Origin of the sequence: Desulfotomaculum sp., assembly GCA_003513005.1 — a bacterium.
Lineage (GTDB): Bacteria > Bacillota > Desulfotomaculia > Desulfotomaculales > Nap2-2B > 46-80.
The window spans coordinates 1-83,588 of the sequence record DOTD01000030.1 but is presented as its reverse complement, the minus strand read 5'-3'; the positions used below and the strand labels follow the sequence as shown (position 1 = coordinate 83,588).

92 protein-coding genes are annotated in these 83,588 nt (G+C 44.2%); 76 read left to right on the top strand and 16 right to left on the bottom strand.

Annotated elements, in window-relative coordinates; translation table 11 throughout:
- Nucleotides 1-323: 323 nt before the first annotated feature.
- Both DEH07_03095 and DEH07_03090 read right to left on the bottom strand, forming a co-directional pair.
- Nucleotides 324-1,244, bottom strand: coding sequence for a hypothetical protein (locus tag DEH07_03095; GenBank protein ID HBY03528.1), 921 nt, complete (start codon nucleotides 1,242-1,244; stop codon nucleotides 324-326).
- Nucleotides 1,245-1,281: 37 nt separating this feature from the next.
- A complete protein-coding gene (locus tag DEH07_03090; protein ID HBY03527.1) occupies nucleotides 1,282-1,581 on the bottom strand; it encodes a PadR family transcriptional regulator in 300 nt (99 codons plus the stop codon).
- Nucleotides 1,582-1,937: 356 nt separating this feature from the next.
- Between DEH07_03090 and DEH07_03085 the strand changes: the two genes are divergently transcribed.
- Nucleotides 1,938-2,030 carry a hypothetical protein gene (locus tag DEH07_03085; GenBank protein HBY03526.1) on the top strand — a complete coding sequence of 31 codons (93 nt, stop codon included), beginning with the start codon at nucleotides 1,938-1,940 and terminating at the stop codon, nucleotides 2,028-2,030.
- Between the two features lie 114 nt (nucleotides 2,031-2,144).
- On the opposite strand, the gene DEH07_03080 is transcribed toward DEH07_03085, so the two are convergent.
- Nucleotides 2,145-3,392: a hypothetical protein gene (locus DEH07_03080; GenBank protein HBY03525.1), complete on the bottom strand. Its 1,248-nt coding sequence runs from the start codon at nucleotides 3,390-3,392 to the stop codon at nucleotides 2,145-2,147.
- A gap of 215 nt (nucleotides 3,393-3,607) precedes the next feature.
- On the opposite strand from DEH07_03080, the gene DEH07_03075 reads away from it, so the two are divergent.
- The 62 genes from DEH07_03075 (at nucleotide 3,608) to DEH07_02770 (ending at nucleotide 52,413) form a co-directional block, all read left to right on the top strand.
- A complete protein-coding gene (locus DEH07_03075; GenBank protein ID HBY03524.1) occupies nucleotides 3,608-4,606 on the top strand; it encodes a deoxyguanosinetriphosphate triphosphohydrolase in 999 nt (332 codons plus the stop codon).
- A gap of 144 nt (nucleotides 4,607-4,750) precedes the next feature.
- Nucleotides 4,751-6,541, top strand: a complete 1,791-nt coding sequence (locus DEH07_03070; GenBank protein ID HBY03523.1) for a DNA primase — start codon at nucleotides 4,751-4,753, stop codon at nucleotides 6,539-6,541.
- Nucleotides 6,538-7,632, top strand: a complete 1,095-nt coding sequence (locus tag DEH07_03065; protein HBY03522.1) for an RNA polymerase sigma factor RpoD — start codon at nucleotides 6,538-6,540, stop codon at nucleotides 7,630-7,632. Before DEH07_03070 ends, DEH07_03065 begins: the two co-directional genes overlap by 4 nt.
- Nucleotides 7,633-7,708: 76 nt before the next feature.
- Complete coding sequence (locus DEH07_03060; GenBank protein ID HBY03521.1) at nucleotides 7,709-8,326, top strand: molybdenum cofactor guanylyltransferase; 618 nt, start codon at nucleotides 7,709-7,711, stop codon at nucleotides 8,324-8,326.
- Between the two features lie 12 nt (nucleotides 8,327-8,338).
- Nucleotides 8,339-8,863, top strand: coding sequence for a YqeG family HAD IIIA-type phosphatase (locus DEH07_03055; protein HBY03520.1), 525 nt, complete (start codon nucleotides 8,339-8,341; stop codon nucleotides 8,861-8,863).
- Between the two features lie 22 nt (nucleotides 8,864-8,885).
- Entirely contained in the window at nucleotides 8,886-9,770 is an 885-nt protein-coding gene (gene aroE, locus DEH07_03050) for a shikimate dehydrogenase (GenBank protein ID HBY03519.1), read from the top strand.
- 60 nt (nucleotides 9,771-9,830) lie between these two features.
- Nucleotides 9,831-11,027: a chorismate synthase gene (locus DEH07_03045; protein HBY03518.1), complete on the top strand. Its 1,197-nt coding sequence runs from the start codon at nucleotides 9,831-9,833 to the stop codon at nucleotides 11,025-11,027.
- Nucleotides 11,028-11,044: 17 nt separating this feature from the next.
- Complete coding sequence (locus tag DEH07_03040; GenBank protein HBY03517.1) at nucleotides 11,045-12,646, top strand: 3-dehydroquinate synthase; 1,602 nt, start codon at nucleotides 11,045-11,047, stop codon at nucleotides 12,644-12,646.
- Between the two features lie 280 nt (nucleotides 12,647-12,926).
- Nucleotides 12,927-14,852 (top strand): threonine--tRNA ligase, encoded by a 1,926-nt coding sequence (locus DEH07_03035; protein ID HBY03516.1) that lies wholly within the window; start codon nucleotides 12,927-12,929, stop codon nucleotides 14,850-14,852.
- A gap of 68 nt (nucleotides 14,853-14,920) precedes the next feature.
- Complete coding sequence (locus DEH07_03030; protein ID HBY03515.1) at nucleotides 14,921-15,427, top strand: pantetheine-phosphate adenylyltransferase; 507 nt, start codon at nucleotides 14,921-14,923, stop codon at nucleotides 15,425-15,427.
- 323 nt (nucleotides 15,428-15,750) lie between these two features.
- Complete coding sequence (rpmG, locus tag DEH07_03025; protein HBY03514.1) at nucleotides 15,751-15,900, top strand: 50S ribosomal protein L33; 150 nt, start codon at nucleotides 15,751-15,753, stop codon at nucleotides 15,898-15,900.
- A 44-nt stretch (nucleotides 15,901-15,944) separates the two neighbouring features.
- Entirely contained in the window at nucleotides 15,945-16,289 is a 345-nt protein-coding gene (locus DEH07_03020) for a preprotein translocase subunit SecE (protein ID HBY03513.1), read from the top strand.
- A 39-nt stretch (nucleotides 16,290-16,328) separates the two neighbouring features.
- Nucleotides 16,329-16,856 carry a transcription termination/antitermination protein NusG gene (locus tag DEH07_03015; GenBank protein ID HBY03512.1) on the top strand — a complete coding sequence of 176 codons (528 nt, stop codon included), beginning with the start codon at nucleotides 16,329-16,331 and terminating at the stop codon, nucleotides 16,854-16,856.
- Nucleotides 16,857-16,913: 57 nt separating this feature from the next.
- Nucleotides 16,914-17,342, top strand: a complete 429-nt coding sequence (rplK, locus tag DEH07_03010; GenBank protein HBY03511.1) for a 50S ribosomal protein L11 — start codon at nucleotides 16,914-16,916, stop codon at nucleotides 17,340-17,342.
- 16 nt (nucleotides 17,343-17,358) lie between these two features.
- The gene (locus DEH07_03005; protein HBY03510.1) at nucleotides 17,359-18,057 is read left to right on the top strand and encodes a 50S ribosomal protein L1; all 699 of its coding nucleotides are present in this window, start codon (nucleotides 17,359-17,361) and stop codon (nucleotides 18,055-18,057) included.
- Nucleotides 18,058-18,235: 178 nt separating this feature from the next.
- Nucleotides 18,236-18,769, top strand: a complete 534-nt coding sequence (locus DEH07_03000; protein HBY03509.1) for a 50S ribosomal protein L10 — start codon at nucleotides 18,236-18,238, stop codon at nucleotides 18,767-18,769.
- Nucleotides 18,770-18,815: 46 nt separating this feature from the next.
- Entirely contained in the window at nucleotides 18,816-19,202 is a 387-nt protein-coding gene (locus DEH07_02995) for a 50S ribosomal protein L7/L12 (protein ID HBY03508.1), read from the top strand.
- A gap of 213 nt (nucleotides 19,203-19,415) precedes the next feature.
- Nucleotides 19,416-22,913, top strand: coding sequence for a DNA-directed RNA polymerase subunit beta (gene rpoB, locus DEH07_02990; GenBank protein ID HBY03507.1), 3,498 nt, complete (start codon nucleotides 19,416-19,418; stop codon nucleotides 22,911-22,913).
- Nucleotides 22,914-23,007: 94 nt separating this feature from the next.
- Nucleotides 23,008-26,463 (top strand): DNA-directed RNA polymerase subunit beta', encoded by a 3,456-nt coding sequence (locus tag DEH07_02985; GenBank protein HBY03506.1) that lies wholly within the window; start codon nucleotides 23,008-23,010, stop codon nucleotides 26,461-26,463.
- A 118-nt stretch (nucleotides 26,464-26,581) separates the two neighbouring features.
- On the top strand, nucleotides 26,582-26,833 hold the full coding sequence (locus tag DEH07_02980) for a 50S ribosomal protein L7Ae-like protein (protein ID HBY03505.1): 252 nt from the start codon (nucleotides 26,582-26,584) through the stop codon (nucleotides 26,831-26,833).
- Between the two features lie 25 nt (nucleotides 26,834-26,858).
- The gene (locus tag DEH07_02975) at nucleotides 26,859-27,233 is read left to right on the top strand and encodes a 30S ribosomal protein S12 (GenBank protein ID HBY03504.1); all 375 of its coding nucleotides are present in this window, start codon (nucleotides 26,859-26,861) and stop codon (nucleotides 27,231-27,233) included.
- A 53-nt stretch (nucleotides 27,234-27,286) separates the two neighbouring features.
- Nucleotides 27,287-27,757: a 30S ribosomal protein S7 gene (locus tag DEH07_02970; GenBank protein HBY03503.1), complete on the top strand. Its 471-nt coding sequence runs from the start codon at nucleotides 27,287-27,289 to the stop codon at nucleotides 27,755-27,757.
- A 14-nt stretch (nucleotides 27,758-27,771) separates the two neighbouring features.
- Nucleotides 27,772-29,865, top strand: coding sequence for an elongation factor G (gene fusA, locus DEH07_02965; GenBank protein HBY03502.1), 2,094 nt, complete (start codon nucleotides 27,772-27,774; stop codon nucleotides 29,863-29,865).
- Between the two features lie 99 nt (nucleotides 29,866-29,964).
- Nucleotides 29,965-31,167: an elongation factor Tu gene (tuf, locus tag DEH07_02960; GenBank protein ID HBY03501.1), complete on the top strand. Its 1,203-nt coding sequence runs from the start codon at nucleotides 29,965-29,967 to the stop codon at nucleotides 31,165-31,167.
- A gap of 51 nt (nucleotides 31,168-31,218) precedes the next feature.
- Entirely contained in the window at nucleotides 31,219-31,527 is a 309-nt protein-coding gene (locus DEH07_02955) for a 30S ribosomal protein S10 (protein ID HBY03500.1), read from the top strand.
- Between the two features lie 43 nt (nucleotides 31,528-31,570).
- Nucleotides 31,571-32,203 (top strand): 50S ribosomal protein L3, encoded by a 633-nt coding sequence (locus DEH07_02950; protein HBY03499.1) that lies wholly within the window; start codon nucleotides 31,571-31,573, stop codon nucleotides 32,201-32,203.
- A 14-nt stretch (nucleotides 32,204-32,217) separates the two neighbouring features.
- Complete coding sequence (locus tag DEH07_02945) at nucleotides 32,218-32,856, top strand: 50S ribosomal protein L4 (GenBank protein ID HBY03498.1); 639 nt, start codon at nucleotides 32,218-32,220, stop codon at nucleotides 32,854-32,856.
- Nucleotides 32,840-33,121 (top strand): 50S ribosomal protein L23, encoded by a 282-nt coding sequence (locus tag DEH07_02940; GenBank protein HBY03497.1) that lies wholly within the window; start codon nucleotides 32,840-32,842, stop codon nucleotides 33,119-33,121. The genes DEH07_02945 and DEH07_02940 overlap by 17 nt, the downstream gene beginning before the upstream one ends.
- Nucleotides 33,122-33,141: 20 nt before the next feature.
- The gene (locus tag DEH07_02935) at nucleotides 33,142-33,966 is read left to right on the top strand and encodes a 50S ribosomal protein L2 (GenBank protein ID HBY03496.1); all 825 of its coding nucleotides are present in this window, start codon (nucleotides 33,142-33,144) and stop codon (nucleotides 33,964-33,966) included.
- Nucleotides 33,967-34,006: 40 nt separating this feature from the next.
- Nucleotides 34,007-34,291, top strand: a complete 285-nt coding sequence (locus DEH07_02930; GenBank protein HBY03495.1) for a 30S ribosomal protein S19 — start codon at nucleotides 34,007-34,009, stop codon at nucleotides 34,289-34,291.
- Nucleotides 34,292-34,310: 19 nt separating this feature from the next.
- Nucleotides 34,311-34,652, top strand: coding sequence for a 50S ribosomal protein L22 (locus DEH07_02925; GenBank protein HBY03494.1), 342 nt, complete (start codon nucleotides 34,311-34,313; stop codon nucleotides 34,650-34,652).
- A 12-nt stretch (nucleotides 34,653-34,664) separates the two neighbouring features.
- Nucleotides 34,665-35,333: a 30S ribosomal protein S3 gene (locus DEH07_02920; GenBank protein ID HBY03493.1), complete on the top strand. Its 669-nt coding sequence runs from the start codon at nucleotides 34,665-34,667 to the stop codon at nucleotides 35,331-35,333.
- The gene (locus tag DEH07_02915; GenBank protein ID HBY03492.1) at nucleotides 35,333-35,764 is read left to right on the top strand and encodes a 50S ribosomal protein L16; all 432 of its coding nucleotides are present in this window, start codon (nucleotides 35,333-35,335) and stop codon (nucleotides 35,762-35,764) included. The genes DEH07_02920 and DEH07_02915 overlap by 1 nt, the downstream gene beginning before the upstream one ends.
- Nucleotides 35,754-35,957, top strand: a complete 204-nt coding sequence (locus DEH07_02910) for a 50S ribosomal protein L29 (protein ID HBY03491.1) — start codon at nucleotides 35,754-35,756, stop codon at nucleotides 35,955-35,957. Before DEH07_02915 ends, DEH07_02910 begins: the two co-directional genes overlap by 11 nt.
- Before the next feature lie 81 nt (nucleotides 35,958-36,038).
- Nucleotides 36,039-36,248 carry a 30S ribosomal protein S17 gene (locus DEH07_02905; protein ID HBY03490.1) on the top strand — a complete coding sequence of 70 codons (210 nt, stop codon included), beginning with the start codon at nucleotides 36,039-36,041 and terminating at the stop codon, nucleotides 36,246-36,248.
- A 19-nt stretch (nucleotides 36,249-36,267) separates the two neighbouring features.
- The gene (locus DEH07_02900; protein HBY03489.1) at nucleotides 36,268-36,636 is read left to right on the top strand and encodes a 50S ribosomal protein L14; all 369 of its coding nucleotides are present in this window, start codon (nucleotides 36,268-36,270) and stop codon (nucleotides 36,634-36,636) included.
- An 84-nt stretch (nucleotides 36,637-36,720) separates the two neighbouring features.
- Nucleotides 36,721-37,041: a 50S ribosomal protein L24 gene (locus tag DEH07_02895; GenBank protein HBY03488.1), complete on the top strand. Its 321-nt coding sequence runs from the start codon at nucleotides 36,721-36,723 to the stop codon at nucleotides 37,039-37,041.
- A gap of 36 nt (nucleotides 37,042-37,077) precedes the next feature.
- The gene (locus tag DEH07_02890) at nucleotides 37,078-37,653 is read left to right on the top strand and encodes a 50S ribosomal protein L5 (GenBank protein HBY03487.1); all 576 of its coding nucleotides are present in this window, start codon (nucleotides 37,078-37,080) and stop codon (nucleotides 37,651-37,653) included.
- Between the two features lie 60 nt (nucleotides 37,654-37,713).
- Nucleotides 37,714-37,899, top strand: coding sequence for a type Z 30S ribosomal protein S14 (locus DEH07_02885; GenBank protein HBY03486.1), 186 nt, complete (start codon nucleotides 37,714-37,716; stop codon nucleotides 37,897-37,899).
- Nucleotides 37,900-37,916: 17 nt separating this feature from the next.
- Complete coding sequence (locus DEH07_02880) at nucleotides 37,917-38,315, top strand: 30S ribosomal protein S8 (protein ID HBY03485.1); 399 nt, start codon at nucleotides 37,917-37,919, stop codon at nucleotides 38,313-38,315.
- Nucleotides 38,316-38,340: 25 nt separating this feature from the next.
- Nucleotides 38,341-38,889: a 50S ribosomal protein L6 gene (locus tag DEH07_02875; protein HBY03484.1), complete on the top strand. Its 549-nt coding sequence runs from the start codon at nucleotides 38,341-38,343 to the stop codon at nucleotides 38,887-38,889.
- A 32-nt stretch (nucleotides 38,890-38,921) separates the two neighbouring features.
- Entirely contained in the window at nucleotides 38,922-39,290 is a 369-nt protein-coding gene (locus DEH07_02870) for a 50S ribosomal protein L18 (protein HBY03483.1), read from the top strand.
- A gap of 26 nt (nucleotides 39,291-39,316) precedes the next feature.
- Nucleotides 39,317-39,856 (top strand): 30S ribosomal protein S5, encoded by a 540-nt coding sequence (locus DEH07_02865; GenBank protein ID HBY03482.1) that lies wholly within the window; start codon nucleotides 39,317-39,319, stop codon nucleotides 39,854-39,856.
- 97 nt (nucleotides 39,857-39,953) lie between these two features.
- Nucleotides 39,954-40,412 (top strand): 50S ribosomal protein L15, encoded by a 459-nt coding sequence (locus tag DEH07_02860; GenBank protein ID HBY03481.1) that lies wholly within the window; start codon nucleotides 39,954-39,956, stop codon nucleotides 40,410-40,412.
- Nucleotides 40,402-41,661: a preprotein translocase subunit SecY gene (locus DEH07_02855; GenBank protein HBY03480.1), complete on the top strand. Its 1,260-nt coding sequence runs from the start codon at nucleotides 40,402-40,404 to the stop codon at nucleotides 41,659-41,661. The genes DEH07_02860 and DEH07_02855 overlap by 11 nt, the downstream gene beginning before the upstream one ends.
- Before the next feature lie 15 nt (nucleotides 41,662-41,676).
- Complete coding sequence (gene map / locus DEH07_02850; GenBank protein HBY03479.1) at nucleotides 41,677-42,423, top strand: type I methionyl aminopeptidase; 747 nt, start codon at nucleotides 41,677-41,679, stop codon at nucleotides 42,421-42,423.
- An 11-nt stretch (nucleotides 42,424-42,434) separates the two neighbouring features.
- Nucleotides 42,435-42,731 (top strand): RNA-binding protein, encoded by a 297-nt coding sequence (locus DEH07_02845; GenBank protein ID HBY03478.1) that lies wholly within the window; start codon nucleotides 42,435-42,437, stop codon nucleotides 42,729-42,731.
- 2 nt (nucleotides 42,732-42,733) lie between these two features.
- Nucleotides 42,734-42,952, top strand: a complete 219-nt coding sequence (locus DEH07_02840; GenBank protein HBY03477.1) for a translation initiation factor IF-1 — start codon at nucleotides 42,734-42,736, stop codon at nucleotides 42,950-42,952.
- A 33-nt stretch (nucleotides 42,953-42,985) separates the two neighbouring features.
- Nucleotides 42,986-43,099, top strand: coding sequence for a 50S ribosomal protein L36 (locus DEH07_02835; protein HBY03476.1), 114 nt, complete (start codon nucleotides 42,986-42,988; stop codon nucleotides 43,097-43,099).
- Between the two features lie 40 nt (nucleotides 43,100-43,139).
- Entirely contained in the window at nucleotides 43,140-43,511 is a 372-nt protein-coding gene (locus DEH07_02830; GenBank protein ID HBY03475.1) for a 30S ribosomal protein S13, read from the top strand.
- Between the two features lie 43 nt (nucleotides 43,512-43,554).
- Nucleotides 43,555-43,944 carry a 30S ribosomal protein S11 gene (locus DEH07_02825; GenBank protein ID HBY03474.1) on the top strand — a complete coding sequence of 130 codons (390 nt, stop codon included), beginning with the start codon at nucleotides 43,555-43,557 and terminating at the stop codon, nucleotides 43,942-43,944.
- Nucleotides 43,945-43,980: 36 nt separating this feature from the next.
- Nucleotides 43,981-44,610, top strand: a complete 630-nt coding sequence (locus DEH07_02820; protein HBY03473.1) for a 30S ribosomal protein S4 — start codon at nucleotides 43,981-43,983, stop codon at nucleotides 44,608-44,610.
- Between the two features lie 58 nt (nucleotides 44,611-44,668).
- Complete coding sequence (locus DEH07_02815; protein HBY03472.1) at nucleotides 44,669-45,616, top strand: DNA-directed RNA polymerase subunit alpha; 948 nt, start codon at nucleotides 44,669-44,671, stop codon at nucleotides 45,614-45,616.
- An 11-nt stretch (nucleotides 45,617-45,627) separates the two neighbouring features.
- Nucleotides 45,628-45,966 carry a 50S ribosomal protein L17 gene (locus tag DEH07_02810; GenBank protein HBY03471.1) on the top strand — a complete coding sequence of 113 codons (339 nt, stop codon included), beginning with the start codon at nucleotides 45,628-45,630 and terminating at the stop codon, nucleotides 45,964-45,966.
- Between the two features lie 34 nt (nucleotides 45,967-46,000).
- Entirely contained in the window at nucleotides 46,001-46,744 is a 744-nt protein-coding gene (locus DEH07_02805; GenBank protein ID HBY03470.1) for a tRNA pseudouridine(38-40) synthase TruA, read from the top strand.
- Between the two features lie 54 nt (nucleotides 46,745-46,798).
- Complete coding sequence (locus tag DEH07_02800; GenBank protein HBY03469.1) at nucleotides 46,799-47,230, top strand: 50S ribosomal protein L13; 432 nt, start codon at nucleotides 46,799-46,801, stop codon at nucleotides 47,228-47,230.
- Nucleotides 47,231-47,255: 25 nt separating this feature from the next.
- Nucleotides 47,256-47,648: a 30S ribosomal protein S9 gene (locus DEH07_02795; protein HBY03468.1), complete on the top strand. Its 393-nt coding sequence runs from the start codon at nucleotides 47,256-47,258 to the stop codon at nucleotides 47,646-47,648.
- A gap of 125 nt (nucleotides 47,649-47,773) precedes the next feature.
- Nucleotides 47,774-48,679: a patatin gene (locus DEH07_02790; GenBank protein ID HBY03467.1), complete on the top strand. Its 906-nt coding sequence runs from the start codon at nucleotides 47,774-47,776 to the stop codon at nucleotides 48,677-48,679.
- Between the two features lie 357 nt (nucleotides 48,680-49,036).
- Nucleotides 49,037-50,107: a hypothetical protein gene (locus DEH07_02785; GenBank protein ID HBY03466.1), complete on the top strand. Its 1,071-nt coding sequence runs from the start codon at nucleotides 49,037-49,039 to the stop codon at nucleotides 50,105-50,107.
- Nucleotides 50,108-50,124: 17 nt separating this feature from the next.
- Complete coding sequence (locus DEH07_02780; protein ID HBY03465.1) at nucleotides 50,125-50,928, top strand: histidinol-phosphatase; 804 nt, start codon at nucleotides 50,125-50,127, stop codon at nucleotides 50,926-50,928.
- Between the two features lie 84 nt (nucleotides 50,929-51,012).
- The gene (locus tag DEH07_02775; GenBank protein ID HBY03464.1) at nucleotides 51,013-51,903 is read left to right on the top strand and encodes a 16S rRNA (adenine(1518)-N(6)/adenine(1519)-N(6))-dimethyltransferase; all 891 of its coding nucleotides are present in this window, start codon (nucleotides 51,013-51,015) and stop codon (nucleotides 51,901-51,903) included.
- Between the two features lie 39 nt (nucleotides 51,904-51,942).
- Nucleotides 51,943-52,413, top strand: coding sequence for a hypothetical protein (locus DEH07_02770; protein ID HBY03463.1), 471 nt, complete (start codon nucleotides 51,943-51,945; stop codon nucleotides 52,411-52,413).
- Nucleotides 52,414-52,417: 4 nt separating this feature from the next.
- Here the strand turns inward: DEH07_02770 and DEH07_02765 are convergent, their stop codons facing one another.
- Nucleotides 52,418-53,227 (bottom strand): hypothetical protein, encoded by an 810-nt coding sequence (locus DEH07_02765; GenBank protein HBY03462.1) that lies wholly within the window; start codon nucleotides 53,225-53,227, stop codon nucleotides 52,418-52,420.
- A 119-nt stretch (nucleotides 53,228-53,346) separates the two neighbouring features.
- On the opposite strand from DEH07_02765, the gene yabG reads away from it, so the two are divergent.
- The 4 genes from yabG to DEH07_02745 all read left to right on the top strand — a co-directional run bounded on the left by yabG (nucleotide 53,347) and on the right by DEH07_02745 (nucleotide 56,764).
- Entirely contained in the window at nucleotides 53,347-54,219 is an 873-nt protein-coding gene (gene yabG / locus DEH07_02760) for a sporulation peptidase YabG (GenBank protein HBY03461.1), read from the top strand.
- A 71-nt stretch (nucleotides 54,220-54,290) separates the two neighbouring features.
- Nucleotides 54,291-55,295 carry a hypothetical protein gene (locus tag DEH07_02755; protein ID HBY03460.1) on the top strand — a complete coding sequence of 335 codons (1,005 nt, stop codon included), beginning with the start codon at nucleotides 54,291-54,293 and terminating at the stop codon, nucleotides 55,293-55,295.
- A gap of 71 nt (nucleotides 55,296-55,366) precedes the next feature.
- Nucleotides 55,367-55,780: a hypothetical protein gene (locus DEH07_02750; GenBank protein HBY03459.1), complete on the top strand. Its 414-nt coding sequence runs from the start codon at nucleotides 55,367-55,369 to the stop codon at nucleotides 55,778-55,780.
- Between the two features lie 204 nt (nucleotides 55,781-55,984).
- Nucleotides 55,985-56,764: a hypothetical protein gene (locus tag DEH07_02745; protein ID HBY03458.1), complete on the top strand. Its 780-nt coding sequence runs from the start codon at nucleotides 55,985-55,987 to the stop codon at nucleotides 56,762-56,764.
- A 27-nt stretch (nucleotides 56,765-56,791) separates the two neighbouring features.
- On the opposite strand, the gene DEH07_02740 is transcribed toward DEH07_02745, so the two are convergent.
- Nucleotides 56,792-57,088 (bottom strand): hypothetical protein, encoded by a 297-nt coding sequence (locus tag DEH07_02740; GenBank protein ID HBY03457.1) that lies wholly within the window; start codon nucleotides 57,086-57,088, stop codon nucleotides 56,792-56,794.
- 152 nt (nucleotides 57,089-57,240) lie between these two features.
- On the opposite strand from DEH07_02740, the gene DEH07_02735 reads away from it, so the two are divergent.
- Nucleotides 57,241-57,525 (top strand): hypothetical protein, encoded by a 285-nt coding sequence (locus tag DEH07_02735; protein HBY03456.1) that lies wholly within the window; start codon nucleotides 57,241-57,243, stop codon nucleotides 57,523-57,525.
- A gap of 82 nt (nucleotides 57,526-57,607) precedes the next feature.
- Here DEH07_02735 and ylbJ read toward each other — a convergent pair whose 3' ends face one another.
- The gene (ylbJ, locus tag DEH07_02730) at nucleotides 57,608-58,888 is read right to left on the bottom strand and encodes a sporulation integral membrane protein YlbJ (protein HBY03455.1); all 1,281 of its coding nucleotides are present in this window, start codon (nucleotides 58,886-58,888) and stop codon (nucleotides 57,608-57,610) included.
- Here ylbJ and DEH07_02725 point away from each other — a divergent pair.
- Complete coding sequence (locus DEH07_02725) at nucleotides 58,872-59,054, top strand: hypothetical protein (protein HBY03454.1); 183 nt, start codon at nucleotides 58,872-58,874, stop codon at nucleotides 59,052-59,054. The genes ylbJ and DEH07_02725 overlap by 17 nt on opposite strands.
- A gap of 21 nt (nucleotides 59,055-59,075) precedes the next feature.
- Complete coding sequence (locus DEH07_02720) at nucleotides 59,076-59,798, top strand: phosphohydrolase (protein HBY03453.1); 723 nt, start codon at nucleotides 59,076-59,078, stop codon at nucleotides 59,796-59,798.
- Here DEH07_02720 and DEH07_02715 read toward each other — a convergent pair.
- Nucleotides 59,795-60,979, bottom strand: a complete 1,185-nt coding sequence (locus DEH07_02715; GenBank protein ID HBY03452.1) for a pyridoxal phosphate-dependent aminotransferase — start codon at nucleotides 60,977-60,979, stop codon at nucleotides 59,795-59,797. The genes DEH07_02720 and DEH07_02715 overlap by 4 nt on opposite strands.
- An 87-nt stretch (nucleotides 60,980-61,066) precedes the next feature.
- Between DEH07_02715 and DEH07_02710 the strand changes: the two genes are divergently transcribed.
- On the top strand, nucleotides 61,067-61,699 hold the full coding sequence (locus DEH07_02710; GenBank protein ID HBY03451.1) for a haloacid dehalogenase: 633 nt from the start codon (nucleotides 61,067-61,069) through the stop codon (nucleotides 61,697-61,699).
- 54 nt (nucleotides 61,700-61,753) lie between these two features.
- On the opposite strand, the gene DEH07_02705 is transcribed toward DEH07_02710, so the two are convergent.
- Nucleotides 61,754-62,599 (bottom strand): 3-hydroxybutyryl-CoA dehydrogenase, encoded by an 846-nt coding sequence (locus DEH07_02705; protein HBY03450.1) that lies wholly within the window; start codon nucleotides 62,597-62,599, stop codon nucleotides 61,754-61,756.
- A gap of 149 nt (nucleotides 62,600-62,748) precedes the next feature.
- Here DEH07_02705 and lspA point away from each other — a divergent pair, with 149 nt between their 5' ends.
- From lspA to DEH07_02690, 3 genes are all read left to right on the top strand, one after another.
- Nucleotides 62,749-63,237, top strand: a complete 489-nt coding sequence (gene lspA, locus DEH07_02700) for a signal peptidase II (protein ID HBY03449.1) — start codon at nucleotides 62,749-62,751, stop codon at nucleotides 63,235-63,237.
- On the top strand, nucleotides 63,212-64,114 hold the full coding sequence (locus DEH07_02695) for an RNA pseudouridine synthase (GenBank protein HBY03448.1): 903 nt from the start codon (nucleotides 63,212-63,214) through the stop codon (nucleotides 64,112-64,114). The genes lspA and DEH07_02695 overlap by 26 nt, the downstream gene beginning before the upstream one ends.
- A gap of 69 nt (nucleotides 64,115-64,183) precedes the next feature.
- Entirely contained in the window at nucleotides 64,184-64,891 is a 708-nt protein-coding gene (locus tag DEH07_02690) for a hypothetical protein (GenBank protein ID HBY03447.1), read from the top strand.
- On the opposite strand, the gene treY is transcribed toward DEH07_02690, so the two are convergent.
- The 8 genes from treY to DEH07_02650 all read right to left on the bottom strand — a co-directional run bounded on the left by treY (nucleotide 64,878) and on the right by DEH07_02650 (nucleotide 78,370).
- A complete protein-coding gene (gene treY / locus DEH07_02685) occupies nucleotides 64,878-67,751 on the bottom strand; it encodes a malto-oligosyltrehalose synthase (protein HBY03446.1) in 2,874 nt (957 codons plus the stop codon). The two genes, DEH07_02690 and treY, sit on opposite strands and share 14 nt — an antisense overlap.
- A complete protein-coding gene (locus tag DEH07_02680) occupies nucleotides 67,751-70,186 on the bottom strand; it encodes a glycoside hydrolase (GenBank protein HBY03445.1) in 2,436 nt (811 codons plus the stop codon). The genes treY and DEH07_02680 overlap by 1 nt, the downstream gene beginning before the upstream one ends.
- A gap of 4 nt (nucleotides 70,187-70,190) precedes the next feature.
- On the bottom strand, nucleotides 70,191-72,041 hold the full coding sequence (treZ, locus tag DEH07_02675) for a malto-oligosyltrehalose trehalohydrolase (protein HBY03444.1): 1,851 nt from the start codon (nucleotides 72,039-72,041) through the stop codon (nucleotides 70,191-70,193).
- Nucleotides 72,038-74,110, bottom strand: a complete 2,073-nt coding sequence (malQ, locus tag DEH07_02670) for a 4-alpha-glucanotransferase (protein ID HBY03443.1) — start codon at nucleotides 74,108-74,110, stop codon at nucleotides 72,038-72,040. The genes treZ and malQ overlap by 4 nt, the downstream gene beginning before the upstream one ends.
- Nucleotides 74,111-74,247: 137 nt before the next feature.
- Nucleotides 74,248-74,703 (bottom strand): hypothetical protein, encoded by a 456-nt coding sequence (locus tag DEH07_02665; protein HBY03442.1) that lies wholly within the window; start codon nucleotides 74,701-74,703, stop codon nucleotides 74,248-74,250.
- A 30-nt stretch (nucleotides 74,704-74,733) separates the two neighbouring features.
- Nucleotides 74,734-75,906, bottom strand: coding sequence for a Ni/Fe-hydrogenase cytochrome b subunit (locus tag DEH07_02660; GenBank protein ID HBY03441.1), 1,173 nt, complete (start codon nucleotides 75,904-75,906; stop codon nucleotides 74,734-74,736).
- Nucleotides 75,907-75,943: 37 nt separating this feature from the next.
- Nucleotides 75,944-76,744 (bottom strand): (4Fe-4S)-binding protein, encoded by an 801-nt coding sequence (locus DEH07_02655; GenBank protein ID HBY03440.1) that lies wholly within the window; start codon nucleotides 76,742-76,744, stop codon nucleotides 75,944-75,946.
- A gap of 75 nt (nucleotides 76,745-76,819) precedes the next feature.
- The gene (locus tag DEH07_02650; GenBank protein HBY03439.1) at nucleotides 76,820-78,370 is read right to left on the bottom strand and encodes a hydrogenase; all 1,551 of its coding nucleotides are present in this window, start codon (nucleotides 78,368-78,370) and stop codon (nucleotides 76,820-76,822) included.
- A 1,153-nt stretch (nucleotides 78,371-79,523) separates the two neighbouring features.
- Here DEH07_02650 and DEH07_02645 point away from each other — a divergent pair.
- On the top strand, nucleotides 79,524-81,467 hold the full coding sequence (locus DEH07_02645) for an asparagine synthetase B (GenBank protein HBY03438.1): 1,944 nt from the start codon (nucleotides 79,524-79,526) through the stop codon (nucleotides 81,465-81,467).
- Nucleotides 81,468-81,536: 69 nt separating this feature from the next.
- Nucleotides 81,537-83,339: an ABC transporter ATP-binding protein gene (locus DEH07_02640; protein ID HBY03437.1), complete on the top strand. Its 1,803-nt coding sequence runs from the start codon at nucleotides 81,537-81,539 to the stop codon at nucleotides 83,337-83,339.
- The last annotated feature ends 249 nt before the right edge of the window (nucleotides 83,340-83,588 follow it).

The following is an 83,588-nucleotide window of genomic DNA, read 5'->3' as shown; positions in this document are numbered from 1 at the left end:
GCCAACGTCTATCTTATATATTTTTGATGCTTTAGGATCATTACTACTCATATCTGATTAACCCCCCTTCTTTTTAAAATATCAAATTAGAGAAATATCCAGCCAGTATTTATCTGTTAAGTTAGGTTCTTTGACGTCTAAAAAAGTCTGTTCAACTCCTAACAATCCGATCGTTTTGCCTTTAACTTTCAGCTTATATATTTTTGGCGCATTAAAATCACAACAACTGCCCACGTATTGATCTTCTCATTTCTTAATTCTTATTTTATATATAGTATAAGCTGATCATGTTCGTAAATAAATATGGCAGAATTATATCGTTTCTAAATAATTGGTTGAAGTATTTGGAACACATAACCAGCTATGATGGCAACAGCGAGTACCGTTACTATAAAAGCAGCCACCAGTTTTGGTTTAAAGATTGAAGCCAACAAAATTATTTCAGGAATACCAGCCCCCGCTCCACCAATTATCAGCGCCATTAATGCTCCTATACTCATTCCTTTTGATAGTAACACTGTACCTATAGGGATCATGGTTTCTACCCGGATATACATTGGTACTCCAATAACAGCTACGACAGGTATTGCCCAGTGGTTACCCGGTCCGGCAACCTTTATGATAAATTGCTCCGGCACAAACCCATAAATAAAAGAACCTATTCCAGCGCCTATAATTAGATAAGGAACAACTTGTAGAAATAAACCCCATGTCTGCAAGCCGGCACGCTTTACCTTTTCTTTGTTTGTTAAAGGTCCTTTCTGTTTTTCCGTTTCCGCACAGCAACCGAATTGCACACGGACATTCTTATATGTGCTGGCCATGCCCATTCGCTCCCATATTGCTCCGATAAACACAGCGGCAATAAAAGTAATTGCAGCATAAAGCAAAGTTAACTTCAATCCTAACATAGCAAAAAATAAGGTAAAAATAACGGGGTTTAGAAGAGGTGAAGAAATAAGAAAGGACATTGCAGCGCCAAAAGGCGCTCCGCCGTTTAGCAAACCAACTAATATAGGAATAGTTGAACAGGAACAAAAAGGTGTAAGAGCTCCTAAAATAGCGCCCAGGATATTGCCCAACCATTTTTTTGGCCTTGTAAGATAACGCCGTATTGTTTCCTCGGTAACAAATTCCTGGAGCAAAGCCACGAGGAAGGAAATACCAATAAATAACGCCAACAATTCAGCGCTGATTTGGATAAAATACTTTCCGGCAGTAATTAAATTATTCAGTTCAAATATTGTAGACACCGCCAATTTTGTAATTTATATAGCGTGATTACTGTTTTATAGCTTCAAGAATATAATTGGCTACTTCTTTCCAGGCTTGGGCAGCAACATGATAAGCTTGTTCCCCTGAGGATGTTAGGGTATAAACCTTTCGCTCACGCCCGGAAACCACTTGTGTATTGAACTCTACTAATCCGGAATCAGTGAATTCCTTTAACACAGGGTACAGGCTTCCTTCAGTGGGAGCGCAGCACCCATTAGTAAGGCCGGCTACCTGTTTGGTAATTTCATAACCATGCAGTGGCTGCCGGTGAAGCACTTGTAAGATAAAGAAACGGGAAAGGCTCATTTTTATTAGACAAGCCCAATATTCTTGTGATTCGTATTTTATTTTAAATACCTCCTCTATGCATAGAAGAATAATGCATATACCCTATTTGCATTATAGAATTATGTATCTATTTTTGTCAAGACAAAATAATTTTATAATTAAAGTCTTATGGTAGAACCAGATCTTGTTGTTGCTTTCAATCCTGTCCCTGGTCCATTAAAGTTCGTTCAAGTCTTCAATGTTGTTACTAAGCTAAAAAGTCCAACAAATGTGTTACCTTTACATATGACAACGCAAACAGACTTACAAGAAAGACTTTCGACGATGGAACATATTATAGATATACATATGATGAAACAGACAAACTTATTTGGATGACTGACCAGGCAGGGAACAGTTATACTCTGACTTATGACCGTGCAGGAAGGCCAACAGGTCTCATAGATAATGTAAATGATACGTTATAATGCTCCCCAGAAACGAGACACAGAAATAGAAAAATAAAATACAATGGGAGCATGAAAAAATGCAATCATTATTTAGCAGAGTACAAAACAAAAGTAGTCCTGATTGCTAAATATTTACCCGTGCAGAGTATATTTTATTTTCTTTAAGGCAGAAATGCCTTTTTGGAGAGGATTTTCCTCCAGGACTAGGAGATTTGACGGATGGCCTTTTTGAATCCCAGGGCTAGTTCCGGTAATAAATGACCCGTTTGTTGTAGCCGCCTTGATGATTTGTCCGGTTGACAGCCCCGCTTCACTATACAGCTCAAGTTCCCTGTAATAAAGTTCCCCGTGTTTTATCGACGGTGACCCGGAATCAGTGCCCACTCCGACAGTTATTCCCAGGTCAAAAGCCTGTTTGATCATCTCCTGGTGCCGGCGGTATATCCTTTCGGCTATACTTTTGTATTCCGGATTAACACCGGAGACAGTTGTCCGGATATAAACAGGCATAAGTGTCGGTGTCCAGCACCTTTGGAGTTCAGCCATTCTTAACAAGGATTCACGGCTGAGATGATAACCGTGCTCTATGAAGTCGATTCCCGATCTTAAGGACATATCAACCGCCAAGTCCGAGTCTGCATGGGCCATAACCTTAAGGCCCAGGGAGTGCGCTTTGTTAACAATGATTTGCAAATCCTCGAAAGGGAAATGTATGGGCCCTATCCTGCCGTATTCTTTTATGCTTACCAGGCCTGAAGTAACAACCTTAATCTGATCGACTCCTGCACGGGCGAGCCTTGCGACATTATCTTCATCGCCAGCCTCGCCCAGGAGGGATCCGTAGCTGTTTCGCCTGCGCAGGGCATTTCCCGTGGCAGTTATTAATGGACCGGGTATTTCTTTCTCCTGTGTTATTTTTCTTAACAGCAGGTTAATTCCCGCCTGGTCACCGCCGTCCCGGACAGTCATGACGCCATTTGAAATAAGGCTTTCAAACCTCGAAGCCGCCAAAGACTGAACGCTTTCAGGATCGTTCCACCCGGCCTTTGCCTTTTCATCGTCTATACCGTCAAACGCAAGGTGGACGTGACAGTCAACCAAACCAGGCATTACAGTAAAAGCCGAACAGTCGAGGAAAGAAGAATCTTCGGGGGCTTCTTCTTTAGTGATTTCGCTTATCGCGCGCAAAAGATTTCTACGTTCCTTGTTTTCGCCGGAAAAGGAAGAAGTTTGTTCAGAAGTGACTGGGCCATATAAATCTTTAATAGTCCTGTTCCGAATATGTATAAGAATGTTACTGCCTTCTAATTTTCCGTCTTTGCCGATTAACGCGCCTGACAGAAGGTAATAATTTCCCTTTGGCAAAATGATATGTTCCATATTTTATCCCCCTTTAAAAAATACTAAATAAAACCTGTTTTGTCCAATCAGTTTTTTTATAAGGTTTGTCACAAGTAAAGTAAATCTGTTGGTAAATATTTTTTATAACAGGGAGGAAGATAGATAACTAACAACGTATTATTACTATAAGAAAAGTATAGCCTCCGGTTTTTTATATTCCGGGGGTGTTTTTAACCGTTAGAGAGGGTAGAACTTTGGAAATAAGGCTGCGTACGGAGGATCTGGAAGAAAAGTATCTTTCGCCTTATGCTTCACGAAGCCGTTTAAGCAAAGGGAGGCTTTATAATGAGCGGCCCTGCAGTGTACGGACCGATTTTCAGCGGGATCGTGATCGTATTATCCATTCAAAAAGTTTTCGAAGATTGAAGGGGAAAACACAAGTCTTTATTATTCCTGAAGGAGATCATTACCGTACAAGGCTGACTCATACTTTGGAAGTATCGCAGATTGCGCGTACGGTAGCCAAAGCATTACTGCTCAATGAGGACCTGACCGAAGCAATTTCTCTCGGGCATGATCTGGGACATACGCCTTTTGGCCATATTGGCGAGGAGGCGCTTAACGGAGTTTTCCGGGAAGGTTTTAAACATAATGAACAAAGTCTGAGGGTGGTTGACAGTCTGGAAGGCGGAACTGGCCTTAACCTTACCTGGGAGGTCAGGGACGGGATTTTAAATCATACGGGAAGCATAGCGCCTGTTACCCTGGAGGGTCAGGTCGTCAGGATTTGTGACCGCATAGCTTACATAAATCACGATATTGACGATGCAATCAGGGGAGGTATTCTTTCAGTTTCTGATTTGCCTGTGAATTGTCTACGAAGATTGGGATATACACACCGCGAGCGTATAAATTGCCTTGTGGCCGATCTAATTGGATCAAGCTGGGAAAAACCTGCAATTGCTTTAAGCAGTGAGATCCAACAGAGCATGGATGAGCTCAGAGCTTTCCTTTTTGACAGGGTATATATTGGATCGGAGGCAAAAAAAGAAGAAAAAAAGGCGATTCATGTGGTCCAATACATTTTTAAGTATTTAACAGATAATCCCCACTATCTGCCTGATGAACACAGACAAAAGGCACAAGAACTTGGTGCAGACAGAGTTGTTTGTGATTACATAGCAGGGATGACTGACAGGTATGCGGTTTTACAATTTACAAGGTTATTTATTCCCAGCCCTTTCCCTGTTTAATTCTAAAAGCGTATTAGACAAAAAATTGTAGAATAGGGAAGGAAATATCATAAAAATAGCGAATAGTTAAGTAAGATAACTAAATGCTGTTGGAGCCGGCATCTTGGGAATTTTGTGAAAAACGTCTCCAAAGGTGATTGTGTAATGGAGAACTATCTAAAAGATGACACGGTTGAAACCATCCGCCAACATGTTGAAATTACTGAATTAATCGGTGAATATATACGTCTTGAGAAAAAAGGCAAGGATTATGTCGGTCTCTGCCCTTTTCATCAGGAGAAAACGCCGTCCTTTACGGTCAGCAGCGGAAAACAAATTTTTCATTGTTTCGGCTGCGGTGTGGGAGGTGATATTTTTAAGTTTATCATGCTTTCTGAAGGGCTAACCTTTCCGGAAGCTGTAAGGCGGCTGGCTGAAAAAGCAGGAGTATCTCTGCCCGTTACCGAATGGGGCAGGATAGAAAAAAAAAGAAGTCAGGAACGTTTCTTCGAAATAAATAAACTGGCCAAGGACTTCTATAGGAATATCCTGATCAACAGGCAGGAAGGCAGACAGGCCAGGGAATATTTTAAAAACAGAGGACTGGAAGAAAAGGCTCAAGAGCTTTTTCAACTGGGTTATGCGCCGGAGAATTGGACTGATCTGGTGGATAATCTGCAAAACAAAGGGTGCCTTCCCGGGGAACTGATCGAACTGGGTCTGGCTGTCCAGGGGGACAGAGGCCTGCATAACCGGTTTTACGGACGGGTAATATTTCCTATTTTTAATATACAGGGACAGGTGACAGGCTTTGGCGGAAGGACGATGGGTCAAAGTCTGCCGAAATATTTAAACTCATCTCAGACTCCGGTTTTCAGCAAGGGGCAAGTCCTATATGGGTTAAATCTTGCCAGGCAGGCTTTGCAAAACGGACCTGCTATTGTCATGGAAGGTTATATGGATGTAATAACAGCCCACCAATATGGTTTTTCCGGGGCGGTTGCTTCTTTGGGAACAAGCCTGACGGATGGGCAATGCAGAATGCTTCTCCGTTACACCAAAGAAGTTGTTATTGCTTATGACGCAGATACTGCAGGTGTAAATGCAACCCTGCGTGGTTTGGATCTTCTTCAGGAGTTGGGCGGTCGTGTCCGGGTAATAAGTATCCCGCAGGGGAAAGATCCTGATGATTATATCAGGATGAACGGCAGGCAGGGTTGGGAGGAACTCCTTAATAAGAGTGAAACGTTACTGGAATATAAACTTCGTCAGGCAAGCCTTGCTGATCAAGACACAAGGCAGATTCTCGATAAGGTTATTCACAATATAGCAGTAATGGATAGTGCGGCAGATCAGGAAGAGGGTGTCAGAACGGTAGCTTCCTATCTCAACTTAAGCTGGGAAGCAGTTATAAGCGAGCTTGGGAGATATCAGACAAACCAGCGAAAAAAATGGCCAATTCCGGATAAAATTGCTAAAAAAACGCATAATATACTACAAGGACAATTAAATGTCCGGGAAAATGCCGAGCAGCAAATATTGAGCATAATTTTACATGAGCCTGAATACTTACCTGTTGTAAAAGAGGAGTTAGGGGAGCAGTTCTTGAAAGATCCGACATTAAATAAGATTTATTTCTTGATTAATCAAAACCGGGAGTTAAATCCGGCAGATTTAATGAGCAGACTTAACGATCAGGAATGTACTGTATTAAGCAGGCTGTTGATAGATACGCCCGTAAAGACACAGGGCAGGGACGTTTTGAGGGATCTGATAACAGCGTTAAAAGCTAACGAAAGAAAGTTAAAAAGGGTTCAACTTTTGCAGGAACTTACAAGGGCGGAAAAAGCTCAGGACAGTCAGCGAACGGCAGCTATATTAAAAGAGCTTCAGGAACTCATAGAGGTTGACAGGGAAATTTCGGCCCGCTCAAGAGAGGGGGAAAGAGCAGTATGAGGAACGAAATTAAAATAGACAGCATCAAGGAACTAATTGAGGAAGGCAGAAAGAGAGGGGTACTTACCTACACCGAGATTATGGATGGTTTGCAGGGAGCCGATCTTACACCCGAGCAGATAGATGATGTGTATGAAAAGCTGGCCGGCATGGGTATTGAAGTAATACCTGAAACGCCGGAACTTGAACCCGTAAGCAATCCTGCTTCTTTAGATAATTCGCCTGAAGAAGTCGAGGTTGATTTGAGTGTTCCGGAGGGTGTAAGCATAGATGATCCTGTACGTATGTACCTCAAAGAGATTGGAAGAGTTCCCTTACTGGCCCCGGAGGAAGAAGTCGAACTGGCAAAGCGTATGGAGAATGGTGATGAGGAATCTAAAAGACGTCTTGCAGAGGCGAACCTGCGTCTGGTCGTGAGCATCGCCAAACGTTATGTGGGGCGGGGAATGCTCTTCCTTGATCTGATCCAGGAAGGAAATATGGGTTTAATAAAAGCAGTTGAAAAATTCGACTACAGGAAAGGTTATAAATTCAGCACCTACGCAACCTGGTGGATTCGTCAGGCTATTACCAGAGCCATAGCCGATCAAGCAAGGACTATACGGATCCCGGTACATATGGTTGAAACTATAAATAAGCTGGTCAGGGTATCCCGGCAGCTTTTGCAGGAGCTGGGCAGAGAACCAACGCCGGAAGAGATCGCCCTGGAAATGAATATATCGGAGGAAAAAGTAAGGGATATTTTGAAGATAGCCCAGGAACCTGTTTCTTTGGAGACTCCGATAGGGGAAGAAGAAGATTCGCATCTTGGCGATTTTATAGAAGATCAGGAAGCGCGAGCGCCTGCTGAGGAAGCGTCCTTTACAATGTTAAGGGAACAACTGGATGAGGTTTTAACGACTTTAACCGACAGGGAACAAAAGGTGTTGCGCTTGCGGTTTGGGCTGGATGACGGCCGGGCGCGCACGCTTGAAGAAGTCGGGCAAAGATTTGGCGTAACCAGAGAAAGAATTCGCCAGATAGAAGCCAAGACCCTGCGGAAACTTCGCCATCCCAGCCGGAGCAAGAAGTTAAAGGATTATCTTGATTAATTTTTTTAAAGGCGCAGTATTGTTATAAATGTGCACTTTCAGCTGGAAGGATAATTTCCTGGAGCAGGCCTAACATATGCGCCGACGAAAGTGGGAATTATCTTTGCAGCCAGTAAGCGCGGCGGTTCTTGCCGGTGGAAAAAGCATACGGATGGGCAACAATAAGGCCTTGATTAATATAGGCATAAACAGCCTTGTGGAAATTACAATAAATAAGATCAGGCCTTTTTTTCAGGAAATAATCCTTATAACTAACGAGGCAGAATCATACGCTCACCTTAAAATTTCCATGGTTCCCGATATCTATAAGAATTGCGGGCCTCTCGGAGGAATTCATGCGGCGCTGAAAGCGGCATCCTGCGAGTTTGTTTTTGTAGTTGCCTGTGATATGCCTTTTATCGAACCAAAACTTGTAGAGCATATTCTTAAAAGCGGTGATCAGAGTTCAGACATAGTTATACCTAGAATAAATAACTATTCAGAACCGCTGCACGCTCTTTACAGGAAGAGTTGTCTGCCTGTCATCGAATCCAGCCTGAACAAAGGCGAATTGAAGGCTGCTTCCATTTGGCCGTACCTGAGAGTAAAGTTTATTGATCGTGAGGAAATAAATCGGTTTGCCGATTCCAAGGTTTTCTTTAACATAAATACACCCATGGATTTAAATAAGGCTAAAAAAATATTGGGAGTATAGATTGATTTGTCTATATTCAAGTTGTTATATCCCAAGCTTTATGTCTCTTCGTTGTTTGATATTAACGTAAATGATCTTTATAAGGCAGGAATCCGGGGTATCCTTTTTGACCTTGACAATACAATCATACCGCGAAATACGGATGTATTTTCAGCAGAAGTATGCAGTTGGCTTAAAGAAATACGCAACCGCAATTTCAAGGCATGTATCATTTCTAACAACAATGCCAAACGTGTTTCTAAACTTGCCGGAGAATTGGATTTACCCGCAATCTGTTACGCGATAAAGCCGCGCCGCAAACCTTTCCGACAGGCGCTTGGTCTGCTGGGAACTTATCCCGAACAAACAGCAGTGGTAGGAGATCAGATCTTCACAGATATTCTTGGCGGCAACAGGCTGGGTATGTTTACTATACTTGTGACGCCTATGAATGGAAAAGAGTTTTGGGCTACACGTCTGATCAGCCGGCAGTTGGAGAAACTTGTCCTGAATTTATTTAAGAAACAGCCTATATACTCTGAATACCAGCATAAATAGAGTTTCCAGAAATGGGGTTTTTATTCTATTGTTAATAAGCGGCGCAACGCATGTTTGTGGAATTTTTGGCTATCCTGTCGAACACTCATTTTCACCGGTCATGCATAATGCGGCCTTTTCTTTTTTAGGGCTTGATTTTGTTTATGTTCCATATTGTGTTGCGCCTGAAGAACTGGAGAACGCAGCCAAGGCGGTTATATCGCTGGGAATAGCCGGCGTAAACATTACAATACCCCACAAAGAAAAAGTATGCCGCTACATTGATCAGCTAACACCCGGGGCTAAAATAGCAGGCGCCGTAAACACCATTGTCAATAAAAAAGGAAAACTGTATGGCCATAACACCGATGGAGCCGGCCTTTTGCGTTCCTTAAAAGAAGAAGCAGATTTTTTACCTGCGGGGAAAACTGTGCTAATCTTAGGCGCCGGAGGCGCTGCCCGGTCCATCGCTGTTGAACTTGCCATGTCGGGGGCATTGTTAATAACCATAGCCAACCGGAAGCCAGAAAGAGCCGTTGAGCTTGCGCATCTATTAACCGGGCAGACTCCGGTAAAGAAGGCTGATACTGTGCACTGGACCACGCCGGAATTCAAAGAATCTGTTAAAAGGGCTGATTTGATTATCCAGGCGACGCCTTTAGGCATGTATCCCAACGCAGAAACCTGCCTGGATTTTCCTTTTGAATACCTTCAGCCGGGTCAGGTTATCTGTGATTTAGTTTATAATCCTCCTATTACAAAATTTTTAAAGAACGCAAGCTTAACTGAAGGAGTTAAAGTAACTAATGGAATAGGAATGCTTCTCTACCAGGGAGTGCTTGCTTTCGAACATTGGACAGGTGTGCAGGCCCCTGTAGAAATAATGCTCAAGTCACTGCAGGAGTTCCTTGCCGCGCAAGTTTACTAGTTAAACATAACGGCTTAGATCTAGTTATCCTTATTTAGAATAATGAGAGGAGTTGTATTTGTGCTTCGTTATTTAACCTCCGGTGAATCCCATGGCCCTGAGCTTACAGCAATAATTGAAGGCTTACCTGCGGGGCTTCCTTTGAGCAAGGACTATATTAATAAAAGACTTGCCAGGCGTCAGGGGGGTTATGGGCGCGGAGGCCGGATGGCAATTGAAAATGATCAGGTTGTTTTTTTGAGCGGGGTACGTGGAGGTATTACAATCGGGAGCCCTATTGCCTTGCAGATAAAGAACCGTGACTGGATAAACTGGAAAGAAATTATGGCGTCCGACGAAAGTGCAAGCCTGGGTCAAAGAGGGGTTACACGCCCCCGGCCTGGGCATGCTGATCTTGCCGGCGCATTAAAGTATGACCAGCAGGATATAAGGAATGTTCTGGAACGTGCAAGCGCCAGGGAGACCGCTGCCAGAGTTGCGGTGGGAAGTGCAGCGGAGAGACTGCTCGAAATGCTGGGTATTATCGTAATTGGTTATGTTGTGCAAATCGGCAGTATAACCGTCAGTGAAACGTCAGGTTATTCGAAGACCAGCCAAATGGAGCGGACCGATCTCCAAATGTTTAAAGAAGCACTGTCTGGTTCGCAGCTTTACTGTCCCGATTCAAAAGCGGAAGAGGCCATGAAACAGGAGATTGATCATGCCAAAGCTACAGGTGATTCCCTTGGCGGTGTTTTTGAAGTGTGCGTATTTGGCTTGCCACCTGGTTTGGGCAGTTACGTCCAGTGGGACAGGAGGTTGGACGGAAACCTGGCCAGGTCGCTGATGAGTATACCTTCAATAAAGGGAGTAGAAATCGGACTCGGTTTCACTGCTTCACGCTTGCCCGGTTCTTTAGCGCACGATGAAATCTATCACGAAAAGGGAAAGGGATTTTATCGTCTTACAAACCGTGCAGGTGGATTGGAAGGTGGCGTGACCAACGGGGAACCTTTAATTATAAGAGCAGCCGTAAAACCAATCCCAACCTTGTATAAACCTTTGCACAGCGTTGACTTGCTGACCCACGAACCCCAACTGGCTTCTGTGGAAAGGGCTGACACCTGTTCTGTGCCTGCAGCCAGCGTAATCGGGGAAGCCGCAGTAGCATGGGAATTGTCAGCTGCCTTCTTGGACAAGTTTGGCGGTGACACAATTGACGAGCTAAGAAAAAATTACGATGCATATCTGCTGCGGTTAAAAGAAAAAAGTATTTAAAACGGGCGGATTTTAATATGGAAAATATCATTTTAATCGGATTTATGGGAACTGGCAAAACCATTATTGGTAGAAAACTCGCCGACCGCCTCAAGTGGGATTTTATTGATACCGACAGTGAGATAGAGCGCGTTACGGGCAAAACAATACCGCAAATTTTTAAACAATTGGGTGAGGCGAGATTTCGTTCAGAAGAAAAAGTGGTTGTCAAAAGACTTAGCAAAAAAAAGCATTTGGTAGTGGCAACTGGTGGAGGGACAGTACTTGACAGCGAAAATGTATCCTGTCTGAAGGAAATTGGGATCCTCGTCTGTCTGACCGCTGATCCGGAGACAATCCTGACACGGGTTAAAGCAAGCCGGAACCGGCCGCTTCTCGGTGGTACAGAAGATTTAAAACAAAAGATTGAGGATCTTTTATCAGTACGCTCACAGGCATATGGTGCAGCAGACTTAAACATAGATACAAGTTTCGAAGATCCGGACCAGGTGGTTGAAAAAATAATTAAAAATCTCCAGGAGTGTCATAAGATGTCAGCGCCAATAGATATATATCTCGATCTTGCGGAACGGAGCTATCATATCTATATCGGCCAGGGATTAATAAACTCGGTGGGTTGCTATCTTAAAGAGCTTAATTTAGGAAAAAGTGTGCTCATGGTAAGTAACCCCAAGGTATTTGGCCTTTACGGCAATTTAGTTAAAGAAAAGCTTTCCAGTGCAGGGTATAGGGTGGTCCCGGCGCTGGCGCCGGATAGTGAAGAGGCAAAGAGCCTGGATGTTGCCGGGAAATTATATGATCTGGCATATCATAATCAACTTGACCGCCAAAGCGTGGTGGTCGCCCTGGGAGGGGGAGTTGTAGGTGACCTTGCTGGTTTTGTAGCTGCAACTTATATGAGGGGGATTGCTTTCGTACAGATGCCAACCACTCTCTTGGCCCAGGTAGACAGCAGCGTAGGGGGCAAGGTAGCGGTGAACCACCCGCGCGGAAAAAATATCATCGGATCTTTTTATCAGCCGAAACTTGTTCTATCAGATATAGATCTAATATCTACCCTTGATGACAGGGAACTGAGGACCGGGCTTGCCGAAGTAATTAAATGCGCTGTTATTGCTGATCGAGAGTTTTTTTCATGGCTCTTTGATCATATAGGCGACTTGCTTGACAGGCGGCCTGAGGCACTGGCAAGAGCAATCTCAACCTCCTGCAGAATAAAAGCAGAAGTTGTTCAGGAAGATGAAACGGAAAGAGGGCGCCGTGCTATTTTAAATTTTGGCCATACAGTAGGGCATGCCATAGAAGCATTGTCGGGTTATAATCTATACCGTCACGGAGAAGCGGTAGCGATAGGAATGGCGGCTGAAACCCGCCTGGCCAACAAACTTGGTATTTTAAAACAGGAAGAAGAAAATCGTATCATTGGTTTGATTAAAAAGACAGGCCTGCCTTCAGAATTACCCGGGCAGATTCCTGCTGATCAGTTTTTGATTTCTATTTTAAAGGATAAAAAAGTAATCGACAGGGAATATACATTTGCTTTGCCAGTAAGAATTGGGAGGTCTGAAATTGTAAAGGGCGTTCCGGAAGAAGTTTTGCGAAGTATATTAGGAAAATAAGCTTTTTTACCCTGCGCTTACCGCAAATGATCAAGGATATATTTACCGGACAGTTCAGGGAATGTACCGGATGTAGTCTCTGCTTTAAGAATTAACAAATAGATGTCCATGCTGCTGAAGCAGCGACATCAGCACCATAAGTATTTCATAAAACTGCCTGCTTCTTCACGCAGGGTTGCCGGACAAACTCTTTTATTACGCGTTTTATTGACAGAATTCCTTCCATCTGGTTATATTAAATCAGCATCATCTTGAAAATCATCTACAGGAGTTAAAACGAATGTTAAAAATTATGTTAAAGGACGGTCAGATCCGGGAGTATGAGGCGGGTACGAGACTTCTCGAAATAGCAAAGGATATTAGTCCTCGGCTGGGCAAGGAAGCCCTTGTCGGAGCAATAGATAAAGAACTGCATGATTTGGGTTACCAGCCTGAAGGCGGGAAAAACATTGATTTCTTTACCTTTGAGGACGATGAAGGCAAACGCGTCTTCCGTCACAGCAGCGCACATGTTATGGCGCAGGCGGTAAAACGTCTTTTTCCCGATACAAAGCTTGCCATTGGTCCTGCAATAGAGGAAGGTTATTATTATGATTTTGATACCCAAAGACCCTTTACAGTCGAAGACCTGGAAAAAATTCAGGATGAAATGGAAAAAATCATAAAAGAGGATTTCTCTTTTAAGAGGTTTGAGCTGAGCAGGGAAGAAGCGCTTAAATTGTTCAGTGAACTAAAAGAGCCGTATAAAGTTGAATTAATCAATGACCTTCCATTGGATGCGGTAATCTCATGCTATTCACAGGGAGAATTTACAGACCTGTGCGTCGGTCCCCATCTTCCTTCCACCGGCAGGTTAAAGGCTGTAAAGCTGCTAAGTATAGCAGGGGCTTACTGGCGTGGGGACGAAAGAAACAAAATGCTTCAGCGTATCTATGGAACATCGTTCCCTGAAAAAACCAAGCTTGATGAACACCTGTTTCGAATTGAAGAAGCTAAGAAAAGAGATCACCGGCGTTTAGGCATTGATTTAGATTTATTCAGTATTCAGGAAGAAGGGCCGGGATTCCCATTTTTTCACCCCAAAGGAATGGTTTTGCGAAACGAACTGGAGAAGTTTTGGCGTGAGGAGCATAAAAAGAGAGGATATCAAGAAATACGGACGCCGGTTATCTTGAACCGTTCTCTTTGGGAACAGTCCGGGCACTGGGACCATTACAGGGAAAACATGTATTTTACCAAAATAGATCAGGCTGATTATGCAGTAAAGCCAATGAATTGTCCGGGTGGTATTCTTATTTACAGGAGCCGTCTGCATAGTTATAGAGATCTGCCCATCAGGATGGCTGAACTGGGACTGGTCCACCGTCACGAGCTGTCGGGTGTTTTACATGGCTTGATGCGTGTACGGTGCTTTACTCAGGACGATGCCCATATATTTATGCTGCCCGGGCAAGTTAAAGACGAAATTATAGGCGTCATAAACTTCGTGGACGACTTTTATAAAATTTTCGATTTTCCCTACCACGTTGAGCTTTCCACCAAGCCTGAGAATTCCATAGGTTCGGATGAAATTTGGGATCTGGCGACAAAAGCGCTGAAGGAAGCGTTGGAAGAAAAGGGTATGAGTTACAAAGTAAACGAGGGCGACGGCGCTTTTTACGGCCCGAAAATTGACTTTCATCTTGAGGACTGTCTTGGCCGCACATGGCAATGCGGCACAATACAGTTAGACTTTGTTATGCCCGAAATGTTTAACCTGGCCTACATAGGTGAGGATGGTGTAAAACACCAGCCGGTCATGCTTCACAGGGTAATCTTCGGGAGTTTAGAGAGGTTTATTGGGATACTAACGGAGCATTTTGCCGGCGCTTTTCCGCTTTGGCTGGCGCCTGTGCAGGTAAGGGTACTTCCCATAACTCAGAGGCATCTTGCATACGCGGGTAAAGTAAAAGATATTCTGGACGAGGAAGGATTCCGCGTTGAGCTTGATGACCGTAATGAGAAAGTCAATTACAAAATACGCGAAGCTCAGTTACAAAAGATTCCTTATATGCTGGTGGTCGGGGATCGTGAGTCTGATAGCGGCCAGGTTTCCGTTCGTAACCGGCAGCTTGGTGATTTGGGAGCGATGGCGCTTGACGAGTTTGTTTTAAAAATACAGGAGGAGGTTAATATTAAGGCTTTATCACCACTTCCGAATGCATAAACGAACATGAGCATGTAGGCAGTTGATCTCCCTAAGGCAAATTAATTTTCAGAGTAGGAGTGAAAAGTTTGCGAACAGCCATTTATCCCGGCAGTTTTGATCCCGTAACATGCGGTCATTTGGATATTGTTGAACGGGCTGTAGCGCTGTTTGACAAAGTAATTGTGGCTGTGTCAAAAAACGCAAGTAAGAGTCCCTTTTTTTCTGTTACAGAACGCGTGGACATGTTAAGGGAAGTCCTGCAAAACTATCCAAACGTATTAGTAGATTCCTTTGAGGGCTTAACAGTCAGCTATGCGGTCACAAGGGGAGCGCAGGTAGTGATCAGGGGACTAAGAGCTATTTCGGATTTCGAAAACGAATTCATGATGGCCCTGACGAATAAGCAGCTGCAGCCTTCTGTTGAGACTGTTTTCTTGATGACAAGGGCAAGATATTCTTTCATAAGTTCGAACGGAGTAAAGGAAGTTGCCTATTTCGGGGGCTGTATTACCGGACTGGTACCCCCTTTAATAGAGGAAAGACTGGGTAAGAAAATATTAGCCTGCAGAGAAAGAGATAAGTCGGAAGGCTAAGTTGGACCTTGCGGAGATCCAGGCAAAATGCTTAACAATAACATTGAGGCAATTATCAAAACACTGTCCGGATGATTGTCAGCTATTAAGATTTTGTGTGACAGGTAATTCATCTTTTGCCGGAGGAAGCTAGTTTATTTTCCTGCCTTAATAATATTTTCCAATGAATAATCCGGTATTGCAGGTCTTGTGTTTCCCCTGAAACATTAAAATCCTCCTGGATACAACGGCCCCAAGGCAAGTATTGACATACAATATGGCTTATGTTAAATTAGTTAAGGCTATTGGCTGGCTATAACATATTTTGGAGGGTAAGCTTACTGATGCGTGTATTAGTTACATTGGCTTGTGGTGAGTGCAAACAAAGAAATTATACTACGACAAAGAATAAAAAAAATGATCCTGGCCGGATTGAAATGAAAAAGTATTGCAGGTTTTGCCACACCCATACTTTACATAAAGAAACGCGTTAAAACCGGTTGCTTAAATAAGAGAGAAGAGCTTAAAGGATGTGGCTATGTTGGGTAACGAGGCCAAAAAGGGAAATACTACAAAACAGGACCCGCCTAAAAACGGAATTTTTAAGAAGCCCGCGATCGGTTCAAAGAATTTGAGCAAAGGTTCAGGGACCAAGCCCGATCGAAAACAAAATGCGCCAAAAAAAGACAAAGTAAATTATGTAGAACAGCTGAAGTTCTATTTTAAAGGAGTTTATAGTGAACTTAAAAAAGTTCATTGGTTGGGCAGGCGTGAGGTAAGTATCTATACCGGGGTTGTTTTAGTGGCGGTTACGATAGTGGGGATATTAATCTGGGCATTCGATTCTTTCCTCTCCCGTTTATTACATTTGATTTTGGAATAATTAATTGGGAGGTGGGAGCCCTTTATTGGGTCCCTCTTTATGGATAAACAGTGGTATGTAATCCATACTTATTCCGGCTATGAAAACAAGGTCAAAGCTAACCTTGAAAAAAGAATCGAAACCATGAATATGGAAGATAAGATTTTCCGTATAATTGTTCCTATGGAAGACGAACTGGAATTCAGAGATGGTAAAAGAAAAATCAACAAGAGAAAGATTTTTCCGGGTTACGTCCTTGTTGAAATGGTAATGGGCGATGATTCATGGTATGTTGTCCGGAACACTCCGGGGGTTACAGGTTTTGTTGGCTCAGGTTCAAAACCCATCCCTTTAACTGAAGAGGAAGCTGTACAGGTTATGCGTCAAATGGGAGTGGAGGAGGTCAGGATACGGGTTGATCTCGCAATTGGGCAAAATATCAGGGTCAAATCGGGGCCTTTTGAGGACTTTATTGGAGTAGTTGAAGAAGTTCGCCCGGATAAGTATAAACTCAAAGTTAAGATATCAATGTTCGGACGGGAAACCCCCGTAGAATTAGATTTTGCTCAAGTGGAGAAAATAAGTTAGGAAGTTTTTTATAGATTTAAGGCTGGTAAGTATTCATGACGGGAGGTGTTTATAAGAATGGCACGTAAAAAGAAGGTAGTCGCAATAGTAAAACTCCAGGTTCCTGCCGGTAAGGCAACGCCAGCTCCTCCAGTAGGTCCGGCGTTAGGGCAACACGGGGTAAATATCATGGCTTTTGTAAAAGAATATAATGATAGGACGGCTGCTCAGGTTGGTCTGATTGTACCGGTAGAAATTACTGTTTTTGAAGATAGGAGCTTTACTTTTATCTGCAAAACACCACCTGCATCGGTATTATTAAAGAAAGCGGCAAATATCGAAAAGGCTTCCGGCGAACCAAACAAGAAAAAGGTTGCCCGTATACCGGCCGCGAAAGTTCGTGAAATCGCTCAGACAAAAATGCAGGATCTTAACGCCAATACTATAGAAGCAGCTGTACGTATGGTAGAAGGAACTGCCAGGAGTATGGGTATTGAAGTTGTTTAAGGAGTGAATCGGGTAAATGCCTAAAAGAAGTAAAAATTATCAGGAAGCCAGCAAGCAAATCAACAGTGATCTGCTTTATGATCCTAAAGAGGCTTTGGAATTGGTAAAGCAGCTGGCCAAGGCAAAATTTGACGAAACAGTCGAGGCAATTGTCAAGCTGGGTGTTGATCCCCGTCATGCTGATCAGCAGGTCAGGGGAGCAATGGTTTTGCCTCATGGAACCGGCAGGACAAGATCGGTTCTGGTGTTCGCGAGGGATGATAAGGCAAAAGAAGCGCTTGACGCAGGGGCTGATTTTGTTGGCGCTGAAGACATTGTCGAAAAAATTCAGCAGCAGGGTTGGCTTGATTTCGAAGTTGCTATAGCCACCCCTGATATGATGAGCATGGTTAGTAAATTGGGGCGCATACTTGGCCCGCGCGGACTTATGCCAAACCCGAAAACAGGAACTGTTACTCCTGATGTAACCAGAGCCGTCAATGAGGTAAAGGCCGGAAAGATAGAATATCGTGTTGATAAAGCAGGTATCATTCATGTTCCCATAGGAAGAGTATCATTTAACACTGAAAAGCTTGTCGAGAATCTGGATGCTTTACTGGATCAATTGGTGAAAGTTAAGCCTGCCGCAGCAAAGGGGCAATATATTAAAGGGATCTATGTATGTTCGACTATGGGACCTGGGGTTAAAGTAATCGCCCTGAAGCTTTCAGCTTAAAAAGTATATATCTTAAATGCGCTATAGACAGTTGGTGTCGTAAAGACCTAAGGGTGCAGCACCGCCAACCGAGGCCTCATAAAACTTTGTGTGTTTTCTATTGAAAACGGCAGGCCTCTGGTTGAAACAGAGGCTTTTTCATTCAGCTAACCATATTAGAGGAGGTGATTGAAACAAAATGTCTTCCAGGGATGAAAAACAGATGGTTGTAAATGAAATCAGGGAAAAATTGAAGGATTGTAAAATTGCTATAATGGCTGATTATCGCGGTCTTGATGTCGCGTCAATGAGCAGTTTGCGCCGAAGACTACGGGAAGTTGACGCTGAACTGAAGGTGGCTAAAAACACTCTTACCCGTCTGGCTGCAAAAGAAATAGACCTTAATGATTTGGGCTCTATTCTTGAAGGGCCGACTGCAATCGCATTTTGCAAGGGTGATCCGGTTAAGCCCGCAAAATTATTAATTGAAATAACTCGTGAATTTAAACAGTTGGTAATTAAAGGCGGGGTGTTGGAAGGGAAAGTTATTCAGGACAGACAAGTCCGCCAACTGGCCGAACTGCCTTCGCGAGAAGTTTTATTGGGCAGAGTTGTAGGTGGCATGCAGGCGCCGGTTTACGGATTGGTAAATGTCCTAAGCGGTCCGCTAAGAAATCTTGTCTATGTAATTGAGGAAATTCGCAGACAAAAGTCTGCCGGAGAAACAGGTTAATAATGCAATTAAAATGGTTAATAATTATAATGGGAGGTTCATTAAAATGTCAAAAGTCAACGAAATAGTTGAAGCTGTAAAAGGTTTAACAGTTCTGGAACTGGCAGAACTGGTTAAAATGTTCGAAGAAGAATTTGGCGTCAGCGCTGCTGCGCCAGTTGCTATGGCAGTTCCTGCTGCCGGGGCTGCATCTGCTCAGTCTGTTGTGGAAGAAGAGGAACAGACGGAATTCGATGTTATATTATCATCAGTGGGAGATAAGAAGATTAACGTTATTAAAGTTGTTCGCGAGATTACCGGTCTAGGTTTAAAAGAGGCGAAAGAGCTTGTGGATAACGTCCCCAAACCTGTAAAGGAAAAGATAGGCAAGGAAGAAGCGCAATCCATCAAGGAAAAACTTGAAGAGCAGGGAGCCGGTGTCGACGTAAAATAATTTATCAATAATACATATTGACAATCAAATTGTAAAGTGCTAGTATAATTAGATAGCTTCTTTTTATACTTTCTTATATTTGGTAAATTATTTTGGGGGATAATGTTGTAGAAACTATTCCGTTTTAGAAAAAAGCGAGGATCGGAAATATGCCGGACCTTGCTTTTTACTTGTTTCTTTTTTGTAAATCTCCAAGGGGGTTGGTAGCGTAGAATGAGTCTTATAAATTTGGGTTCCAGGGAGCGATGGAGCTTTTTTAAACTTAAAGAGGTCTTGGATCTGCCCGATCTTATTGAGATTCAAAAAGGTTCGTATAAGTGGTTTTTAAGTGAAGGACTGAGAGAAGTATTTCGTGATGTTTCTCCTGTTCAAGACTTTACAGGAAACCTTGTTCTGGAATTTTTAGATTATTCGTTGGGGGAACCTAAATATTCAGAAGAAGAATGTAAAGAGAGGGATGTTACCTATTTCTCACCATTACGGGTTAAAGTGAGGTTGATCAATAAAGAGACCGGTGAGGTAAAGGAACAGGAAGTTTTTATGGGGGACCTTCCCCTGATGACTGAAAAAGGAACTTTTATTATTAATGGGGCTGAACGCGTTATTGTCAGCCAATTAGTGCGGTCCCCCGGTGTCTATTTCGGTGAACAGATTGATACATCGGGTAAAAAAATATATACTGCAACGATTATTCCCAATCGTGGGGCCTGGCTGGAGTTTGAAACAGATGCAAATGATCAGATTTTCGTACGCATTGACCGTACACGTAAAATACCGGCAACAGTTTTAGTCAGGGCACTGGGTTACGGTCCCAACATGAAAATAATGGAACTGCTAGATGAGAACGTGCATATTCAGGATACCCTGGCACGGGATAATACTGATTCGGAAGAAGAGGCCCTGGTTGAAATTTACAAACGGTTGAGACCCGGGGAGCCTCCCGCTGTCGAAAGCGCCCGCACATTACTGTCTTCCCTGTTTTTTGATCCTAAACGTTATGATCTGGCCAATGTCGGCAGATATAAAATAGAAAAAAAGCTAAAGCATGGCGTTTTATACCGTGATGGCGAACCTGATGGTGATCTTAAAACACGTCAAAAGGATCAAAACCGTGAATTCATCCGTGAATTAACGCACAAGGATATTATACAAACAATGCGGTATTTGCTTAAGCTGATGGATGGGGAAGGGAATGTTGACGACATTGATCACCTGGGTAACCGCAGAGTCCGTTCTGTGGGCGAGTTGCTTCAAAACCAATTCCGCATAGGATTGGCCAGGATGGAACGGGTAATCAGGGAACGGATGACAATTCAGGATATAGACGTGATTACACCGCAGGTTTTGATAAATATCCGACCGGTAGTTGCTGCAATCAAGGAGTTTTTTGGCTCAAGCCAGTTGTCTCAGTTTATGGATCAGACAAATCCTCTTGCCGAACTAACCCATAAGCGCCGTCTTTCCGCACTGGGACCAGGCGGACTTAGCCGTGAAAGGGCTGGTTTTGAGGTCCGTGATGTTCACCATTCTCACTATGGAAGAATCTGCCCTATTGAAACCCCTGAAGGTCCTAATATCGGACTTATAGGATCTTTAAGCTGTTATGCAAGAGTCAATCCGTTTGGTTTTATCGAGACCCCTTACCGTAAAGTAGAAAAACAAAATAAGCGGGTCACCGAAGAAATCAGCTATCTAACAGCCGACGAAGAAGAGGAAAACGTAATTGCTCAGGCTAATGTTCCCCTTGATGAAAACGGCTATTTCAAAGGACAGGTGAGCGCGCGATCTTATCATGGAGAAATAATGGTTGTTCCCGATTCCAAGGTTGATTATATGGACGTTTCACCCAAGCAGGTGTTCAGTGTGGCTTCAGCTTTAATACCTTTCCTGGAGCACAATGACGCCAACCGTGCGCTGATGGGCGCAAATATGCAGCGTCAGGCTGTTCCACTGATTAAAGTTGATGCTCCGCTGGTTGGTACAGGGGTAGAATATAAAGTCGCCTGCGATTCCGGTGTCGTGGTGCTTTCAAAAAGTGACGGCATTGTGGAAAGGGTCACGGCCAATGAAGTTCTAATCCGGACTGATGAAGGCACAATCAATACACATAAGCTTTTAAAATTTAACCGTTCTAATCAGGGGACCTGTATAAACCAGAAAGCTATAGTAAAAAAAGGCCAGCGTATTAAAACCGGGCAGGTAATTGCAGACGGTCCCTCAACCGATTACGGGGAGTTGGCGCTTGGGCGCAATGTACTGGTTGCTTTTATGCCCTGGGAAGGCTTTAATTATGAGGACGCAATACTGGTAAGTGAAAAACTGGTCAAAGAAGATTATTTTACTTCGATCCATATTGAGGAATATGAGTGTGAAGCCAGAGATACCAAACTTGGTCCTGAGGAGATAACAAGAGATATTCCAAATGTAGGTGAGGATATACTTAAGGATTTAGATGATCGCGGGATAATTCGTATAGGCGCTGAAGTCCGTCCCGGTGATATTCTTGTAGGCAAAGTAACTCCAAAGGGAGAAACTGAGCTTACTGCGGAAGAACGTTTGTTAAGGGCTATTTTTGGTGAGAAAGCGCGTGAGGTGCGGGATACTTCATTGCGCGTGCCGCATGGGGAAGGCGGCAAGGTAGTCGATGTCAAGGTGTTTTCGAGGAATAACGGGGATGAACTTCTTCCCGGAGTTAACAGGCTGGTCAGGGTTTACGTTGTTCAGAAAAGAAAAATTTCTGAAGGAGATAAGATGGCCGGACGTCATGGTAATAAGGGTGTAATTGCACGCATACTGGCCGAAGAGGATATGCCGTGCCTTTCTGACGGCACACCGGTCGAAATTGTCTTAAACCCTCTGGGGGTGCCTTCAAGAATGAACCTTGGGCAGGTTTTGGAGGCTCATCTTGGATGGGCTGCAAAACAAATGGGTTACTATGTTTCAAGCCCTGTTTTTAACGGGGCCGGTGAAAAGGAGATTCTTGAGTTCCTCAATAAGGCCGGTCTTCCTGAGGACGGGAAAATTGTTCTTCGGGACGGACGAACCGGAGAACCGTTTGATAACCCGATTACCGTCGGATACGTTTATATGTTAAAGCTTGCCCATCTGGTTGATGATAAAATCCACGCCCGTTCGACCGGACCTTATTCACTGGTTACACAACAGCCTCTCGGAGGAAAAGCGCAATTCGGCGGGCAGCGTTTCGGCGAAATGGAGGTCTGGGCGCTTGAAGCATATGGCGCCGCCTATACTCTTCAAGAGATTTTAACCGTCAAATCGGATGATGTTCTGGGACGGGTTAAGACTTATGAAGCGATTGTAAAGGGAGAAAACGTGCCTGAACCAGGTGTTCCCGAGTCGTTCAAGGTGCTGGTGAAGGAATTGCAGAGTCTTTGCCTGGATGTTAAAGTTCTTTCTGAAGATGATGAGGAAATCGAAATCATGGAAACTGAAGAGGAAAACACAGAGGCGGCAAAGGATCTGTGGCTTGATATGCACGTTGAAGAAACCACGTACGGCAAAGGAAGCATTGTTAACGAAAATATTGCAGATGCAGATGCAGATACAGATGCAGATACAGATGCAGATACAGATACAGATACAGATACAGACGAAGAAGATGATTACATTGATGAATCCTTTGATGATAACCTTGTTCTTGATGAAGAAGAGGAGGATGAAGCTGAAACCGAAACCGAAACAGAGGAATAACTTCTTTGCGGGCTGAAGAGGTCTTTGAGCTAATGCAGCATCTTCAGGTTTTAATCCCGGAAACGCATTTAAAATACTGAAAGGAGCAGACTCCTTGTTGGACTTAAACGACTTCGATCGCATTAGAATTGGTTTAGCGTCACCCGAACAAATCCGCCAGTGGTCGAGCGGGGAAGTAAAAAAACCGGAAACAATAAACTACCGGACTCTCAAACCGGAGAGAGATGGATTATTCTGTGAAAGAATTTTCGGTCCCACCCGGGACTGGGAGTGCCATTGCGGTAAATATAAACGCGTCCGTTATAAGGGCGTCGTTTGTGACAGGTGCGGCGTTGAAGTCACCCGTTCAAAAGTTCGCCGTGAGCGGCTGGGTCATATCGAACTGGCTGCGCCTGTGTCCCACATTTGGTATTTTAAAGGTATTCCGAGCCGGATGGGTTTATTACTGGATATTTCACCACGGGCGCTTGAGAAAGTGTTGTACTTTGCTTCATATATTGTCATTCATTCCGGAGGAACCCCGTTGCTGAAAAAACAACTGCTCACCGAAACTGAATTCCGGGAGAACCGTGAGAGATACGGAAATACTTTCCGGGCTTATATGGGAGCGGAGGCTGTCAAGCTATTACTGGAAGAAATTGATCTGGAGGAGTTAGATGACGAATTAAGAAAGGAACTCAGGGAAGTTTCCGGGCAGCGAAAGATCAGGGCCATTCGCCGGCTGGAAGTTGTCGAAGCATTTCGCAAATCGGAAAACCGGCCGGAATGGATGATCCTCGACGTGGTTCCAGTTATTCCGCCTGAACTCCGTCCCATGGTCCAGCTTGACGGCGGGCGTTTTGCCACTTCGGACTTAAATGATCTGTACAGACGGGTGATTAACCGCAACAACCGGCTCAAGCGGCTGCTTGAGCTTGGAGCGCCGGATATTATTGTCCGCAATGAAAAACGTATGCTGCAGGAAGCCGTTGACGCATTAATAGACAACGGCCGCCGCGGCAGGCCTGTCACAGGCCCGGGAAACCGCCCCTTGAAGTCGTTAAGCGATATGCTGAAAGGAAAACAAGGCCGTTTCCGCCAGAACCTTTTAGGAAAACGTGTTGATTATTCAGGGCGATCCGTTATTGTTGTAGGTCCCAGTCTTCAACTACACCAGTGCGGCCTGCCGAAAGAAATGGCTTTGGAGCTGTTTAAACCCTTTGTGATGAAAAAACTGGTCAGTAAGGGCTATGCGCATAATGTCAAGAGCGCAAAAAGAATGGTGGAAAGGGTTAAGCCTGAAGTTTGGGATGTCTTGGAAGATGTTATCAAGGAGCACCCTGTTCTGTTAAACCGTGCTCCTACACTTCACCGCCTGGGAATCCAGTCTTTTGAACCGGTTCTTGTGGAAGGACGGGCAATTCAAATTCATCCTTTGGTCTGCGCTGCATATAACGCGGATTTTGATGGTGATCAGATGGCGGTGCACGTCCCGCTTTCCTCAGAAGCGCAGGCGGAGGCCAGGCTTTTAATGCTTGCAGCTCATAATATATTAAACCCCAAGGACGGCCGGCCGGTTGCCGTACCGACTCAGGATATGGTCCTGGGATGTTATTACCTTACGGAGGAAAAGCCCGGAGCCCTGGGGGAAAATATGATTTTTAAAGATAAAGATGAAGCTGTAATGGCATATTATAACGAGGTGGCCGGTTTACAGGCGAGGGTTAAGGTGCGCCAAAAGAAAGGCGTTTACCTGGAAACAACTGTCGGAAGACTGATTTTTAACGAGGCAATTCCAGAGGAACTGGGCTATCAGAACCAGACTATGGATAAAAAAAGCTTGAGCAAACTGGTTGACCTTAGTTACCGTAAATTGGGGTTTGGAGCAACAACATCATTGCTGGATGGGATTAAAAAAATCGGATTTCGTTTCGCAACCAAGGCAGGAGTTACGATCAGTATCTCTGATCTGACCATACCAAAAGAGAAAGTAAACGTTTTGAAAAATGCTGATGAGCAGATTGAAGTCATTGAGCAGCAGTTTCGCCGGGGCTTGATTACAGAGGATGAACGTTACCGTAAGGTAATCAGCGTTTGGAACGAAAGTACAGAAAAAGTTACCAAAGCCTTGGTTGACAACCTCGGCAGATTCAACCCGGTATACATGATGGCCAATTCCGGAGCCCGCGGTAATATTCAGCAGATCAGACAGTTGGCCGGGATGCGCGGTTTAATGGCCGATCCCTCCGGGCGGATTATTGATATGCCGATTAAAGCAAATTTCAGGGAAGGCCTGACCGTATTGGAATACTTTATTTCAACGCATGGCGCCCGCAAGGGACTGGCCGATACGGCCCTGCGGACTGCGGATTCCGGATACCTGACCAGGCGTCTTGTTGATGTTGCTCAGGATGTAATTGTACGTGAAGATAACTGTCATACGGATCAGTGTATCGAAGTAGAGGAAATCAAGGACGGCACTGAAGTTATTGAACTGTTGGAAAACCGTATTGAAGGAAGAATTGCCTCGGCCGATATAATTGATCCTCAAACCGGTGAAATGATCGTCCGGCGCGACGAGGAGATTAATTGGGAAAAAGCAGAACAAATCGTTGGGGCAGGGATAAAAAGAGTAAAGATCAGGTCGGTTCTAACCTGCAAGTCGCGTTATGGTGTTTGTATAAAATGCTACGGACGAAACCTTGCTACCGGGTCGCCTGTTGATATAGGGGAAGCAGTCGGCATTATTGCGGCGCAGTCCATCGGCGAACCCGGAACACAGCTAACCATGAGGACGTTCCACACCGGGGGCGTTGCCGGAGAGGATATTACCCAGGGACTTCCGCGGGTTGAAGAGCTTTTTGAGGCACGCCGCCCAAAAGGCCAGTCAATCATTGCTGAAATAGACGGTTTTGTAGAAATCCAGGATAATAAAGAACGCAAAGAAGTTATAATTACTTCAAAAGACGGTGAGAGAAGAAACTACCCTGTACCTTATGGAGCGCGTATCAAAGTTGACAGTGACAAAGAGGTAGGCATAGGAGATGAACTTACTGATGGTTCAATAAACCCGCACGACCTGTTAAGGGTAAAGAACGCACAGGGTGTACAGCTGTATCTGCTCCAAGAGGTACAAAGGGTGTACCGTTTACAGGGAGTAGAAATAAACGACAAGCATATCGAAGTAATGATCCGGCAGATGCTTCGCAAGGTAAAGCTGGAAGATGCGGGAGACACGGAACTGCTGCCGGGGGGTATAATCGATATTTTTGAATTAGAAGAAGAGAATCAGCGCATTACAGCTCTTGGCGGCAGGGAAGCTACAGCAAGGCCGATGCTTTTGGGAATAACAAAGGCGTCTTTAGCGACAGATTCTTTCCTCTCGGCGGCTTCTTTCCAGGAGACAACCCGGGTGCTTACAGAAGCGGCAATCAAGGGCAGGCTGGATCCGCTGCTGGGGCTAAAGGAAAACGTCATTATCGGCAAACTGGTTCCTGCCGGCACGGGGATGAGCCGTTACCGGCATATAAAGGTACTGGATGAGCCTGACCACGATATAACAAATAGCTAGGGATGCTTTTGAATTTTAATCATCTGCTGTTGACAACATGTGCATCTGGTGATAACATATTCAAGTGTCTTTTGATTCCTGTGTTTTTATCAGGTGTCAATGGAGGTTTTTGGTTTTTATGTCTTTAATAGATCTTCAACAGGCTCAAAAAAAAACAGTAGGTTCTAAGCAAACACTAAAAGCTATTAAACGGGGACAGGTAAAAGTTGTATATATTGCCCTCGACGCCGAGAAACAAGTTACCCAGGTCATTTTACAGGTCTGCCAAAGCCAGGGTATACCGGTTGTAGAAATTGAAACAATGTATAATCTTGGCAGGATCTGCGGCATAGAAGTGGGATGCGCAGTGGCAGCCATTTTAGACTCATAAGCGCAAAAAAGAGGAGGGGCATGATGTGCCGACAATCAGTCAGCTTATACGCAGGGGGAGAGAGGAAGTTCTTGAAAAGTCCTCTGCTCCTGCTTTAAAAGAATGCCCGCAAAAAAGAGGAGTCTGCACCAGGGTTTATACCACAACTCCTAAAAAGCCCAATTCAGCGTTGCGGAAAGTAGCGCGTGTCAGGTTGGTAAATGGAATTGAGGTAACGTCATACATACCGGGGATTGGGCATAACCTTCAGGAGCACTCTGTGGTTTTGGTCCGGGGGGGTCGCGTAAAGGATCTTCCTGGTGTGAGATACCATGTTGTGCGCGGGACTCTTGATTCAGCGGGGGTTCAAAATCGTAACCGCAGCCGTTCAAAGTATGGGACCAAGCGGCCTAAAAAATAAAATAATTTAAAATATATATTTACAAAATATATACAAAGCAAAGGAGGGGAAGGATGCCTAGAAGGGGTAATGTTTCCAGGAAGGACGTGGCGCCAGATCCCGTCTATAGCAGCAAAACTGTAGCAAAATTGATCAACCAGATTATGTTGAAAGGCAAAAAGAGCATAGCGGAAGGTATTTGTTACGGTGCTTTTGATATTATTCAGCAAAAGGCGGGGAAAAGCCCACTTTCAGTCTTTGAAAGCGCAATGAAGAATGTAATGCCAATTCTGGAGGTCAAGGCCCGCCGTGTAGGAGGCGCCAACTACCAGGTTCCCATAGAGGTTCGGCCCGAACGCAGGCAAACTTTAGCCATCCGTTGGATCACAAAGTTTGCGCGGGATCGAAGCGGAAAAAGCATGGAGGAAAAACTGGCCCAGGAAATAATGGATGCTGCAAACAATACCGGGGCTTCTGCAAAAAAGAGAGAAGATACGCACAAAATGGCAGAAGCGAACAGGGCATTTGCCCATTATAGATGGTAAACGGAGGTACTATGGTGGCACGGCAATTTCCATTAGAAAAGACGCGCAACATTGGCATCATGGCCCATATTGACGCCGGTAAGACCACCACTACCGAACGTATGCTTTTTTATTCCGGCAGGTTACATAGAATGGGAGAGGTTCATGACGGTTCTTCCACGATGGACTGGATGGTTCAGGAGCAGGAAAGGGGTATTACAATTACTTCAGCCGCCACTACCTGTCAATGGAAGGGATTTTGTATCAACATTATCGACACGCCAGGACACGTTGACTTTACGGTCGAGGTAGAACGGTCACTGAGGATATTAGATGGTTCGGTAGCTATTTTCTGTTCTGTAGGTGGTGTCGAGCCGCAATCAGAAACCGTCTGGAGGCAGGCGGACAAATATGGCGTCCCGCGGATAGCATACATTAACAAGATGGACCGTATTGGCGCTGATTTTTTTCAATCGCTTGCCATGATTAAGGAACGTTTAGGAGCAAATCCTATTGCTATTCAACTGCCTATCGGAAGCGAAGAGAATTTTGTTGGTGTGGTTGACCTGATTAGAAATAAGACATTGAGATTTGTTGATGATCTTGGAACGAGGATAGAAGAAGCGGATATTCCGGCCGATCTGGCTGATCTGGCTGCGGAATACCGTGAAAAATTAATTGAGATTATCGCCGAACAAGATGAGGAATTAATGCTCAAGTATCTTGAAGGTGATGAATTAGACGAGGAAGATATTAAAGAAAGCATACGTAAAGCTACTATTTCAGTTAAAATGGTTCCTGTTCTTTGCGGTTCTTCCTTTAAGAACAAAGGTGTACAGCAACTTTTAGATGCTATTGTGGATTTTCTCCCCGCTCCTATTAATTTGCCTCCCATTAAAGGAATTGTTCCCGGAACCGGGCAGGAAGAGAAACGGATGTCAAGTGATGATGAACCCTTTTCTGCTCTGGCTTTCAAGATTATGACAGATCCATATGTTGGCAAGCTTACATTTATAAGGGTTTATTCAGGAAAACTAACTAATGGTTCTTATGTCTATAATTCTACAAAGGACCAGCGGGAAAGAATTGGCCGGATTCTGCGTATGCATGCCAATCACAGAGAAGATGTCAACGAAATTTATGCCGGCGACATTGTTGCAGTTATTGGTTTAAGGAAAACAACTACAGGTGATACTCTTTGCTATGAGCAGAGTCCTATCTTGCTTGAATCAATGGAGTTTCCCGAACCGGTTATCTCAGTAGCCATTGAACCCAGGACGGTTGCTGATCAGGACAAGATGGGCGCAGCTCTGGTTAAGTTGGCAGAAGAAGATCCCACATTTAAAATCCACACAAATGGCGAGACAGGCCAGATTATTATCTCGGGTATGGGTGAATTGCATCTGGAAATTATCATTGACCGGCTGTTGCGTGAATTTAAAGTGGAAGCAAACGTTGGCCGTCCGCAGGTTGCATACAAAGAAACGGTTTTAGCAATCGGCAAAGCTGAAGGAAAGTACATCCGCCAAACTGGGGGACGGGGACAATACGGACATGTAATTCTGGAAGTAGAACCATCAGAACGCGGGGCGGGCTTTGAATTTGTTAACAAGATTGTAGGAGGCGTAATTCCCAAGGAATACATACCTGCTGTAGAGTCAGGAATTAAAGAAGCTTTGGAGAACGGAGTTTTAGCCAGTTTTCCATTAACGGATCTTAAGGCAACCCTGCTTGACGGGAGTTACCACGAGGTCGATTCTTCTGATGTTGCCTTTAAAATTGCAGCATCAATAGGTTTTAAAAGCGCAGTTCAAAAAGCCAAACCTATACTTTTAGAACCTGTTATAAAAATCGAGGTGGTGGTCTTGGAAGAGTATGTCGGTGACGTAATAGGAGATCTAAACGCCCGTCGGGGTCAGATAGAAGAGGTGGAATCCAGGGGTACAGCAAGAATAGTCCGGGGAAGCGTTCCATTGGCTGAAATGTTTGGGTATGCAACCGCCCTTCGTTCACGTACTCAAGGGCGGGGGACATATACAATGCAGTTCAGCCATTATGGTGAGGCGCCATTGCAACTGGCGGAAGAAATTGTTGCCCGGCGCGGCGGCAGTATAAAAAATTTATATTAAACAAGTTTGTCCATTAAAAAAAGGCGGGGCAGAGTTTTTTCATCAAGCAAGAAATGGCGTACGCATGTAATCTTTAATATTTTTAAGGAGGAGTATTTTATGGCAAAAGCAAAATTCCAGCGAACAAAGCCTCATGTAAACATTGGAACGATTGGTCACGTCGATCATGGCAAAACGACTTTGACTTCCGCTATTACAACGGTACTTGCAACAGTTGGAAGGGCGACGGTAAAGAAATATGAAGATATAGACAACGCGCCGGAAGAAAAGGAACGGGGATTGACAATTAATACAGCCCACGTGGAATACGAGACTGATAACAGGCATTATGCCCATGTTGACTGCCCCGGTCACGCTGACTACATCAAAAACATGATCACTGGCGCTGCACAGATGGATGGCGCAATTCTTGTTGTTTCAGCGGCAGACGGCCCAATGCCCCAGACACGTGAGCATATTATTTTAGCCAGACAGGTTAACGTACCGTATATTGTTGTTTACATGAACAAATCCGACATGGTAGACGATCCCGAACTTCTCGAACTCGTTGAACTTGAAGTGAGGGAATTGCTGTCAAGCTATGAATTCCCCGGCGATGAAACACCTATAATAATTGGTTCCGCCTTAAAGGCAGGGGAATGTGGCTGCGGCAAGCCTGATTGTGAATGGTGCAAATCAATCTGGGAACTGTTGGCAGCAGTTGATAAATACGTTCCTACCCCTGAACGGGATATTGATAAACCTTTCTTGATGCCTGTTGAGGATGTATTTACAATTACCGGCCGTGGCACTGTAGCAACTGGACGTGTGGACCGGGGAGCTATTAAAGTCGGCGAAGAGGTAGAAATTGTAGGCTTAATGGACAAACCCCGCAAAACAGTCGTAACCGGTGTGGAAATGTTCCGCAAGATCTTGGATCGTGGTGAGGCGGGAGATAACATAGGATGCCTGCTGCGCGGTGTAGAACGTAAAGATGTCGAGCGGGGACAGGTATTGGCAAAACCGGGAAGCATTAAGCCTCATACTCATTTTAACGCCGAAGTTTATGTTCTGACCAAGGAGGAAGGCGGGCGCCATACGCCATTTTTCAACGGTTACCGGCCGCAGTTTTACTTCCGCACAACGGATGTTACGGGAGTAGTCACTCTGCCGGAAGAAGTTGAGATGGTTATGCCCGGCGACCATATTCACCTGGCGATTAAACTGATTACACCTGTTGCTATCGAGGAAAATTCGCATTTTGCAATTCGGGAAGGCGGCCGTACAGTTGGCGCCGGGGTAGTAACCTCTATTATTGAATAGTTTATTCCGGTACTGTGTAAGCTGGTTTCTTCTCCGAAGAAGGAGGAAGAGATGAATAACCAAAAAATAAGGATCCGTCTTAAGGCATATGATCACAATACTTTAGATCAGTCGGCTCAAAAAATTGTGGAAACAGCAAAGAGGACAGGCGCCAGCGTAGCCGGCCCCATTCCTTTGCCGACAGAGAAGAATATTTACACCATATTGCGTTCTCCCCACAAAGATAAGGACTCAAGGGAGCAATTTGAAATGCGAACCCACAAGCGTTTGGTCGATATTCTTGATCCTACTCCCAAGACGGTAGACGCGCTGATGCGCTTGGACCTGCCGGCCGGTGTGGATATTGAGATAAAGCTTTAAGGCAGCAAAGGCAGACGAATTATAGTAGGGAGGCTTGTTTCTCATGCCTGGAGGAATCTTGGGCAGAAAGGTTGGAATGACACAGGTTTTCACCGGTGAAGGTGTAACTATTCCGGTTACTCTTATTAAAGCGGGTCCCTGTGTTGTTGTTCAAAGAAAGACACCCGAGCATGATGGTTACAGCGCCATACAGCTTGGTTTCGAAGAAAAAAAAGAGTATAGGTTTAATAAACCCTTAAAAGGGCACTTTGAGAAGGCGGGTTTAAAACCTTTAAATGTACTTAGAGAATTCCGTGTACCGGACAGTGGTCTTTACCAGATTGGTGAAGAAATTAAAGCCGATCTTTTTAAAGTTGGGGAATTAGTCAATGTTGTAGGCATCTCTAAAGGACACGGCTTTGCAGGCGGTATCAAAAGGCACGGTTTCCACCGCGGCCCGATGGCCCACGGATCAAAGTACCACCGTAGGCCGGGATCACTTGCCGCCAAGGGGCCGGCACGCGTATTTAAAGGCAGAAGGCTCCCTGGTCATTACGGCACGGACAGAGTTACAGCACAAAACCTCGAAATAGTACGAGTTGACGCAGAACGCAACTTATTGGCTGTCAAAGGGGCCGTACCCGGGTTCAGGGGCAGTCTGGTAATGGTCAAAAACAGCGTCCCGGCTCGATCATAGGGAGGGGTAATTTAATGCCCGAAGTTTCAATGTACAATGTTAACGGCAATTTACTGGGAAAACTTAATCTAAGTAACCAGGTGTTTGGCGCTCCTGTTAATAGTACAGCTGTGTATGATGCCGTAATCAAGTATCTGGCAGGCGGCAGAAGCGGCACAAGTGATACAAAAACACGCGGTGAGGTTAATGGAGGGGGGCGGAAGCCCTGGCGGCAGAAAGGCACCGGAAGAGCGAGACACGGTAGTATACGTTCACCTATTTGGCGTGGTGGGGGTATAGTTTTTGGCCCGCACCCTCGTGACTATAGCTACACCCTTCCCAGGAAAGTGCGCCGGTTAGCTTTGAAATCCGTACTTTCTTCAAAGGTTATGGAAGATAAAATGATCGTAATTGAAGAACTAAAATTAGAAAAACCCCGGACAAAGGACATAATTAATATTCTGGATAATCTTAAAATATCGGGTGGGGTCCTTCTGGTTACTGTTTCAAAGGATGAAAACGTATATAAGTCTGCCCGTAATATTTCTGATATTAAAACGGTAACCATAGAAGGTTTGAACATATATGATCTTCTGGTTTATGAAACACTGGTTGTTACTAAAGATGCCCTTGCCGGGATTGAGGAGGCGCTCTTGAATGAAGAACGCGCGTGATATTATTAAGTGGCCTTTAGTTACAGAAAAGAGTTACTCCCTGGCCGAGCAGAGCAAGTATACTTTTGCTGTTGACACGGCGGCAAACAAAATTGAAATAAAAAAAGCGGTTGAAGAACTCTTTAAAGTAAAAGTGCTTAAGGTTAATACTATTAATGTTAAGGGAAAACCGGTTAGAGTACGAAATATTCCAGGTCATAGGCCTGATCGCAAGAAAGCTATTGTAACCCTTAAAGAAGGGGATAAAATTGAGATCTTTAGTTGATCAAAAGGGGTAGAACATAAGTGGCAGTTAAAAAATTTAGACCGACGTCACCGGGGCAAAGGTTTGTTACCGTTTCCGCTTTTTCAGAAATAACCACTGATAAACCTGAAAAATCTCTATTAAAGCCCCTTAAGAGAATTTCCGGCCGAAACGTTTTTGGAAAAATAACTGTGCGGCATCGCGGCGGCGGCCACAAGAAGATGTACAGGATTATTGACTTTAAGAGAAATAAGGATGGGATACCGGCCAGGGTTGCCACTATTGAATACGATCCTAACCGCGCAGCCAGAATTGCATTGCTGAAATACAAAGACGGGGAAAAAAGGTATATCGTGGCGCCTCTTGGCATTGAAGTAGGTATGACTGTTTATTCCGGACCTGACGCAGATATAAAGGTTGGAAATACCCTGCCTTTAAAGGATATACCGCTCGGCACACTTATTCATAATATTGAACTGCATCCGGGCGGCGGCGGGCAGTTGGTCCGTTCAGCAGGGGGATCAGCGCAGTTGATGGCCAAGGAAGGAAGATATGTTCACCTTCGTCTGCCTTCAGGTGAAATGCGTCTTGTTTTGCGGGATTGCAGGGCTACAATTGGTCAGGTTGGTAACATTGAGCATGAGAATATTGTTATTGGTAAAGCCGGTCGATCGCGCTGGTTGGGAACGAGGCCTACTGTACGTGGAGTAGTTATGAATCCCGTAGATCATCCCCACGGTGGCGGTGAAGGCAGATCGCCCATCGGTCGCAACCCTGTTACTCCCTGGGGAAAACCTGCATTAGGAGCGCGGACGCGCAAGAAAAAGCCCAGTGACCGGTTGATCGTCAAAAGGAGAACGAAATAATTATTCAGGTGTCTAAAGCTGTAAAAGGGGGTGCAGGATTATGGGACGTTCATTAAAAAAGGGGCCATACTGCGATGTTAAACTGCTCGGCAAGGTAGAGGGCATGAATGTAAAAGGGGAAAAAAGAGTAATCAAAACCTGGTCGAGAAGGTCAACAATATTTCCGCAGATGATCGGTCATACAATTGCTGTTCATGACGGCCGCAGGCATGTACCTGTATATGTTACCGAAGATATGGTAGGACATAAATTAGGAGAATTTGCTTCTACCCGTCTTTTCAGAGGCCATGGAGCTCACACAGAGCGATCTACAGCACTCAAATAACTTTTAGGGGAGACTTTATATGGAAGCCAAAGCAGTTGCTAAATATATACGGATTTCTCCGGTGAGAGTCCGCGATGTTATCAACCTTATAAGAGGAAAGAATGTTAACGAGGCTCTGGCCATACTGAAATTTACTCCCAATCGCGCATCTGTACCGGTGGCAAAGGTTGTTCGTTCTGCCGCCGCAAATGCCGGGCACAATTATGAGATGAATGAAGATGATTTGTTTGTCTTTGCAGCCTATGTGGATCAGGGACCAACCCTTAAACGTTTCCGGCCCAGGGCTTATGGACGCGCTAACGTCATCCGTAAACGTACCAGTCATATAACAGTAGTTGTGAAGGAGAAGAACTCTATTTAAGGAGGATTTTTTGTGGGTCAGAAAGTACATCCCGAGGGTTTGCGTTTAGGGATTATCAGGGATTGGGACGGTAAATGGTATGCTAACAAAAAGGTTTTTGCCAGTATACTTTACGAAGATGTCAAGGTAAGAAAATTTATTAAAGAGAAACTATATACTGCCGGTGTTTCGCGTGTGCTAATTGAACGGGCGGCAAACCGCATCAGAATAAGTATTTACGCTTCAAGGCCCGGTATAGTGATAGGACGCGGCGGGGCGGAAGTTGAAGTCTTACGTAAAGAATTGGAGACAAAAACAGGAAAACAGGTGCATGTTAACATTGTTGAAATAAAAGTGCCGGAAATAGATGCCCAGTTGGTAGCGGAGAATGTCGCCGCCCAGATAGAAAAAAGGGCGGCCTTTAGGCGGGCTATGAAGCAAGTCGTCCTAAGAGCTATGAAACAGGGCGCTAAAGGTATTAAGGTGGCCTGCAGCGGACGTTTGGCCGGAGCGGAAATTGCAAGGTCTGAGTGGTACAGTGAAGGGAAAGTGCCTTTGCATACATTAAGGGCTGATATAGACTATGGTTTTTGTGAAGCTAAAACTACATATGGCAGAATTGGTATTAAAGTGTGGATCTACAAAGGTGAGGTAATGCCACATAAAAACAAGCCTGCCACTGCTCAGGGGGTTAATATCTGATGTTAATGCCCAAAAGGGTCAAATATCGTAAACAGCACCGTCCTGGTACTAAAGGCAAGGCCATGAGAGGAGCCGAAGTGCAGTTTGGCAGTTACGGGTTGCAGTCACTGGAAGCATTCTGGATAACAAACAGGCAGATCGAGGCTGCACGTATTGCGCTAACCCGTTATATGAAACGTGGCGGCAAAGTGTGGATCAGGATTTTCCCCGATCGTCCGATTACGACTAAACCTGCTGAAACAAGGATGGGCAGCGGTAAGGGGACACCGGAGTACTGGGTGGCGGTTGTTAAACCTGGCAGAATGCTTTTTGAAGTTGATGGAGTAGATGAAGAGACTGCAAAAGAGGCTTTGCGCCTGGCATCTCATAAACTGCCCGTTAAAACTAGGTTTGTGAAGCGCGAGGAGGGAAGTGAGGTTAATGAAAATTAAGGATTTACAGGATTTAACCGATGAGGAATTGGTTAAAAAGCTGGGAGAAACCAAAGACGAGCTGTTTAAATTAAGATTTCAACTGGTCACCAACCAGCTTGATAATCCCAGTAGGATAAAAGAAGTACGCAGAAACATTGCCCACTTGAAAACTGTTCTTCGCGAACGGGAACTGGGTATTCGAACCTTTTAAAAAAAGCATATCCGAGGGGGGTGAGGGTGGTTGGTTAGAAATTTAAGCAAAATCAGAATAGGGCGCGTTGTAAGCAATAAGATGGATAAGACCATTGTGGTTGCCGTAGAGACTTTGGTAAGGCATCCCCTATATCAGCGAACTATCCGGCAGACAAGAAAGTTTAAAGCGCACGATGAGCAGAATACTTGCCGGATTGGAGATAAAGTCCGTATAATGGAAACCCGTCCTTTATCCAAGGATAAAAGATGGCGTGTTGTTGAAGTGTTGGAGAGAGCTGAGCAAGTGTAGTATCAGGGAGGGATCGTAGTTGATTCAAGTCCAGACTATCCTGAAAGCGGCAGATAATACTGGCGCACGACGTCTAATGTGTATAAGGGTTCTTGGTGGCTCGAAAAGGCGTTATGCCAGTTTGGGTGACGAAATTGTAGCTTCTGTAAAAGAAGCCACTCCTGGTGGTGTGGTAAAAAAAGGTGATGTTGTAAAGGCTGTTGTTGTGCGCACAAAGAAGGAAGTCAGGCGTATAGACGGCTCATATATAAAGTTTGATGAAAATGCCGCCGTGATTATCAAAGATGATAAAAGTCCAAAAGGGACAAGGATTTTTGGTCCAGTAGCCAGGGAACTGAGAGAGCGTGATTTTATGAAAATCGTATCTCTGGCCCCTGAAGTCATCTAAAGTTACACAAAGTAAGATTAATAAGAGATTATTTTAATTCAAAGAAAGAAAGTTTTTTGAGAAGTACAAAAAGGAGGTGTGAAAATGCCCCCAGTTCATGTGCGTAAGGGAGATAATGTTTTAATTATTACAGGGAAAGATGCCGGCAAACGGGGAAAAGTGCTGTCTGTGGAACCCAAGAAGAGCAGGGTGATAGTTGAAGGCGTAAATAAAGTCAAACGCCACTCGCGCCCTACCCGGTCCATGCCGCAAGGGGGAATTATGGAAAAGGAAGCCCCGATACATTGTTCAAATGTTATGCTGGTTTGTAATAAATGCAACAAACCGACACGACCCGCCCGGACCATACTGGAAGATGGGAAAAAAGTTCGTGTCTGCAAAAAATGCGGAGAGTCTTTCAGTTAACCGGCTTTGGGAAATGGAACAAGGGGGATAATCTAAATGCCAAGATTGAAGGATAAATATAGCGGCGAAGTAACAAAGGCAATGATTGAAAGGTTCGGTTATTCGAACATAATGCAGGCGCCCAGGTTAGAAAAAGTAGTGATCAATATGGGAGTTAGTGACGCAATCCAAAATAGCAAAGCTTTGGATTCGGCAGTAAGCGACCTGGCGATTATTACAGGGCAACGGCCTGTAGTAACAAAAGCTAAAAAATCAATTGCTGCTTTCAAACTGCGTCAAGGAATGAGGATAGGCTGTAAGGTGACCTTGCGCGGGGACCGTATGTATGAATTTGTAGATAAGTTATTTAGCATAGCGCTTCCCAGAGTAAGAGACTTCCGGGGTGTTTCCCCTGATTCGTTTGACGGGCGAGGAAATTACAGCCTGGGCATTAAAGAACAGCTAATCTTTCCAGAAATTGAATATGACAAAATTGAAAAAATCAGAGGAATGGATATAATTTTTGTTACGACAGCTAAAAGCGATGAAGAAGCAAGGGTTTTCCTGGGCTTGATGGGGATGCCTTTTAAAACAGTTACAGGCCGGCAAAAAATGGACATTGCTTCTGCTTGAGAAAAGTAAAAAGCTTGGAAAGCGAACATGTGATAAATCCCAATTATAAGGAGGGGAATGATGGCAAAAAAGTCTTTAGTTAATAAAGCCATGCTAGAACCAAAGTTCAAGGTGCGCAAATACAATAGATGCATGTTATGTGGTAGGCCCCGTGCTTATATACGCAGGTTCGGTATTTGTAGAATTTGTTTTAGAATGTTGTCTTACAGAGGAGAAATTCCTGGTGTGCGTAAGGCAAGCTGGTAGAAAGGGGGCAGGTTTTCATGGTGATGACGGATCCCGTGGCGGATTTTTTAATCCGGATTAAGAATGCTAATGTAGTATATCATGATAAAGTTGAAGCTCCTGCTTCGAGAGTGAAACAGGCTATTGCCGGTATTTTAAAAGAAGAAGGCCTAATTAGGGATTTCGAATTTATTAATGATGGAAAACAGGGTGTTATAAGGGTATTTATGAAATACGGACCTGAAAAGCAAAGGGTAATTGCAGGAATTAAGAGGATTAGCAAACCCGGATTAAGAGTCTATGCAAGGAAAGATGCAATTCCACGTGTGTTGGGAGGGTTGGGGATAGCAATTATCTCTACTTCCCGGGGTATTATGACAGATAAAAAGGCGCGCAAGCTGGGTTTAGGAGGGGAGGTTATCTGCTACGTCTGGTAGCCTTGAAGGAGGTGAAATTATATAAATGTCGCGTATAGGTAAACAGCCTGTAATGTTGCCTGGAGCCGTAGATGTGCAGGTCGTTGAAAACAGGGTTTCCGTGAAGGGTCCAAAAGGTCAGCTGGTCAGGGATATTCATCCTGATATGGTGATTCGCAAAGAAAGCGATCGTCTTCTAGTAGAAAGACCTTCGGATTCAAAACTGCATAGTTCCTTACATGGGCTAACCCGCACTTTGATAAATAATATGGTCATAGGTGTAACGAACGGATTCGAAAAGACCCTGGAGCTCACTGGTGTCGGTTACCGGGCCAGCAAACAGGGAAATAAACTTGTTCTATTGATGGGATATTCTCACCCCGTTGAAATAGTTCCTGAGGAAGGGCTGGAAATAGATGTTCCTGCGCCGGCCAGGGTTATTGTTAAAGGGATGGATAAAGAGAGGGTCGGCAACCTGGCGGCAAGGATTCGCGCCGTTCGCGAACCAGAACCATACAAAGCAAAAGGGATAAAATACGAAGGAGAAAAAATTAGAAGAAAAGCCGGTAAAGCTGGCGGCAAGGGAAAGAAGTAAGCGCCTGAACAAAGAATTAGGAGGTAAGCAGATTGATTAAAAAAACCAGCCGTGAGAAATTGCGCTGCGAACGCAGATGGCGGGTACGCAGGAAAATAAAGGGCGTCACTTCCCGGCCGAGGCTTAATGTTTTCCGCAGCCTGAATCATATATATGCCAACATAATTGATGATGACCAGGGGATGACGATGATTTCTGTTTCATCTATTTCGCCTGAGTTAAGGAATGACTTAAAAAGCGGCGGGAATACATCAGGCGCTGCCGCGGTTGGAAAATTAGTGGCTCAAAAAGCAATCCAGGCAGGAGTAAAAAAAGTAGTCTTTGACAGGGCCGGTTATTTGTATCATGGCCGTATAAAGGCACTAGCTGAAGCCGCAAGAGAAAGCGGTTTGGAATTTTAAAATTTGAATATTAAGGAGGGGGATGGGTGTCAAGAATTGATGCCAATAAACTGGAGTTAAGTGAGAAAGTGGTTTATGTCAACCGTGTTGCCAAGGTTGTCAAAGGAGGCCGTCGTTTTAGCTTCTCAGCCCTTGTTGTTGTTGGTGACAGCGATGGTCATGTAGGCGCAGGATTGGGCAAGGCTGGGGAGGTTCCCGAGGCCATTCGCAAGGGGATTGAAGATGCCAAAAAAAATATGATTAAAGTTCCTGTCATTGGTACTACTATTCCTCATGAGGTAGTAGGGATTTTCGGGGCGGGAAAAGTGCTTCTAAAACCCGCGGCGCCTGGGACGGGAGTCATTGCAGGTGGACCAGTCCGGGCTATTTTGGAATTGGCCGGTGTTCGAGACATTTTAACCAAATCTTTAGGTTCGAATAACGCAAACAATGTAGTTCACGCTACAGTGAAGGCTTTGAAAGGACTTAAAACGCCTGCTGAAGTGGCTCAATTGCGTGGTAAGCAGCAAGAGGATCTTAATTGGAAAGGATATGGAGAACAGGCCGCTTTCACGACAGCGACATAAAACACTATACGCGGTTTCTAATTTTGAAAAAAAGCCCTTAAACAATGGGATAAAGATAAAATATAGTTTTTTGTATTAGTGGTGGGGAGGTGTTATAGTGGTATTTCTGAACGAACTGCAACCTGCTCCAGGCGCCAGGAGGAAACAAAACCGAAAAGGACAAGGTATTGGCAGTGGCCAGGGCAAGACGGCTGGTAGAGGTACAAAAGGGCAAAAGTCTCGTTCCGGTGGCGGAGTTCGTCCCGGCTTTGAAGGTGGGCAGATGCCTTTACAGCGTCGTCTGCCAAAAAGAGGTTTTTCAAATGCTCCTTTTAAAAAGCGGATTACGAGTGTAAATGTCGATGTTTTGAATCGTTTTGAAAATGGAACCCTGGTCTCGCCCATGGAACTGAAGTCCTCCCGGATAGTAAAAAAAATAGGTGACGGCATAAAAATACTCGGACAGGGCGAGTTGACCAGAGCACTGACTGTTCAAGCACACTTTTTCAGCAAAACTGCCGCAGAAAAGATTATTGCCGCAGGCGGTAAGGTCGAGGTGATCACTAGTGATCAATAGCTTGATGGGCGCATTAAAAATAGGCGATCTGAGGCAGAAACTGCTTTTTACCATACTTATGTTATTTGTCTTCAGGTTGGGAGCGCATGTTCCGGTTCCGGGTGTTAATACAGAGGTGTTTTCAAATCTTGTTTCGCAAGGCGCTCTTTTTGGATTCTTTGATGTGATCTCAGGCGGCGCGTTTAAAAAGTTTTCTGTTTTTGCTATGAGCATTACCCCTTATATTAACGCTTCAATTATTATGCAGTTGCTCACAGTTGTTATTCCTCACCTTGAGCGTTTAGCCAAGGAGGGCGAAGAAGGACGCAGGAAAATAACACAGTATACCCGCTATTTGACGGTTGTGCTGGCCTTTATACAGGCAATTGGTATGAGTATAGCTCTTAAAAACGCCTTTATAAGACCAACGCTGGATCAATACCTTTTAGTTTCATTGACTTTAACAGCCGGGACAGCGTTTTTAATGTGGATAGGAGAGCAAATTACAGAAAAAGGAATCGGTAACGGGATATCCCTTTTGATCTTTGCCGGTATAGTGTCCCGTGTACCTGCAGGTATAGTCAGGACGGTAGAATACATACAAGCAGGAACAATAAGTTATTTTAGCCTTCTCCTGCTCGTTATTATTGGGATCCTGGTAATAGCGGGTATTGTCATGATCAATGAGGGCCAGCGAAGACTTCCTGTTCAATATGCCAAACGTGTAGTTGGAAGACGGGTCTACGGAGGCCAAAGCACGCATATTCCACTAAGGGTAAACCAGGCAGGTGTTATTCCTGTAATCTTCGCATCGTCTATATTGATGTTTCCTCAACAGTTGGTACAATGGTTTTCAGGCGAAAAGTTTTCAGCCTGGTACTCGACTTATTTTGATTGGGGAACAGCTGCGCACACAATTATGTATGCGCTGCTGGTAATTGGCTTTACTTTTTTCTATACAACGGTGATTATGAATCCCTCGGATGTGGCTGAAAATATAAAAAAATATGGCGGTTTTATTCCCGGAATACGCCCGGGCAGGCCTACTGCCGAGTATATAAGTAAGGTAATGCACAAGATAACCCTTGTAGGCGCAGTATTTTTAGCTGTAATAGCAATTTTACCTAACTTCGTTTTATTGGCGACTCGTATTCCTAACATTTATTTTGGTGGGACTGCGCTTCTTATCGTTGTAGGTGTGGCGCTGGATACAATGAAACAAATTGAATCACAGATGCTTATGCGAAGTTACCACGGTTTCATTAAGTAAAATGGAGTATGGGCAATGATAACCATAAAATCAAAACGTGAGTTAGCATATATGCGTGATGCCGGAAGAGTAGTGGCAGGTACATTTACAGAACTTACCAAGTTAATTAAACCGGGGGTAACGACTGCAGAATTGGCTTACGCTGCGGAGGAATTTATTATCAGTCATGGCGCAAAACCGGCCTTCAAAGGTTTATATGGTTTTCCCGCCTGCATCTGTGTTTCAATAAACGAGGAAGTTGTTCACGGTATTCCTGGTTTAAGAAAATTAAAGGACGGAGATATTATCAGTATTGATATAGGGACGGAAATAAATGGATATTATGGTGACGGCGCACATTCTTTTCCTGTAGGAAATGTTACTGAAAAAGCCTTGAGGCTTCTAAAAATTACCGAGGAGTCTTTGTGTGAAGGTATTAGGAAAGCCCGTGAAGGCAACCGTTTATCGGATATATCCAATGCCATTCAGACACACGTGGAGAAAAACGGTTATTCTGTAGTCAGAGATTATGTTGGACATGGAATAGGTAAGAGTATGCATGAGGAACCACAGGTCCCAAATTACGGTCAGCCGAACCGCGGTCCAAGACTTAAGGCCGGAATGGCTCTGGCTATCGAACCTATGGTCAACATTGGCACACACGAAGTTTATACTCTGGCTGATAACTGGACGGTAATTACTAAGGATGCGGAGCTATCGGCTCATTTTGAACATACCGTGGCCATTACCGAAGGAGAACCGGAGATTTTAACGCGGCTTTAATTGAGGAGATCATGGTCATGGAAAATAAATTTTCACCTGGCCGTTTGGTATGTTCCATTGCCGGCCGGGATGCGGGGAAGTTGTATATTATTATTGATTCTTTAAGCGATACCATGGTTCAGGTTGTTGACGGAAATATCCGGAAACTTGCTGCGCCAAAAAAGAAAAATATTAAGCACCTGATGGCTTATTCACAAAAATCCGGTGAAATAGAGGAGAAAAAAAAATCCGGTCAGCGTATTACAGATCTTGAGGTGCGTAATATATTGCAGCGTTTAATGGCCGAAACACTGGTAAAAAGGGGGTAGCTATGTCAAAACAGGATGTTATCGAGGTTGAAGGCACTGTAATTGAACCGCTTCCCAATGCGATGTTCCGGGTAAAGCTGGAAAATGGTCATAAAGTACTGGCCCATGTATCTGGCAAAATAAGGATGAATTTTATTCGGATCCTTGCCGGAGACAGAGTAATGGTAGAGTTGTCCCCTTATGATTTAAGCCGGGGCCGCATTGTTTATCGATACAAGTAGACTGTTCAAAAGTTTTTGGGGGGATAAAGCAAAATGAAAGTACGGCCATCCGTGAAGTTGATTTGTGAGAAGTGTAAAATTATTCGGCGCCATGGCAAGATTAGGGTAATTTGTGAGAACCCAAAACATAAACAGAGGCAAGGATAAAAAGTAAGTATTTGAGGTCTAAAGGAGGTGTCTAAACTTAATGGCGCGTATTGCAGGGGTGGATTTGCCTCGTGATAAACGTGTGGAAGTTGCCATTACATATATTTATGGTATCGGGCGTTCACAGGCCAAAAAGATATTAACCAGCGCAAAAGTAAACCCTGATACCAGGGTAAGAAACCTGGCCGAGGAGGAAGTAAACAAGCTTAGGGAGATTATTGAAAAGAATCATCAAGTTGAAGGTGATCTGCGCAGGGAAATAGCCCTGAATATTAAAAGGCTTATTGAGATTGGATGTTATCGTGGTCTTCGTCACCGCCGCGGTATGCCTGTCAGGGGGCAACGGACAAAAACAAACGCCCGTACCCGGAAAGGCCCGCGCAAGACCGTAGGCGTACGCCGTAAGAAATAATTTTAAGGCCGCAGCATGGTGAAAGATAAAGGGAGGTGTTGGGATGGCTCGTCGACAAGTTCGAACTAAACGGCGGGAGCGAAAAAATATTGATCAGGGTGTAGCCCATATTAAATCTACTTTTAATAATACCGTGGTTACCATTACAGATACAAAAGGAAATGCTATTTCATGGTCCAGCGCGGGAACTGTAGGTTTTAAGGGTTCGCGCAAGAGCACTCCTTTTGCTGCTCAATTGGCAGCTGAAACAGCAGGGAAGGAAGCTATGGAACATGGCATGAAGCAGGTCGAGGTTCTTGTAAAAGGTCCGGGCGCAGGCCGTGAGGCTGCTATACGTTCATTACAAGCTGTTGGTCTTGAAGTAAGCTTAATTAAGGATGTTACTCCAATTCCTCATAATGGCTGCCGGCCACCAAAACGCAGGAGAGTTTAATTCTATCCAAACTAAGACGGGAGGTAAATCAAATAGATGGCGAGGTATACGGGTCCTCAGTGTCGACTCTGCCGTCGTGAAGGCGTTAAATTATTTTTAAAGGGAGAAAGATGCTACACTACAAGGTGTTCTATTGAACGGCGCGGTTATCCCCCTGGCATACACGGTCAAAAGCGGAGGGCAAAACAAAGTGAATACGGCCTTCAGCTCAGGGAAAAGCAGAAAGCGCGTCGGATTTATCACGTACTGGAAACTCAGTTCCGTAATTATTTTGAGGAAGCTGAACGTGAAAAAGGCGTAACTGGCGAAAACCTGCTTAAGCTTCTCGAAAGAAGGCTTGATAGCGTGGTATATCGCTTGAGTCTGGCTGCTTCCCGGGCAGAAGCCCGTCAATTGGTACGACATGGTCATTTTCTGGTTAACGGCAGGAAAGTAAATATTCCCTCTTTTAAAGTAAGGGTTGGTGATCTCATAGCAATTCGTGAAAAAAGCAGGGAATCTGCCCGTTTAAATGAGCTAATGGAAAGAGCGGCTGATAGGACTCCCCCACCGTGGTTAGAATTGCTTCCTGAACAAAAGGGAGGAAGGGTTGTAGGTCTTCCCACGAGGGATCAGATAGACAGCTCTATCCAGGAGCATTTAATTGTAGAGTTGTACTCCAGGTAAAGCCGTTTGTATGGTTTTATAGATTTCTCGGCTAAAATAAGGAGGGTTAACTCGAACAATGTTGGAGATTGAAAAGCCAAGAATCGAATGTTTGCAGGTTAACGATGATAATACCTATGCTAAGTTCGTCATGGAACCTTTGGAAAGAGGATATGGAATTACTCTCGGTAATTCTATAAGAAGAGTATTGCTTTCATCCCTTCCGGGCGCTGCAGTTACAGCAGTGAAGATTGACGGTGTTCTTCATGAATTTTCAACCATTCCGGGGGTTGCCGAAGACGTTACTGATATAATCCTGAACCTCAAGGGTTTATGTTTAAGAATGTATTCTGATGAAGAAAAAATTCTCCGTATTGAAGCTGAGGGTGAAGGAGAAGTTCTTGCTCGGAGTATTATCCATGATTCAGACATCGAAATTCTTAATCCTGATATGCATATTGCCACTATGGACAATGGACGTTTATTTATGGAAATTACCGTGGCAAAAGGGAGAGGTTATGTACCGGCCGAGCGAAATAAAAAGGGTGAACAGGTAATAGGACTTATTCCTGTGGATTCAGTTTTTACACCTGTCAATAGGGTTAATTACGTTGTTGAAAATACTCGTGTCGGTCAGCGTACTGACTATGATAAATTAACTATTGAGGTATGGACTAACGGTGGTATAAGACCTAATGAAGCAATAAGTCTTTCCGCTAAAATTTTAGGCGAGCATTTACAGTTATTTATCGGTCTTACCGAAACTGTTTCAAATGAAGTCGAGATAATGGTTGAAAAGGAAGCGGAGCAAAAAAATAAGTTACTTGAGATGAGTATCGAGGAACTGGACCTGTCCGTAAGATCATATAACTGCTTAAAACGGGCCGGAATAAACACTGTCGAAGAATTACTTCAGCGAAATGAAGAAGAAATGATGAAAGTCCGCAACCTTGGCAGAAAGTCGCTGGAAGAGGTTGCCAAGAAACTTAATGAGCTGAATTTATTTCTACGCAAGAACGACGATTAGGGGGGGCCACGATGGGTTACCGTAAGTTGGGCCGTAATACAGGTCACCGTAAAGCTATGTTGAGAAACCTTGTTACGTCCTTATTATTAAACAATCGTATAGTAACAACTGAAACCAGGGCAAAGGAAGTTAATAGCCTGGCAGAAAAAATGATTACCCTTGCAAAAAGCGGTGAATTATCTGCCCGCCGTCAGGCCTTGTCTTATTTATATAGTGAAACTGTGGTCAGGAAGCTTTTTACCGATTTAGGCTCCCGTTACAGTGAAAGACAGGGTGGCTATACAAGAATTCTTAAATTGGGATACCGGCGCGGTGATGCAGCGCCGCTTGTAGTGCTTGAACTTGTTTAATTTATTTCACTAATGGTGTAAAAGAGCATTTTAGATGCGTAACATAAAGCTGACTGTTGCTTATGACGGCACTAATTATCATGGATTTCAAAAGCAATACAACACAGGGCTTCCTACAATTCAGGAAGTTATAGAAAATTCTTTGTTTCGTTTGGCAAAAAGAGAAATAAAGGTAACAGGCGCAGCACGTACAGATGCCGGAGTTCATGCCCGTGGACAAGTAATTAATTTCGATGCTTCGAACTGGTCTATTCCTGCTGATCGTGCAGCGTTAGCCTTAAATGGTGCGCTTCCACGGGATATTGTAATTATGGGTTCAGAACAGGTTGATCCTGATTTCCACGCCCGGTACAGCGCACTTTCAAAAACATATTTTTATATTTTGTACAACGATATTAAACCTTCTCCGTTCTGGCGCCTGTACAGCTGTTTTATGCCGCGTTCACTTGATATATCGGCAATGAAAAGCGCTGCTAAAGCGCTGGAAGGTGAAAATGATTTTGCAGCGTTTCAGGCATCAGGTTCCGCGGTAAAATCAACTGTACGGACACTGTTTAGAACTGACGTCAGGAAAAAGGGAAAGTTTGTGTACCTAACTTTTAAGGGTAACGGGTTTCTTTACAATATGGTAAGGATTATGGTAGGCACTTTGTTGGAAATTGGTCAGGGTAAGCGTCTGCCTGAAGAAACCGAACAAATTTTAACTTCACGAAATAGGGAAATGGCGGGATTTACAGCGCCTGCCTGCGGGTTATACCTGAAACTGGTAGAATACTAATAGAGCGGCAGCCTGTTTTAAGATAAGATTGGAAAGCCACAAGGAGGATTCTAGATGACAAGAACATTCATGGCCAAAGAAAAGGATATCACGCGGAAATGGTTTGTCATTGATGCGCAGGGAAAGATTTTAGGAAGGCTGGCGGTAGAAGCGACTAAAATCTTACGTGGAAAACACCACCCTCTTTTCACACCGCACGTTGATACAGGTGATCATGTTATTATAATTAACGCAGATAAGATAGTTCTGACGGGAAATAAGCTGAATAAAAAAATTAAGAAGCATCATACAGGCTACCCTGGCGGTTTTAAAGAAACCAGCTATGCCAAGCTTATGCAGACAAAGCCGGAATTTGTGGTTAAAAAGGCTATTATAGGAATGCTTCCCCATAATAGGCTTGGGTCCTCCATGGCAAAAAAACTGCGTGTATATTCTGGACCAACACATCCGCATCAGGCGCAAAAACCAGGCCAGTGGCCGATATAATCTTTTTAGAAAGTAGGTATTTGGAATGGATCAGGTAAGTTTTTATGGCACCGGCAGGAGAAAGGAAGCTATAGCAAGAGTTTACCTTTATCCAGGTGATGGGAAAGTACAGGTAAATAATCATAATATAGAAAAATATTTTAGCAGGAAGATATTAGAAATAGTGGTCAGGCAACCTCTTGAAATAACCGGAACGGGAGTTCTCTTTAATGTAAAAGCATTTGTACATGGCGGAGGAGTAAGCGGCCAGGCAGGCGCCTTGAGGCAGGGTATTGCCCGCGCACTGCTGCAGGCTGATCCCAACCTTAGGAGTGCGTTAAAACGTGCTGGTTTTCTGACCAGGGATCCGAGAATGAAGGAACGCAGAAAATATGGTTTAAAGAAAGCGCGCCGGGCGCCGCAATACTCCAAGCGGTAATTTTATTTGCCGGACTGTTTCTTGCTTTTTGTTATTTTAAAACACCCAAACCGTTAGTGCTAAGGTAACTTATTTTTAAGATTTACATATTTTATCTATAGAAACAACGGAGTGGGTGAACAGATTTGGCACGGAGAAAGTTTGGAATAGCTCTTGGCGGGGGCTTTTTGCGGGGAGCAGCGCATATCGGAGTTTTAAAAGTACTTGCCAGAGAAGGTTTTAAACCGGATATGGTTGCCGGTACCAGCGCCGGCAGTATTATAGCGTCTTTGTATTGCTCAGGATGGAGTCCGGAGAGGCTTGAGAAAATTGCTTTGAAATTAAAACCAGGTTGTTTTTACGACCTGTGTTCAACGATTATCAACCTCGGCGGAATGGCTATGGCTGCTTTACTGGATTTTTTTAAACTGCCTTTTTATATAAAAGTTCCTTTGGGTTTGACATCAGGAAAAAGACTGAAAGCATGGCTGGAAGGAGAACTGGAGAGAAAGACATTTTACGATCTTGGAACAGCTCTGGCGATAACCTCTGTGGATGTCAATACAGGACAAAGAATAGTTTTTGTTAGCGGCGACACGGAGTATGAACACTTAAGGAATTCACATGATATTGTTTTTATCAGAGGAGTCAATATTTCCGATGCCGTAGTGGCAAGTTGTGCGGTTCCCGGTTTCTTTACACCGAAAAAGATTGGGATCCGCCTTCTAGTTGATGGAGGCTTGAGAGCAAATATACCTGTGGAAGTAGTTTCCCTTATAGGAGCGGAAAGAGTGATCGCCATAGATGTCGGTTACGATGGCGAACCGTATAAGAAAATTAATAATATCTTTCAATTACTTAGTCAATCCCTGGATATAATTGCCTCGAAAAGAATTAATAACGAACTCGGGGACTATGCTGACCTTGTTATTAGACCATTACTAAAAAATGTCGCTCCCTGGGATTTTGATCTCATCCCATATTGTATAGAACAAGGGGAAAAGGCAGCATTGGAATGCATTCCTCAAATCCGGAAGCTTCTCGAAAGCTAAACACAATTTTAAGCACAACGGGGTCAGGCTTGACTTATTTTGAAAATTGACTTATTATTAAGCACAACGGGGTCAGGCTTGACTTATTTTGAAAATTGACTTATTAGAGAAGACATTTAACTCCATCCTACTACTTCCTATTAGAAATAACTTGCATTAGGGAGGTTAACTGCATACGTGCGCATGTTAGCCTCAGGCCGTCGTTGTCATGGTTTGCTCAGGTGCTCCGTGCCTGCATCGCCAACGGTTCGCTTCGGACAGAACCAGGCGGCGCTACAAAGGCGGCATGGCAGGCGCGAGATATACTACCGAGCATTAACTGACATCGTATATGATGTGAACTTATTGGGGGTTACAATGGTACTACCTATCAATGGACTGGCGACAGGAATTGGGAGCCTTCCCTTTTTAGATGAATATGAAGCCGTCAATTTTGTACTGAAGAGTCTTCCAAAGATCCCGCACTGGCCGCAACTGCCCGGGAAGGGAGAACAGGAAGGTTTTGTCTTTCAATATCTTTATCCGTTGGTTAAATCGGAATTGTTAAGCATTAAAGATGGACAGGCATATTTTGATACGGCTCATCCGGATTGGATCGACAGACTAACTTGTTTTTATTCACTTTATCTTGAAGCGGAATCCGGAAATCCTGAAGCACTGGAGCAATTTTCATTTCCCAGGTCAGCGGCAGCCGGTTTCTACGCTTTTGAGGAATTAATCGGTAAGGAAGGCCATACAGAAGCAGTTTATTTTAAGGGGCAGTTAACAGGTCCTTTGACTGTTGGTTTTCAAATAAAAGATGAAAAAGGGCGTCAGGCCTACTATGACGAGCAGCTTCGCGATATTCTTGTTAAGTCACTGGCCATGCATGCCCGCTGGCAGGCGAATAAATTGGCCGCTTTGGGACAGCCTGTGATAGTGTTTATTGACGAGCCTGCAATTAGCGTCTATGGTCAGGTAAGCTATATAACGATATCCACGGAAATGATCCAAAACGATATTTCTGCAATTGTTAAATCGATACACGAGTCCGGTGCACATGCAGGCGTACATTCCTGTGACGAAGTTGACTGGTCGCTGCTTTTTGGAGTTGATTTGGATATTGTGAGCCTTGATGTCTATAATTATGGAGACTCTTTATTACATTGCGCCCAAGAGATGAAAAGTTTTTTAGACCGGGGTTGTGTTATGGCCTGGGGGATTGTTCCAACCAACGAGGATGCATTTAAAGTTACTGATGATAGTTTGCTTTTATTATTAAAAAAGCTATGGCAGGAACTTGTCAACAGAGGTATGGATATGGAAGTATTAAAAAAACAGTCTATGATTACACCGGCCTGCGGTACAGGTTTGTTATCAAAAGAGCTGACAGAGAGAATTTATCAGCTTAACAGCCAGATATCTGATAAAATAAGAGTGGAATTATAGCTAAGGAGAGTGTTTTTTTGTTTCCTGATTACCACTGTCATACAAATCTTTGCGGCCATGCTTCGGGAGAGATGGAAGATTATATTGAAGCTGCCCGCTTAAAGGGTCTGCAGGAATTAGGTTTTTCAGATCATCTGCCCATGTATTGGCTGCCCGAAAGCGAGCGCAATCCCGGTTTGGCAATGAGTGAACAGGAATTACCCCTTTATATGGCAAAGGTTATTAAGCTGCAGGAAAAGTACAGTGATCTCAGCATCAAACTTGGAATTGAAGCCGACTACATACCCGGCAATGATACGGCATTGAACAGGCTGCTTGACATGTATCCTTTTGATTATGTTCTGGGTTCTGTACATTTCGTCGGTGGCTGGGCGGTTGATAACCCGGCTACAAAAAATGATTATGAACATATAAACATTGATGAGATCTATACGTCTTATTTCTCCTGTCTGCAAAGCGCTGCCCAGTCCGGCTTTTTTAATATTATGGCTCACCCGGACCTGATCAAAAAATTCGGCTACCGTCCTAAAAGAAATCTTGCTTTTCTTTATGAGCAGACAGCGGTGATCTTTGCAAAATCAGGTGTGTGCGCGGAAATAAATACAGCGGGTTTAAGGTATCCTGCAAGGGAGATTTATCCTTCATTGGAATTGCTGCGGTTGTTTAAAAAATACGATGTGCCTGTGACTGTGGGTTCTGACGCTCATTTTCCTGAGCAGGTTGGAGAAGATTGGAAAGAAGCCGCTTTGTATCTTAAAGAGGCTGACTACAGGGAAATAGCCGTCTTTTCAGGCCGTCGTCTAAAAATGGTTAAAATATAATAAGTATTTTTGCTTAAAAATTTAGCTGTTTAGAAAGAATACGCGTAAAGATCCTATTACAGGATTTTATTGCGGAGGCTGTAAATGTCCGAACCAGATTCTTCACATAATCTAAAGGAGATTATGAGCAGATTTAACTTCAAATTCCACAAGGGATTAGGTCAAAACTTCCTTCTGGACGGCAATATTATCCGCAAGATAATTGATTCCTCAAATCTGTCCCATGATGACGTGGTTGTAGAAATTGGTCCTGGAGCAGGTACGCTGACCTCTGTTCTGGCAAGATGTGTAAAAAGAGTGATCGCTGTTGAACTGGATCAAAGACTTTCACCTATCTTGAAAGAAACGCTTGATGGAATTGACAATGTAGACCTGGTCTTTGAAGATGCGCTCAAAGTGGATTTCGATAACCTAGTCGATCATAAATGCAAGGATTTGCCTGCTTACAGTCACAAAGCCTATAAAGTGATTTCCAACCTGCCCTACAGTATTACAACACCAATCCTTATGTACCTGCTGCGTAAGAATTTCAATTATAGTTCCTTAATTTTAATGGTTCAGCGTGAAGTTGCCTCGCGTCTGATCTCAGTTCCCTGCAGCAGGGATTACGGTATTTTAAGTGTTGCTGTCCAATATTATACGGTTCCCGAAGTTTTATTTATGGTACCTCGTACTGTATTTTACCCGCGTCCGGAAGTGGAATCGGCAGTCGTTCTTCTCGCCAAGCGGAAAGCTCCGCTGGTAAATGTTCCTGAAGAGGATCTTTTTTTTAGACTTGTACGCGGCGCCTTCGGCAAAAGACGGAAAACCGTTTTAAACGCTCTCTCAGACGGTTACTTAATACCCGGTCTTAGCCGTCAGCAATGGAAAGAGATAATACACTCTGTAGGGATTGATCCCTGCAGAAGGGGGGAAACTCTTAGTCTAAAAGAGTTTTCAGATATTTGCCGGCGATGCTGGGATTATAAGACATAGACAAATATATAAGCATATGATACAGGGGGAGGTATAAAGATGTATTTTATTAGCCCCACCAAAGGCAGGCTCGTCTTTAATGAGATGATGTCTGAGATAGTAAGTTATATTAGGGGTTTGCCGACTTCGATGTACAAGATAATTATCGGCACAGACTCCCAGGTTAAGCAGGATTCCTGTTTTGTCACAGCAATAATCATCCACAGGCTTGGCAAGGGAGCGCGCTATTTTTACCGCAAAAAGCTTCAGCGTAGAATCAAGAGTTTGAGGCAAAAAATATTTTATGAAACATCTTTGAGCCTCGAAATGGGTGGTTTAGTCGCAAAATCACTTTCTGAATGCGGACTTGATGACACTGAAGTAGAAATCCATATTGATGTGGGAAGACAGGGAGAAACCCGGGATTTAATCAGAGAAGTTGTTGGAATGGTGACCGGCAGCGGTTTCCAGGCAAAAATTAAACCCGAAGCCTTTGGAGCTTCAAGCGTTGCTGATAAACATACAAAGTAAGCTGTTAAGTGAAAATTTTCTTCAGAAAATCCTCCAGCAAGTCAAATCTTCTTTCTGTGTGGTATCCAAGATAAGTCTTACCGTCCTGAGTCCTGGTCCGTGTATGGCCATAGAAGACCTGTAACGCCTCCAAACAATCCCCGATAATTGTTTCAGCAATCTGTTTGTTGTGATAAAAATCCCTTTGCCTGGAACCAAGTCTGGCATGGGGAAGACGCGCTCCTATACCTACATTCAGGCGGCAGCGCGCCGCCAGTGCTAGCGTTACAGGAGGAACAGCAAGTTCCTGGCAGGGTACACTTTCAATAAATTTCCTTGTAATAGCATGCGGACCATGGGAAGGGGAAGCGTTCCCGATGGCTTCTTCGAATCCCAATCTCCTGTTTAGCTCTGTTCGTAGATTTAATAAATATCTGGCAAGCTGTGAAGGTTTGCTTTCCGTTTCAGGGGGATAGCAGTTGGTTAAAGACATCTGAAATCCCTTTCTTGAAATGCTTGACAGAAGCCCCTTTAAAGTATTGGCTATATTCCCTTCCATATCACCGTCGATAAAAAGAATTATCTCCGCCCCCAGTTTGTGTGCCCAGGCTGCCCCTATTGACCTTGGGACATCTATTCCCAATGAGCTTTCAAAGTGAATAGGCGAAATTTTTGCACAGTTCATTGCTTCGATTATTTCCCGGGAACTATCCGTACAGCCGTTAAAGACAGGAATTATAAGATCAACTTCTGTACTGCTGACAGTTCTAATAACTTTCCTGATTGTCGCTGCTTCATTTTTAACCGGTATAACTGCTGCTATCAATAATAACACCCTTTTTAATTGTTAATTTAAACTATGTACTTTTAAGGAAAAAGTTCCCTGAGCTGTTATCACATCTCAACGGTCATAAAACATAAACTGTAAAAAAATAGTATTAAGGGGATAGGGCAATGGAGAAAATCAAACCGGGAGATATTGTGGGAAGGATTTCATACGGATGCGATATTTTCTTTAAAGTAATCGAAATTTTTACAAGCCCTGACGGCAATGAATATGCCCGTCTTAGAGGGATAGATATGCGGCTGATGGCGAATTCGCCCCTGGGTGACCTGTGTAAATTTGAAGCAAGTAAGGTGGCAGAATATTTACGTGCGTTTATGGCCAACAACCATGAACACATGAAAAGAGTTTTTGCAAGGCGTCAGAATGAACAAGTTGAAAAATTAAACAGGATAGTTAACCAGCCTAATAAAATTGAAAGTTTTGATCTGCCGGGTTCAGTTCTCCATATTGACGGAGATGAAGATTATCTGGAACTCTGTCTTACTACCTATCGTCAACTAAGCATCTCGGCTAACGGTTATTTTATTTCTGAAGAATTGCAGTCCCAGGAGGTGGAAAAATTACTGCGGAAACATATTCCGGACATCCTTGTTATTACCGGTCATGATGGTCTTGTAAAAGGCGCCCGGGATTTTACTGATCTTAAAAATTACCACAGTTCAGCTCAATTCATTGATTCCGTCAGGATAGCCCGGGAATTTGAAAGAAATAAGGATGATCTGGTTATTTTTGCAGGCGCCTGCCAGTCGCATTACGATGCAATTTTAGATGCAGGCGCAAACTTCGCAAGTTCTCCCGAACGTGTCCTGATTCATGCCTTTGACCCTGTTTTTGTTGTCGAAAAGATAGCCTACACATCAATTTATGATCCTATTTCTTTAAAAGACATAATAAACGGAACTATAACCGGGTTTCCGGGAATCGGCGGCATCGAAACCAGAGGGAAATACCGCATGGGTATTCCCAGATCTCCCTATTAATCAGTTTTTCATTAAACACCCTTCCGGGATTATCAGCATATGATGACTTAGGAATTAGGGGGGTTTAATGCATGGAAAGGCATCTCAGGGCTATAAATAAGTACAGTAAAGATCTGTTCATTAAAGCTAATGTCATAGGTATTGGGGTTGGATATAAACAAATTCGGGGAGAAGAAACAGATCAGCTTTCATTAATTATTTTTGTAGAAAAAAAAGTACCCCCGGACAGGTTAAACAAGAGCAGTATTATTCCTGGAAAAATCAGCGATCTCCATACTGACATTGTTGAAATCGGACGTGTCCGTTTGCTCGACAACAGGGTTGATCGCTGGCGTCCTGCCTGTCCCGGTATAAGCATCGGGCACTATAAAATATCTGCCGGCACATTCGGCGCAGTAGTGAAAGATAAAAATACCGGGGAAAAACTAATCTTAAGCAACAACCATATTCTGGCGAACGCCACAAACGGCTCAGACGGCCGATCGTCAATAGGAGATCCAATCTTGCAGCCGGGTCCGCACGACGGCGGCGGACCAAAAGATAAAATAGCCACTTTATTACGCTTCATACCAATACGGCATACTGTACAGGATGTTGAATGCCCCATTGCAGCAGCGGCATTACAGGCAGGAAATATAATCATCCATACCGTTCGTCCCAGATATAATATCAGGTTAACCAAATATACAAATGATATGAATAATATTGATGCTGCGGTTGCCAAACCGGATAAACAAAGTTTGGTTGATGAAGAAGTTTTGGAAATAGGCAGGATTGAAGGTGTAGCCCGCGTCATACCCGGGGACTCAGTAAAAAAGAGCGGACGTACTTCAGGATTGTCAGAAGGAAAAGTTCAGGCAATCGGAGTGACAATTAAAGTGGGTATCAGTGAGGAGGAAAATGGTTTATTTACTGACCAGGTGGTCAGCAATATCCTTTCACAGCCCGGTGACAGCGGGTCGCTGATTGTAAATTCGGGAAAACAGGCCGTTGGCCTGCTCTTTGCAGGTTCAGAAAAATATTCTATTTTTAACCGTATAGATAATGTAATGGAACGGCTTAAGATTAAGTTTTAAAAGAATACGTCGAAAATATTGGTACATTGAATGCGCAAACCCTGGCTGCGTCTTATAAGGAGGTTAAAAACTTGGGTTATAAAATCTTTTGCATGGGGAAGGTCGCCCTTGTTTTGCTTGGAGAAGTGCCGGTTGTCGGACCACAAATTAGCGGCAGGGAAAAAGCCCTTCGAGTTGCGCAGAAATTATTTAAGGAAGTTGATAAATTGATTGCCGGTTCATCTGCAGGGCCTTATCAGATTATTTTTAAGCACAAAGGCAGCGGACGTTACGATCTGGTCATAAAAAGCAGTGAACTATCCCTGGTAATACTTCATGATCTTGATGAGCTCTGGATAAAAAGGTTCCGCAAAATATTTAACGGCATTTTTATACTAAGTTGTTTTTATGAAAAAAATAATAACCTGGAATGCCTTGCAGTGACTGAAGGCTTAGGCGCCGTTTTATATTCCTCTGAAATAAGACAGTTTTTCCAGACACGGTAAGGCGCATTATTACCAGTTAAAACCATCTGGAGAAGATTATGCGATATTGTACATACGGACAAGCCCTGGAAGTTGTCTGTTAAATAATTGCATTATTTACAGTGATATTCATCGTATCTTAATTTGTTCACTGAATAATTAATCTGGTAAACTGTTAGAGATTTGAGATATTAAATATCTTAAGAAAGGGGTAATTTTGTTTTGATGAAAAAAAGCCGTAGAATACCGTTCGTAATGTTGTTAGTATTGCTGTGTATTTGTTTTTTGTGGTCATCAATCCCTCAGGTCACACAGGCGGCCCTGCCGACATGTGACGGCAAGAAGCCGTTATCGCTGGACGATTTTTGCAAACTAAGCAGCTTGAATCCCGGGGAATATGAGTACACAGTATACTGTTCTTCTGACGATGCAGACAACTGTCTCGAAAAACTGGAGAAATGGCTAAATGAAATCTTGAAAAGTAACACAGCCAATTACTCCAATGTACAAAAATATCATTCCTTAAGAAACAAACATACTACTCCCAACACAATTCCTGATACTACTCCTGACACCACTCCCGATACTAATTCCAACTCCGGCTCTGACCAGCAAGTTGAAGGGCTGACTGCCGATGAACAGAAAATGGTTGATCTGGTAAACAGCGAAAGGAAAAGTGCGGGTTTATCACCCTTGAAGGTTAATCTGGATTTGGTCAAGGTGGCCCGTCTTAAGGCTGAGGATATGATTGAAAATAATTATTTCAGCCATAACTCTTCTATATATGGATCTCCTTTTAACATGATGAGCCAGTACGGAATTTCATATATGACCGCAGGAGAAAATTTAGCCGGCGCTCCGACTGTTGAATCCGCTCATAAGAACTTAATGAATTCTGCTGGGCACAGGGCTAATATTCTAAATTCGAGTTTCAATGAGATAGGAATAGGGGTAGTGGAAGGAAGCCAATATGGTAAGATTTTCGTGCAGGAGTTTATTGGATAGAAAAAAAGGGAAATTGGACGATCCGGTTTAACGGATCGTCCAATTGAAACCATTGTTGTTGTCCCAGTTATTGGCGGAATCTTTAAAGCAAAAGGTAATTTGGTTGTTTTGTAAACGAATTGACTTTTCCCATCCTCTAAAACCCTTATCCATACGAATAGTGTTTACATTTGACCAACTTCTGGGGTCACCTAATCCATAGTGCAGGAATACCAGATCAGCTCCTGATTTGGACAGCAAACCATCATAGACTATGTTTACTTCATCAAAACCGCTCGGTTTTACCTCTACCCCTTTTGGATAATCATTCCAAGATTGAGTCATCATAACACCTCCAAAATGATATTTAAATTCCCTATTTATTATTGTCTATTATAGCCGTTAAATATTACTGGTCTTTTTTAACAATAAAACGGTCATTATGATTAATAGAGTATAAAACATTTTATGTGCGTTAATTTGGGATGGCAGGCCGGATGAATGAAAAAAGTAAAATTATCGCCGGCGACTTGTTTCTGGCTCTTGTAAGCAGGGATGCGGACAGGGTCGCAAAGGCCGTCATGGCCCTGGGAGTTGTTTCTGAAAATGTTGATAAAAAACTTCTGCAGCGTGATATTGAATTGCTTCAGGAAAAATATTATACTACTTCTCTAGACCGGATCAGCATAAAAGAGGCAATTAGCGATCTTATGGAGGTAATTTTTAAATACCGGGTACGTCTTTTGCCCGAATTTATTATGCTCAGGGTGAAGTTAAAATAAATCTGAAAGTGGATCATTACTATCCGGATCTATGCTGGTTTTTCTTGCGTTGAACACATTGCGCAGATAAGGCAAATAGATTTTACCTATTTCTAAAAAATAATTTTTTACATAAACAGATAATGGCCGATCCAGTTAAAAAGGCAACTAGGATTAAACCGCAAACAGCCAGCAGAAGAGGCAAAAATGTCCACAGGGAAAGGGAAGAATTTTGGGCTTGTTGAGTCAGTGCAGCACGGGCTGCCGGTGAAACAAGGCGGAAAAAAAAGTTTGTATAAATCGCTGCCAGTAAGGCATGAGCGAACCGGGTCAGGACAAAAAGCTTCATTCTGATATCGGTTTCAGAAATCACGCTTGCTACCTGGGCGTGAATAGAAATTCCGCTCCACGCAAGAATTATAGCAATCACCGTGAGTTGCTGCAGTAAAGAGGCTTCAGATGCCGAAGCAAGTTTTGCTCCGACAGTCATTTCAATTAATCCGCTTGTTAAAGCTGGAAGGACTGATGAGGAAAAACCTAGAGGGATCAAGATAAGTCCCAACTTGCCGGCGATAAAATCAATAAATCCTGCCTGTTTTAAAAGTTGTATAAGCACAGCAAATATTATTATGAATCCGCCAATGTTAAGAAGGCTTGAAATAGAATTTTTTACGGCGGCGCCCATAATCTTTCCCGGTGAGCGGTTTTCCTGCCTGTAGATGCGAAACAGTTCGGAAAAAGCTCTGGTCAGGGGAGACCCTTCTTTTATGGGCGCGGTTATCAATTCAGGATCGTTTTTTCCATAAAAACGCAGAACAAAGCCCAGGGTCAGGTTGGATGTGTAATGGGCTGCTGCAATTACAGGCCCAAGCTCCGGGTTGTTGAGCATACCGACAGCAACAGCAACAAGCATAAAAAGAGGACTTGAATTATTCGTAAACGAAACCAGCCGTTCCGCTTCAATACGCGTACAGAGGCGCTGGGAACGCAAACGGGCCGTAATCATTGCCCCAATCGGGCAGCCGGAAGTATAGCCTACTGCCAGTACAAAAGAACCGCATCCCGGGACATTAAAGAGAGGCCGCATTAAAGGCTCCATTAACGCACCCAGAAAATGGACCATGCCAAAACTTAACAGCAAATCGGAGATGATCAGAAAGGGCAGAAGCGAGGGGAAAACTATGTTAAACCAGAGACTGACGCCTGTCATAGCCCCCTGGTAAACGGTCCCTGGCTGAATTATCATTCCTAAGGCCAGTGTGATGATGCAGATCAGCCAAAAAAATTGTTCCCTGCGGCGGCTGTCGTTTATCAAAAAAAATAAATACTTTTTAAAAACTATTAAGCTGATTAGTAAAAGAAGTAAAATGAACAGAACCCACATTTTATCAGGCCCCTTTACTGAAAGCCTCTTTTCAAATGATATATATGGGTCCCGGTCTTTCAATATGTTGGGATTGTTTTTACAGATTATCTTCAGGATAGTTCTGGCTATGCGTTTTTTAGTTTTAAACGTGTGTTTTAAATTTAAACGTGATTTAAATTATTAAGAAAGGGTGGTCCTAGTCAGTTTGAAGATTTATGCTATCAGCGATCTCCACCTTTCTTTTATAAAAACTCCTGATCCGGAAAATTGGCAGCCTGACTTGCAGTATAAACCGATGAGTGAAATAAACGGGGAATGGGAATCTCACGCCTTAAGAATTTATAATAACTGGCGCAAAATCATAGGACCGGATGACGTGGTTTTAGTTCCGGGTGATATTTCATGGGCTATGCGTCTTGATCAGGCTTATCAGGATCTTAACTTTCTGGGGCTTCTGCCGGGCTTAATAATTTTTGTTCAGGGAAATCACGATTACTGGCTGCAAAGTATTTCCAAAACAAGGGAAGAACTTCCCCCGAATATGCGACTGATTAGAAATGATCACTTTTCCCTTGACAACACAGTCATTTGCGGTACCAGAGGGTGGTTGTGTCCTGGAAGCGACTACTTTCGACAGGGGGATATGAAAATTTACTTGCGGGAGTTGGGCCGTCTGGAAAAATCTCTTGCCAGCGCAGCCGCTTCCAGAAAAGAGATTATTGTTATGCTGCATTATATGCCGACTAATGAGAAGCATGAATACAGCGGTTTTATTGATCTGCTCCAAGAATACGGCGTAAAAAAGGTTGTTTATGGGCACCTGCACTCCAGGGCTTGCCGTTTCCGTCTCCCGGACTACGCCTGGGAAATTTCCTTTTATCTGGTCAGCGCAGATTATTTAAATTTTACTCCCCGATTGCTTACTTAAAGGCCAGCTTCTTTTGCCAAATCAGTAAAGGCGGGGAGGGAATTAATTACCGTTTGCAGGGGGACGCTATAAGAAAGGCGAAAATAACCCTTTAGACCAAATCCCTTGCCGGGAACAAGTAAAATATTATATTTTTTGGCTAACTGCACAAATTCGAGATCATCAGCCAAAGGCGATTGGGGGAACATGTAAAAGGCGCCCTTGGGTTCAACTATTTTGAAACCAATTTCAGTTAAATGGCTGTATAAAAGATCCCTTTTTTTCAAGTACCCGCTCAGATCCACCTGTTCTTTCTGCAAATGAGCGACAAGACGCTGCATTAGGGCAGGGGCATTGACAAATCCCAGCGTACGGTTGCAGAAAACCATACCTTCAATAAGCAGGCCGACGTCAGCGGCTTCGGGGTGTACCGCTATGTAACCAATCCGTTCACCGGCCAGGCTGAGATCTTTACTGTGTGAAGTAACAAGAATGCTGTTTTTTGCATAATTAAATACGGGAGGCGTCTTTACCCCATCGTAGACAATCCTGGCGTATGGTTCATCTGAAACCAGGTAAATGGCGGCGCCAAATTCGGATTCTTTTTGTTTTATAACAGCAGCTAATTTTTCAAGACAGTCGGAACTGTAAACGACTCCAGTGGGATTGTTTGGAGAATTAACAATAATGGCTTTAGTTTTTGAGGTAATGGCGGCGCCGATTGCATCCATGTCAGGCTGGAAATCAGCCCCGGTTGGGACCTCTTTAATAACTCCGCTGTGGTTGTCGACGTAGAATTTGTATTCTGCAAAATAGGGTACAAGAACAATTACTTCATCCCCGGGATTTAGAATTGTTTTAAATACGACATTCAATCCGCCGCCTGCGCCGCAGGTCATAACAATATGTGATGAATTAACCTGTATGCCTGTTTTTTCAGCCAGGTTGGCTGCTATTGCTTCCCGGGTTGTTTCGTATCCCGAATTGCTCATATAACCGTGCATTCCCGGCAAAGGGTTATCGGCCAGTTTTTTAAGCATTTCACGGAAAGCGGGCGGTGGTTCCGTGTCCGGGTTGCCCAGGGTGAAATCGTACACTTTTTCCGGCCCTAAAATCTTTTGCAGGCGTTCTCCTTCTTCAAACATTAGTCTAATCCAGGAAGCGTTGGCCAGATTCTCGTTTATTTTATTGCTGATTGGCATTTATGATTCTCCTTGAATAAATGTATTATATAAAAGGTCATATTCAGATTTGTTTAATTAAAAAATAGAAAAAGAGGTTTTCTTTGAATGGCAATTTCGGCAGCTTTGTTTGATCTGGACGGGACTCTGGTAGATTCCCTTCCTTTTATTATGAGAACTTACCACCTCGTTTTCAAAAAACTGAACCTTCCCTGGGCTGAAGCAGAGCTAATCAAGTGGATCGGCCGCCCGTTAAGAGAGATAGCTTCTTCTTTTGCCGGCGAGGAAAAAGAAGAATTTTTAAAGCTCTACGAGAAATATTATAACCTTGACTTTGAAAATAACGTAAGTCCCTTTCCCGGTACTGTTGAGATGTTGGAATTTCTCAAAATGAATGGATTCCTTTTGGGAATAGTCACCTCAAAAGGCAAGGAAGGAGCCCTGCGTACTGTTGAAATAACCGGACTGGATAATTATATGAATGTTGTTATAACCGCCCATGATGTTTATGTGCATAAGCCTTTCCCGGATCCGATTTTGAAAGCGCTTGATATGTTAAATATTTCCCCCGGACAGGCGCTTTATATAGGTGACAGCTACCATGATGTCAAGGCCGGCCTTGATGCAGGCACGACCACCCTGGCGGTAACCTGGGGTATAAACACCAGGGAAGAACTGGCGGCTTTAAAACCCGACGGCCTGCTGGAAAGCTGGGCTGACCTTAAAATGTATTTAGAATGACAATAAAACGGCGAAAGCGTTTAAGCACTTTCGCCGTATCTTTGCTGCGAAAGATTATTTGTAATTATAGAAGCCCTTTCCTGATTTGCGTCCAAGATGGCCTGCGCGGACCATTTTACGCAACAGTGGGCAAGCACGATATTTAGAATCCTGGGTTTCCTCAAAAAGAGAATCTTGTATTAACAGTGTGGTATCCAGTCCAATTAAGTCTGCCAGGGCGAGGGGGCCGATAGGATGATTGGCGCCCAGCGCCATACCCTTATCGATATCTTCCGCCGATGCCACACCTTCTGAAAGGACAAATATAGCCTCATTAATCATTGGGATCAGGATGCGGTTGACCACGAAAAGCGGAGCCTCATTAACCATAATCGGCTGTTTGCCCATTTTCTCCGCAAGTTCAAATGTAAGCTTAACTGTATCATCGGCAGTGTCGGCTCCCCTGGTTACTTCCACAAGCTTCATTACCGGTACGGGGTTGAAGAAATGCATGCCGATAAATTTTTCCGGCCGTTTGGTGGCGGAAGCCATTTGGGTGATCGAGAGGCCGGAAGTGTTGGAAGCAAAAAATGTGGATGGAGGACAAATTTTTTCCAGTTCGCTGAAAACAACTTTCTTAAGATCCATTTTTTCTATTATCGCTTCAACGACAAAATCTGCTTCCGCCAAAATGTCCATGTCTACAGTTCCCCTGACACGGCCAAAGATAGCATCGGCTTCTTCTGCGCTGAGACGGTTTTTCTGAACATCCCTGTCCAGATTTTTGCGGATTATATTTAAGCCGTTAGAAACAAAATTGTCCGCAATGTCTCGCATAATAACGTTAAATCCCGCTTTTGCCGCGGTTTGGGCTATACCCGCTCCCATGATACCGGCGCCCAATACTGCAAATGTCTTAATCTCCAATTGCATAAACCTCCCTAAAACTTTTTTATCTGTGCAAGCCTTAACCGTTGGGAAAAACGGTTTTGCATCAGAATTTATATGTCTATTATTTTTTCTATATTAAGGGGAATAAGTCCTCTTTTTTATTAAAAATTACAATGATAATGGTATACTATAAAAATAAGGTTAAGTTTAAAGGACGGATCATTTTGCTGATTTCTCTTTTAATAACTCTTTTTGCGGATCAACTGGCCAAAAATATTATCCAGAAAGTGATGTTAGAAGGGCAGTCTGTTGTGGTTTTTCCGTTTTTTTATCTGACTTACACGCGCAACCCGGGCGCAGCTTTTGGACTCTTTTCGTACCGGACCAACATCCTGATCGCAGTTACCATTTTGGTGATTGTTATTATGACGACAATAATGCTTACGCGGCCTGTTGCCGAAAAAAAAAGGCTGATTAGGATAGGGATGGGGCTGATCATCGGCGGCGCCTTGAGCAATTTGATTGACCGCCTGCAGTTGGGGCTGGTTATAGATTATCTTGACTTTCGTGTCTGGCCGGTTTTTAATCTTGCCGACACAGCAATTTTTATCGGCGCCTGTCTTTTGTTTAAGGAGATTTGGTATGGAGAGTCACTACGAGGTAGATGAGTCAGATGCGGGAAAAAGGCTTGATCTTTACCTCGTTCATCAGAATCCTGCCTTGAGCCGTTCCCATATTCATAATTTAATAGCCGGCGGGAATGTACGCGTAAACGGCAATTCAGCAAAACCTGGCAGCAGGTTGAAAGCCGGTGACGAAGTAATCCTGTGTGAGATTCAGCCGAAAGACCCCATTCCCGGACCGGAACCCATTACACTGGACATTTACTATGAAGACAGTGAACTTATAGTGATAAACAAGCCAAGAGGCATGGTTGTCCACCCGGCTGCGGGGAATTATTCAGGAACACTGGTAAATGCCCTCTTATTTCACTGCCGCGATCTTTCCGGCATTAACGGCGTGCTCCGCCCTGGTATTATCCACAGACTGGACAAAGATACTTCCGGTCTGCTTTTAGTAGCCAAGAATGACGCTTCACACCTTAATCTTAGCAAACAGCTCCAGGACCGCACGATTGTAAGGCGCTATATGGCTCTGGTACATGGTGTGGTGAAGGAAAACCAGGGAGTTATAGAAGCGCCTGTAGGAAGACATCCACACGACCGTCAGCGCATGGCTGTAACAAAAACAGGCGGGCGGCCGGCAGTTACACACTACGACGTAATCAGGCGCCTTGAGAAGGTAACTTTGCTGAGGGTCAGGCTTGAAACGGGCAGAACCCATCAAATCCGTGTACATATGACCTATCTGGGTTACCCTCTGGTTGGGGATACAAAATATGCCCCGTCAAGAAATCATTTTGGCCTAGAGGGACAATTTCTTCATGCCCAGGTATTAGGCTTCCGGCATCCATCTACCGGGGAGTATCTTGAATTTTCAGCCCCGCTGCCTGAACAACTGGCTGCTTTTCTGGAACGGTTATAAGATTTCAGCTTATCACAACAAGGTCATATTTTCGGCATAAACCCTGTATATTGATAGGGGTGTCTTTTTATGAGAAGGTATGATCTGAACATTAAAAAGAAAATTGTTCCATTGGCAATCATTTTGATTGCCTTGGCGCTGCTGCTTTATGTTCTTTTTATTTTCTTTGCGGGTCCTAAAATATCTCCAAACAAACTGTTGACTGAAGCAATTCAAAACACTGTCTCCAGTAAGACTTTTCATTACCGTATGGAAATAAAAACAAGCAGGCAGAGTTTTTTAAGCGTTATCGAAGGTGAGAGGATATCTCCGGACCGGATTCACATTAAAGGCAATATGTTCAACACGCCGGTAGAATTTATCCAGATAGGGTCGCAAGCATACATGAAAGATATCTGGACGGATAAATGGATTGCCTTAAAAAGCAACAGCCTGGGGCAAACAAGTATGCTTATTGAAGAACTGGGTCCGGTTAATTTTTTAAGTTACGGCAGTTTGCTTGATGTCCATTACGCCGGGACGGAAAAAATAAACGGTAAAAAGATGTCTGTGATAGAATTCAACCCGCAGTTGGTGGGTTCGTTCTCAGGTCAGAAGTATCAGGGGTACCACTGCAAAATATGGGTGGATCAAAAAGAACGGCTTGTCGGGCAGGTTGTTTTGAACGCTGCTTTAAAAGACAGTGATTTGCCTGCGGTTACTTTAAATATCTGGGGTTTTGGTCAGACGGTGTCTATTAATCCTCCCAGCGCAGATTATTTGCTTAATCCATCGTGAATCCAGTCAACAGGGCAACGGGAATAATTTTCAGAGCACTTGCTATAGGAAGCTCTTTCTGATCGGAGTGATCCTGCTTAATAGCTTCGAGCCTCTCACCTGTAAGGACATTTTCCCAGGAATCTGGAGCCCGCTCCGGCAAAACAAGGGCGCTGTTGCCCCATACCGCTTTGCCTGTCGGGGGTTCAGCCCGCATGAATCCAGCATTCTCATTATGGTTTCCTGGCTTGTTTTCCCCGTTTTCTTTAATTAAACTCGCCGGAAGCCGTACCACGGCGCTGATTACCCACCTGCCGGCCATGTGACGGGCAAATGAACAAACATGTTTTTGACCTTTCCCTGTACATTCAAGAGGCAAATAATCGCCCTTTTCAAAAAGGTCTTTGTATGTTTTACGGAAGTTTAAAGCTTTATAAGTAAGGAAAAGTTTTATCCAACCATCCTCCCAGTTCTTAAAAAGCTCCTTAACCGTGTTCTGCAGGTCAACCGCCTCTTCAGCGTTTATCTTTTCAATAATCTTAGGCCTTTCAGAATAGTCCACAGGACGGCGGTTATCAGGATCTACCAGGCTGAAATCCCAGAGTTCGGTCCCCTGATAGAAATCGGGTATTCCGGGTGAGGTAATTTTAAGCAGTACCTGGGCCAGTGAGTTAACAGATCCATAGTAGGAAACAGTTTTCTGAAACTGCACAAAATCGTTAAGGAACATGTTGCTCCCGGAAGGCTCCAGGATTAAGCCGATAAAAGCCCTTAGCGCATCCTCATAGTCTTTATCGGGCTGGAGCCAACTGGTATGAATTTTGGCTTCACGGGCTGCTTTTGTCAAATAGGCGGTTAAACGCTCCCGAAAAACAGAAATTTCATTTTCATGCAAAGGCCATGTTCCGACCAGTGTCTGGTAAATTAAAGATTCCATGTTCCCATCGGGCGCCGTTTGATCATTGATTGCCTTTTTGGCAGCAAGGTTATAGCGCCGCCATTTTGCCAACTGTCCTGACCACAATTCGGGAATTTCAGTCAGGACATTGATTCTGGCGCGGACGTCCTCACTGCGTTTGGTGTCGTGTGTGGAAGTTGCGTTCATGGTATGGGGAGTGAGCTGAAGTCTGGTCCTGTTGCGCCGGTGAAATTCATCAACAGATATTCCTGCTGTTCCGGGGTTGCTGCCTACTTCGTTAAAGGAGATTAGCCTGTTAAAAACATACAGCGCAGTGTCTTCACAACCTTTGGCCATAACAGGTCCCGTAAACTGCTGCCACCGCATCAAAAATTCAAGCCAGGCTTTAGCCCGGTCAAAAGCCTTACCTTTTTCCAAATCGAGCAGCAGAATGTTTTGTAAAAAGTCGAAGCCCTGTCCGGCATCGGGTTGTCGTTGCCTGGCAGCGGCTAAAGCCTCGAGGATATAAAAACGGTCGGAACCTTCAACTTTGAAATTCCTGATATAGGTCCTGTAAACTCTTAGGCAGGCGGTTGTTTCTATAAGCGCCTGGTTTAATGCTTCCTGCTTAATGTCGCGTCCGTAGCGATTTTCCCCGGCTAGGTACGCAAGCTGCCGGACGAGATTATCCATTTCACCGGCGAACATTTCCTTGATTACAAAACGCTTCCGTGAACGCAGCAGACTGGTAAAGTCTGACCTGTACCCGCTTAATCTGGCGTAGATTTCCTCTAAGATTGCAATTCCTTCACTGTCCACGAAAAGCTCGTTTAAGTTATTCAGAAAATCGTAACCTGTTGTGCCGAAGACAGGCCAGTCAACAGGTGTTTTTTCGCCGCCGGTTAAGATTTTTTCGACGACTATAAAAAAACTGGAGTGTTTTTTGCAAATTGCTTTTTGAAGCCTGGACAGGTACACCTGCGGATTCAGTAGGCCGTCAATATGATCTATCCTCAGGCCGGTTACCTTACCGAGGCTGATCAGTTCCAGGATAGAGCGATGCGTATAGTCAAAAACAGATTTTTTTTCCATGCGCAGGCAGACCAGTTCGCTGACGTCAAAAAACCTCCGGTAATTTACTTTTTCACCGGCGGCACGCCAGTACGCCAGACGATAAGCCTGTTGGGCAAGTATCTGTTCCAGTTCAGAGAAACTGTCCGGTTCCCCTTTTTTGCCGTTGATTATGGTCAGCTGGCGATTGATAAAAGATCTCAGCAATTTGTTTTTCTTATAAAGACGCCAAAGGCCGTGTATTACATTATTGATGGCTGATTTACCCCTGTGTTGCGGAAATATTTCGAGCAGGTTTCTAAACTCGGATAAAACCGGTTTTTTACCGCTATATTTATTATTAAGTTCCTTGTTCCATCTTAAGATGAGCGATTTATACGAATCCGGGCTGAGCGGAAATTTGATTCCGTTATAGTTTATCTGCAGACCTTTTTCTTCGATCGTTAATAAAATCTTCTGATTTTCCAGCTCTTCACTAAAAGGTTCGCCCAGGACAGGAACAAGGATCTTTCCGTTTAAACCTGTTTTTCCGGACCGCCAGTCTATGTCAAAAAAAGAAGCAAACGGCGAATCAGGCCCATTCTGAAGCACGTCGTACCAGCAAGGATTTTCGCTGCTCGCAGCCATATGGTTGGGCACAATATCAAGTACGAGTCCCATTTTGTTTTCACTTAGGACATCTGTCAGGGAAAAGAACTCTTCAGAATCGCCCAGTTCCGGGTTCAATGTTTTGGGATCCGTTGCATCATAGCCGTGTTGGCTTCCTGTCCGTGCTTTAAACACAGGGGAAGCGTAAAGGTCAGTGATCCCCAGAGTATACAGGTAGGGTATGAGAGCTTTTGTCTCCTTAAAGCCAAAACCGTTGTTGAATTGAAGCCTGTATGTTGCGGAGGGAATGCGCGGCTGGTCCATTACTTGTCTCTTTTCACCTTAAGCTTGTCACCGAGGGCTTCAAAATGGGCGATCCATGTTCGAAAACTTTCATTTTCCTGCGTTTCCTTGGCCTGTAATTCCGGGTAGTTTTTCTGCAGCACTGCATAATATATGTTTTGTATTTTCCACAGGTCAACCTCGAAAGGTAGGGTCAGGATTAGGCCGGCAAACGAGTCCAAGCGCTTGATTAAAGAGATATCCTCAGGATTTTTAGACAACCTTTCGCCCATCTTCTCCAGCGATTTTTTTATGATATATCCAAGGCTTGCTCCATCCAGGGGAACTTTAAATATCCTGGCTTCATTTAAAATTGCTTTAATCCGCTCCAGGTCCGGCTCGTCTTCCGCAAGAGCATACCTTAAGCTGGTGTTTAAAACGAATTCTGTGGCCGTATATAAAGCTTTGGGCTGCGGTATGTTCAAATCTTTTAAAAATAACATCAGAGGGGCGTGCCGTTCGTAGATATGCCTGTAATCGGCGGCAATCTCAGCAAGTGTTGTATTCAGTATCTGATCCAGGACCTTTCTTTGTTTGTCACGGAAGAGCTGCTTAAGGGAGTATATCGTTCCTTCAAAGTACTGGTCGAAAAGCCTGCTTACTTCAGTTGAATCCACACGATCGAAAGCCCCGGTTATTTTCCGGATCATTTCCTGATAAGTTTCTTCGCTGTCTGAAGCCCGGACTCCCGCGTTAACATTTTGATTGCCGAAGTTAACTGCTCCGTAATTAAGAACTATAGATTCTCTTGTTATTTCCGAAGTTACCCTGGCGCGCCCGATGATCAGCCTTGACGATCCTGCCAGACGGCAATGGTTGTCTTCCCGCTGAACTTCGTAGCAATATATCCGTGAATGTTCATCGTAAGTTTCAAACAACGAGCAGATTGCATAATGAGCGCCCACTTTTAAGAGATCGACCATGGAGGGTTTGACAAAGTTTTCATAAATCCGGGCGCCATCCTGATATTCCTTAATATTGCTTTTTGCCTGGGCAAGCATTTTAAGAAACTCAGGCTCCAGGTCCGTATTAAAAAGTTCACGCGCCAGCTGAATAACCCGGCCGGCGTATTGGAGCACCTGGACTGTTTCTATACCTGAAATCTCGTCAAAGAACCATCCGCAGCTTGTAAACATCAGCATTGCGTGGCGCTGCATTTCAAGAAGCTTGACTACCGTTACCCGTTCTTTATTATTTAACTCCTTTGCTGCCTGGTTTTCCAGGAAGCTGTTCAAACTTTCCGGTGAACGGTCCAGAATTATTGAGATATATTCATTGCGCGCTGCCCAGGGATCTTTAAAATACAGGCGAGCCTTATTTTCGAACCGGTCCGACAGGATATCCCGGAGCCAGTTTAAAGCATCTCTTAAAGGGGCTCTCCAGGATTGGCTCCAACCCGGGTGCATACCCGAGTTGCAGCCGCAGTTATTACGCCAGCGTTCCACCCCGTGTGCGCAGCTCCAGGAGGAATTGTCGTTGATTTCTACCTCGAAATATGGAGGGTGTTTCTCAAGATATTCACTGTAATTAGTAAATCCTGCCAATTTGTTGGACTCGATATAATAAAGCGCATAGGCAAGGGCCATTTCTCCATAACGGTGATGGTGTCCGTAAGTTTCCCCGTCTGTGGCGATGTTTATAATCTGGGGGGAATCTTTATCCTCCCGGAAGGCCGACAATAACCTTTTAGCGAATCTCTCCCCGTTATAGAGGAGTTTTTCAAAGGCTACCGCCTGGGAGATGTCTCCGTTGTAGAAAAAGACCGAGATCGAGCGTCCCGCGCCGGGGAGTTTAATCAGATAAGGCATGGTAATGTCAATTCCCTTGGCGCCAATTTCCTCCCAGTAGCCTCCGTCGCCAATCCTGCGGATACGCCTTGCCTGATAGGGCGCAAGGACTGTAAAACTAATCCCCTGTTCGGCCAGAATTTCTAAAGTATTTAAATCCACAGCAGTTTCCGGGAGCCACATTCCTTCCGGCTGCCTGCCGAAACGGGTCTCGAAATCTCTAATTCCCCAGAGAACCTGGGTATATTTATCGTTTGCATTAGCCAAAGGCATGATCATATGGTTGTATGCCTGCGCAAGAGCAGAGCCGTGTCCCGAATGGTTGTGCATGCTTAAACGGTCAGCCTCGATGATTGCCTTATAAACGTCGGGATCATTAGATTCCATCCAGGACAGCAAAGTCGGCCCAAAATTAAAACTTATCTTTGCATAATTATTAACGATTCTCTTTATCCAGCCGTCTTCGTTTAAGATTCTGGAAGCGGTGTTTGTTTCGTAGCATTCCGCCGCTATACGCTCATTCCAGTCATGATAAGGATAAGAGCTGTCTTGAAGCTCAATATTTTCCAACCAGGGATTTTCCCTGGGAGGCTGATAAAAATGGCCGTGAATACATATATGCTTATCCATTTTTTTAGATCCCGTCCTCATTTGCCTTTTCATATAAAATACAAGCCCAGGGAGGCAGGCAAAGGTTTAATTCCCCGCTTGAATCTAAAATTGCAGGGGCTGTATTGCCGTCTCCCAGCCAGCGTTTATCTGCCGAATCAAGTCTGCAGAGCCACTTTGCCAGAGGCAAGGGTAAACCGGCAGTCACACTTTTTCCGGAAAAGTTGAATAACGTACAAACCTCGGAAGAGCCATGCCAGCGCCTCAGGAAAAGCAATCGTTCTTTTTCAAAAGTTATAATTTCCTGATCTTGAAGATTAGATTCATTTAATGCCGGCAGTTCCTTGCGTAAAAGGATCAGATTTCTGTAAAATCCAAAAAGAATACTGTGTCTTTCAAGCCGGACCAGATAATGATCCAGGTGTGATCTAAAAAATGTTGCCGCATCTTGTGGATCCGGAATTCCGTCTTCTCCTTCGGCGGATATTTCTTTTTTTCTTCCTTTGAATACCGCCTCCGCAAGGATCGGGTCACTATAATCTGTGAAAAAATAAAAGGGGGCAGTTTCACCATATTCCTCACCCATGAATAAAAGGGGCAGGAATGGCGCCAGGATTACAACACCGGCGATTAATTTCAAAGCCTCAAAAGAGACTGTTGCGCCGGTTCTTTTGCCTCGGCCCTGATTTCCTGCCTGGTCATGGTTCTGCGCGAAAACAATAAACTTGCTTGCGTCAGGCAATACGGGGGTTCGCCCGTGCCTTCGCTCCCTGAATGGCGAATACTGACCCGTATAGGTATATCCTGTTCTAAAGGAACGGGCAACATGTTCCATTGTCCCAAAATCCATGTAATAACCTTGATGTTCCCCTGTTACCAGTGTCTGCAGTGAATGATGAAAATCGTCGCTCCACTGGGCATCCAGGTTAAAGCCGCTTAAGGTCCGCGGCCTGATTACGCGATCATCGTTGAGATCGCTTTCAGCAAAAACATAGATGCGCCGTCCCAGGCGCTCAGCCTGCCGGTGGATAACTTCAGCGATTTCTTCAAGGAAAGGCATGGCAGATTTGTCATCAATCGCATGGATGGCATCCAGACGGAGGCCGTCGATATGAAATTCGTTAATCCACATTAAGGCGTTTTCAATATAAAACCGTTTTACCTCGTCACTGCCCGGCCCGTCAAAATTTATAGCAGACCCCCAGGGAGTATGGTATCGTTCGGTAAAATAATATCCAAAATCTCCAAGGTAATTTCCTTCCGGACCAAAGTGATTGTAAACTGCATCGAGGATGACCGCCAGCCCTTTTCCATGGCAGGCGTCTACCAGCCTTTGCAGACTTTCCGGCCCTCCGTAGGTGTTTTGGACCGCATAGGGATAAATCACATCATAGCCCCAGTTCCGGCTTCCTGGAAACTGACCGACAGGCATAAGTTCAATCGCCGTTATGCCCAGCTCAATCAGCCTGTCCAGGCAGGGAATCAGAGCTTCCAAGTCGCCGTTTGCAGTGTACGTTCCAACATGCAGTTCATAAAGGATAAGATCCCGTTTTTTGGGGCCCGGCCAGTTCTGATCAGACCACCGGTGTAAAAATGTGTTGACAACTTCCGAGGGGCCATATACCCCCTCAGGCTGATAGCGGGAAGCGGGATCAGGACGCTCGGTTTTCTTGTCTAGAAGAAAATAATATCGTGAACCATGTTCCACCCCTGTTATTTTTCCGAAATAATATCCGCGTTCTCCTTTTATTAAGGGGAAAAATTTGTCCGCGGGTGAAACAAGATGTACTGCAACTGAGTCCGCTTTTGGCGCCCAGACGTTAAAAAAGCATTGGTTTTCAACAGGATAAGCGCCCAAAGCCAGTTTACAGTTCATTTTTTTGGCCTCCTGGGCGGTGATTCTCTAAGCTGTTTAACTTCTTTCAGCAAGGCAATCAAGCTCGTGTCGTTGGTAAATTCCTCGATTGGAAAGCGGGCCTTTCGGGACCAGTTGGGATGATCAGCATTACCCGGCATATTTTGTGAATTTGTTTCCTGCCAGAGATCTTCCAGGTTGATTAAGAGGATATCCGCCCTGCTGGCCGCCAGGTGTTTCAGACAGCCTTTTAAAATATCATAGTTATTAAAAGTTGGGGACGACAACCAACCGTGCTGGTAAAGAAAAAGTGGCAGGCAGATCCGGTCCGCCACATTATTTTCTTTCTCCTGCCAAAAAGCAGTAAAAGTAGGGAGATCGTGGGTGTTGAGGGAGGCCAGCGTCTTTTGGGGGATGAGCCCTAACGCCTGATGAGGGTCGGGCCGGTATTCCAAAGACGCAACATACATTCTGTATATTTTATGTTTTGACATCTGCTTTTTGATATAGCCGGGGACGTTGCCGAGATCCTCGCCGATGATTACTGAATGGCTTCTCAGGGATTCCAGGGTTAATAAAGCGTAAAACTCATCAGCTTTGTATTTTACATACACGCCATCGGCTGCCGTCATCCCTTTGGGTATCCAAAAGAGCCTTTGCAGCCCCGCCACATGGTCGAGCCTTAAAATGTCCGCATACTTTAAGTGATGACGCAGCCCTGACAGGTAGTATTTATAACCCTCCTGACGGATTCTTTCCGGGTGAAGGGGCGGGAATCCCCAATTTTGTCCCTGGCCGTAAAACATGTCCGGAGGGGCTCCAGCGCTTGAATCCTGGGCAAAAACGTCCCTTTCCCGCCAAACATCATAACCGGCGTAATGAACTCCGAGGGGTAGATCAATGTACAGTTTTTGTCCGAGATCCTTTGCCCGTTCGGATAGTTCCTTGAACTGCCTGTCTATTGCCCATTGGACATATAAGTGGTATTGTTCCGTGCCGGTTTCGTAATCCTTCTCCCTTATAATACCCTCGCGAAGATGCGGCGGCCATGACGGCCAACCGCAGCCCTGCTTTTCCGTACAGGCCCGGAAACGCGCATAGTCGCTTACTTTTTGATGCTTTTGCAGCCATTTTTGGAACTCTGCCCTGCGACGATCTCTTTTGTGAAAAAAACCGGCTGACAGATATTCCAGAATCTTTCGCTTGGCGGTCATAACGCGCAAGTAATCTACCAGAGACCTGGAGCGCAGGTCATTCATCTCTTCTATAAAAGGATTGGAATTTAGCAATTCGCGGGCCTGGTTATTGTTCTTCAGTTCCTCAAGGCGTGTAATGTCCAGGTAAAATTCGCTCCAAAAAAGGCGGCTTACCGGTGTATACGGGCTTGGGCTGAAAGGTTTGTCAAGAAAAGTACTCAAAAGCGGAAGTGTACCTGCCAGATGGCCTCCCAATTCATGCGTCCAATTAATAAGAAGCTCCAGATCGGAAAGATCGCCGGCGCCCCAGCTGCGGTTGGAATTTAAAGCATAAAGGGGAACAAATAATCCCCAGAGCCTTTCGTTTTTCTTTAAATCAGGGGAAAATGCCCGGTATGGGGCGCAGATAATCAAGGTTGTATAAGATTGCCCCTGCAGATCCAGATTGAAAATGTGATATCCCCATGGGAGGGGGTCCGGCAAGACATATTTTTTCACAATGTATACGGCGCCCTCGGCAGTTTCAGTTTTCAGTACCGGTAAAACAGAAAGATCCAGCGTCCAATTCAGCGATTCGCCGTCCTCTGTTTCGAGGCGGGCTTTTGCTTTAAGTCCACTTGTAGTCTCGGGAAGGCGCAGTATTAAAACAGCAGGATTTGTCTTTCTGCAAACCACAACAGGTTCCAGACAGCGCTGCAGCGTTTCCAATCTACGCTGCCGGATTGCGGGGCGGATGTCTCGCATGTTTTCCAGTGGAGCCCCGAGAATTTTTAAAACTGCTGTGAGAGTATCGACGGAAACCTGTCTTTGCAGGCCCGAAGCCTCCCTGAACGCGGCCTCTATCCCGTATAAGCCTGCCAGTTCATTTAAAAGGCGCAACTCGGAACCTGACAAATACAGTACCCCCAACATAAAAAATACTGTAGTAGTATGCCCTGTAATCCTTTCAATATTTTTAAAAAAGAACGATAAATAAAATCCAAAAAAATACCCCTATTGTTATAGGGGTAAAGTAGATAGTGAGGCTAAAATTATAATTGCCGTTTAGGCGGCTTAACATGTTTCACATGATTCACTTGCCCCCCCAAAGCTTCTACCATTTCGATGGCATCGTCGATGTAACGAGGCAAAGCTTTTTTCTCTATCCCGGTAAAGGTTATATTAAGTCTGTTCAAAGGGATAAGAATTTTTTTAGCCGGACTTTCTGCTATGGATCGCGCCATCAGGGGAGTCAGTTCACCCAGTAATGAATTAGAGCATACTATTTCTATTGATCCCAAAATAATGTCTGCGTTGGAAGCGCCGTAAACGATAGCATTTTCGCCTGTCGCTCCTTCATTGGCGCCTGCTTTCAGCATAATTGAAGTTGCAATGGAGTTGGTACCCAATACAACAATCTCAATTCTATCTTCAAAGGCCTTTCTGAACTTCTCAACGATAGCTTTACCTATTTTTCCACCCTGTCCATCTATAACTGCAATTCGCATTTTCTTGACTTCCTGCACAATTCGCTTCAATCAGGCGCGGACGCTTGCTCCTGAAGAGATCATTCTATTCGGCACATGCTCCTCCTTATTCAAAATGGGGAAGTTTTCTGCAATAAAGCAATATATCAAAATCAATGCGCACCACATGCCGATAGTTACTAAGAATTCCCATAATGAGGGGAAATATTGTCCGCTGAGGCTTTTAGCCATACCGGTGAAGACGACGTTCAGGCGATTCAAAATCACTCCTGCAACCACCAGGACGGAAGCCGTGAAGACTCCCCATTGTTTAGTCCGGATGCCGGGAATGGCGTACATAACAATAGGCAGAATGACGAATCCGATTATCTCTAATAAGAACATGTTGCTTTCAAATGATCCATTGAATGCGCTGGAAAAGACGCCGCGATAATTTAAGTCAATTATTTTGACAATCAGGTAAATGATCAGCATCCACATAGTGACTTTTGTAAGATCTGAAAATACATGCAACTCTGGTTTCCTCTGGTATGTTCTGGCCGCCAGTGTTCCTTCAATTGTGGCCATGGCAGGGCCAAGGAAGAATGCGGACCATACAAAAAAGAACGGGATGATCATAGACCACCAGAGAGGGTTCAGCTTATTAACAGCAATAATGTAAAGTGAGCCGAGTGAAGATTGATGCAGGGTAGGCAGCACAATACCTAAAATCAACAAAAATGGCATGATCGCTTGAAGGATCTTTTTATATGGAGGGAAATTAACCTTGACCCGTTCAAAGAAGATATCGCCAAACTCCAGGATTTGAACAACAGTATACAGAGAGATGCACCAGAATACTTCAAAGAGGACCGAATGAAAACCCCAATAGACGAATGGGCGCCAGAAATTATACCATCTTCCTATGTCCAGGAAGAGACTGACCAGAGCAATCAGATAACCAATCAGTGAAGTAAGCAGTGCCGCCCGGGCGATTGGCAGAAACTTCTCTTTGTGCAGTACATGCACGATCAGCGCAGTGCTGAACCCGCCGCCCGCCAGGGCAATGCCGCAGAGCAGGTCGAATCCGATCCAAAGACCCCACGGCCACTGATCGCTTAGATTGGTCATCGAGCCGAGACCGTAAACAAAACGGTACAAACATATTAAGACTGCGACTATAACAAGAGCAATCATTAAAACTCTTAATCCGGTAATACGAAAAGTCCAGCGTTTTTTTTGCATGAACCCTTACCTCCATCTCAATAAATCGGGATTTGTTTTAGTCCGGATCCACAGGCGCGTACATTTCCTCTTCATCATGCGCTGCAGCCCGCCGCTTATTGTAAATGTACAAGCCGGTCAGTATAGCGCCCCAGCCGACAAAAATCGCCGGGGTCCACCTGAGTACTTCCCATGTGTATTCCGGTAATGCTTTTTCGGGAGCGTCGGTGCGGAAGCCGAGTTCTCCGAATGGAACATCAGAGATATAGAGCCACGATGTTCCACCCACTTCATTCAAACCGTAGATGTGGTTGACATAGAAATTTGGCTTGTCAGCAAGGCGTTTTTTCGCTTCTTCAACTAACTTTTCTCTTTCGCCAAATGTAATCGCCCCAGTCGGGCAGACACTGGCGCAGGCCGGCATCTGTCCTTCCGTTACCCGATCCGGGCACATCTGACATTTTAGCACCCTGGGAAAAGGCTTGTTCCATTCGAACTTCAATACTTCGAAGGGACAGGCAATCATACAGTAACGGCAGCCCACACACAGGTTTTCATTATAAACTACAGGACCGGCGGGAGTTTTCTGCATGGCTTTGGCAAAGCAGGCGGAAGCGCATGCCGGTTCCTGGCAGTGAAAATACTGCCGTTTCACAAAACGCCTTATTTGTTCACCGTTTTTTTCGAACTTGTGGCTTTGTACTACCGTCCACCGGTTCACTGCTAATTCAACGTTCTCGCTCACTGGCGCCGTTTTGCTTTCCTGCTCTTGTTCGGGTTTCAGGCCGTTGTACAAAGAGCAGGCCACCTCGCAGCTTCCACAGCCGATGCATCTGGTAACATCAACGAGCGCACCCATTTTACTTGTCACTTGACGCCATCCTTTCATATAAAAAATTTAATAATAAATACGGCGTACTTGTTATACTCCCGGCTATACCGCCTTAAAAAGAAGCGGATGCAGCTTGTCGGCGCGGGAATGGTACTCTGTGTGCAACAGTTCTTCCGCCAGTTCACTCATTGGGTGCTTCAGAAAATTTTGATATAGAGCAGCTACTTCTGCGTTCTCGTAGCTTTTGCGCTTGGGCAATGAAGCATCGGCTTTGTAAAGAGCGGCCAGGCGCTGTTCGCGTATTGCGTCTGTGGGTGGGACAGCAGTGCGGGGCTGTCCGCCGCCGGCGATGCAGCCACCCGGGCAGGTCATGAATTCGACAAAGTGCCAGGGAGCATTTCCGGCGCGCACAGCGTCCAAAACCTTACGTCCGTTGGCCATGCCGTGACATACAGCGACACGGAGCGTTCCTACTCCCGGTATATCCGCAGCAGCTTCCTTAACCCCAGTCAAGCCGCGCACCGGAGTCAGGTTCAAAAACAGAGCAGGCGGTTCCTGACCGGTAATTAAAAAGTAGGCCGCTCTTGCGGCAGCTTCCATGACTCCTCCGGTCGCGCCGAAAATAATTGCCCCGCCTGTTTCCTCGCCCATAATAGGATCATAATGTTCCTCGGGAAGGGACTTGAAATCAATTTTCTTCTCTTTGATCATCCGGGCCAGTTCCCTGGTTGTTAGAACGTAATCTACGTCCTTAAAACCGCTGTCATTCATCTCTGGCCTGTTGCATTCGAATTTCTTAGCCGTACAGGGCATAATGGATACGGAAACAATGCTGGCGGGGTCGATTCCTCTTGCTTTGGCATAATAAGTCTTGGCCAGAGCGCCGAACATCTGCTGGGGAGATTTGCATGATGAAATATTGGGAAGCAAATCGGGATAGAAGTACTCACAAAACTTAATCCAGCCCGGTGAGCAGGAGGTAAATTGAGGAAGGGGTTTTTTAACCTCTCCCTTTATCCGCTTGATCAGTTCCGTGCCTTCTTCCATAATTGTCAGGTCGGCTGTAAAATTAGTATCCAGGACAGCGTCAAAGCCAAGCCTTCTTAATGCCGCCACCTGCTGCCCTTCTACCCATGTGCCGGGGGGGAGGCCAAACTCCTCTCCCAGGGCAACTCTTGTTGCAGGAGCTGTTTGAACTAGAACGAATTTATTTTGATTGTCGAGGGCTTCGAACACTTTGCCCGTATCGTCACGCTCGCTGATTGCCTGGGTAGGACAGGCCATGGAACACTGTCCGCAATGAATGCAGATTGTCTCATCAACTATCGGCAAGCTGTAATAACCATAGACACTCTCAATATTTTCGCAAGTCTCCAGGCATTGCCCGCATAAAACACATTTTTGATTGTCACGCATAATGGACGGATTGTCCAGATCAATGGGAACCCGGCCGCGAACCTGGGTCGGCAGGTTGCCTGCGGTATTGTACTGGTTCGGCAGCCAGCCTTCGCCGCCGGGGCGTTTCGGATTTTTGTCGTCGCAGCCGGCCAGGGCGCCGGTTAAACCGGCCAACAGTCCCATGCTTGTCGCCATTTTTAGGAAGGAACGGCGAGTAACTGCTTCTTTTTCTGGACCACTGGCGCCATCTTTCATAATTCCTTTTCCTCCTCCTCCAATTCAAAAAATAGTTCAATATTGGTAAATATTATCTCTGCAGCCTGTCCACCTCCAGATGAAAAATCATAATTCACATGGGCAAAACAAAGCGCTTTCTTTGGGGAAAGACAAAACAAGGCTGTTTATAAAAATAAAAATACCACGGTTTTCCATCCTTCTGGACGAATGAAAACCTCCGTGGTATTTCTTTAAATATAAATTATGTTTGGACTTATTTTAATTTAGGAAGAAAATTGTACATAATTGGCTTCAGCCAACATTAGTTTGTTGAATTATATATTTAACTCCGGACTATGTCAACAGAAAAATTTTTATGTGTCGTTAATCAGCGGTAAAGTTGATTTTGACGAAGCTATAATGACGGAACTATAATTTTAAAAGACGAGATCCTGACTTCTGCGCTAAAAAAGATTGTAGGGTATTTACAAAGAACGAACAGTATGGTAACATACCTTATAATAGTCATAATAGGTAATATATAAGGTAATAGGAAGCGAGGCGATCTAAAAAATGAATGAGCTGATGTGGTCCGAGCCGCAAATAAAGGAAATAGAGATTAAGATGACGGAATTAAACAAATCTGGATACAGTACTGACGCTTATTCTTCTGCCGTTCCTGGCTTAGTTGGGGATATAGTCCCTAATCACCCCTGCTCTTAGTATTGATGCGTAGTACGTGATAACCACAGGTTCAGAGTCTTTGTAAATGCTAACGAGAAGGTGAGGTGATATAAAAATGAAAAAACTGCTGTGGTCTGAACCTCAGATAGCAGAAATTGAAGTCAGAATAACAGATTTTAATAAAGTAGGATTTGATCCTGATTCGTTTACACCAGCTACGAATGGAGATATTGTAGGGGATATATGTCCTAATGGTAGCTGTTCCTGATTTTAATTCTAAAAATGTAATAGCAGAGCAGCTTTTTTAGTTTTGACAATGCTCTATTAAAATGACTGACAAAGTAATTTCCCGGAGGACGTAACATACATCCGTTTTTTTAATCGAAGTTGCCTAAAAATATTGATTTTTGGCGGCAAGAAGCTAAGAGGCCTTTAAAATATAGGCACAAGGCTTGTGCCGTTTTATTTTTTAATTTACATAATTACTCAAAGACGGTGAAAATTAAGAATGAGCGCCATATGCGGCATTTATTATCTTGACGGCAGGCCGGTTGCCTTGGAGACAGGCACAGCCATGATGCGTGAATTAGGTATCTATCATGTGGATGATACTGGAGTATGGCGAGATGGGCACGTATTTCTGGGTTGCCATGCCCGTCATGTTACTCCTGAGTCTGTTCAAGAAATTCTTCCGTTTTACGATGACGAGGCAGGGTTATCAATAACAGCGGATGCTGTTATTGATAACCGGGTTGATTTACATGACAGGCTAAGTATTGATTATTCTCTTCGAGACGATATGACGGACAGTCAGCTTATTTTGCAGGCTTACCGGAAATGGGACCAGGACTGCTTAAAATATCTTATAGGTGATTTTTCCTTTGTCATTTGGGACGAGAAGCGGCAGAAACTGTTTTGCGCTGTGGATCATACAGGTACAAGAGCATTATATTATTTTCATTCGTCAGAACTTTTTGCCTTTTCAACTTTGATCAAACCACTATTTGTGCTGCCGGAGATTACCAAGGAGTATGATGAAAATTGGATCGCCGATTTCCTGGCTATGCCTTCCGTAATGCATCAACTGGATGCAGAGTTGACCTTATATAGGAATATTTATTTATTGCCTGCCGGACATACTCTGACAGTATGCCCCAGTGGGGCGGAAAAGCGTGTTTACTGGCAGATCGAAAGGTATAATGAATTAAAATTAAAAACGGATCATGAATACGAAGAAGCCTTACTGGAAGTTCTTGGTGAAGCAATTCGATGCCGCATGCGGAGTATTCGTCCGGTGGGTGTGATGATGAGTGGAGGACTGGATTCCACCTCGGTGGCCTGTCTGGTTGCCCGGGAAATGGCTGTACGCGGCCTGCGGCTCCAGGTATTTAGCGCTGTACCTATGCTTGGCTACCGGGATTGGGTTCCCGTCGGGATGTTGGCTGATGAGACACCACTTATTGAAGCAGTAAGGGAACATACTGGAAATATCGATGTTACATATTGCCGCTCTGAAGGAAAGCACTCTTTAAGCGATACCAGCCGGTTTTTGGCAGTATTGGAGCAGCCTTACAAGATTATTGAGAACCTGCTTTGGATTGACAGTATTATGATGACGGCGCAGGAATGTAATATCGGTGTCATGTTAATAGGAAGCGCGGGCAACATAACAATTTCATGGGGCGATTCTTCATCATATCTGATGTCATTGCTAAAATCTGGTCAATGGTGGCAGTTCCTGCGCGAAAGCCGGAACACAGCCAGGCGTTACCGCAGACCGTTAAAGGCGTGGCTTAGGTTGATGGGGACGATGCTGCCATACAACTTAAAAATAAACATAAATAAAATCAAAGACCGCGATTGGCAAAAGAAGATGCAAGGCCTGTCTCCAATAAATCCGGATTTTGCCCGCCATATTAATGTACAGGAGAGATTTCGACGGTTTGGGTATGATCCTTATTTTTTAAGGCAGCTGGACTCTTTTGAATCGCGAAAAAAGCATTTTAAACCGGATTTATTCAGTCATCTCGGCGTTATTACAACCAAACAGTCGTTGGCCTATGGGATGTCGCTGCGTGACCCGACAATGGATAAGCGGGTAATCGAATTTTGTCTTAGTTTGCCGGAAAACCAGTATGTGCGCAATGGACGGAACAGGTTTTTGATCCGGCGGGCTATGAACGGCATTTTGCCGGACGAAGTGCGGCAAAACGTGACGATGCATGGTAAGCAGAACGCAGATTTAGCCCAGCGACTGCAATCTTGCTGGACAGAACTGGCTGAAGAAATAAAAGATATCGGCATTCTGGAAACTGAGCGAAAGTATCTTGATATTGCCAAGATCCGGGTTGAACTAGAAAAATATAAAACCATATATGACGATGCAGCAGATGACTTCGGCTTGCGTATGTTAATCCGCAGTCTAATCTTCAGCAGGTTTTTAAGACAGTAAATACATACGTGCTTTTATTGGCCGGCGTTTATAAAATTAAACAGGGAATTTAATTAAGGATTTTGAGAAATGGATATCCTTTTAATTTATGTCAGGGAGTTATTCGATTTATCTCCAAAGAAACTGATTATTAATATGATGCTGATGGTTGTGCTTGGCATAATAGAGGGCATAGGCATATTAATGATCATACCATTATTAATGGTATCCGGAATTATTCCCGGTATACAAGAGAGCAGCGGATTGACTTTCTGGCTGAATCATATTTTTCAAGTTGCCGGCGTACCATTAAATTTGCCGGTTATATTATTGTTGTATATAGGTCTTAATTTTGGGCAGAGTTGGCTGCAGCGCTTTCAAACCATGCTTAATTTTGATATACAGCAGTCATTTGCTGTTTTTTTGTCTTCCAGGTTGTTTCGGGCTGTAGCCTATGCCGAGTGGCAGCTTTTGATATCCAAGACTAAATCGGATATTGCCAATGTTATTATAAATGAATTAATACGTGTTTATTCAGGTGTGAATTTTTTCTTGCAGATAATAACTAATTCCCTGATTACTTTAATACAAATTATTTTTGCTTTTTTTATTTCTCCTGCACTGACTTGTTTAGTGATAGCCGGGGCTTTTATTTTATTTATGTCTTTACAAACTTTTACCAAAGAGTCACGCAGGATGGGCCAACATATTTCAGATTTAAACCGTGATCTGCTTTTTGATCTTACAGAGCATTTAAACGGTATAAAAGAAATTAAGAGTTATGGTGTTGAGGCTGCTCAAATACGTAATTTTGTCAATACACGTAATATGATGAAGGAGAATTTGGTCAGATTTAACGCAATTCAGACCAGGACAGCCATGGCGTATAAAGTTGGCGCGGCTATCTTTATAAGCTTGTTCTTGTTCAGCGCAATCGAGATATTCAAGCCAAATCCTCAGGTGCTCATAATAATTGCCGTTATTTCGGCACGTCTCTGGCCTAGGCTTGCTTCCTTTCAAACGGGTTTGCAGAATATTAATATGACGCTTCCCGCTTTTCGTACTGCTAAAGAATTGGAAAATCAATGCCTTGCCGCCCGTGAGAACCTGCCGGAAGAAGGAAGCATGAGAAGGATGGAATTAAGGTACGGAGTCGAATTTCGTAATGTTTCTTTTTTCTATGACTCCAATCGTATAAGTTGCGCTGTTAAAGAAGTTAATTTTAAACTTCCTGTCGGTACAACTACTGCTTTTGTTGGTGTATCCGGTGCAGGAAAAAGCACTTTGGTAGATTTATTAATCGGGTTATTAACGCCAAAGGAAGGAGATATTTTAATAGACGGTGACCCATTGCTGGATAATTTACGTCCGTGGAGAAATTCTATAGGTTACGTACCGCAGGACGCCCTTTTATTTAACGCCAGCATCAGGGATAACCTGTTATGGGCTTGTCCGGATGCCGCAGAGGATGATATATGGGAATCCTTGCGGTTAGCTGCTATCGATTCCTTTATCGGCAGCCTTCCAAATGGGCTGGATACAGTTGTGGGCGATAGGGGAGTGCGTTTATCCGGAGGTGAGCGGCAGCGTGTTGTTCTGGCGAGGGCGCTTTTAAGAAAGCCGTCGGTTCTTATTTTGGATGAAGCCACGAGTTCCTTGGATTCTGAAAACGAAACACGTATCCAGCAAGCTATTGAAAACCTGCAGGGTAAAATGACAATCGTAATTATCGCTCATCGTATATCAACGATTAGGAATGCTGACCAGATTTTCGTGCTTGAGCAGGGGCAAATCGTGGAGCAGGGTAATTATCAATCGTTGACGAAAAACAAAGATGGCCGGTTTTATGCTTTAGCCAGCCAATATAGTGATGAAGGCCGTGCAACCACTTAAAGATGTGAAATCAGCCAAGGTTTCAAGAGGAGAATAAAAAGGCAAACAATATCAATATGTATTTAAGCTATATCCTTCACGATATCAAGAAGTAAGTTACTATTCACAGTCCTATTTAATTTCCATTCATGACATAGAATGTTCTTTATCAAATAAATAACATCACCTATTCAATAGAGAAAAGGATAAAAGCGCGGCAAACGCAACATCAAAAGAAATAAATGCCGCGCTTTTTTTGATTAAAATTTT

What these genes read in the sequence shown, in the direction of transcription:
- DEH07_03090 (HBY03527.1), bottom strand. Translation starts at nt 1,581, where the DNA reads ATGAGCCTTTCCCGTTTCTTTATCTTACAAGTGCTTCACCGGCAGCCA.
- DEH07_03085 (HBY03526.1), top strand. Translation starts at nt 1,938, where the DNA reads ATGACTGACCAGGCAGGGAACAGTTATACTCTGACTTATGACCGTGCA.
- DEH07_03080 (HBY03525.1), bottom strand. Translation starts at nt 3,392, where the DNA reads ATGGAACATATCATTTTGCCAAAGGGAAATTATTACCTTCTGTCAGGC.
- DEH07_03070 (HBY03523.1), top strand. Translation starts at nt 4,751, where the DNA reads ATGGAGAACTATCTAAAAGATGACACGGTTGAAACCATCCGCCAACAT.
- DEH07_03065 (HBY03522.1), top strand. Translation starts at nt 6,538, where the DNA reads ATGAGGAACGAAATTAAAATAGACAGCATCAAGGAACTAATTGAGGAA.
- DEH07_03060 (HBY03521.1), top strand. Translation starts at nt 7,709, where the DNA reads ATGCGCCGACGAAAGTGGGAATTATCTTTGCAGCCAGTAAGCGCGGCG.
- DEH07_03040 (HBY03517.1), top strand. Translation starts at nt 11,045, where the DNA reads ATGGAAAATATCATTTTAATCGGATTTATGGGAACTGGCAAAACCATT.
- DEH07_03035 (HBY03516.1), top strand. Translation starts at nt 12,927, where the DNA reads ATGTTAAAAATTATGTTAAAGGACGGTCAGATCCGGGAGTATGAGGCG.
- rpmG (HBY03514.1), top strand. Translation starts at nt 15,751, where the DNA reads ATGCGTGTATTAGTTACATTGGCTTGTGGTGAGTGCAAACAAAGAAAT.
- DEH07_03020 (HBY03513.1), top strand. Translation starts at nt 15,945, where the DNA reads ATGTTGGGTAACGAGGCCAAAAAGGGAAATACTACAAAACAGGACCCG.
- DEH07_03015 (HBY03512.1), top strand. Translation starts at nt 16,329, where the DNA reads ATGGATAAACAGTGGTATGTAATCCATACTTATTCCGGCTATGAAAAC.
- rplK (HBY03511.1), top strand. Translation starts at nt 16,914, where the DNA reads ATGGCACGTAAAAAGAAGGTAGTCGCAATAGTAAAACTCCAGGTTCCT.
- DEH07_03005 (HBY03510.1), top strand. Translation starts at nt 17,359, where the DNA reads ATGCCTAAAAGAAGTAAAAATTATCAGGAAGCCAGCAAGCAAATCAAC.
- DEH07_03000 (HBY03509.1), top strand. Translation starts at nt 18,236, where the DNA reads ATGTCTTCCAGGGATGAAAAACAGATGGTTGTAAATGAAATCAGGGAA.
- DEH07_02995 (HBY03508.1), top strand. Translation starts at nt 18,816, where the DNA reads ATGTCAAAAGTCAACGAAATAGTTGAAGCTGTAAAAGGTTTAACAGTT.
- rpoB (HBY03507.1), top strand. Translation starts at nt 19,416, where the DNA reads ATGAGTCTTATAAATTTGGGTTCCAGGGAGCGATGGAGCTTTTTTAAA.
- DEH07_02980 (HBY03505.1), top strand. Translation starts at nt 26,582, where the DNA reads ATGTCTTTAATAGATCTTCAACAGGCTCAAAAAAAAACAGTAGGTTCT.
- DEH07_02970 (HBY03503.1), top strand. Translation starts at nt 27,287, where the DNA reads ATGCCTAGAAGGGGTAATGTTTCCAGGAAGGACGTGGCGCCAGATCCC.
- tuf (HBY03501.1), top strand. Translation starts at nt 29,965, where the DNA reads ATGGCAAAAGCAAAATTCCAGCGAACAAAGCCTCATGTAAACATTGGA.
- DEH07_02955 (HBY03500.1), top strand. Translation starts at nt 31,219, where the DNA reads ATGAATAACCAAAAAATAAGGATCCGTCTTAAGGCATATGATCACAAT.
- DEH07_02950 (HBY03499.1), top strand. Translation starts at nt 31,571, where the DNA reads ATGCCTGGAGGAATCTTGGGCAGAAAGGTTGGAATGACACAGGTTTTC.
- DEH07_02945 (HBY03498.1), top strand. Translation starts at nt 32,218, where the DNA reads ATGCCCGAAGTTTCAATGTACAATGTTAACGGCAATTTACTGGGAAAA.
- DEH07_02940 (HBY03497.1), top strand. Translation starts at nt 32,840, where the DNA reads ATGAAGAACGCGCGTGATATTATTAAGTGGCCTTTAGTTACAGAAAAG.
- DEH07_02930 (HBY03495.1), top strand. Translation starts at nt 34,007, where the DNA reads ATGGGACGTTCATTAAAAAAGGGGCCATACTGCGATGTTAAACTGCTC.
- DEH07_02925 (HBY03494.1), top strand. Translation starts at nt 34,311, where the DNA reads ATGGAAGCCAAAGCAGTTGCTAAATATATACGGATTTCTCCGGTGAGA.
- DEH07_02915 (HBY03492.1), top strand. Translation starts at nt 35,333, where the DNA reads ATGTTAATGCCCAAAAGGGTCAAATATCGTAAACAGCACCGTCCTGGT.
- DEH07_02910 (HBY03491.1), top strand. Translation starts at nt 35,754, where the DNA reads ATGAAAATTAAGGATTTACAGGATTTAACCGATGAGGAATTGGTTAAA.
- DEH07_02905 (HBY03490.1), top strand. Translation starts at nt 36,039, where the DNA reads ATGGATAAGACCATTGTGGTTGCCGTAGAGACTTTGGTAAGGCATCCC.
- DEH07_02895 (HBY03488.1), top strand. Translation starts at nt 36,721, where the DNA reads ATGCCCCCAGTTCATGTGCGTAAGGGAGATAATGTTTTAATTATTACA.
- DEH07_02890 (HBY03487.1), top strand. Translation starts at nt 37,078, where the DNA reads ATGCCAAGATTGAAGGATAAATATAGCGGCGAAGTAACAAAGGCAATG.
- DEH07_02885 (HBY03486.1), top strand. Translation starts at nt 37,714, where the DNA reads ATGGCAAAAAAGTCTTTAGTTAATAAAGCCATGCTAGAACCAAAGTTC.
- DEH07_02880 (HBY03485.1), top strand. Translation starts at nt 37,917, where the DNA reads ATGGTGATGACGGATCCCGTGGCGGATTTTTTAATCCGGATTAAGAAT.
- DEH07_02875 (HBY03484.1), top strand. Translation starts at nt 38,341, where the DNA reads ATGTCGCGTATAGGTAAACAGCCTGTAATGTTGCCTGGAGCCGTAGAT.
- map (HBY03479.1), top strand. Translation starts at nt 41,677, where the DNA reads ATGATAACCATAAAATCAAAACGTGAGTTAGCATATATGCGTGATGCC.
- DEH07_02845 (HBY03478.1), top strand. Translation starts at nt 42,435, where the DNA reads ATGGTCATGGAAAATAAATTTTCACCTGGCCGTTTGGTATGTTCCATT.
- DEH07_02840 (HBY03477.1), top strand. Translation starts at nt 42,734, where the DNA reads ATGTCAAAACAGGATGTTATCGAGGTTGAAGGCACTGTAATTGAACCG.
- DEH07_02835 (HBY03476.1), top strand. Translation starts at nt 42,986, where the DNA reads ATGAAAGTACGGCCATCCGTGAAGTTGATTTGTGAGAAGTGTAAAATT.
- DEH07_02830 (HBY03475.1), top strand. Translation starts at nt 43,140, where the DNA reads ATGGCGCGTATTGCAGGGGTGGATTTGCCTCGTGATAAACGTGTGGAA.
- DEH07_02825 (HBY03474.1), top strand. Translation starts at nt 43,555, where the DNA reads ATGGCTCGTCGACAAGTTCGAACTAAACGGCGGGAGCGAAAAAATATT.
- DEH07_02820 (HBY03473.1), top strand. Translation starts at nt 43,981, where the DNA reads ATGGCGAGGTATACGGGTCCTCAGTGTCGACTCTGCCGTCGTGAAGGC.
- DEH07_02815 (HBY03472.1), top strand. Translation starts at nt 44,669, where the DNA reads ATGTTGGAGATTGAAAAGCCAAGAATCGAATGTTTGCAGGTTAACGAT.
- DEH07_02810 (HBY03471.1), top strand. Translation starts at nt 45,628, where the DNA reads ATGGGTTACCGTAAGTTGGGCCGTAATACAGGTCACCGTAAAGCTATG.
- DEH07_02805 (HBY03470.1), top strand. Translation starts at nt 46,001, where the DNA reads ATGCGTAACATAAAGCTGACTGTTGCTTATGACGGCACTAATTATCAT.
- DEH07_02800 (HBY03469.1), top strand. Translation starts at nt 46,799, where the DNA reads ATGACAAGAACATTCATGGCCAAAGAAAAGGATATCACGCGGAAATGG.
- DEH07_02795 (HBY03468.1), top strand. Translation starts at nt 47,256, where the DNA reads ATGGATCAGGTAAGTTTTTATGGCACCGGCAGGAGAAAGGAAGCTATA.
- DEH07_02785 (HBY03466.1), top strand. Translation starts at nt 49,037, where the DNA reads ATGGTACTACCTATCAATGGACTGGCGACAGGAATTGGGAGCCTTCCC.
- DEH07_02775 (HBY03464.1), top strand. Translation starts at nt 51,013, where the DNA reads ATGTCCGAACCAGATTCTTCACATAATCTAAAGGAGATTATGAGCAGA.
- DEH07_02770 (HBY03463.1), top strand. Translation starts at nt 51,943, where the DNA reads ATGTATTTTATTAGCCCCACCAAAGGCAGGCTCGTCTTTAATGAGATG.
- yabG (HBY03461.1), top strand. Translation starts at nt 53,347, where the DNA reads ATGGAGAAAATCAAACCGGGAGATATTGTGGGAAGGATTTCATACGGA.
- DEH07_02755 (HBY03460.1), top strand. Translation starts at nt 54,291, where the DNA reads ATGGAAAGGCATCTCAGGGCTATAAATAAGTACAGTAAAGATCTGTTC.
- DEH07_02745 (HBY03458.1), top strand. Translation starts at nt 55,985, where the DNA reads ATGAAAAAAAGCCGTAGAATACCGTTCGTAATGTTGTTAGTATTGCTG.
- DEH07_02740 (HBY03457.1), bottom strand. Translation starts at nt 57,088, where the DNA reads ATGACTCAATCTTGGAATGATTATCCAAAAGGGGTAGAGGTAAAACCG.
- DEH07_02735 (HBY03456.1), top strand. Translation starts at nt 57,241, where the DNA reads ATGAATGAAAAAAGTAAAATTATCGCCGGCGACTTGTTTCTGGCTCTT.
- DEH07_02725 (HBY03454.1), top strand. Translation starts at nt 58,872, where the DNA reads ATGAACAGAACCCACATTTTATCAGGCCCCTTTACTGAAAGCCTCTTT.
- ylbJ (HBY03455.1), bottom strand. Translation starts at nt 58,888, where the DNA reads ATGTGGGTTCTGTTCATTTTACTTCTTTTACTAATCAGCTTAATAGTT.
- DEH07_02715 (HBY03452.1), bottom strand. Translation starts at nt 60,979, where the DNA reads ATGCCAATCAGCAATAAAATAAACGAGAATCTGGCCAACGCTTCCTGG.
- DEH07_02710 (HBY03451.1), top strand. Translation starts at nt 61,067, where the DNA reads ATGGCAATTTCGGCAGCTTTGTTTGATCTGGACGGGACTCTGGTAGAT.
- lspA (HBY03449.1), top strand. Translation starts at nt 62,749, where the DNA reads ATGGTATACTATAAAAATAAGGTTAAGTTTAAAGGACGGATCATTTTG.
- DEH07_02695 (HBY03448.1), top strand. Translation starts at nt 63,212, where the DNA reads ATGGAGAGTCACTACGAGGTAGATGAGTCAGATGCGGGAAAAAGGCTT.
- DEH07_02690 (HBY03447.1), top strand. Translation starts at nt 64,184, where the DNA reads ATGAGAAGGTATGATCTGAACATTAAAAAGAAAATTGTTCCATTGGCA.
- treY (HBY03446.1), bottom strand. Translation starts at nt 67,751, where the DNA reads ATGGACCAGCCGCGCATTCCCTCCGCAACATACAGGCTTCAATTCAAC.
- DEH07_02680 (HBY03445.1), bottom strand. Translation starts at nt 70,186, where the DNA reads ATGGATAAGCATATATGTATTCACGGCCATTTTTATCAGCCTCCCAGG.
- treZ (HBY03444.1), bottom strand. Translation starts at nt 72,041, where the DNA reads ATGAACTGTAAACTGGCTTTGGGCGCTTATCCTGTTGAAAACCAATGC.
- DEH07_02665 (HBY03442.1), bottom strand. Translation starts at nt 74,703, where the DNA reads ATGCGAATTGCAGTTATAGATGGACAGGGTGGAAAAATAGGTAAAGCT.
- DEH07_02660 (HBY03441.1), bottom strand. Translation starts at nt 75,906, where the DNA reads ATGCAAAAAAAACGCTGGACTTTTCGTATTACCGGATTAAGAGTTTTA.
- DEH07_02655 (HBY03440.1), bottom strand. Translation starts at nt 76,744, where the DNA reads ATGGGTGCGCTCGTTGATGTTACCAGATGCATCGGCTGTGGAAGCTGC.
- DEH07_02650 (HBY03439.1), bottom strand. Translation starts at nt 78,370, where the DNA reads ATGAAAGATGGCGCCAGTGGTCCAGAAAAAGAAGCAGTTACTCGCCGT.
- DEH07_02645 (HBY03438.1), top strand. Translation starts at nt 79,524, where the DNA reads ATGAGCGCCATATGCGGCATTTATTATCTTGACGGCAGGCCGGTTGCC.
- DEH07_02640 (HBY03437.1), top strand. Translation starts at nt 81,537, where the DNA reads ATGGATATCCTTTTAATTTATGTCAGGGAGTTATTCGATTTATCTCCA.